The following is a 111,929-nucleotide window of genomic DNA, read 5'->3' on the forward strand; positions in this document are numbered from 1 at the left end:
TGCCGGTTTCAAGCTCGGCCCGCTCGAGCTGACCGACCTCATCGGCCAGGACGTCAACCTCGCCGTCGGCACGAGCGTGTGGGAACAGACCGACCGCGACCCGCGCTACGCCCCGGTGCCGCTCCAGCAGGACCTCGTCGCGCAGGGGAGGCTGGGGCGCAAGAGCGGTCACGGCGTCTTCCGGTACGACGCCGCCGGGCACGCCGTCGACGCGCAGCCGGACGAGGCTCGCGTCGCCGAGCTGGTCGGCGGTCCGCTCGTCACCGACCCGGTCGCGCGCACCCTCGCCATGCTCGTCAACGAGGCGGTCGACCTCGTCGACCGCGGGGAGGCGAGCGCCGAGGACGTCGACCTCGCGCTGCGGCTCGGCGCGGGCTACCCGCGCGGCCCGATCGAGTGGGGACGCGAGCTCGGGTACGACGTCGTCGCGCAGCAGCTGCGCGAGCTCGACGCCGCCTTCCCGGGCGGTCGCTACCGTCCGAGCCCCGCACTGACCCGGGAGCACGCGTGACCGACGCATCGCAGGAAGCGTCCTCCCAGGACGACACCGGCTTGGCCCACGCCCGCCGGATGTGGGCCGACGACCGCGCGTCGGCCGGTCTCGGCATGGAGCTCGTCGAGCTGACGACCGACCGGGCCGTCGTCCGGATGACCGTCGACGAGCGGATGGTCAACGGTCACGGCATCGTGCACGGCGGCTTCGTCTTCACCCTGGCCGACTCCGCGTTCGCACTGGCCTGCAACAGCCGCGGCGCCCTCACCGTCGCCGCCGGCGGCGACGTCACCTTCGTCAGCAGCGCGCACGAGGGCGACGTCCTGCTCGCCGAGGCGGTGGTGCGGGCGTCGTACGGGCGCAGCGGTCTCACCGACGTGCGGGTGACCCGCGAGGGCGACGGCGCGCTCGTCGCCGAGCTGCGCGGCCGCTCCCGCAGCCTGCCGCCGCGCTGAACGTCACCGGAACGACGCCCCCCACGCCTGCGTGACGAGCTCGCCGAACAGCTCGTCGGCGTCGACGTCGAGCCCGCGCGAGCGGAACCACGACGTGACGTTGCGGCAGTCACGCAGCAGGAAGTCCTGCCCGGCCGGGTTGGCGACGATGTCGACCAGCTGGGGCAGGTCGATGAGGACGAGCCGCTCCCCGGTGGCGAGGATGTTGTAGGGCGACAGGTCGCCGTGCGCGGCCCCCATCGCCGCGAGGTCGGCCATCGCGTCCCGCAGCTGGTGCCAGTACTCGGCCAGCAGCTCCGGGCCGGGGCGCGCCGGGGCCAGCCGCGGCGCCGGGTCGCCGTCAACACCGGTGACGAGCTCCATGAGGATCTCGGTCCCGTCGACCTGGACGGGATAGGGCACCGGGACGCGCGCCTCGTACAGCCGCACGAGCGCGTCCCACTCGGCGAAGGCCCACTGCCCCGCCGCGACCGCGCGCCCGTACGACGTCCCGCGCTGCAGCGCGCGGGCGTCGCGCGAGCGCCGGACGGTGCGGCCCTCGGTGTAGGCGGCGGAGCGGTGGAAGGTGCGGTGCTCGCTCGAGCGGTACCGCTTGGCGGCGAGCACGCAGCCGGGGCCGTCGGGCACCGCCCGCTCGAGGAGGAACACGTCGGCCTCCTTGCCCGTCTTGAGCACGCCGAGGTCGGTGTCGACGGCGGCGCGGTCGACGACGAGCCAGTCCGGGGGCGGCTGCGGGCCGCGCGAGAGCGGCTCGACGTCCCAGTACGTCGTGAAGCGCTGGCCGTCGTCGACGTCGTCGACCTCGTGCCAGTCGGTGACGAAGCGGGGGTCGACCCCGCTCAGGGGGTCGGACGCGTCGGACGGGTCGGACGCGTCAGCGAGGACGCCGTCCGGGGTCGTGCGGGTGCTGCGAGAGGTCATGTCGGGTGCTTCCGTGGAGGAGATGGTCGGCGGGCGCGCCGAGGACAGCGATGGACATGTCACGGCTCCTCTCCACGGGCCGGCGCAGGTCGCCGGGCTCGGGCACCAGGGTCGCCGTACGGCGTCCGACGCACAAGCGGTTTTCCCAGGGACCGGTCCGACACTCGTGCGAAGACGTCGACCGGGTGGCCCGCCCTGGCCGCGTGCTGACGATCCCGCTGACCAAGGTCGTGTCCGCCGACCTCGTCCCCGGGGACGACGCGCGCGAGCTGGCGACCCGCAAGCTCGCCGGTGGACGGTTCGGCGACGTCACGGCCGGCACCTTCGACAGCGCCGACGGGAGGGTCTTCCTCCTCACCAGCGGGGCCCGACGGCACTGCGCCTCGTGCTGCGCGACCACCTCTACGCCCTCGTCGTCGTCGACACCCCGCAGGCGGCCGACCTCGCGCGGCGGGTCCGGGCGGCGCGCGCCTGAGGGCGGGTGTCCGGGACCACGTCGGACGGGAGCCCGCCGACGCGGGAGGATCGGGGGGTGAGCGACGAGGACCATCCGCGGCGTGAGCCGGCCGTCGCCGAGGCGCAGGAGGTCCTGCTCTCGGTCGTCGACCGACGGCTCACGGGGGACCTCACCGACCCCGCCGTCCTCGCCGCGGTCGTCGCGGTCGAGCGGCTCACGGTCGCCCTGCGCACCACCGACACCGCGACCCTCACCCGCGCCCTGAGCGAGGGTGCGGGCGCCGTCCCCGACGCGTCCCGGCCCGGGCACGACCTCGCCGAGCTGCTCCAGGAGGGCTACGGCCAGGTGCTCGAGGGGCTCAACCGCCGCGCCGACGGCCGCGACAGCGACGCCGCCCTCGTCAACCCCGACGGGGGCGCCTTCGAGATCGTCACCGACGCGTCGCTGCTGCGGGCCGCGGTCCGCGCCGCGCAGGGCTCGATCGACGCGATGCCCTACTACCGGGAGCGGTACGGCGCCCGCGGCTCCCGGTTCGCCTCCACCGACTCGGCCTGGCTCGTCTCGCTCGCCCCCCTGCCCGCGGACGTCGCGGTGCAGCAGGTGGGCTGGCTCAGCCGCGTCCTCGCCGGCCGCGGGATGCCGTCGTGGCTCATGGAGGTGCACCTGCGCGCCCTCGTCGACGAGGTCGCCGCGGCCGCCGGTCCGCAGGCCGTGGGCTCGCTGCCCGAGGCCGAGCGCTCGCTCACGCAGGTGCGCCGCACCCACGTCGACGACGAGCTCCTGCTCGCCGCGGAGGAGTGGGCCGACGAGACCGCCGGGTACGCCGTCCCCGTGCCCCGCGCCGGGCTGCTCCTCGCGGCCGCCGTCGCCGACGTCCGGTCCGGCCTGGTCCGCGACGACCACGCCCTCGCCGGCTGGGTCACCGACCCCGCGCACTCGTCCGTGGGTGCCGCGACCGCGCTCGCCGAGGTGCGCGAGCGGGTGCTCGCGCAGGCGCGCTGAGCGGGGGACGATGAGCCCGTGCCCCACCGGTCGCCCGCGCTGACGCCCGCGGCCCTGCCTGCGGGCCTGCTCGCGGGCCTGCTCGCCCTCACCGCCTGCACGGCGGCCCCCGCCCCCCCGCCGCCGTCACCGACCGGGACGACGGCGACGACCCCGACCGCGTACGCCGTCGCGGCGACCGCGCTCGTCGCCCAGAGCCTCACGGCGGAGGACAACGTCGCCTCGCTGCGCGAGATCGCGCTGGAGAAGGCGCGCTCGCGCACGAGCGTCGCGGCGACGTACGACCCGATCCGCGCCATGCTCGTCGGCGTCGGCCAGGCCCAGGCCGATCTCGCGCCCCCGGGCAGCGCGGCGGCGGTGCCGCCCTCCCCCGGCCGGCCGTCGGCGTCCACGACCGACGGGGTCACGGTGCTCACGCTGCCCGGCTTCGCCGACCTCACCGCGCTGGTCGGGACCGGGCCGCCGTCGCCGGCCGAGGCGTCGTACGCCCGGGCGGGCGCGGCGGCGGTCGCCAACGCCGCCCGGACGACGACCTGCGGCTGGGTCGTCGACGTCCGCGGCAACGCGAGCGAGGACCTCGGGGCCCTGCTCGGCGCGGTCGCCCCGTTGCTGCCGGCGGGGACGGTGCTGCAGCGGGTCGACCGCGAGGGCCACCGCGACGAGGTCACCCTCGACGACGACGCCGTGCGGGCCGGGGGCCGGCTGCTCGTGCCGCTCGACCCGGTCGGGCGGCACGACGACCAGCCCGTCACCGTCCTGCTCGACCGCGGCACCGCGGTCGCCGGCGAGGGGGTGGTGCTCGCCTTCCGGGGCCGCTCGGGCGCGCAAAGCCTGGGGGCGGCGTCGTACGGCGACGCGGTGGACGCGACGGTGCACCGGCTCGCCGACGGCGCGACGCTGCGCGTCGTGCGCTGGCGGCTGGCCGACCGCGACGGCGCCGTCGCGACCGGGCCGGTGCGCCCCGACGTCGCCGTCACCGGGGACGCGCTGGGGTCCGCGCGCTCCGACGTCGCTGCGCGCTGCGGGGGCTGAGCGCCGGGCGACCCCGCGTCACGATCTCTCGTCGATCGAGCGGAACCGTGACTCCCCCGCAACACGGCGGTGGCAGGATGCGTCCACCGGCCGTCCGGAACGCCGGTCACAGCGAGAGGAAACCGCATGTCCCGTCGTCCCCTGTCCGTCGCCGTCGCGCTCGCCGCGACCCTCGGCCTCGCCGCCTGCGGGTCCAACTCGCTCGACACCGGGTCGGGCTCCGGGGGTGGTGGGGCCGCGACCACCGGGTCCGGTCCGACCACGACCGCCGCCGTCGACTCGGCCCTCGCGGCCAAGCTGCCCGCCTCGATCAAGTCCGCCGGCGTCATCAAGGTGGGCACCGACGCGACGTACGCGCCCAACGAGTTCCTCGGTGGTGACGGCAAGACCGTGCAGGGGATGGACGTCGACCTCTTCGACGCGGTGGCCGCCCGCTTCGGGGTCAAGGTCGAGTGGCAGCCCGCCTCGTTCGACTCGATCATCCTCGGCGTCACCGGGGGCAAGTACGACATGGGCATCTCGAGCTTCTCCATCACGGACGAGCGCAAGAAGCAGGTCAACATGGTCAGCTACTACACGGCAGGGACGCAGTGGGTGACGCAGACCGGGAACCCCAAGAAGGTCAACGCGGACGATGCCTGCGGGCTGACCATCGGCGTGCAGAAGGCGACGACGCAGCAGGACGACCTCACCGCGCGCAGCAAGAAGTGCACCGACGCGGGTAAGCCGGCGATCAACCTCGTCGTCCAGGAGGGCCAGGACCAGGTCACCGCCGACCTCGTCGGCGGCAAGACGGTGGCCATGGCGGCCGACTCGCCGGTGGCGCTCTACGCGGTCAAGCAGACCTCCGGCGCGCTCGAGGCGCTCGGCGAGGCCTACGACTCGGCGCCGTACGGCTGGGTCGTCCCCAAGGACCAGACCGACTTCGCCCAAGCCCTCGTCGACGCGCTCAAGGCGGCCGACTCGGACGGCTCCTACAAGGCGGCGCTGAGCAAGTGGGGTGTCGAGAAGGGCGCCATCACCGACTTCGCCGTCAACCCGTGACTGAGGCCACCGGTGACCGCCCGGGCGCCATCGACGCCCGGGCGGTCCGCCACCCGTGGCGGTGGGTGGCGATCGTCGTCATCGCGGTGCTCGTCGCGATGGTCGTCAGCTCGTTCGTCACCAACCAGCGGTGGAACTGGAGCGTGGCCTTCCAGGTCATGAACCAGAACCCCGTCCTCGACGGTCTGGTCAAGGGCACGCTGCTCGGCACCGTGGGGGCGATGGTCGTCGGCATCGGCCTGGGCGTGCCGATCGCCGTCATGCGGCTGTCGCAGAACCCGGTGCTGCGCGGGGTGTCGTTCGTCTTCACGTGGTTCTTCCGGGCGATCCCGCGCTACGTCCTGCTCATCGTCATCGGCACCGGGCTCGGGTTCCTCTACCCGCAGCTGACCTTCGGGCTGCCCTTCGGCGAGCAGCTGGCCGGCTTCCTCGGCCTCTCGCAGGACACCTTCACCGTCGCCAGCGTCGGGACCTTCTCGGTGACGAGCTCGATCTGGGGAGGCATCCTCGGGCTCGGCCTCTCGGAGGCCGCCTACATGGCCGAGATCGCCCGCGCCGGCATCCAGTCCGTCGACCGGGGCCAGACCGAGGCGGCCCAGGCGCTCGGGATGAGCTCGGGCAAGGCCATGCGCCGGGTCGTCCTGCCGCAGGCGATGCGGGTCATCGTCCCGCCGACCGGCAACGAGACGATCGCCATGGTCAAGGACACCTCGCTGCTCAGCGCGATCCCCGTGTCGGCCGAGCTGTTCAACCAGACCCGCGCCATCGGGACGCGGACGCTGCAGATCATGCCCGCGCTGGCCGGCGCGACGATGTGGTACCTCATCATCTGCTCGGTCCTCATGGTCGGGCAGTACTACCTCGAGCGGCGCTTCGGCCGCGGGTTCGGCGTGTCCGGCCCCGCGCGGCCGCGGCGCTTCGCCCGGCCCGGCGGGAGCGGTGGCGCATGAGCGAGCAGGCCCTCGTCCACGCCGTCAACGTCCACAAGGCGTTCCACGGCACCGACGTCCTCAAGGGCATCGACCTCGACGTCCACAAGGGTCAGGTCGTCTGCCTGCTCGGCCCGTCGGGGTCGGGCAAGACGACGTTCCTGCGCTGCGTCAACCAGCTCGAGACGATCGACGGCGGCCGGATCTGGGTCGACGGCGACCTGCTCGGTCTCGAGGACCGCGACGGCGCGCTGCACCGGCTGGGGGACAAGGCGATCGCCCGGCAGCGCTCGGAGATCGGCATGGTCTTCCAGCGCTTCAACCTCTTCCCGCACATGACGGCGCTCGAGAACGTCATGGAGGCGCCGGTGCAGGTGCGCGGCGAGAAGAAGAAGGCCGTCAAGGAGCGCGCCCTCGGGCTGCTCGAGCGCGTGGGCCTCGCCGACAAGGCGGCGTCGTACCCGGCGCAGCTGTCCGGCGGGCAGCAGCAGCGCGTCGCCATCGCCCGGGCGCTCGCGATGCAGCCCAAGCTCATGCTCTTCGACGAGCCGACGTCGGCGCTCGACCCCGAGCTCGTCGGCGAGGTCCTCGCCGTCATGCGCGAGCTCGCCGGCCAGGGCATGACGATGCTCGTCGTCACCCACGAGATGGCCTTCGCGCGCGACGTCGCCGACACGGTCGTCTTCATGGACGGCGGCGTCGTCGTCGAGCAGGGCGACCCGCACGACGTCATCGGCAACCCCCAGCACGAGCGCACCAAGGCCTTCCTGCGCCGCATGCACACCGGCTGACCTCCGCGCGACGGTGGGACACCCCACATGTTGCTGCCGATGGACCGCGCACCGACGGTCCAGAGGCAGCAACATCTGGGGTGTTCCTCGTCCAGGCGTCGTTAGGGTGCGGGCATGACGACGACGTCACCCACCACCGCGTCCCCCTCCTGGCGGGACGGGCTCGAGCTGTCGCTCGACGAGCTGCGGGCGCGGCAGCTGGCGCGGCTGCAGGACTCCGTACGGCGGGCCTGGGAGCACGTGCCGCACTACCGTCGCGCCCTCGACGCGGCCGGGGTGCACCCGGACGAGATCCGGGATCTGGCCGACCTCGCGCGGCTGCCGTTCACGAGCAAGGACGACCTGCGGGCGAACTACCCGTTCGGGATGTTCGCCGTGCCGCGCGAGCAGGTCGTGCGGGTGCACGCGAGCAGCGGGACGACCGGCAAGCCGACCGTCGTCGGCTACACGCAGGACGACCTCGGCACCTGGGCCGACGTCATGGCCCGCTCGATCCACGCCGCGGGTGGGCGGCCGGGCGACGTCGTCCACGTCGCGTATGGCTACGGCCTGTTCACCGGCGGGCTCGGGGCGCACTACGGCGCCGAGCGGCTCGGGTGCACCGTCGTCCCGGTCTCCGGCGGCATGACCGAGCGGCAGGTGCAGCTCATCGTCGACTTCCAGCCGCGGGTCATCATGGTGACGCCGAGCTACTTCCTCTCGATCCTCGACGAGATGGAGCGCCAGGGCGTCGACCCGAAGGGGACCTCGCTGCGGGTCGGGATCTTCGGCGCCGAGCCGTGGACCGAGTCGATGCGCCGCGAGGTCGAGGAGCGCACGGCCATGGACGCGGTCGACATCTACGGGCTGTCCGAGGTCATGGGGCCCGGTGTCGCGCAGGAGGCGGCGGCCACCAAGGACGGGCTGCACGTGTGGGAGGACCACTTCTACCCCGAGGTGGTCGACCCCCTGACGGGCGAGGTGCTGCCCGACGGGGAGCGCGGCGAGATCGTCTTCACGTCGTTGACCAAGCAGGCGATGCCGGTGCTGCGCTACCGCACGCGCGACCTCACCCGGCTGCTGCCCGGGACGGCGTACCCCGCCTTCCGCCGGATGGAGAAGGTCACCGGCCGCACCGACGACCTGATGATCGTGCGCGGCGTCAACGTCTTCCCCACCCAGGTGGAGGAGCTCGTCCTCGCCGAGGAGGGGCTGGCGCCGTACTTCCAGTGCGTCCTCACCCGTCCCGGCCGGCTCGACGAGCTGACCGTCCTCGTCGAGACCCTCGAGCCGGTGGGCGACGACGCGAGGGCCGCCGTCGCGGGCCGGCTCTCGGGGCGGGTCAAGGAGCGGATCGGCACGAGCGTCACGGTCGAGGTGCGCGACCCCGGCGGCATCGAGCGCAGCGTCGGCAAGGCGCGACGGATCGTCGACCAGCGCCCGCGGGGGTAGGCCCGCGCGAGGGGTCCCCCGGCCCGACCGCCCGGGACCTCCGACCCTGGGGAATGAACTACTACGGTGTGTAGTATCTACTACTGACCGTAGTAGTAGAGAGTCTCTCCCCAGGAGCGCCCGATGAGTGCCGTGGACCTCGCCCGGTGGCAGTTCGCCATCACGACCGTCTACCACTTCCTGTTCGTCCCGGTGACGATCGGCCTGTCGGCCCTCGTCGCGTGGTTCCAGACGCAGCACGTGCGCACGCACCGCGAGGAGGACCAGCGGCTCGCGCTCTTCTTCGGTCGCATCTTCGTCATCAACTTCGCGCTCGGCCTCGTCACCGGCATCGTCCAGGAGTTCCAGTTCGGCATGAACTGGTCGGACTACTCGCGCTTCGTCGGCGACGTGTTCGGGGCGCCGCTGGCACTCGAGGCGCTGCTCGCCTTCTTCCTCGAGTCGACCTTCCTCGGTCTGTGGATCTTCGGTCGGGGGAGAATCCCCGAGAAGCTGCACGCCGCCAGCATCTGGCTGGTGCACGTCGGGACGCTCGCGTCGGCGTACTTCATCCTCGCCGCGAACTCGTTCATGCAGAACCCGGTCGGCTACCGCTACGACCCCGCGACCGGCCGCGCCGAGATGACCGACTTCGTCGCCATCCTCACCAACAAGGTGCAGCTGGTCACCTTCCCGCACACCGTCCTCGCGTCCTACCTCGTCGGCGGCGCCGTCGTCATGGGCGTCGCCCTGTGGCGCCTGGTGCGCCGCGGCGAGCGCACCGACCAGGACCGCGCGGACGTCGGCATGTACCGCCGCGCCACCCGCGTCGGGGCCGTCGTCACGCTCGTCGCCGGCGCGCTGGTCGCGGTCAGCGGCGACGTGCAGGGCAAGATCATGACCGAGGTGCAGCCGATGAAGATGGCCGCCGCCGAGGCGCTCTACGCGACCTCGGACAGCCGGGCGCCGTTCTCGGTCTTCACGATCGGCTCGCTGGACGGCAGCCGGGAGAAGGTCGCCATCACCGTCCCCGGCCTGCTCAGCTTCCTCGCCACCGGCTCGGTCGACGGCAAGGTCGAGGGCATCAACGACCTCAAGGCGCAGTACGAGAAGCAGTACGGCGCCTCCGGGAACCCGCTCGTCGCCGACTCCGCCTACGTGCCGACGATCCCCGTGACCTACTGGACCTTCCGGCTCATGATCGGCGTGGGGATGCTCGCCTCGGTCATCGCCGCGGCCGTGCTGTGGCTGACCCGTGGCGGCCGCGTCCCCGAGCGGCGGGGCCGGCTCGCCCGACCGCTGCTGTGGGCGGCGCTCGCCTCGCCGTTCCTGCCCGTCCTCGGCAACGCCTTCGGCTGGATCTTCACCGAGACCGGTCGTCAGCCGTGGCTCGTCTTCGGGCTCATGACGACGAGGACCGGTGTCTCCCCGTCGGTCTCGGCCGGCGAGGTGCTCACCTCGATGGTCGTCTTCACGCTCCTGTACGGCGTCCTCGCCGTCGTCGAGATGCGCCTGGTCGTCACCACCGTGCGGCAGGGCGCCGGGCCGGCGCAGCCCGTCCCCGGGGAGCACGACGACGCCTCGGACGACCCCGAGCACGCGCCGCTCGCCTACGCCCACTGACCGCCCCGCCCTCTCTCCCAAGGACTTCCGCCATGGAGCTCACCACCGTCTGGTTCGTCCTCATCGCCGTCCTGTGGACCGGCTACCTCGTCCTCGAGGGCTTCGACTTCGGTGTCGGCATGCTGCTGCCGGTCCTCGGCCGGCGCGGCCCCGGCCGCGACGCCGAGCACCGTCGCCGCGCGCTGCTCGGGACGATCGGCCCGGTCTGGGACGGCAACGAGGTGTGGCTGCTCACCGCCGGCGGCGCGACGTTCGCCGCCTTCCCCGAGTGGTACGCAACGATGTTCAGCGGCTTCTACCTCCCGCTGCTGCTCATCCTCGTCGCCCTCATCGTGCGCAACCTCGGCTTCGAGTACCGGGCCAAGCGCGACGACGAGCATTGGCGCCGCCGGTGGGACCTGGCCATCGTCGTCGGCTCCGTCGTCCCCGCGCTCCTGTGGGGCGTGGCCCTGACCAACGTCGTGCGCGGCGTCCCCGTCGACGCGCAGGGCGAGTACGCCGGCACCCTGTTCACCCTGCTCAACCCGGTCGGCCTGCTCGGCGGCCTGGTCACCCTGTTCGCGTTCCTCACCCACGGCGCCCTCTTCGTCGCCCTCAAGACCGACGGGCCGGTCCGCGCCGAGGCCCGCACGGTCGCCACCCGCACCGGCGTCGTCGCGGCCGTCCTCGCCGTGGTGCTGCTCGCGACGCTCAACCTCGGCTCGGGCGACGCCTGGTCGTGGGCCGCGTCGGCGCTGGCCGCCGTGCTGCTGCTCGGTGCGCTCGCGGCGAACCTGCGCGGCCGCGAGGGCCTGGCCTTCGCCGGGACCTTCGCCACCATCGCCCTCGTCGTGGCGTCGTACTTCCTCATGCTGTTCCCCGACGTGCTCCCCTCGAGCCTCGACCCGGCCTGGTCGCTCACCGTGACGAACGCCAGCAGCACGCCGTACACCCTGCGGATCATGACCATCGCGGCCGCCGTCTTCACCCCGGTCGTGCTGGCCTACCAGGCGTGGACGTACTGGGTGTTCCGCAAGCGGATCACCGTGCGCACGGCGCCGGTCGGCGGGACGCCCGACCGCGAGCCCGCGCGGGTCACCGCGTGAGCGAGCGCCCCCGCCCGGTCGACCCGGCGCTGCTGCGCGTCCTGCCCGAGGCGCGGCGCCCGGTCGCGCTCCTCGCCGGGCTCGGCGTCGCCGGCGGAGTCCTCGCCGTCGGCCAGGTCGTCGCCGTCGCGGTCCTCGTCACCACCGTCGTCGCGCACGGGCCCGTGCTGCCGGCGGCCGCGGCGGTCGCCGGCGTCGTCGGGCTGCGCGGGCTGGTCGCCGCGCTGGCCGAGGCGCTCGCCGCGCGCGCCGCCACGACGGTGTCCGGGGCGCTGCGCCGGCGCGTCGTCGCCGCCGAGCTGCGGCGGGCGACCGCCGAGCCCGAGCCCGCCCTGACGACCCAGCTGGCCCAGGGCGCGGCGAGCGTCGAGGGGTACGTCGTCAAGTACCTGCCCGCGCTCGCCTCGGCCGCCGTGCTGCCCGCGCTCGTCGTCGTCGTCCTCGCCCTCGTCGACCCGTGGAGCGCGGTCGCCGTCGTCCTCACCCTGCCGCTCCTCCCGCTGTTCGCCGCGCTCATCGGCCAGGCCACCCAGGACGCGACCCAGCGCCGGTGGCGCGCGCTCGCCGACCTGTCCGGCCACTTCCTCGACGTGCTGCGCGGGCTGCCGGTGCTCGTCGCCTACGGCCGCGGCGAGGCGCAGGCCGCGTCGGTCCGCGCCGTCAGCGAGCGGCACCGCCGGGCCACCACCCGCACCCTGCGGATCGCCTTCCTCAGCAGCGCCGCCCTCGAGCTCGTCGCCACCATCGCCGTCGCGCTCGTCGCCGTCGTCGCCGGCCTGCGCCTCGCCGCCGGCGGCCTCGACCTGCGCACCGCCCTGCTCGCCATCCTCCTCGCCCCCGAGGCCTACTGGCCCGTGCGCCGCGTCGGCGCCGAGTTCCACGCCGCCGCCGACGGCGCCGCCGCGCTCGCGGCCCTCCTCCCGAGGGCCGACGGCGACCGGACATTATCGGGCGACCCGATAATGTCCGGCTCCGCAGGACAACCGTTCTCCGGCGAAGCCTCACGAACCCCGGCGAAGCCCACGCCCGGCCTCGCCCACGTCACGACGACGTACGACGACCGCCCCGCGCCCGTGCTGGACGACGTCACCATCGCCCTGCCGACGGGGCCGGCGCTCGTCGCGGTCACCGGACCGTCCGGTGGCGGGAAGACCACGCTGCTCGAGGTGCTCGCCGAGCTGCGCGCCCCGCAGCGCGGGACCGTCACCGTCCCCCCCGCGCACCTGGTCACCCAGCGACCCTTCCTGCTGCCCGGCACGGTCCGCGACGCCCTCACCCTCGGCGCCGGCCGGGCCCTCCCCGACGCCGAGCTCGAGCACGCGCTCACCCGCGTCGGCCTCACCGGAGCGCTCGCCGAGCGCGGTGGCCTCGACGCCACGATCGGCGACGACGGCATCGGCCTCAGCGCCGGCCAGCGCGCCCGCCTCGTGCTCGCCCGCGCCGTCCTGTCCGAGGCCCCGCTGCTGCTGCTCGACGAGCCGACCGCGCACGTCGACGCCGCCACCCGCAGCGACCTCGACGCCGTGGTCGCCGGGCTCGCCCGCACCCGCACCGTCGTCGCCGTCACCCACCGCGCCGGCCTCGCCACCCACGCGACCGGCCACTGGGTCGTCGCCGACGGACGCGTCACCGACCCCGACGGCCCGCCGGCCGCCGACCCGCGCGTCGCCGGGGCCACCTCCCGCCCCGGCGCCGCGACCCGTCCCCTGGCGGTGACCCGATGACCGCCGCCACCGGGACCACCAGCCGTCCCCGCACCCCCCTGCGGGCGTACGGCGCCTCCGTCCTCCTCGGTGCCGCGGCCACCCTCAGCGGCGTGGCCCTCACCGCCACCTCGGGGTGGCTCGTCGTCCGGGCCTCCGAGCGGCCGGTCGTGCTCACCCTGCTGACCGCCGTCGTCGGGGTCCGCGCCTTCGGCATCTCGCGTCCGTTGCTGCGCTGGGCCGAGCGGGTGCGCTCGCACGACGTCGCGCTCGGCGACCTGGCCCGCGCCCGGGAGGACGTCGCCCGGCGCCTCGTCCCGCTCACCCCGGCCCGGCTCGGCCGGCGGCACCGCGCCGAGGTCGCCGGCGCCGTCGTCGACGACCTCACCGACCTCACCGAGGCCCCGGTCCGCGCGGGGGTCCCGCTCGCCGCCGCCGCGGTCACGGTCCTCGCCACCGCCGGCCTGACCGCCCTCGTCAGCCCGACCGTGGCGCTCGTCCACGTCGCCCTCGCCGCGGCCCTCGCCGGCGTCACCCTGCTCGCCGTCCGGCTCGAGGCCGACGGGCAGGCCCGCCTCGAGCAGGCCCGCGCCGAGGTCCTGCGGGTCGGCGAGCTCGTCGCCCTGCGTCGGCGCGACCTGCTCGCCGTCGGCGCCGGTACCGACGCCCGCCGCTGGCTCGACGAGGCCCAGGCGCACTGGTCCGCCGCGGTGCGGCGGCAGGCCCGCGGCCGCGCCCTCGCGCAGGGCGCCGCAGTGGCGCTGCTCGGCGGGGCGACGGCCGCCGCCGCGCTCGTCGTCGCGCGCCTCGACGTCGCCGCCCCGGTCGCCGCGCTGCTCGTGCTCACCCCCGTCGCCCTGTCCGACGCGCTCACGCCGCTGGCCGACGCCGCGCGGTCCCTCGCCCGGGCCCGCGCGGCCCGCCGCCGCCTCGACGTCCTGCTCGACCAGCCCCCCGCGGTCGTCGAGCGCCCCGCGCACGACACCGTGACCTCCCCCGTGCCGCACCTGCGTCTCGAGGCCGCCGGCGCCCGCTGGCGGCCCACCGAGCCCACTGCGGCCGGGGCGGACGCGCTCGACCTCGACCCGGTCGACCTCGACCTCCCGCCGGGTTCGCGCACCCTCGTCACCGGCCCCAACGGCGGCGGCAAGTCCACGCTGCTCGCGCTGCTCGCCCGCCAGCTCGACCCGGCGACCGGCCGGCTGCTCGTCGACGGCACCGACGCCCGCGACCTGCCCCTGGCGGACCTGCGCTCCCGGGTCGCCGTCGTCGACGACGAGCCCTGGGTCCTCGCGACCTCCCTGCGCGAGAACCTGCGGATCGCCCGCCCCCGGCCCGAGCCCCTCGACGGCCCGGACCTCGACGCCCGTCTCGTGCGGGGGCTGCGCGAGGCCGGCCTCGGACCCTGGTACGACGACCTGCCCGCCGGCCTCGACACCCGGCTCGGCACCGGCGACCGCGCCCTGTCCGGGGGCGAGCGCACCCGCCTCGGCCTGGCCCGCGCCCTGGTCTCCGAGCGGGGGGTGCTCCTGCTCGACGAGCCGGTGGCCCACCTCGACGCCGGGACCGCGGCGCAGGTGATGGGCGACGTCGCCGCCGCGGCGGGGCGACGTACCCTCGTCGTCGTGAGCCACGACGACCTGCCCGCCGGCGTCGTCGACCGCACCGTGCGGGTCGGCCCCAGCGAGGACGGCACCCGATGAGCCCGCGGGCGGCCCTGGGCGACCTCGAGCAGGCGGTGATGGACCACCTGTGGTCCGCGCAGGAGGCGGCCGGCCCCGGCTGGGCCGGCGTCAGCGTCCGCGAGGTGCACGACGTGCTCGGCCCACGGCGCGACCTGGCCTACACGACGCTGATGACGGTGCTCGACCGGCTGGCCAAGAAGGGCCTGGCCGAGCGGGAGCGCGACGGGCGGGCATGGCGCTACCGGGCCGCGGCCTCACGCGACCGGCTCACCGCCGAGGCGCTGCGCACCACCCTCGACCCGCTCGCCGGCGACGACCGCCGGGCCGCGCTGCTGCACTTCCTCGACCGGTCCACCCCCGAGGAGCTCGACGACCTGCGGGCCGCCCTCGCGGAGCTCGAGCAGCGCCGGGCGGAGCGGGCCTGACCCGTGGGGTCGCCACCGACCGGTGCGCCGCTGGCCGCCGGCCTGCTGCTCCTGCTCCTGCTGCTGGCGGTCGTCCTCGCCGGCCCCGGCCCGCGCCTGATGGCCGCGCAGCACCGGTTCCGGAGCGCGCCCGGGCCCGCCCTGCTCGTGTGGCAGGCGGTGACCACGGCGGCGGTCCTCGCCGCCGTGCTCACCGGCGCGGTCGGCGTGCGGCTGATCCTCGACGGCGGTACGACGCCCGCCCGGGTCGCCGTGGCGGTCCCGGCCGTGCTCGTCGGCGCCGGCACGCTGGCGCTGCTGCTGCTGTCCGGGCACCGGGTCGGCACCCGGCTGCGCGCGGCCCGGCGGCGCCACCGCGACCTCGTCGACGTCCTCGCCACCCCTGACGGACGAGGGGGACCCGAGCGACCCGGTGACCTGCGGGTCCTCGACCACCCCACCCCGACCGCCTACTGCGTGCCAGGGCTGCGGCGCCGGGTCGTCCTGACCCGGGGCACGCTCGAGCGGCTGGCCGCCGAGGAGCTCGACGCCGTCCTCGCCCACGAGCGGGCCCACCTCGACTCACGGCACGACCTCGTCCTCGAGTACTTCACCGTCGTCCACGAGGCGGTGCCGGCCCGGGTGCGGTCCGAGGCGGCGCTGCGCGAGGTCCGGCTGCTCGTCGAGGCCCTCGCGGACCGGGTCGCCGCCCGCCGGGCCGGTCCGCTGCCGCTCGCACGCGCCCTCGTGGCCCTGGCCGGCTCGGCCCACCCGGAGGCGACGCTCGGGGCCGGCCCGACCACCGCGGCGGGGGCCGCCGCGGTCCGGCTGGAGCTGCTCGACCGCTCGGCCCCGCGGGCCCGGGTCGCCGTCATGCTCGGCTTCGCCGTCGGGGTGCTCGCCGTCCCGCTGGTCCTCGCCGCCCTCGCCTGGTCGGCCGCCGGCTCCGCCGGCTGACGGCCGGGTCGGCCGGGTCGGCGTCAGCTGTTCTCGCGCCGGAAGGTCGACACGCCCCACCACATCGCGAGGGCGAAGATGACGACCGTCCAGACGATGCCCCAGGTCATCGTGCTCGTCGCCAGCGCGCCGGCGAAGGACCCGCGCACGGCGTCGACGACCCACCGGATCGGCATGAAGTCGCTGGCCCGCTGCAGCCACGAGGGGCCGAGCGTCATCGGCAGGAGGATCCCGGACAGCAGCAGGACGGGCATCGTCACCATGTTGATCACCGGCGCCATGACGTCCTCGCTCTTCGTCGAGAGCGCGAGGGCGTTCGACGCCGCCGCGCAGGCGGCGCCCAGCACGACCGTGAGCAGCACCCCGACGACCACCCCGCCGACCGGGGCGCGCATCCCGAGGACGAAGCCGAGGACGACGAGGATGACGGCCTGGACGACGAGCTGGACCAGGTCGCGCAGGAGCCGGCCGAGCAGCAGGGCGAACCGGCTGGCGGGGGTGACCCGCTCGGCCTCGATCACCCCGTCGCGCCACTCGCCGATGAGGCTGAACCCGGCGAAGAACGCTCCGAAGACGCCGAGCTGGACGAGCAGGCCGGGCACGAAGAACGTGTAGGCGTTGCTTGCGCCGAACTGGCTCGTCAGCGGCTTGAGCAGCGGGCCGAAGAGGAACAGGTAGAGCACGGGTTGGAAGATGCCGATGAGGACCCACGCGGGGTTGCGCAGGTTCATCCGCATCTGGCGGCGAAAGACGACGTAGCTGTCGCGCAGGACGGTCATGCGGACCTCCGGTGGCTGGGTCGGGTGAGCGGGGCGGGACCGGCGGGTGCGGGCGGCACGTCAGCCGCCCTCGCGCAGCGAGCGGCCGGTGAGGGTGAGGAAGACGTCGTCGAGGGTGGGACGGCGCACCTCGATCGAGGTGAGCGTGATGCCGTCCTGGTCCAGCTCGCGCAGCAGTCCCGGGATGACGACGCCGGCGCGCTGCACCCGGCCGCGCACGTGCGTCCCGTCGACCTCGACCGGCTCGCTCGCGTCGGCCGAGCGGGCGGCCCGCTCCAGCCGCGCGGCGGCAGCGGTCACCTGGGCCGCGTCCGCGACCTCGAGGTCCACGAGATCACCGGCCACTCGGGACTTGAGGGCGTCGGGGGTGTCGCTGGCCACGATGCGGCCGTGGTCGATCACGACGACCCGGTCGCTGAGGTGGTCGGCCTCGTCGAGGTAGTGCGTGGTGAGGAAGACGGTCGCGCCGCGCCGGGCCCGCAGGTCGGCGATGTGGGTCCACAGGTTGGCCCGCGCCTGCGGGTCCAGGCCGGTGGTGGGCTCGTCGAGGAAGACCAGGCTCGGCTCGTGCACCAGCCCCATGGCGATGTCGAGCCGGCGCCGCTGCCCTCCGGAGAGGGTCTTGGGCTGGCGCGACCACAGGCCCTGCAGGTCCAGCTGCTCGAACAGCTCCTCGCCGCGCCGACGGGCCTGGGCCGACGACAGCCCGTACAGCATCCCGTGGTCGACGATCTCGTCGCCGGCCCGGGCGACGCTGCCCGTGGACCCGCTCTGCGAGACGTACCCGATGTGGCGGCGCACCTGGACCGGCTCGCGGGCGACGTCGTACCCCGCCACCGTCGCCGTGCCCTCGGTCGGTCGCAGCAGGGTGGTGAGCATCCGCAGGGTCGTCGTCTTCCCGGCGCCGTTGGGGCCGAGGAAGCCGACGACCTCGCCCTCGGCGACGTCGAGGTCGACCCCGTCGACGGCGCGGACCTGCGAGCGCTCCCGACCGGAGCGGGTGGAGAAGACCTGGACCAGGCCTCGGGCGTGGATCACGGGGACCGTCCTCGCTCCCGCCGCAGCGGGGTCACGTGAGCAGGGGTGCGTGGCGGAGAGCGTGGCAGCGACCACCGACACCCATGATGATCAACCTTGATCAATTAGTCAAGGTTGATCAACAGCGTGGGTCACGGGCGCTCGCCGGGCTCGTCCCCGTCGAGGCCCAGCGCAGCGACGTACCGCCGCCGGTCGCTCGCCATCTGCCACCCCGGGTCGTCCTGCGGGGGCGCCCAGTCGTCCGGCTCGCCCGCGAAGGCGAGCCGGCCGGCCTCGATGTCCGCGAGCAGCCCCTGCGCGAGCTCGCGCTCCACCCGCGCCGAGCGCTCCCAGTGCTCGACGAGGACCCGCACGTGCGGCGGGACGACGCCGTGCGGCGGGGCCTGCTCCTCCACGCGACGGCGCCACCCGTCGACCCGCTCCAGCCGCCGGCGCACCAGGTCCCGCATGGTCGCGCGATCGAGGAGCGGCATGAGGGTGAGGGCGGTCTGGAAGGCGAGCGGAGCGGACAGGTCGACGACCGTCACGGCCTCCTCCATGAGCCGGCCGAACTCGCCCCGCCCCTGCGTCGTCGACGTGTAGACCGCGACCTCGCGCCCGCCCTCGGAGAGGGCGTGCTGGACCAGGTGACCCTGCCGCGCCAGCGTCCCAAGCCCCGAGTAGATCGACCCCGGGTTGAGGTGGGCCCACTCGTCGACGCCCCACGAGCGCAGCTCGCGGCGGACCTGGTAGGCGTTGACCGGCTCGAAGATGAGCACGGCCCCGAGCAGCAGGAGCCGCGTGGGGGAGGTCGCCATGGGCGCGAGTGTAGGCACGCCCACCCGACGCCCACGGCGTACGGCGTCGGGACGGCCGGGGCCTTCAGACGGCGAGGCGGGTGCCGCGCCCGAGGGCGGCGACGGGGGCGTCGTACCCGGTGACGACCCGCACCGGGCGGTGGACCGGCGCGAGCGCGGCGGGCGCGGCGGCACGGACCCGGCCGAGGACGGCGAGGCAGCGCACGCCGTCGCGCCAGGTGATCTTCTTGCCGTCCGCGGCGGTGCGCCCGTTGTAGGAGACCGGGACCTCGAAGGGCCGCACGCCCGCGCGCAGCAGCCGCGCCGTCAGCTCGGTGTCGAGGCCGAAGCCCGACTCGCCGAGCCCGAGCGAGCGCACGTGGCTGGTCGGGACGAGCTTGAGGCAGGTGTGCATGTCGGTGAGGCAGGAGTCGTAGAGCACGTTGGCCGCGAGGGTCGTCGCCCGCCCACCGACGGCGAACCGGAACGAGGGGTAGCGGGTGTTGAGGCCGAAGACCCGCACCCCGAAGACGTGGTCGGCCACGCCGTCGAGGACCGGCTGCACGAGGGCCGGGATATCGGCCGGGGAGTACTCGAGGTCGGCGTCGAGGATGACCAGGTGGCTGCCCGACGCGTGGTCCACGCCGGTCAGGACGGCCGCGCCCTTGCCGCGGTTGGCGGCGTGGCGCACCAGGCGGACGCGGCTGTCCGTGACCCGCTCGAGCAGCGCCCAGGTGGCGTCGGAGGAGCCGTCGTCGACGACGACGAGCTCGGTGGGGCACGGGAAGTCGACCGCGAGGACGCGGTCGAGGGCCCGCAGGATCGTCGCGGCCTCGTTGTAGACGGGCATGACGATCGACAGGGTCGTGGGCATGGCAGGGGGCTTCCCGTGAGTCGGTGGCAGTCCGGCAGGGGGTGGGCGGCACCGTAGGGGGAGGTCCGGCGCCGCGTGTCCAGTATGTGCGGCTCTGTCACTCGTGCACAAGGGAACTTTCGGGCGAGGCGGTCATCCGTTCGGCCAGGGTGGCCGGACCCCTAGGCTCGGGGCCATGCGCGTCCTCGTCAGCGGTGGGGCCGGCTACATCGGCTCGCACACCGTCCTCCAGCTCATCGCCGCCGGCCACGACGTCGTCGTCGTCGACAACTTCGGCAACGCCAAGCCGGCCGTCATCGGGCGGCTCGAGGCGCTGTCGGGCACGCACGTCGAGACGCACGCCTTCGACCTCACCGACAAGGACAAGACCGAGGCGCTCTTCGCCGGTCAGCGGATCGACGCGGTCGTCCACTTCGCCGGCCTCAAGGCGGTCGGCGAGAGCGTCCAGATCCCGCTGGAGTACTACGAGAACAACCTCGAGTCGACGTTCTCGCTGCTGCGCGCGATGCGCCGGCACGGCTGCCACACCCTCGTCTTCTCCTCGTCGGCGACGGTGTACGGCGACCACGCCCCCGTCCCCTACCGGGAGGACTACGAGCCGCTCGCGGCGAGCTCGCCGTACGGGCGCACGAAGGTGATGATCGAGCAGGTGCTGCAGGACGTCGGCGCGATCGACGAGCGGTGGCGGATCGCCCTGCTGCGCTACTTCAACCCCGTCGGCGCGCACCCGTCGGGGCAGATCGGCGAGGACCCGCAGGGGATCCCCAACAACCTCATGCCGTTCATCGCGCAGGTCGCGGTGGGCCGGCGCGAGCGGCTCCAGGTCTTCGGCGACGACTACCCCACCGCGGACGGGACGGCCGAGCGCGACTACATCCACGTCGAGGACCTCGCCGCGGGGCACGTCGCGGCGCTCACCACCATCGCGGACGCGGACGGCGACCGGCGGGTGCGGGTCTGGAACCTCGGCAGCGGCACCGGCACGTCGGTCCTCCAGGTGATCAAGGCCTTCGAGACGGCGAGCGGGCGCCCGATCCCGTACGACGTCGTCGGCCGCCGCGCCGGTGACCTGCCGGCCTACTGGGCCGACGCGACCCGCGCCCACGAGGAGCTCGGCTGGCACGCGGAGAAGACCATCGAGGACATGTGCGCCGACACCTGGCGCTGGCAGCAGGCCAACCCGAACGGCTACGAGGCCTGAGGGTGCACGTCACCGTCGTCTGCTCGGGCAACATCTGCCGCTCGCCGATGGCCGAGGTCGTCCTGCGCTCCGCGCTGGCCGAGGAGGGGCTCGGCGACCGGGTCACCGTGGACTCGGCCGGGACCGGCGCGTGGCACGTCGGCGAGGGCGCGGACTCGCGGACGGTCGCGACGCTGCACCGGCACGGGCTCGACGGGTCGAGCCACGTCGCCGCTCAGTTCGAGGCGGGCTGGTTCGACGAGGCCGACCTCGTCCTCGCCGCCGACGCCGGGCACCTGCGGGCCCTGCAGGCGCTGGCCCGGTCCGACGAGGAGCGTTCGCGGGTGCGGCTGCTGCGCTCGTTCGACCCGGCGGCGGTCGCGGCGGGCGAGCTCGACCTCGCCGACCCCTGGTACGGCGACACCGAGGACTTCGAGGTCTGCTACCGCGACGTGCGCGGCGCCGTACCGGGGGTCGTCGCGTTCGTGCGCGAGGGGCTCGGGGCGTGACCCTGGGGTCGGTCGCGGTCTTCACGGGCTCGGCGTCCGGGGACGACCCGGCGTACCTGTCGGCCGCGACCGCGTTCGGCGGGCTGCTGGGGCGGGCGGGGATCGGGCTGGTGTACGGCGGCGCCCACGTCGGGCTCATGGGCGCGGTCGCCGACGCGGTGCTGGCCGAGGGCGGGTCGGTCGTGGGCGTCATCCCCGAGGCGCTGGTGTCGCGGGAGCTGGCGCACACCGGTCTGACCGAGCTCGTCGTGGTCGGGACGATGCACGAGCGCAAGGCCGAGATGGCTTCTCGCGCCGACGGTTTCGTCGCGCTGCCGGGTGGCGCCGGGACGCTCGAGGAGGTGTTCGAGGTGTGGACCTGGCAGCAGCTGGGCTACCACGCCAAGCCGGTCGCGTTCCTCGACACCGCGGGCTACTGGCGGCCGCTGCTCGACGCGCTCGAGGGGATGGCGCGGGCGGGGTTCGTGCGGCGCGGGCCGCTCGACGCGCTCGTCGTCGAGTCGGACCCGGAGGCTGTGCTCGCGCGGTTGCGGGAGTGGCGCGGGATCTGACCTGCCGGACTCGCGCCTGCCGCCCGGCTGTCGATAGGGGCTCCGGCGGGGTGATCGCACGCTCGCGGTGCACTCTCACCCGGGCCATCGACAGCCGGGCCGCACGGACGAACAGGCAGTGGTGCCCGTACGACGCCCCGTCGAGCACGGGGCGTCGTACGGGCACGGGTGACTGCCTGTCGGTCCGTCCGGGGTCAGGCGCCGAGCTCGGCGGCGACGCGGTCGCGGCTGGCGTGCGCGGCGCGCGAGGTCGCGACGAAGGCGAGCACGACGAGGAGCAGCCCGCAGCCGAGCATGACCGTCCAACCGACGTGCGACGCGGCGGGCAGGCCGGTCGCGAGCGGGCCGGTGAGCGCGGCGAGGGTCACCGCGGGCAGGACCGCGACGCCGAGCGAGGTGCCGACCTGCCGGCTCGTCGACGCGACCGCGGCGGCGACGCCGGCCTGGTCGCGCGGCATCCCGGAGACGGCGGCGTTGGTGATCGGCGCGTTGAGGACGCCGAAGCCGATCCCGAAGAGCGCGTAGGCGAGCAGGAGGTAGCCGACCGAGGTGTCGACCGAGAGCCGCAGCAGGAGGAGCGCGCTCAGCGAGATCCCGATGCCGGCGACGACCATCGGCACGCGCGGGCCGATCGACCCCACCAGCCGACCGGAGACCGGCGCGAGCAGCGCGGTCGCGACGGCCATCGGCAGGGTGAGCAGGCCGGCGTGCAGGGGCGAGTAGCCGCGCACCTCCTGCAGGTAGAGGGTGTTGAGGAAGAGGAACCCGCCCATCGCGCTGAACCCGAGCACGGCGCCGATCACCGCTCCGGAGAACGGGATCGAGCGGAAGAAGCGCGGGTCGAGGACCGGCTCGGCACGCCGTCGCTCGACCATCGGCAGGGCGACGAAGGCGAGCGCCGCGACGGCGAACGAGCCGAGGATGACCGGCGACGCCCACCCCAGCGACCCGCCCTCGATGACGGCGAAGACGAGCGCGGTGAGGCCGAGGGCGATGAGCGTCTGGCCGGCGGGGTCGGGTCGGCGCGACCGCGCGGCGCGCGACTCGGGGACGATCCGCAGGGTGAGGGCGACGGCCGCGAGGACGACGGGGACGTTGAGCCAGAACACCGCCCGCCAGCTGAGGGCGTCGACGAGCGCGCCGCCGACGACCGGGCCGAGGGCGAGGCTGAGGCCGATGACGCCGCCCCACACGCCGATGGCGCGGGCGCGCTCGCGGGCGTTGGTGAAGACGTTGGTGATGATCGACATGGCGACGGGGTTGAGCATCGAGCCGCCGACGGCCTGCAGGACGCGCGCGCCGATGAGCAGGCCGGGGTCCTGCGCGACCGAGCACAGGACCGACCCGAGGCCGAAGACGGTGAGCCCGACGAGGAAGACGCGCTTGCGGCCGAGCCGGTCGGCGGTCGATCCGGACAGCATGAGCAGCCCGGCGAGGACGAGGGTGTAGGCGTCGACGACCCACTGCAGCTGGCTCGACGAGGCCCCGAGGTCGGTGCGGATCGAGGGCAGCGCGAGGTTCACCGCGCTGGAGTCGATGCCGACGACGAACAGGCTGAGGCAGCAGACGGCGAGGATGGTGTAGGGGCGGCGGGTGTCGAGCTGGTCGGGCGCGAGGGTGGGCGCGGTGGTCGTCATCAGGCCCCCGCCCGCATGAGGTCGACGAGGCGGGCCAGCTCGGCGCGGTCTCGGCCGGACAGCGGGGCGAGGACGGGGACCTCGACGTCGACGGCGCGGATGTCGGCCATGAGCATGCGGCCGGCGTCGGTGATCCGCACGATCCGGCGGCGCGCGTCGGCCGGGTCGGCCTCGCGGGTGACGAGGCCGCGCTCGGCGAGGTCGCTGACGATGACCGAGGCGGCGGGCGCGTCGACCGACATCGCGTCGGCCAGCTCGCGCTGGGTCATCGCGTGCAGCTCGAACCGGCGCAGCGCCCGGAAGCGGGTCCACGGCAGGTCGAGCCGGTCGGCGAGCCGGTCCTCGAGCAGCCGCTTGTGGTCCATGACGAGGGACATCAGACCGAGCCACAACGCGACATCGGTCGGCGCGTCCTTGGTTGTCTTCACACAACCATTGTGATCACACAACCATTCGGGGAGCAAGCCCGGGGTCGCGGGGCGACGTACGGGGCTACGTACGGGACGCCGTACGGGCCCCGGCCCGTGCTCTGGGAGGATGGGCGCATGGCTTCGTACGACGCGTCGTTCGCCGACGCGGTGCCCCCCGTCGCCCTCGGTGCGCTGGACGGCCGCTACCGACCGGTGGTCGCCGCGCTCGTCGACCACCTGTCGGAGGCGGCGCTCAACCGCACCCGCGTGCACGTCGAGGTCGAGTGGCTGATCCACCTCACCGACCAGCAGGTCGTGCCCGGGGTGCGGCGGCTGACGGCGACCGAGCAGCAGGCGCTGCGCGAGTACGTGCGCGGGTTCGGGGCCGAGGAGGTCGCCGAGCTCGCCGAGATCGAGCGCGAGACGGTGCACGACGTCAAGGCGGTCGAGTACTTCCTCAAGCGGCGCCTCGCCGTCGTCGCGCCCGAGGACGTCGACCGCGGGCTCGCCGAGCTCGTCCACTTCGCCTGCACGAGCGAGGACGTCAACAACCTCTCGTACGCGCTCATGGTGCAGGGCGCGGTGCGCGAGGTGTGGCTGCCGAAGGCTCACGCGGTGGCCGACCAGGTCGTCGCGATGGCGCAGGAACTGCGCGACGTCCCGATGCTCGCGCACACCCACGGGCAGCCGGCGACGCCGACGACGCTCGGCAAGGAGCTCGCCGTCCTCGCGCACCGGCTGCGCCGGCAGCTGCGTCGGGTGGCCGGCGCGGAGTACCTCGGCAAGCTCAACGGGGCGACGGGCACGTACGGCGCTCACCTGGCGGCGGTCCCCGACGCGGACTGGCCGGCGGTGAGCCGGTCGTTCGTCGAGTCGCTCGGCCTGACGTGGAACCCGCTGACGACGCAGATCGAGAGCCACGACTGGCAGGCCGAGCTCTACGCCGACGTCGCGCGGTTCAACCGGGTGCTGCACAACCTCTGCACCGACGTGTGGACCTACATCTCGATGGGCTATTTCGCGCAGGTGCGCGGGCAGGGCACCGTCGGCAGCTCGACGATGCCGCACAAGGTCAACCCGATCCGCTTCGAGAACGCCGAGGCGAACCTCGAGGTGTCGAACGCGCTGCTCGACGTGCTCGGGTCGACGCTCGTGCAGTCGCGGCTGCAGCGGGACCTCACGGACTCCTCGATGCAGCGCAACATCGGGTCGGCCTTCGGGCACTCGCTGCTGGCGCTGGACAACGTCGGGCGCGGGTTGGCCGGGCTGGATGCCGTGCCGTCCGCGATGGCGGCGGACCTCGACCGCAACTGGGAGGTGCTCGGCGAGGCCGTCCAGTCGGCGATGCGGGCGCTCGCGGCGCGGGGGGTCGCCGGGATGGACAACCCTTACGAGCGGCTCAAGGAGCTGACCCGCGGGCGGCGGATCGACGGCGAGGACCTGCGGGCGTTCGTCGACGGGCTCGGGCTGCCGGTCGACGTGGCCGCCCGGCTGCGGGCGATGACGCCGGCGTCGTACGTCGGTGCGGCGCCGGCGCTGGTCGACTTCCTGGAGTGAGCGGGCCCGGACATTATCGGGTCGCCCGATAATGTCGGGCTCCGCAGGACAACGGTTCTCCGGCGGAGCCTGACGTTATCGGGCGACCCGATAATGTCCAGCGCTCGTCAGGCGCGGGTGAAGCCGGCGCGCTCGGCCGCATCCTCGTCGGTGAACCACACGTGCGGCTCGCCGGTGTCGTACTTGTCGTGGCCGGGTGAGGCGTACGTCTTGCTGCCCTCCCAGCCCTTGACCGGGTGCCCCAGCGGCATCGCGCCGTCGTCGAGCGGGGCGGCCGAGCCGACGCTGTAGCCGCCGTCGCGGACCTCCTCGAACGACGACGTCCGGCGGCCTCCCGTCGACGCCTCACCCGCTCCACCACCGTCGCGCGACCCACCGTCGACCGACCCATCGGTGTCCCCGCCGTCGCTCTCACCCGGCGCGGCGCCCCGGCCGTCCGGGACGGTGGGCGACGAACCCTCGACGAGGTTGCCGTCGGCGTCCCACTTCTGCTCGCCACCGGCCTCGTCGGCCGTCCAGTCGCCGCGCTGACGGAACTCCTCGCCGGCGGAGATGTCGTGCTTCTGCGGGTCGTGCTCCTGGGCGAACTCCTCGAGCCGCTGCTCGCGGTCGGACTCGGACTCGCGCTCGGCCTCCTCGTCGGCGTCGGTCTCGCTGGGCCGGTAGGCCTGGGCGGCCCCGGGCTCGTCGTCGGCCTCGTCGGGGTCGGGGGCGTCCGCGCGCGTCACGGTCGCGTCGGCGCCGCCGGAGGTCGCCGGGCCGGGGCCGCCGTCACTCGTGCCGTCCTGCGGGGTGACGTCCCCCGCACCGGCGCCCGTCGCGTCCGTGCCGGACGCCCGGTCGTCCGGGGTACCGGCCGTGTCGACGGGCGAGGCCGACGAGGTGGGCGTCTGCGGGCCGCTGCCGGGGCCGGTGGCCGGGTCCGTAGCGGGTCCGCTCGAGGCGGCGGAGGACCCCCCGGCGGACGACCCGGCGGCAGAGGTGGACTGGCCCATGACGGACTCCCTACGTCGCGCTGCTCCCCAGTGAGCGGCTGTGGAGGTCAGGGGTGCCCGCCGCGCCTCCGGGCCAAACCCCGCACCGACAGCGCGGCGTCACCGCTGACCTGTGCCGCGTGGGTGGGTTCCTGCGCAAGGCGCGGACCGGGGCGCCGTACGGCGTCGTGCGACGTCGTCAGTTGGCGCTCAGGTGGTGCTCAGATGGTGACGGAGCCCTCGGGCGTCGAGAAGGTCACGGCGAGCAGGCCGGGGGTCCCGCGCGGGGCGACGAAGTCGAAGTGGATCACCGACGAGGTCTTCGACGCCGGCAGGCCGAGCCACTCGGCGACCCGCTGCGGGTCGCCCGCGATCTGCAGCGAGTCGATGTTGACCGTCGTCGCGCTGCCGCGAGACGGGTGGACGTCGCCGTCGTCCCACTGGATGTAGTACGGCAGCTGAGGGTCGGACATCAGGCCCTTGACGCCGATCTGGCGCCAGCGCAGCTCCACCCCGTCGGGGCGGCGGCGGTTGCCGTCGACGGCCTGGCGGCCCAGCCGCTTCTCGACCGGGGCGATGTCGTCGACCGCGACGACCCAGCCGAGCCAGCCGCCGCCGCTGGCGGAGCGGGCCTTGACGGCCTGGCCGAACGGCGCCTTGTCCGAAGCCGGGTGGTCGAGGCACTCGACGACCTCGACGTACCGGTCGTGGGCGAGGGGCAGGACCACGTTGCGGGTGCCGAACCGCGGGTGAACCCCACCGTCGACCGGCAGGACACCGATGAGCTTGCCGATGCGTTCGGCGGTGGCTCGCACACCGTCGTGCTCGGCTGCGTAGGAGACGTGGTCAACCCGCATACCGACATCGTGACACACCGCAAGGGGTGCTCTTGACCACGCCCCAGGGGCCCCAGGCGTCACAGGACGCCGTACGGGGGTCGCGGGTCGCGGCTGGCGGCGGCGGGGCCGACGGGGCGTCGTACGGGCTCAGGTTCGCCGGAGAAGGTAGGGCCTCGCCGGAGAACCGTTCTCCGGCGGGGCCGGACATTATCGGGCGACCCGATAATGTCCAGAACCCTCAACGGCGTTGGCGGACGGCCTCGTACAGCACCACCGCGGCGGCGACGGACACGTTGAGCGAGTTGACCCGGCCGGCCATGGGGATGCGGATGCGCTCGTCGGCGGCGGCGAGCAGGGCGTCGTCGACGCCGTGCTTCTCGGAGCCGACGGCGACGGCGACCCGGCCCTTGTAGGAGATGTCGGTGTGCTCGGTGCTCGTCTCGGGGGTCGTCACGACGAGGCGGATCCCGTTGGCGTGCAGCCAGTCCAGCGTCTCCTGCGTCGTGCCCGCGCCGACGGGGGTGGCGAAGACGGTGCCCTTGGACGCGCGGACGACGTTGGGGTTGCCCCAGTCCGTCAGCGGGTCGGCGGCGACGACCGCGTCCACCCCGGCGGCGTCGGCGGTGCGCAGCATCGCGCCGAGGTTGCCCGGCTTCTCGACGCCCTGGGCGAGCAGGACGAGGTCCTTCTTGCCGACCGGCAGCTCGTGGACCGGGCGGCCGACGGCGCCGACGACGCCGAGCAGCCCGTCCGCACCCTCGCGGTAGGCGACCTTCTCGAAGGCCGACCGGGACAGCCGCACCACCGGCACCCGCAGCGTGCGCAGCCGCGCGAGCAGCTCGTCCTGCTCGCCGATGTCCTGGCTCCCGGCTCGGCCGGCCGGGCTGAACAGCTCGGGGCAGACGTAGAGCTCCGTGGGCACGACGCCGGCGGCGAGCGCGAGCGCCAGCTCCTCGTAGCCCTCGACGAGCGTCGTGCGCGACTCCTCGCGGTCGCGGCGCCGGCGCAGCCCGGAGAGCGCCTTGAGCCGCGGGTTCGCCGCCGACGTGATGAGTAGGTCGTCGTCCACGCTCATCCCTCCAGCAGCGACCGCAGCACGGGGACCAGCCCGTCGTCGTCGACGTCGCCGGTCACCTCGTCGGCGACCGCCTTGACCTCGTCGGGCGCGTTGCCCATGGCGACCCCGCGGGCGGCCCACTGGAGCATCTCGACGTCGTTGCGCTGGTCGCCGACGGCGACCGTGTCGCCCGGCTCGACGTGCAGCCGCCGCCGGACCAGCTCGAGCGCCGAGCCCTTGCTCACGCCCTCGGGGTTGAGGTCGAGCCAGGCCGTCCACCCGACGGCGTACGCCACCCCGTGCAGTCCGGCGGCCTCGACCTGGGCCATGAACTCCGCCGCGTCGGCGTCCGGCCTGCGCAGTGTGACACGGGTCGCGGGCGCGGACACCAGCTCCTCCCACGGCACGACGACCTGCTCGCCGCCGAGCTCCCCGTCGGGGTACGGCGCGCTGACCTTGAACCCGACGCCGAGGTCCTCGACCGCGACGAGCGCGTCGGGGATGGCCTCGCGCAGCAGGGTGAGCACCGGGCGCGGGTCGAAGGTCACCGTGTCGACCACCACGTAGCCCCCCGGCTGGGACGGGTCGAGCTCGATCGTCACGGCGCCGTTGGAGCACACGCAGAACCCGCGCTCGAGGCCGAGCATCGCGACCACCGGCATCGTCGCGACGATCGAGCGACCGGTCGCGATGGTCAGGTGGTGCCCGGCGGCGACGACGGCCGAGACGGCGTCCCCGACGTGCGGCGACAGCTCCCCGACGTGGGTGAGGGTCGTGCCGTCGAGGTCGAGCGCGACGAGCTTCGGCGGGGCGGCGGCGGGCACGGGACAACCCTACGGGGGCCCGTACGACGCCGCCCCCGAGCCCGCCGCAGCCCCCGACCCACCCCGCCGTGGCGCCCGCGGCCCGGACGTGGTTCGGTGTCATCCGTGCAGCTGGCGACCGTGGCGACGACGTTCGCACTCGTCTTCGTCGGCGAGCTGCCCGACAAGACGGCCATCGCCGGGCTCGTCCTCGGCACCCGCTACCGCTGGTGGTGGGCCTTCGCCGGCATCGCCGCCGCGTTCCTCACCCACGTCGTCATCGCCGTCACGGCCGGCTCGCTGCTCGGGCTGCTGCCCGAGCGGGTCCTCCAGGTCGTCGTCGGCCTGGTCTTCCTCGCGGGCGCCGTCCTGGTCTGGCGCGAGGGGAACGAGGACGAGGACGACGAGGAGGACGAGGAGGAGGCCGCCGTCACCGCCGCCGAGGGCGGCGCCGCCGCGATCGGCTTCTGGAAGGTCGCGGCCCTCTCCTACGGCGTCATCTTCCTCGCCGAGTGGGGCGACATCACCCAGATCCTCACCGCCAACCTCGCCGCCCGCTACCGCGACCCGCTCTCGGTCGGCCTCGGCGCGACCCTCGGCCTGTGGGGTGTGGGGCTGCTCTCCGTCGTCGGCGGCAAGGCTCTGCTGCGGGTCCTGCCCATGACGTGGATCGCGCGCACCGCCGCGCTCGTCATGACGGTGCTCGGCGTCGTCGACCTGGTCCGCGCCGCCCGCGGCTGACGCAGCGTCCGCACCACGTCAGGCACGCACCCGGAGCGCCTCGCGCAGCGAGAGCCGGCGCTGGGTCTGCAGCAGCGTGCGCGAGTAGAGCCGCTCCCCCACCCACACGGCGAGCACGACGAAGGCCAGCGTCAGCCCGAGCGACACCACCGGCTCCCACCACTGGGCCGTCCCCGCGAAGAGCCGCTGCGGCATGGCCAGGACCGACAGCACCGGCACGAACGAGGCGACGACCTGCACCGTCCCCTGCCCGACGAGGCCGAGGACCATCGTGATGACGAGGACCATGCTCAGCACCGGCGTCGTCGACTGCAGGTCCTCGTTGCGGGTGGCCAGCGCCCCCGCGGCCGCCCACAGGCAGGCCAGGGCGACGAACCCGGCGAGGAAGAAGACCAGGAACCACCCCGACGCGGTCGCCACCGCGGGCAGCAGGGTGCGGTACGACGACATCGACACCCCGACCAGCCCCACGCCGACGAAGAGGACCATCTGCGCGAGCGCCAGCGCGCTGGTCCCGGCGACCTTGCCGAGCAGCAGCTGGCGCACCGGCACCGCGGAGACGAGGATCTCGACGACCCGGGACTGCTTCTCCTCGACGACGCTGCTCGCGATCGACATCCCGAACAGCAGCGACGCGAGGTAGAAGAGGAACGCGAAGACGAGCGCGACGACGTACTTCACCGCGTCGTCGCCGCCCGGGTCGAGCCGGTCGAGCGACAGCGTCGACCCGGCGGTCAGCGCCGACACGCTGGTCCCGGCGGCGGCCGCGTTGGTGGCGAGCACCTGCTGCTGGACGGCTTCGCGGACGAGCGCGGTGAGCGAGGAGTCGGCGGCGTCCTTGCTCACCAGCCGCCACGCGGTGCCGTCGTGGACCAGGCCGACGTCGGCGGTGCCGCCGCGCACGGCCGCCGTGACCGCTGCCGGGTCGGTGGCGTCGGTGACCGTCAGGTCGACGGGCCGGCCCTGCTCGTCGCCGAGCCGGTCGGCGGCCGCCAGGACGGTGCGCGCGCCGTCGCCGGTCGCGACCGCGGTGACGCTGTCGCGGTGCTGGCCGAGGACGACCTGGAGCGCGAACGACCCGGCGAGCAGCGCGAGGGTGAGCGCGGTCGAGACGAGGAAGTTCTTGTCGGTGAGCTTGACGTGGATCTCCCGCGCGGCGACGACGCGCCACGGCGCCGACGGCGGGCGCGGTCCCGGGTCCTGCGGGGCGCCGTACGGGGCCCCGGGGGCGGCGGGCGAGGGAGCGGACGTCGTACGGGGCTCGGCGGTCATGCCGTGACCTCCCGGTAGATCTCGGAGAGCGAGGGGACGAGCGGGCTGAGCTCGCGGACCGAGCCGCGGGCGAGGGCCTCGCGCAGGACGCGGTCGGCGGCGTCGTGGGCGAGCAGCTCGAGGACGGCGGTGCCGCCGTCGACGTCGAGGACGCTGACGCCGTCGACGTCGCGGACCCAGCCGGCGTCGCCGTCGACGACGAGGCGGTGCCGCACGCGGCCCCGGTGGCGCAGCTCGTCGGTGGTGCCGGCGGCGACGACGCGGCCGCGGGAGAGGACGACGAGCGAGTCGCAGAGCCGCTCGACGAGGTCGAGCTGGTGGCTGGAGAAGAGGACCGGGACGCCGCGGGCGGCGTGCTCGCGCAGCAGGTCGGCCATCGCGTCGACGGCCTCCGGGTCGAGGCCGGAGAACGGCTCGTCGAGGACGAGCGCGCTCGGGGTGGCCAGCAGCGCGGCGGCGATCTGGACGCGCTGCTGGTTGCCCAGGCTCAGCGACTCGAGCTTGTCGCCGGCGCGGTCGGCGAGGCCGAACCGCTCGAGGTGCTCCGTCGCGGCGGCCGTCGCGGCGGCGGCGGTGAGGCCGTGCAGCCGCCCGAGGTAGACCAGCTGGCGCAGCAGCGGCTGCTTCGGGTAGAGCCCGCGTTCCTCCGGCATGTAGCCGAACCGGGCCCGGTCGGCCGGGGTCGCCGGGCGGCCCTGCCACAGCACCTCGCCGGCGGTCGGGCGCAGGATGCCCATGACCATCCGCATCGTCGTCGTCTTGCCGGCGCCGTTGCCGCCGACGAAGCCGGTCAGCGTGCCGGCCGGCACGCTGAGGTCGACGCCGTCGACGGCGGTGACGTCGCCGAAGGTCCGGGTCAGGCCGCGGGTCTCCAGCACGGGGCACCTCCTGGTCGGGCCGGGCGCCCGGTGGCGCCCGTCTGGTCCGACCCTAGGAACGGGCGGCGCCCCGGGGGATCACCCGCGCGGCGGAGATCGGCGCCCGGCTCCCCCTCCCCCGCGCGAGGGACGCCGTACGGCGACCGGCCGGTCCACCCTGCGTACGCCGCCGCCCATCCCGCGGGCCCGTCGGCGGCGGGGTCGCGCCGGTCGCCCGCCCAGGCGACGTAGCCGTCGGGGCGGACCAGCAGGGCCGGGCCGTCGTCGGTGCGGCGGGTCTGCGCGAGCCCGACACCGTCGACCGGGGCGTCGTCGCGGCCGCGGACGAGCCGGAACGCCGGGGCCGGGAGGGGGTCGGACCCCTCGAGCGGGACGGTGGCGGCGCGGGTGCCGACGAGCGGGTGGGCGGCGGGCCGTCCGCCCTGTCGCGGCGGGGCGTCGTACCGCAGCGAGGTGCCGGCGACGCCCCCGGCGATCCGGGCCGGCACGCCGGGGACGCGGACGGCGAGGGCGACGAGCAGGTCGCGCAGCAGGGGCAGCGGCTGGGGGTGCAGCAGCAGCGCCCGGAGCATCCCGCCGGAGCGGCGCAGGACCGCGGCGCCGACCGGGTGGCGCTCGTCCTGGTAGCTGTCGAGGACCGGGTCGGGCGCGCCGGCGAGGACGGCGTCGAGCTTCCAGGCGAGGTTCACCGCGTCCTGGATGCCGGTGTTCATCCCCTGCCCGCCGACGGGCGAGTGGACGTGGGCGGCGTCGCCGGCGAGCAGCACCCGGCCGTGGCGGTAGGCGCCGACCTGCCGCTCGTCGGAGTGGAAGCGCGAGCGCCAGCCGACCTCGGCGACCCCGACGTCGCGGCCCAACGCCTCGTGCAGCACCTCGCCGACCCGGTCCTCGTCGACGGGATCGGACTCGGGGCGCTGGTCGCGCCGGTCCCAGGTCATCGAGCGGAACCAGCCGTCGCCGTACGGCGCGAGGAAGCCGAAGACCTGCGTCGTCGTCCCGACGGTCAGGCCGCCGTCGGCGGTCGGCGGGTCGGTGAGCCGCACGTCGGCGAGGACGACGGAGGACAGCACGGTGGGGCCGGGGAAGGGGACGCCCAGCAGGTCGCGGACGGTGCTGTGCGCGCCGTCGGCGGCGACGACGTACGACGCCCGCCGGGTCCCGGTGGTGCCGTCGGCGTCCCGGGTCGTCACCGTGACGCCGTCCGCGTCCTGGGTGAGGCCGACGACCTCGACGCCGCGCTCGACCCGGGCGCCCTGGGTCTCGGCGTACCGGAGCAGGGCCGCGTCGACGACGGTCTGCGGTGCGATGAGGACGAAGGGGAACGGGGTGTCGAGCACGTCGAACTCCAGGCGGCCGCGGCCGAGCAACCGGACGCTGCGGGTGGGGCTGCCCTCGGCGACGAGGTCGTCCGCCAGGCCGCGGTCGGCCAGGACCTCGAGGGTGCGCGGCATCGTCGCGAAGGCGCGGCTCGCCCGGCCGGGCTCGGGGCGCCGGTCGAGGACGACGACGCGGCGGCCGAGCGCGGCGAGGTCGCCGGCGGCGGTGAGGCCGGTCGGGCCGGCGCCGACGACGAGGACGTCGACCTGCTCCGGCGTCCGGGGCCTCCCGGACGTCAGGGGCGTCGGGTGCGGGTGGGTGGTGGACATGGCGGGCTCCTCCCGATAAGTCAACGGCTGTTGACTTCGACGGTAGACCCGCACCCGCATCAAGTCAACAGATGATGACTTAGGCTGCGGCCATGCCCCCGACCCGTCGCCGCGACGCCGTCGCCACCCGCGCCGCGATCCTCGACGCCGCCCGCGAGGTCTTCGGCCGGGAGGGGTACGAGCGCACGACGATGCGGGCGGTGGCCGCCGCCGCCGGCGTCGACGCCGCGCTCGTCGTGCGCTACTTCGGCGGCAAGGCCGACCTCTTCGCCGAGGCCGCGCACCTGCGCCTCGACCTGCCCGTGCTCGCCGGCCTCAGCCCGGAGCAGGTCGCCGACGCCGTCGTCACCCGGTTCCTGCAGGTGTGGGAGGACGACTCGGCGTTCCTCGCGCTGCTCCGCGCGGCGGCGACCAGCGAGGACGCGGCCGCCCGGCTGCGGCGGGTCTTCGCCGAGGAGGCCCTGCCGGTCATCGCCGCGGCCGCGGTCGACCGGCCGCAGGAGCGGGTCGCCCTCGCCGGCTCGCAGGTCATCGGCTTCGCCTACGCCCGCTACGTGCTGCGGGTGCCGCTCGTCGCCGACCTCGACCACGACGCCGTACGGCGCCTCCTCGGCCCGACGATCGCCCGCCTGCTCACCGGCCCGCTCTGACGAGCCGGTGGGTCCGCAGCGGGCAGGCACCGGTGCCGAGCAGGTGCGGACGTCAGGGGGTGTCCATGAGGCCGGCCTCGTGGGCGAGGACGACCGCCTGGACCCGGTCGCGCAGGTGCAGCTTGGCCAGGAGGTTGGACACGTGGGTCTTGACCGTCGCCTCGCCGACGACGAGCTCGGCGGCGATCTCGGCGTTGGACAGGCCGCGCCCGACGAGGACGAGGGTCTCGCGCTCGCGGGGGGTGAGGTAGCGCAGGCCCGGGACCTCGCGGGGCGTCGTACCGGTGGGGTCCCCGGGTGGACTTGACGCAGCGTCATGCCGCTCGACGCCCTGTGCACCCTGCGTCAGGTGGCTCGACGCTGCGTCGAGTCCACCCGCCGCACCGCCGGAGCCGCCGCGCATCGCCTCGATGACCCGCATCGTCACCTCCGGCGCGAGCAGCGCGTGGCCGGACCCGACCACGCGCACGGCGTCGACGATCTTCTCGGCCTCGGCGTTCTTCAGCAGGAACCCGCTCGCCCCGGCCCGGAGCGCGTCGGCCAGGTAGTCGTCGCGGTCGAAGGTCGTGAGGATGACGACCCGCGACGTCCCCTCGGCGACGACGGCCCGGGTCGCCTCGATGCCGTCCATCACCGGCATCTGGACGTCCATGAGGACGACGTCGGGCCGCTGCTCGCGCACCACCCGCACCGCCTCGGCCCCGTCGCCGGCCTCGCCGACGACGACGAGGTCGGGCTCGACGGACAGGATCATCGCCAGCCCGGAGCGCAGCAGCCGCTGGTCGTCGACCACGACCACGCGCAGGGGCTCGCTCACGACCCGCTCCCGAGGGGCAGCCGGACCCGGACCCGGTAGCCGCCCATCACCCGCGGCCCGACCTCGACCGCCCCGCCGAGCGAGCGCACCCGCTCGCGCATCCCGAGCACCCCCAGCCCCGACCCGGAGGTGCCCGACCGCGGTCGGCCGTCGTCGAGCACCTCGACCTCGGCGAACCCGGCCTGCGGGTCCACCCGCAGCACGACCCGGACGGCCCGCGCGGTCGAGTGCCGGCGGACGTTGCTCAGCGCCTCCTGCACGGTCCGGTAGAGCGCGAGGCCCTGCGACGGGCCGACCTGCGCGGCGCACCCGGGGGTCCGCTCGACGAGGGTCCACCCGACGTCCAGGCCCGTACGACGTGCCTCCTCCACCAGCCGGGGCAGGTCGCCGAGGCCCGGCTCGGGCGAGCGGTCGGTGGGGCCGTCGGCGCCCGGGCGGGTCGCGGGCCCCGCCTCGCCGCCCTCGCGCAGCGTGCCGACGAGGCTGCGCATCTGGGTGACGGCCTCGCGGGCCGACTCCTCGACGGAGCCGAGCGCCTCGGCCGCCGCGGCCGGGTCACGGTCCATGACCCGGCGGGCGGCCGCGGCCTGGACCCCCATGACGGAGACGTGGTGGGCGACGACGTCGTGCAGCTCGCGGGCGATGCGCAGCCGCTCCTGGACGACGGCGTGCTCGCGCAGCCGCTGCGCCTGGTCGGCGAGGGTCCCCGCCTGGTCGGCCAGCCGCGCCCGGGCCCGCGCGGCCCGCCACGCCGCCTGCCCCCCGAGGACGGCGCCGCCGAAGTAGACGACGTTGAGGACGAACGCGTAGACGACGGTGGCCGCGATCGGTCCGAGCAGGCCCGACCCGCCCCGGCCCTGCGTCTCGCGGCGGATCTCGTCGATCGTGCTGCCCAGGCTGAACTGCACCGTGAGCCAGCCGAACATCAGCAGCAGCACGGCGCCCATCGCGACGAGGACGACCCGGCGGTTGCGCGCCCAGGCCATCCCGCTGAAGAGCGCGACGAAGTAGACGACCTGCACCGCCACCTGGGCGGCGACGTCGGGCAGGGTGAGCCCGACCGCGAAGAAGGCCAGGCTCGCGCCGACCGCCGAGGGCACCGGCGCGACCCGCCGGGTGACGACCGGCGCCGTCATGACGACGAGCCCGAGGTACTCCGCCCACACGGCGTGCCCCGAGACGATCCCGGCGCCGCGGGCCAGCTCGAGCCCGAGCACGGCGAGCGCGAAGGTCGCGAGCGCGAAGAGCAGGTCGCGGCGCAGCGCCGCCGGCGGCACGGGCCGCTCCCACAGGTCGTCGAGGGCGAACCACGCGGCGACGCGCCCGCGCAGGGAGCCCGCGGCGTCGCGCGTCACCGTCTGAGGGCGGGGGACGACGGCCTGCGACATGGCGCCCACCCTAGGCAGACGACGCCGTACGGCGGCTCCCCCTCGAGAGGGAGCCGCCCGTCACCGGCGGTCAGGCCAGGGGCTCGAGGACGTCGAGGCCGACGTACGGGCGCAGGGCCTGCGGCACGACGACCGAGCCGTCGGGCTGCTGGTGGTTCTCGAGGATGGCGACGATCCAGCGCGTCGTCCCGAGGGTGCCGTTGAGCGTGGCGACGGTGCGGGTGCCCTTGCCGTCGCCGCTGCGCTCGCGGGTGTTGAGCCGGCGGGCCTGGTACGTCGTGCAGTTCGAGGTCGAGGTGAGCTCGCGGTAGCGGCCCTGGGTGGGCACCCACGCCTCGCAGTCGAACTTGCGCGCGGCGGAGCGGCCGAGGTCGCCGGCAGCGGTGTCGATGACGCGGTAGGGCACCTCGATCTTCGCGAGCATCTCCTGCTCCCAGGCCAGCAGACGCTCGTGCTCGGCCTCGGCGTCCTCGGGCCGGCAGTAGCTGAACATCTCGACCTTCTGGAACTGGTGCACCCGGATGATGCCGCGGGTGTCCTTGCCGTGCGAGCCGGCCTCGCGGCGGTAGCAGGCCGACCACCCGGCGTAGCGCTTCGGGCCGGCGGACAGGTCGAGGATCTCGTCGGCGTGGTAGCCGGCGAGCGCGACCTCCGAGGTGCCCGTGAGGTAGAGGTCGTCGCTCGGCAGGTGGTAGACGTCGTCGTGCGCGTCGAGGTAGCCCGTGCCGTCCATGACCTTCGGCAGGACGAGGGTGGGCGTGACCATCGGCGTGAACCCGGCCTCGATCGCCTGCGCGAGGGCCATGTTGAGGATGGCCAGCTCGAGGCGCGCCCCGACGCCGGTGAGGAAGTAGAACCGGGCACCGGAGACCTTGGCGCCGCGCTCCATGTCGATGGCGCCGAGCTTCTCGCCGAGGGCGAGGTGGTCGAGCGGCTCGAAGCCCTCAGCGGCGAAGTCGCGGGGCTCGCCGACCGTCGTGCGCACGACGAAGTCGTCCTCGCCGCCCGGGGGGACCCCGTCGATGACGACGTTGCCGACGACGCGCACCAGCTTGTCGAGCTCACCCTGGGCCGCGTCGGCCGCCTCCTGCAGCGCCTTGACCTCGTCGCCGAGCCGGGCGGCGTGGCCGCGGGCCTCCTGGGCCGTCTCCATCAGCCGGTCGGCGTCGGCGTCACCGGCCTTCTTCGCCTTCTGCGCGCGGCCCATCAGCGCGCCGACGTCCTTGCTCGCGACGTTCTGCTCTGCCCGGCGCGACTCCACGTCGCGCAGCGACGCCCGGCGGCGGTCGTCGGCGGCGAGGATGGCGTCGACGACCGCGGGGTCCTCGCCGCGGGCGACCTGCGAGGCCCGGACGGCGTCCGGGGTCTCCCGCACGAGCTTGATGTCGATCATGCGGCCAGCCTATCGACGCGGGGACACGGCGCCCCGCGCTCCGTAGGGTGAGGGGGTGAGCGACCTTCCCCCGTGGTTCGACGAGCTGTACGTCTGCTCGGGGTGCGGACTGGACTACGCGAGCGTGAGCGTCGACGGGGCCGTGCGGCTCGTCGACGCCGTCGTCGCCGAGCTGCCCGGCGTCCTGCGCGGGGTCGACGCCGAGGCGCTGCGGGCGCGGCCGACCCCGTTGGAGTGGGCGCCGATCGAGATCGCCTGCCACGTGCGCGACGTCCTGGCCGCGTTCACGGTGCGGCTGCACCGCGGTCTCGCCGAGGACGCCCCGATCCTCGACCCGCTGTACGGCGACCTGCGCGCGGCCCGGTTCGGCTACCGCGACGCCTCGCTCGACGCGGTCGTCGAGGGCGTGCGCGCCAACGGCCGCGGGTTCGCGGCCGAGGTCGCCGCGGTCCCGACCGACGCGTGGGAGCGGGAGGTCAGCCGCCGCAACGGCCTCCACCAGGAGGTCCGGTCGCTGCGCTGGCTGGTGCGCCAGGCCGCGCACGAGTCCGTGCACCACCGCAACGAGATCGTGCGGGCCTCGGCGCCGCGCTGAGCGCGGGGCCGGGTCCGACGAGGTCGGTCAGCCGTGGTGTCCGGGCGGTGCGCCGTGGCCGGGTGGGTCCGCCGGGCCGTGACCCGGTCCCCCGCCGGTCCCCGGGTGCGGCGCGGCGTGAGCGGGCGGACCGGGGTGCTCGGGGTGCTCGGGGTGCTCGAGGTGCTCCGGGTGGCCGGGCCGCTCGGGGTGGCCGGGCTGGGGACGAGGGGGTGTCGGTCCCTTCGCGACCGCGGAGTGGCCTGGGGCCGCGGCGGGCACGGGCGTCGACACGGTCCCCGCGGTGAGCGCGGGGCGCCCGCGACCAGGTGACCCGGGTGACCAGGGTGATTCGGGTGACCCGGGCGACCCGGGCCCGGAGCCGCCGGGGCCGTGCGGCGGCCTCTCGTCCGCGGACCCCTCGTCCGGGACGCCCACGTCCTGCGGGCCGGCCAGGCCGTGGTCGCCGTCGGACCCCACGGTCGACCAGCCGGACCCCCCGTAGGCCACGTCCACCGCGCGGACGCCACCGCGTCCCCAGCCCACGCCCGTCGTGGGGAGGTCGGGCAGGCGCGTCGACGCGTCGTGCCACCGTCCGACTCCACCGCCCGTGCTGCCCGATCCCGTCGACCCGACGACGACGCCGACCGAGCGGGTCCCCGGCGGCACCCGGACCCAGGACCGCCCGGGGGTGGTGACGCCACCGGCCCCCGGGGCGGACGCCTCGCCGGCACCCGGGGCGCCGACGGGGTCCGCGACGCGGGCCGCCGCGCCGCCCGCCGCGGCGGGCGGCGCGGAGCGGTGGGAGGGGTGCGGGACGTCCGACGACGGCGCCCCGGCGGAGACGGCCAGCAGTCCGGCGGCGACCGCGGCCACCGCCGGACCGACCACCCCGGCGCCACCGAGCGCGCCGCTCGCGCCCACACCCGCGCCCACACCCGCGCCGCCCCCCGTGAGGGCGGCCGGGACGAGACCCGGCAGCAGGGCGCCGGGCAGGAGCGCGCGACGCAGCAGCAGCGCGGTCGAGCGCGCCTCCGCGACGGCCTCGCGGCAGAGGAGGCACCCCGACAGGTGCGTCTCGACGCGGACCCGGTCACGCAGCGCGAGACCCTCGCGCGCGAACGACCCGAGGAGCGGGCGCACCACGCGGCAGGCGGGCGTGCGCGGCTCCCCCAACCGGTGGCTGAGGAACGCCTCGCGCAGCCGTTCGCGGGCCCGGGTCCCCCGCGAGGAGACCGCGTTGGCGCTCACCCCGAGCAGCGGGGCGACCTCGGCCGGGCTGCGCCCCTCGACGACGAGCTCCCACAGCAGCACCCGCGAGTCCTCCGGCAGGGACGCCCAGGCCCGACGGGCGGCGACGGCCTCCTCCTGCTCCGCCACGACGTGCTCCGCCGACGGCTGCGGCTCCGGCTCGGGCGCCGCACCGTCCGCCCCGAGCACCGGCCGCCTCCTCCGCGACGCGTCGATCGCGACCCGACGCAGGGTGCTCACCCAGTACGGGCGCAGCGCCGACCGCGGACCGCCACCTGCGCGCAGCGCCGCGAGCACCCGGGCGAAGCTCTCGCTGACCAGGTCGTCGACCTCGTGCGGGTCCACCGACCCCGCGACCGCGCGGGCGAGTCGCCGTACGGCGGGCAGGTGCCGGACCCACAGCTGGGCCACGGCCGCCTCCGCGGCCGGACCGTCGGTCCGGGCCAGGGCCAGCAGCTCGCTGTCGAGGTCGGGCTCGACGCGCAGATCGACGGGCGGATCGACGGGCAGGTCGACGGGCTGGTCGACGGGCAGGGCCGGCTCGACCTGCTGCTGCTCGGCCATCGTCGGACCCTTCCACCGCTGGGCCGGAGGGCCGGCGCCGACCACCGCGGGCGGAGGTGTGCCCCGGTGCGTCCGGGCCGCGGACCGTTCGGGTCCGGGCCTGGTGGGTCCCATGATGGGCGACCTGCCGGTTTTGTTCAACGGTTGGTAAAAAATCCTGTGGATCGCGACACGATCCGTCCCCGGCACCGTCTTCAGGGTGTCGGCGTGAGGTCGGCCGGTCCGTGGGAGGACCGCGCGCGCGTGCTGGGAGGCCGCCGACACAGGGTCCGGCCGGGCGACCGGGAGGCGGTCGGCCGGACCCGGGAGCGAGCGGCGACCGGCCGGGGCCTGGGGGGTCGCGGCCGGCGCCGACCGCCCCCCCCCCCGTCGCGCCCGAGCCACCGGCCCCGCGCCTCTCCCCACACCTCTCCCCACACCTCTCTCGACATCGAGAGACCCTTCCGGTATCCGGACGTCGTGTGACCCGGGTCACCCTCGCGCTACGCTTGTGATCGCCGTCACAAAGTGGGAGCCACCGTCGTCGCCCTCCGTCCGCGAGACCCGAGGACCGCCATGGCCACCACCCCGATCGACCCCGTCACGCCGCTGCACCCCGTCGTCGCCCGCGTCACCGAGGCCGTCGTCGAGCGCAGCCGCGCGGGCCGGACGGCGTACCTGCGCCGCCTGAGCGCCGCCCAGCTCGAGAAGGGCCTGCGCCCCGCGCGGACCGACCTCGGCTGCTCCAACCTCGCCCACGCCGTCGCCGCCTGCGGCGGCAGCGACCGGGCCGTCATGAGCGGCGAGGCCGGCGTCTCGCTCGGCATCGTCACCGCCTACAACGACATGCTCAGCGCGCACGCGCCGTACGAGACCTACCCGCAGGCGATCAAGGAGACCGCGCGGGGGATCGGCGCCGTCGCGCGGGTCGCCGGCGGCGTCCCCGCGATGTGCGACGGGATCACCCAGGGCCGCGCGGGCATGGAGCTCAGCCTCTACAGCCGCGACGTCATCGCGATGTCGACCGCGATCGCGCTCAGCCACGACGTCTTCGACGGCGCGCTCATGCTCGGCGTCTGCGACAAGATCGTCCCCGGCCTGGTCGCCGGTGCGCTCGCCTTCGGGCACCTGCCGACGGCGTTCGTCCCCGCCGGGCCGATGGCCAGCGGCCGCAGCAACGCCGAGAAGGCCGAGACCCGCAAGCGGTACGCCGCCGGGGAGGCCGGGCGCGACGAGCTGCTCGGGTCCGAGGTGGCGTCGTACCACTCCCCCGGCACGTGCACGTTCTACGGGACGGCGAACTCCAACCAGCTGCTCATGGACGTCATGGGCCTGCACCTGCCGGGCGCGGCGTTCGTCCACCCGGACGAGCCGCTGCGCGCCGCGCTCACCGCCGAGGCCACCTGCCGGGTCGCCGCCATCGCCGCGAGCGAGCGCCCCTACGGCATCGGCCAGGTCGTCGACGAGAAGGCCGTCGTCAACGGCGTCGTCGCCCTCCTCGCCACCGGCGGGTCGACGAACCACACGATGCACCTCGTCTCGATGGCCGCCGCCGCCGGGATCACGCTGACCTGGGAGGACTTCGACGCGCTGTCGGCCGTCGTCCCGCTCGTCGCGCGGATCTACCCCAACGGCACCGCCGACGTGAACCACTTCCACGCCGCGGGCGGGACGCCGTACCTCGTCGCGACGCTGCTCGACACCGGCCTGCTGCACGAGGACGTGCGGACCCTCGCCGGGGAGGGGCTGGCGTCGTACCGGCGCCGGCCGGTGCTCGACGACGACGGCGCGCTGCGCTGGGAGGAGCCGGCCGAGTCGACCGACCTCACCGTGCTGCGGCCGGCGAGCGCGCCGTTCGAGCCGGACGGCGGCCTGCGGGTGCTGCGCGGCTCGCTCGGCCACGCCGTCGTCAAGACCAGCTCGCTCTCGCCCGATCACCGGGTCGTCGAGGCGCCGGTGCGGGTCTTCACCGACCAGGTCGGCTTCCTCCAGGCGTTCTCGCGGCGCGAGCTCGACCGCGACGTCGTCGTCGTCCTGCGCGAGCAGGGCCCGAGCGCCAACGGGATGCCCGAGCTGCACGCCCTCACGCCCAGCCTGCAGGTGCTGCAGAAGCGCGGGTACGCCGTCGCGCTCGTCACCGACGGGCGGATGAGCGGCGCCTCGGGCTCGATCCCCGCCGCCATCCACGTCACGCCCGAGTCGGTGCACGAGGGGCCGATCGCGCGGCTGCGCGACGGCGACGTCGTCCGGCTCGACAGCCTCGCCGGCACGCTCGACGTGCTGCTCGACCCGGCCGAGCTCGCGGCGCGCGAGCCCGCGCGGCGGCCGTCGGGCGAGGAGGTCTGGGGCACCGGGCGCGAGCTGTTCGGCGCCCTGCGCACCGCCGTCGGCCCGGCCGACCGGGGCGCCCACGTCTTCCCGGGCCTCGTGCCCACGACCGTCCCCCAGCTCGAGGAGATCGCATGACCACCACCGCCACCCCTGCTCTCGCGCCGCGCACCGGCGCCGAGGTCCTCGACGTCGCCCCGGTCGTCCCGGTCGTCGTCGTCGAGGAGGTCGCGCAGGCGGTGCCGCTCGCGCAGGCGCTGCTGCGCGGCGGGATCGGCGTCATCGAGATCACCCTGCGCTCCGCCGCCGGGCTCGAGGCCATCCGCGCCGTCGCCGCCGAGGTGCCGGGGATGGTCGTCGGCGCCGGCACCGTCGTGACCCCGGAGCAGGCGCTCGCGGTCACCGCGGCCGGGGCGTCGTTCGTCGTCACCCCGGGGTCGCCGCCGCGGCTCGTCGACGCCGTCCTCGACCTCGGCATCCCGGCGCTGTGCGGGACGGGCACGCTCACCGAGATGCTCACCCTCGCCGAGCGCGGCCTCACGGCGATGAAGTTCTTCCCCGCCGAGGTTAGTGGCGGGGCGCCGTACCTCTCGGCCGTCCACGGGCCGTGCCCGCAGCTGCGGTTCTGCCCGACCGGCGGGATCTCACCGGCCAACGCGGCGTCGTACCTCGCGCTGCCGAACGTCGGCTGCGTCGGCGGCTCCTGGCTGACGCCCAAGGACGCCGTCGCCGCGGGCGACTGGGCGCGGGTCGAGGCGCTCGCCGCCGCGGCCGCGGGGCTCCGTACGGCGTCCTGACCCCCACCTGCTCGCTGCGTCCGAGAGGTCGGCTGCTCGGGGGCCCGACCTCTCGGACGCTGCGCTTCCTCAGGGGCGGTCGAGGTCGTGCACGTGGTGGTAGAGGTCGTGCAGGAAGTACCGCGCGAACGACTCGACGGTGAACGACGCCCCGTCGCTGCGCCGGCCGGTGCGCCGCCACTGGCCGTCGGCGACCGCCCCGAACGCGTCCGCCGCCTCGTGCGCGGCGTCCTCGCACTCGGCGGCGACGAGGAGCGGGTCCTGCTCGGCGTAGCGGTCGGCGAGCGCCGTCGCGTCCTGGTCCCAGTTGTCGAAGAGCGGGTCGTCCTCGTCGAGCATGAGGTGCAGCCGGCGGGTGAAGAGCCGGCAGACGTCGCGCACGTGGCAGCCGTACTCCAGCGGCGACCACACCCGCGGTGCCGGCCGCAGCGTCGCGCCCTCGCGGCGCAGCGCGTCGGGGAAGCGCGACATCGCGTCGCGCACGAGCGCCGGGACGGCCGCGGGCTGGACGGTCGCGGCGTCGTACCCGCACTCGGGGCAGGGACGCTCGAGCGTCCAGGTCCAGTCCTTGGTGTCGGGCTCGGGCTGGAGGGTCGGCTCGGGCTGCTCGGCCTGCGTGGACACGAGCGCAGGCTAGCGGGCGGACGGGCGTTCAGGAGGGGCCCGCGGCTTCGGTAGGTTCGGCTCCGTGTCGCAGGTCGCGTGGGTGTGGGTCGCGGTGGCGGTGGTCGCCGTCGCGGTCGTCGCCGCCGTCGTCGTCGCGAGCCGCCGCGGGCAGGGTCTTCCGACGCGGCCGGGTCGCCGACCGCGGCCGCACCGCAACGAGTTCCGCCCCGAGGGCGTGAGCGAGCCGCCGGCGCCGCCCAAGCGCGCCGCGGTCGTCGTCAACCCGACGAAGTTCACCGACCTCGAGGCCGTGCGGATGCGGGTCACCGCGGTCATGCAGGCCGAGGGGCTGGCCGAGCCGCTCTGGCTCGAGACGACCGTCGAGGACCCCGGCACGGGTCAGGCCCGCGCGGCGCTCGCGCAGGACGCCGTCCTCGTCTGCGCGCTCGGGGGCGACGGCACCGTCCGCGCCGTCGCGCAGGGCCTCGTCGGCAGCGAGGTCCCGATGGGGCTGCTGCCCGGCGGCACCGGCAACCTGCTCGCCCGCAACCTCGACCTGCCCGTCGACTCGATCGAGCGCGCCCTCGCCGTCGCGCTCACCGGCCAGAACCAGCGCATCGACGTCGGCCGGCTGTCCGTACGGCGTCCCGGCGGCGGCGAGCCGGAGGAGCACGCCTTCCTCGTCATGGCCGGGCTCGGCCTCGACGCCAAGGTCATGGCCGACACCCCCGAGGCGCTCAAGGCGCGGGTCGGCGGGGCGGCGTACTACGTCACCGGCGCCCGCAACCTCGTCGGGCGGACGTTCAAGGCCAAGCTGCGCCTCGACGGGATGGCGACCGCGATGACCCGTCGCGCCCGGACCGTCGTCATCGGCAACGTCGGCCGGCTGCTCGGCGGGCTCGCGCTCATGCCCGACGCCAAGGTCGACGACGGGCGGCTGGACATCGTCGTCATCTCCCCGCGCGGGCCGATCGGGTGGACCGCGGTCGCGACGCACCTGGCCACCCGCAGCCGGCGCGGCCACCCGCTCGTCGACCACCACTCGGCCGCCGAGGTCGAGGTCGAGCTCGACGGCGGACCGCAGGAGGTCCAGGTCGACGGCGACACGATCGGCCCGGCGCGGTCGGTCACGGCGCGGGTCGACCACCTGGCGCTCGTCGTGCGGGTGCCGTACAAGGCCTGACGGCACGAGGGCTCACGACCCGGGACTCAGGACACGCAGCTCACGGCGGGCAGGGCAGAGGCGGCCCGCTGGGGATGAGCCGCCTCTGCGACGGGAAGGGGGCGCGCCCACACTCGTGGGGGACAAGCCTGGGTTCCTCTCCCTCCCGCGCGAGCACCTTAGCCCGATAAGCGGCAAAAAGGAACACGAATGCGCGCGCCGCCGTGGGCCGGGCGGCGCGACCGCGCACCTCAGCGGGTGGCGCTCGAGCGCAGCGCGGCGAGCCAGTCCCGGGCGGCGACGAAGTCCGCCTCGGCGGTCCCGGCGCGGGGCGGGGTCGGGACGCCGTCCGCGGCCGGGTAGGAGCCGAGCCAGCGCACCTGCGCGCAGACCCGGCGCAGCCCCATGAGCGTCTCGCCGACGCGCTCGTCGGTGACGTGGCCCTCGAAGTCGATGGTGAAGCAGTACGAGCCCATCGCCGCGCCGGTCGGGCGCGACTCGAGCCGGGTCATGTTGACCCCGCGGGTCGCGAACTGCTCGAGCAGCTCGAGCAGCCCACCGGGGTGGTCGTCGCGCTGGAAGAGCACGACGCTCGTCTTGTCCGACCCCGTGGGCGCGGGGGTGCGCCCGGGGCGGGACACGAGCACGAACCGGGTCACGGCGCCCCGGTTGTCGCCGATGTCGTCGGCGAGGACGCTCAGCCCGTGGCGGGTCGCCGCGCCGGCCGCGCTGACGCTGGCGTCGTACGGCGCCGCGTCGGCCGCCGGCCCCCGGCCCCCACCGAGACCCGCGGCCGCCGCCGCGGTCGACAGGGTGGGCACGTACGTCGCCCCCGGCAGGTGCGCGTCCATCCAGCCGCGGACCTGGGCCCAGGCGTGCGAGTGGGTGCCGACCGCGGTGACGTCGGCCAGCGTCGTCCCGGGCCGGGCGGCGAGGACGAAGGTCACCGGCACGAGGACCTCGCCGACGATGACGAGCTCGTCGCCGACCGACAGGGCGTCGAGGGTCGCGGTGACGCCGCCCTCGACGGAGTTCTCGATCGGCACCATCGCCGCGTCGAGCTCGCCCGCCCGCAGGGCCGCGAGCGCGCCGACGACCGAGCTGCACGGGACCGGCACAGGGGTCGCGTCGCCGGCCTGCGCGCGGTGGTGGTCGGTCGCGAGCCAGCGCGTCAGGGCCATCTCGCAGAAGGTGCCCTCGGGCCCGAGGTAGCCGTAGCGGGGTGACGGTGCGGCGTCCACGGCCCGCACGCTAGTACGGCGTCCCGGGGCCGGGTGGGGTCGTCCGGGCGGCGGACGCCCGCCCGCAGCGTCCGCACCGCCGCGGCATCGGTGCCCCCTCGGTGCGGACGCCTCGGAGGGCGGTACCCGCCGCCTACGCTGACCCGGTGAGCCGGCGTCAGTGGGGGCAGGTGCTGGCGCTCGTCGTGGTGGTCGCCGCGCTCGTCGCGGGGCTCGCCGTGGGCGGGGGGCTGCGCTCGCGCGAGGCTGCCCCCCGACCGCTGCCGTCCGCTGCCGGGCCGGTCGTCCTCGTCGGCGTCCCCGGCCTGCAGCCGTCGGACGTCGACCCGACCCGCACGCCGACCCTGTGGGCGATGGTCCGCGACGGCGCCTCGGCCACCCTCAACGTCACGGCGGTGCACCCCGTCACCTGCCCCGTCGATGGCTGGCTCACCGTGTCCGCCGGCGGGCGCGCGGGCGCCGCCGACGGCGCGGGGTGCCCCGCGCCGCAGGTGAGCGGCGGGTCGGTGACCGGCTGGACGTCGTACGCCGACGCCGCCCGTGCCCGCCCGTACGACGCCGTCCCCGGCCTGCTCGGCACCACCCTCGCCTCCGCCGGCCGCTGCGTCTCGGCGATCGGTCCGGGCGCGGGGGTGGGCGCGGCGGACGAGCAGGGGCGGGTGGCGTCGTACCGAGACGGGGTCGACGGCGCGCCACCGCGCTGCCCCGTGGGGCTCGTCGACGGCGGGACGGTGACCGGGAGCGGGTCGGCGCGGATCGCCGCGGCGGCCGCCGCCGACGCGGTCGTCGCGCGGGTGCGCTCGTCCGCACCCGACGCCGACGTGCTCGTCGCCGGGCTCGCCGACGACGGGCGGGCGGGGATGCGGCTCGTCGTCCTCGCCGGGGCGGGCGTCGAGCCGGGCTACCTGGTCTCCCCCTCGACGCACCAGGCGAGGATCACCCAGCTGCCCGACCTCACGGCGACCCTGCTCGCGCGGACCGGGGTGGCCGTCCCGCGGGCCGTCGCGGGGTCGGCGCTCCAGCGGTCACCCGCAGCGAGCGGGACCGAGGCCGCCCGGGACCGGCTGCGCGCGCTCGTCGACGTCGAGCAGGCCTCGCGCTCGGTCACCCCGGTCGTCGCCCCGCTCTTCACCATCTGGGGCTTCGTCGCCGCGGCCCTGCTGCTGCTCGTCGCGCTCGCGCGCCGGCGCGGCTGGCGGGCGCGGACCCGGCTGACGGACGTCGTACGGCGCGTCCTCGTCGTCCTCGCGGCGGTGCCCGCGGCGACGTACCTCGCCATGCTCCTGCCGTGGTGGCGGGCCGGGTCGCCGACCCTCGCGCTGCTCGGCGCGGTCGCGCTGTGGTCGCTGCTGGTCGGCGGCGCCGCGCTGGCCGGGTCGTGGCGGCGCTCGCCGACCGGGCCGCCGACGGCGGTCGCCCTGGTCACGCTCGTCGTGCTCGTCGTCGACCTGCTCACCGGGTCGCGACTGCAGGTGGCCTCGCTGCTCGGGCTCAACCCGACCGTCGGCGGGCGCTTCTACGGGCTGGGCAACGTCGCCTTCGCGCTGCAGGCGGGGGCGTTCTTCGTCGTCGCGGGGACGCTCGTCGCGCGGCTCCCGCGGCGGCCGCGGGTCGCCGCCGCGCTCGTGACGCTGCTCGCGCTGGTCGTCCTCGTCGTCGACGCCGGGCCGACCTGGGGGGCCAAGGTCGGCGGGCCGCCGGCCTTCGCGCCGGGCGTCGCGCTGCTCGTGCTGCTGGTCCTCGGGGTGCGGGTGACCTGGCGGCGGCTGCTGCTCGTCGGGGGCGGGACGCTGCTGCTCGTCGTCGCCATCGCGCTCGCCGACTGGGCGCGCGGGGCGGGTCGACGCTCGCACCTCGGCGACTACGTGCAGACGCTGCTCGACGGGGGCGGCGGCGACGTCGTCGTCCGCAAGCTCGAGCAGAACCTCGGCACGCTGACCGGGACGTCGGTCTTCGCCTACCTCATCCCGGTCGGGCTGGTCCTCGTGTGGTGGGGGCTGCTGGCGCCGGGGTCGTGGGTGGCGCGGCCGCTCGCGCCGCTGTTCCGGCGGGTGCCGGCCTGGCGGCCGGCGCTGCTCGCGCTGACCCTCACGGTGACGATAGGCCTGTTCGTCAACGACACCGGGGTGGCCATCCCGCCGGTGTCGTGGCTGCTCGTCGCACCCCTCGCCGCCGCCGCCGCGCTGCACGACCTCGCCCTGCGCGACCGCTCCCACCGTTAGCGTCCGAGAGGTTGGCGGCTGACGCCGCCGAGGTCTCGGACGCAGCGATCTCCGTCAGCGGCGGCGGTGCAGCGCGAGCCACACGTCGCGGTACTGCGCCGCGCGGTGCAGCTGGCTGCGCAGGTCGCGGCCGGTGACCCGGTGGTGCAGGTCGCACGGGACCTCGACGACGGTCAGCCCGGCAGCGAGCACGTCGAGGGTGAGCCCGACCTCGACGCCCCACCCGCGGGCGAGCGGCTGCGCGACGTCGTACGCCGCCCGGCTCAGGCACCGCATCCCCGACAGGGGCTGGGCGGGCGCCCACCCGGCGCGCTCCGTGATCCCGTCGCGGGCGAGCCGGACGACGAACCCGTGCCCGCCGCCGGACTCCCGCTGCGGCGGCAGCGTCGCGATGCTCATGTCCGCCTCGCCCGACGCGACCGGCCCGACGAGCACCCCGAGCGCGGCGGCCGACGCCTCGAGGTCGGCGTCGACGAAGAGCAGCAGGTGGTCGGGCCCGACGAGCTCGGCGGCGGCGTCGGCGCCGGTCGTCATCGCGGCCGCCTTGCCGCGGTTGCGGGCATGACGCCGTACGGCGACCCCCCGGTACCGGGCCACGGTGGAGGTCCCGTCGGACGAGCCGTCGTCGACGACGACGACCCGGTTGACGACGTCGAGCCCGGCGAGGGCGTCGAGCGTCGAGCCGAGGCGGGCCTGCTCGTCCTTGGCCGGGACGACGGCGACGACGGGCGCGCTCACGGGTGGTTCGGGCTCAGCGCAGGGTGACCTGGCGGCTGCGCAGGCCGGCGCGGGCGCGGCGGGCGGCCTCGTCGAGCGACCCGGTGTCGGCCAGCGCCTCGTCGAGCCGCTTCTCCAGCGCGACGATCGGGTCGGAGAAGCTCGCCGGGTCGGCGTCGACGTCGACCTCCCACACCGGCACGAGCAGGCCGCAGGCACGGAACGCGCCGAGCAGCCGCGAGTCCGGCACGAGGCGCTGGGTGTCGGCGGCGATGAGCCGCGCGAGCGCGTCGGTCGCGGTGTCCTCGTCGTGCGGCAGGACCCAGCGGAGGTAGTGCCGGCCGGTGATCTCGCACCAGTAGGCGGAGGTCACGCCCTCGACGCGGACGGTCGGGATCGAGGACTCGTTGGCGCGCTCGAGCGAGGCGCGGCCCTCGTCGTCGAGCTCGGCGTCGCCGACCCAGAAGTCGAAGCCGTCCTCGACGGTGACCCGGAAGTCGCGGCCGGCGTCGACGACGTCCTGCAGGCGCGGGCTGTCGGCGGTCGGGGTCGGCACGCTCGTCACCGGCGTCCCCTCCTCCGCCTCGAGCGCGAGGAGCAGCGCGGCGGCGAGGTCGCGGCTCGCGTCACCGCTGGACGCGCCGGACTGGGTGGCGACGAGGACGTCGCCACCGGTGCGGTGCAGCGCCGGCCACGCGAGCGGCAGGACGGTGCAGACCGTCGCCTCGCCGGCGGCGCCCTCGGGCAGCGCGTCGCCGACGAGCCCGACCGTCGCGGTCGCGGCGGGGACGATCTCGCGGATCGCCACCCACTCGGTCTCGCTGGGGAGCCCCTCGAAGGGACGGGCGACGTACGGCGCCGCCGCCGGCCCGCTCGTGGCGCGCTCGCGCCGACCACCGTGTCGCTTGCTCGCCTTGCCCATGGCGGGCAACCCTAGCCGGGGAAGGCGCAGAGCTCGTTGCCGGCGGGGTCGGCGAGGACGGTCCAGGACGGTGCGCCCGGCGCGCCGCCGGGAGCGAGCACGCGGGCGCCGTACGCGACGAGGTCGTCGACGGAGCGGCAGGTGACGTCGAGGTGCACCCGGTTCTTCACCGTCTTGGGCTCGTCGGTCCAGGTGATGACGAGGTTCTCGAACGGGGCCCCGGGGATGCCCTCGACCCACGAGTAGCCCTCGTCCGGGTCCTGCTCGACCCGGCCGCCGACCAGCCCGGCCCACCCGTGCGCGATCCCCGCCGCGGCGGCGGCCCCGTCGTCACCCGCGCCGACCTGCAGGACGAGCTCGTACAGCGGTCGCCCGCGCCCACCGCCGGCCGCGAGCACCTCGGGCGCGCGGACGAAGGCGCACAGCTCGCCGCCCTCGGGGTCGCGCAGTACCGTCCACGGCTGGGTGTCGTCGACGACGCTCGCGCCGAGCGCGAGCAGGTCGTCGACGGCGGCGACGTTGACGTCGAGGTGCAGGCGGTGCCACACCGTCTTCGGCTCCGGGACGCGGTTGACCCAGACCGTGTGCTCCGGGGTGTCGCCGCGCAGGACGACGTCGCCGTCGTCGAGCCGCTCGAGCCGCAGCCCGAGCGCAGCGGCGTAGAAGGTGCCGAGCCGCACCGGGTCGGCGGCGTCGAGGCAGAGGTCCTTGTACGACGCGAGCGGCTCGGCCACGGCTGTCTGCTCAGCGACGCGTCAGCGCGAGCGCCGGCGGGACGGTCCGCCGAGCGAGGCCCACACGGTGCGGCCGCTGCGCTCCTCGGCGACGCCCCACTCGTGGGCGAGGCTGCGCACGATCCGCAGGCCGCGGCCGGAGGACGACCACACCGACTTGGGCGCGGGCCGAGGGGTCGACGGGCCGCCGCCGTCGGAGACCTCGACCTCGACGACGTCGGCCTTGACCTTCCAGTGCACCCGGATCGTGCCGTCGGGCAGCGGGCGGGCGTGCCGGATGGCGTTGCCGACCAGCTCGGAGACGACCATCTCGGTCTCGCCGATGAGCTCGTCGGACAGGCCGCGCTGCTCGAGGTCCTGCACGACGACGCGGCGGATCTTCGGCACGGCGGGCGCGGTCCACGGGACGCGGATGGTCCGCGGTCGGTCGAGCCGGTCGGCGTCGACGACGGGCGCGGGACGGGGCACCGCGGGAGGCGCGGGGGGCGGGCTCGGGAGCATGCTCCCCGCTGGTTCAGCCACCCCTGCCACCGCCTGTCCACCCGATGAACGCGCCCCGCAGGACGCCGCGGTCCCTGCCCCGACGCGGTACCGCTCGGACAGGCTAGCCGCAGACGGGGGCCACGTCGAGACGCGCGGAGAGACACCGGGCGGGGTTGTTGCTGATGATCGCGTCGACCCCGAGGTTGAGGCAGCGGGCGATGTCGGCGTCGTCGTCGACGGTCCACACCCAGACCTCGTGCCCCGCCTCGTGCTGCGCGGCGACGGTGTCGGGGTGCGCCCGCAGCGCGGCGACGTCGAGCCCGAGGGTGCTCGCCCCGCCGAGCAGGGCCCCCGTGCGGAACGGGCCCGACTGCCCGAGCCCGACGAGGAGCACCGTCGGCAGGTCGGGCAGCAGGGTGCGCAGGCGCAGCAACGCCAGGTGCGAGAACGACATCACGCGCGCCCACGGCGCTCCCGGCCGCGCCGGACCGGTCATCCCGGCGTCCCGCAGCACGTCGGCGACGGCGCGCTCGACGCGCCCGCCGGCGCGGGTCGGGTGCTTGGTCTCGACCGCCAGCCCGACGGGGTACGACGCCCCCCGGGCCAGCTCGACGAGCTCCCGCAGCGTCAGGAGGTCACCGTCGCCGTCGACCCGCGGACCGTCGATGGTCGGGTGGGCGCCGTCGGGCGCCGGGACGGCGTACCGCCAGGCCCCCCAGTCGACGGCGCGCAGCTCGGCCAGGGTCATCGTCGAGACGACCCCGTCGCCGAGCCCGGTGCGCTCCAGGGTGCGGTCGTGGAGCAGGACGAGCTCGCCGTCGGCGGTGAGCCGGACGTCGCACTCGAGCGCCTCGGCCCCCTCGGCGAGGGCGAGCTCGTAGGCCGCCCGGGTGTGCTCGGGCCGGGCGATCGAGCTGCCGCGGTGGGCCACGACGAGGGGGTGGGGTGGCGGGCTCACCTGGTCGTCCGCTGGGTCGCTCACCTCGTCATCGTGGCACGCGAGGCGGTCGGTCGCCGTCCGTCGCCGCTGCTCGATGCCCGCGTCTGCGGCCGTCTTCCCCGCTCGCTAGACAGCCCGAGACGGGACGATCGAGCGTCAGGCCGAGCGGGCGTCGTACGTCGAGCGCGCCGCGTGCACCTCCGGCAGGTGCGTCTCCGCCCAGACCTTGACCGCGCGGACGGTCTGCTCGAGCGAGGCCCCGAGCGGGGTCAGCGCGTAGGAGACGGTGACCGGCACGGTGGGGGTGACCTCCCGGGTGACGAGGCCGTCGCGCTCGAGGTGGCGCAGGGTCTGGGTGAGCATCTTCTGGCTCACGCCGGCGATCCGCCGGGACAGCTCGCTGAACCGCAGCTCGCCCCCACTGAGGGCGGCCAGGCACAGCACCACCCACTTGTCGGAGAGCCGCTCGAGCACCTGGCGGCTGGGGCAGTCGGCGAAGAACGCGTCGAACTCCGCCTTGGCCTGCTCGCGCCGCTGCGCGGCCGTCGTCGTCGCCATCCGGCTGCTCCTCCCGTCACCTGTGCGTGGGCTACGCACTTCGAGGTACCTACTTACCAACGGATACCTCTTCGCGCCACGGTAGGGCCATCGGGAGGGCGCGACAAGCCCCCCACCATCCGCAGCAGCCACCGAAGCAGAAGGAGCACGCCATGCGCGCCGTCGTCACCCGCACCCGGGGCACCCTCGAGGTCGTCGAGACCGCCATCCCCGCCGTCGGCCCGGACGAGGTCCTCGTCCGCGTCACCGCGGCCACCATCAACCCCGTCGACCTCGCCATCGTCGGCCACGGCTTCGGCGAGGGGCTGGCGCACCTCGCCTCCACCGGCCTGGGCTGGGACCTCGCCGGCACGGTCGAGGAGGTGGGCGAGCAGGCCGCCGTACGGCGCCCCGACCTCACCCCGGGCACCCGTGTCGCCGCGGTGCACCACGGCTTCGACAAGCCGCTGGGCGCCCTCGCCGGGTTCGCCGTCGTCCCCGCAGAGGCGGTCGCGCTCGTCCCGGACGGCCTCGACGACGTGCCGGCCGCGTCGCTGCCGCTCAACGTCCTCACCGCCGCTCAGGCCGTCGACCTGCTCGACGGGACGACAGCCGGGACGCTGCTCGTCACCGGCGCGGCCGGCGCCGTCGGCGGGTGGGCGCTGACCTTCGCCCGCGAGCGCGGGTGGGACGTCCTCGGTCTCGCCCGCGAGAACGACCGGGAGTTCGTCGAGGCCCAGGGCGCCCGCCTCGTCACGGGCCTCGACGGTCTCGCCGGCCTGGAGGTGGACGCCGTCCTCGACGCGGCCACGCTGCCGGGTGCCGTCGACGCGCTGCGCGACGGCGGGACCTACGTCGGGGTGCTGCCCGCCTTCCCGCTGGCCACCGACCGGGACGTCATCGTCACCGCGGTCGGCGTGCAGGCCGACGGCGAGCGGCTGACGGGGCTGCTGCGCCGGGCCGCCGGGGGCGAGCTCCCGGTGCGGGTCGCGGCGACGTACGGGCTCGACGACGTGGAGAAGGCGATCGACGTGCTGCGGCGCGGCGGGGTCCGAGGACGCGTCGTCGTCACGATGTGAGCGGCGGAGCGGCTGCGGTGCGACGCAGCTGCCGCTTGAGGACCTTGCCGACGGGGTTGCGCGGTAGGGCGTCGACGACCTCGAGCCGCTCGGGGAGCTTGACGCGGGCCACGTGCTGGGTCTCGAGGTGGGCCCGCACCTCCTCGAGCGTGAGGGTCGCGCCGGGGCGCAGCGCGACGACGGCGGCCAGCCGCTCACCGAGGACCTCGTCGGGGTCGCCGACGACGGCGACCTCGGCGACGGCGGGGTGGGTGGCGACGAGCGCCTCGACCTCGGCGGGCGCGATGTTGTGCCCACCGCGGATGACGACGTCGCGGGCCCGGTCGACGTAGCGCAGGAACTGCCCGTGGTCGCCGGCGATCTCGAACAGGTCCCCGGTCCGCAGCCAGCCGCGCTCGTCGAAGGCGGACCCGGTCTCGTCGCCGAGGTAGCCGGGGAAGACGGTCGGCCCGTCGACCCGCAGCTCGGCCGGGACACCGGGGGTGGTCACGTCCTCGCCGGTCGCAAGGTCGACGAGACGGACCTGCACCCAGTCGCCGATCCGCGAGCTCCACCGGTGGCCGGGCGGGCCGGGGACGGCGAAGTTCGGAAAGAAGCGCGCCCGCTCCTGCGGGTCCGGCAGGTCGGCCGGGCTCGAGAGCAGCCCGACGCCCTCGTTGGAGCCGAAAAAGTTGATGACGCCGACGCCGCGCTCCTGCCAGCCGGCGACCATCGAGGGCGGCAGCGGCGCGCTGCCCGAGCCGACGCGGGTGAGGCTGGACAGGTCGGCCTGGGCGAGCAGCTGTTCGTTGTGCAGGAGGACGGTCAGCAGCGCGGGCGGCATGACGGTGTAGCTGACGCGCTCGGTCGCGACCTGGCCCAGGAAGGTGGGCAGGTCGAACGGGTGGTGCTGCACGAGGACGCACCCGGTCCGCAGCCACGGCAGCAGCAGCCCGACGAACGCGGCCATGTTGACGAGCGGGAACGGGTTGAGGATGACGTCGCCCTGGGTCAGCTGCGGTGCGTCGACACCGGCCCACGACCCGGCGAGCCACTCGAGGTGGGTGCGCGGGACGCCCTTCGGCTCGGCCTCGGTGCCGGAGGTCCAGCAGATCGTCATGGCGTCGTCGGGGTCGTGCCGCCCGGTTTCGGCCCGGTGCGCGGCGACCGCCGCCCGGTCGGCGGGGCTCGCGGGGGCGGTGACGAGGCGCCGTACGGGCTCGGTGGCGTCCGCGGCCGCGGGGGTCCGGTGCCCTGCCGGTGCGGACGCAAGGGTCGCGAGGTGCCGGACGAGCGGCAGCGTCCGTACGGCGTCCTGCGCGTCGGCGAGCAGGTCGCGCTCGCCGCAGCGCGGGGCGACGAGCAGGACGCTCGCCTCGGCGCGGCCGACCATGCTCACGAGCTCGTGCTCGCGGTAGGGGACGGCGAGCGGGGTGACGACGACGCCCAGCAGCCAGGCGGCGAGGTAGGTCTCGACGAGCTCGACGGTGTTGGGCTGCTGGACGGCGAGGACGTCGCCGCGGCGCAGACCGAGCTCGAGCAGGCGGGCGGCGAGGTGGTGGACCTCGTCGTCGAGCTCGCGCCAGGTGAGCCGGCGCGGCGGCGCGCCGTCGAGGTCGACGCGGTTGGCCGGGTCGACGAGGGCGAGCGCGTCGCCGCGCTCGGCGACCCGGGCGAGGTAGACCTCGTCGAGGACCTCGTCGGTCCACCAGCCGCGAGCCTGGTAGTCGGCGACCTTGTCGCGCGGGTGCAGGCCGCGGGTCCGCACCATCGCTAGAGACCCAGCGCGGCGGGGGCGGTGACGCCGTCGGCGTCGTCCCAGCGCCGCAGCTCCTCGCCGGCGACCCAGGTCGCGTGGGTGCCGCTGGAGATCCGCTCGGGCAGCCGCAGCGTGCAGACCGGGCCGGCGGCGAGGTCGTCGGCCGCGTAGACGACGCCGTACGACGCGTCGTCGTCCGTGCTCGTCGTGAGGGTGACGAGGTAGCCGTCGTCCTCGCGAGTCGAGCCGACGCGCGGCGCGAGGTGGGTCTCGCTGCCGAAGACCCCGTCGCCGAAGACGATCCGCTCCTCGGTGCCGGCGACGACGTCGTGCTTGACGAGGCCGTCGAAGAGGAACTTCCCCTCCGGACCGGTCGCGGCGTAGACGTAGCGGTGCGGGACGGCGCCGCCGGACTCGTTGCGGGTGCCGAACTCGGTGAGCGAGTCCGACAGGCGCTCCTCGCGGACGGCGCCGGTGCGCAGGTCGAACCGCCACCGGTGCAGGTGGGTCTGCAGGCGGTCGAGGGCGAGGAAGCGGAAGGCGCGCATCCAGTGGTCGTCGCCCTCGCGGCGGCCGGGCTCGGGGTCGTCCTGGTAGAAGCCGTCGAGCACGATCTCGTCGCCCTCCTCCCACGCGCCGACGAAGTGCAGGACGAAGGTCGGTGACGCCTCGAACCAGCGGACCGGGCCCCCGGCTCGGGGGACGACGGCGAAGCGGCTCGGCAGGTCGCGGTGGAAGCGCGGGACGAACGCGCCCTGCGCGGCGAGCTGCTCGTCCCAGAAGAGCGGGAAGTCGTTGAGCACGACGTAGTTCGTCGTATAGGCCATGTCGTGCGGCATCCGCGGGCCCGGCAGCTCGACGTCGGTGAGGTGGGTGAGGGTGTCGGTCGCGTCGACGGCGCCCCAGCGCAGGTACGGCGCCTCGCGGGCGTAGGAGAAGAAGAGCAGCTCGCCGGTGACCGGGTCGACCTTGGGGTGGGCGCTCACCCCCCACGCCGGGAAGCGGCCGCCCCACGAGGCCCTGCCGAGCGGGTCGCCGGTGCGCGGATCGAGCCGGTAGAGGTCGCCGCACTGGTAGAAGCTCGTGAGGGCCACGCCGCGGTGGACGACGACGTCGGTGCTCGAGGCGTCCTTCATCCCGCCGCGGGCGCCCCACCCGTCGTCTCGCATGGCGATGGCCGGTGGCTCGGAGACGCCGGCCCACAGCGACCGGCCGGCCTCGGCCTCGGCGAGCAGGCCCTCGGTGCGCACGAACCGGTTGCGGTAGAAAGCGGTCCCGTCGCGGAAGCCGAGGACGTGGACCATCCCGTCGCCGTCGAACGGGTGGTAGGCCTTGAGCGCCGGGTGCAGCGGGTTCTCGGTGTTGCGCAGGTAGACGCCGTCGAGGTCGGTCGGGACGCCGCCCTGGACCACCTCGAGGTCGTCCGCGCGCCACTCGGCGGTCTGCGGGCGCCACGGGCCGGTGCGGTAGGGGTGCTCGTCGTCCTCCGGGAGCGTGCTGAGCATCCGGCCGACCAGCTCGACGTCCATTCCTGCGCTCCTGCTTCGTCGGAGGATTCTTCCTGGAGGGTGGATGCTCGGTCCTACGCCGGGGCGGCGCCGACGACGAGGCTGACCGTCGTCGCCGTGCTGCCGCCGATGTTGAGCGTGCCGAAACGCTGCGCGCCCTCGACCTGGTAGTCGTCCGCCGTGCCGCTGACCTGGCGCGTGGCGTCGAGGAGCATCCGCACGCCGGTCGCGCCGACCGGGTGACCACCGCCGATGAGCCCGCCGGACGGGTTGATGGGGAAGGACCCGCCGAGCTCGATGTCGCCGTTCTCGACCGCCTTCCACGACTCACCGGGGCCGGTGAGGCCGAGGTGGTCGATCGCCAGGTACTCGCTCGGCGCGAAGCAGTCGTGCACCTCGTAGCCGGCGAGGCCCTCCAGGTCGGTGCCGGCGCGGCCGAGCGCGTCGGTGACGGCGCGTCGCACGTGCGGCATGACGTACGGCGACCCGCCCTCCCCACCCGCGCGGCTGCGCGCGAGCTTGGGCTCGAGCGGGAGCCCGACGACGCGGTGCCCCCAGCCCTCGATCCGGGCGAGCGGCCGGATCTCCGGGTGGGCGCGCCGCCAGGCGTCGGTGACGAGCACGACGCCGGCGCCGCCGTCGGTGACCTGGCTGCAGTCGAACCGGCGCAGCCGCCCCGACACGACCGGGTTGGTGGCCTCGTCGGCGAGGTCGTCGGGGACGCTCCAGCCGCGGGTCTGGGCCCGCGGGTTGCGCCGGGCGGCCTCGAGGTTGACCTGGGCGATCCGACGCAGGTGGGCGTCGTCGAGGCCGTAGCGGGCGTCGTACTCGTCGGCGACGCGCGAGAACTGCTCGGGCCACGGGAAGGTGACCCCGTCGAGCTCGTCGGGCAGCAGCGCGGCGCCGCCGAGCAGGCGCGCGCCCTCGGCGCTCGGCACCGTCTTCTCCAGCTCGACTCCGAGCACGAGCGCGCAGTCGTAGGCGCCCGAGCGCAGGTCCGCGACGGCCGCGAGGACCGCGAGCGAGCCGGACGCGCACGCGCCCTCGTGACGGGAGGCGGGCTTGCCCCACAGCCCGTCGACGACGGTCGCCGGCATCGCGCCGAGGTGGCCCTGGCCGGTGAAGGCCTCGCCGAACGCGTTGCCGACGTGGACCACCTCGACCGCCTCGGCGGGGACGCCGGCGGCCTCGAGCGTGCCCAGGGCGACCTCGCGGGTCAGGTCGCGGAAGCCGAGCCCCTCCCGGGTCAGGTGCCGCGCGAAGTCGGTCTGGTGACCACCGAGCACCCACACGTCCGTCGCGTCCACCGCACCCTCCCGAGGCTCCCGACCGGACGGCGGCGTCCGGACGCCCCCACCGTACGGCGCCCCGTCGGCCCCCGGAAGGGTCACGATGACGACGGCGCCGGCGACGACGAGGCCTCGCTGTCACCGCGTGCGCTGCATGGCCGGAACCTGGTTGTCAGGCAACGCGCATCAGATGCCCAGGTCCCTATCGGCTATCGCGAGGCCGGCTCACCCCATCCTCTCGTCATGAACTCAGCACTACGCACCCGAGGACTGCGACGGGCTGTAGCGGCCGCCGCCGTGTCCCTGGTCGTCGTCCCCGCCGTCGACCTGACCACCGCACAGGCGTCGGTCCCGTCGAACTACTGCTCGGGCAAGTCGTACACCTACCTGGTGAAGACGTACGCCTACGGTGTGGAGAAGCTGGCCCTGCGGTGTGGAACGGCGTCCTGGGGCTTCGTGCACATCGCCAACTACGGGCGGTGGAACAGCACGTTCGACTCGATGATCGCCCTCACCATCTCTCAGGGCGAGAAGGTCACCGACCTGCAGCAGGATGGCGGCAACCGGATCTTCGCCCTCTTCGACGGCAACTGCCACGAACTGTTCCGGGTCATCTACAACGGGAACGCCTACAACGGGAGCGGCGTGAGCCCCCAGGGCATCATCACCGCGTACTACTCGACGAGCGGGACGGCGAAGACCCCGGGCACGATCGCCACCTACCCCCAGATGAAGGCGGGGGTCACCAACCCGGCCTACCGTACGGACTGCCCCGTCATCCAGAACATCTGAGGAGCGCTGTGCCTGATCCGGACGCGGACACCTCAGGCTGGGCCACCCCGACCCAGGAGCTCGCACGGTTGGTGTCCCACGCACTTCCCGGGCCCGTGCGGGAGTGGGATCTCAGGGTCAGCAGCCTCGAGCGCGCACGGGACAAGTCGTCGGTCACCGTGGTGCTCGACTGCGAGTCCCGGCACGGGGCGAAGCAGCTGTGGGAGCTGACTCTTCCCGGCGACGCCGAGGACGACCACCTGACGCGGTCCGCCCTGGTGACGACCCTGAGGGCCAACATCGAGGAATGGTGGGACACCCGCGACCGCGAGCCGCTGGTGGCAGCTCGCGGTCGCCGACTGGGGTAGTCGTCACGACCTTCGAGCCAACGGTGGGTGCACTCAGCTCGACCTCGTGACACGGCGCCGTCACGACACGTGCTCGAACGGCACCCAGCCACCGGTGGGTACCAGACGGCTGTCCTCGTGCAGGTCGAAGGTCAGGACGTTGCCACCCGACCCGGGCTGGTCGTGCTCGCGCGCGATGGGCAGCCCGGCGACGCGGCAGAACAACAGCGTGCCGACGCCGCCGTGACCGACGACGAGGACGTCACCGTGAGCGGCGCGGGGGTCGGTCAGCACGGCGTGCACGGCTCGGACGGTGCGGGTCTGGGCGTCGACGGCCCGCTCCCAGCCCCGGACGCTGTCCTCAGGAGCCGCGAAGCACTCGTCGGCCACCCGCTCGAACTCCTCGCGCGGCAGGTAACCCGTGGCGGAGCGGTCGAGCTCGCCGAGGTCCCCCCGCACGTAGATCTCCATCGGAGGGTCGGCGACGAGCAGCGCGGCGGTCTCCCGGGCCTTGGTCTCGGCGCTCGACCACACCGACCCGACGTCGTCCAGCAGCGCCGTCGCCGTGGCGAACCGGCGGGCGCGCTCCGCCCCCACCGGCGACAGACCCCACCGGGGGACGGGCACCGCGGGGTCGACGAGGACCTCGGGGTGGGACACGTAGAGCAGCCGACGCACCCACCCACCCTGGCACGGGGCGCGACGCTCGGTTTCGGTCAACCGGCGATGGGAGCGTCGTCGGTGACCTGACGACGCGCCGTACGGCGGGAGCGGGACTCGGCGACCGCCACGACGAGCAGGCAGACGACGGTGAGCGCGACGGCGACGAGGACGGCGCGGTCCCAGTTCGCGATCAGCTGCGCGGGGCGCTCCGTCCCGGTGCGGCTGGTGAGGACCGAGACGAGGGTGACGCCGACGGCGGCGCCGAGGTAGCGGCTGGTGTTGTTGATACCGCTACCGACGCCGGCGAGCGCGGGCGGGACGCTGGCCACCGCCTCGCGCCCGAGGGTGGCGTTGACGACCCCGGTGCCGAGGCCGGCCACCGCGGTGGCGAGCACGAGGTGCGCGCTCGTGGTCGACGGGTCGAGCCCGGTGAGCAGCAGCATCCCGGCCGCGACGACGACGAGCCCGCCGACGAGCCGGACCGCTCCGGACAGCCGCTCCGGCAGGTGCCGGGTCAGGAGCGACGTGACGACCGAGACGACCGGCCACGCGGTGAGGGCGAGCGTCGCCTGCAGCGGGTCGAGGCCGAGGCCGCGCTGCGCGAGCGTCGACAGGTAGGAGATGACGGCGATGATCCCGAGACCGGTACCGAGCGCCCCGACGGTCGCGGCGACGAGGGCGGGCGAGCGGAAGAGGGCCAGTGGCATCATCGGCTCGGCCACCCGGTGCTCGACGGCGGCGAACGCCGCGAGCAGGACGAGACCGATCACGAGCAGCGCGAGCGGGAGCGCGCCGACGCCCGTCCGCAGCTCGGTTAGGCCCGCGCACAGCAGCGCCAGACCACCAGCCAGGGTGACGATGCCGGGGACGTCGGGGCGGCGGGCCACGTCGGCGCGGGACTCGGGCGCGAGCCGCGGGGTGACGAGGGCGACGAACAGCGCGGCGACGCCGACGACGCCGTACGCGAGCCGCCACGGCATGACCGTGCCGAGCAGCGGCCCGACACCGATGCCGCCGGCGAGACCGGCGCCCCACAGCCCGCTCGCGCGGACGCGCTCCGGGCCGGCCGGGACGACGTGGCTGATGAGCGCGAGGCTGCAGGCGATGAGCGCGGCCGAGCCGAGGCCCTGGACGACCCGGCCGGCGACGACGAGGCCGGGTGACGGCGCCACCGCCCCGAGCAGCTGCCCGACGGCGAGGACGAGCGCGCCGGCGACGAAGACCCGCCGGCGACCGTGGTCGTCCCCGAGCGCGCCCGCGGTGAGCAGACCGGTGGTCAGCCCGAGGCTGCTCGCGGAGAGGATCCACGACTGCGCGGACGGGCCGGCGGCGACGTCGCGGGCGATGGTCGGCAGGACCCCGAGCGGCGCCGTGTAGCTGAGCATCGCGACGAGGGTCCCGGCGGTGGCGACGGTGACCGTCGACCTGGGCGTGGCGGGCATGGCCCGACCCTAGGCGGGACGGTCGACGACCGCCTGCGTCCGAGGTGTCGGCGGCGGCAGCCACCCACCTCTCGGACGCTACGAGGCGCCGTACGGGCTGCGTCCGAGAGGTCGGCGGCAGCAGCCACCCACCTGTCGGACGCAAGCGCCCGTACGGCGACGCGTCAGAGCGCCCAGAGCGGGACGACGTCGGCCATCGCGGCGTACCCGACGTCACCGGGGTGCAGGTGGTCACCGCTGTCGTACTGCGGGAGCAGCCGCAGCGGGCTCGCCGGGTCACGGGTGGCGGCGTCGAAGTCGGCGACGCCGTCGAGGGTCGGGTTGGTGCGGATCCACTCGTTGACCGCGGCCCGTGTCCTCTCCAGGGTCGGGGTCCACGCCGACCAGCCCTGGAACGGCGTCAGCGTGCCCATGACGACCTTGAGACCCTTGCCGTGGGCGCGGTCGATCAGCTGCTGCAGGCCGGCCTCGATCTTCGTCGGGTCGGTGACGTGCGGGGTCTGCTGGATGTCGTTGATCCCCTCGAGGATGACGACGGAGCGCACGCCGGCCCGCTGGAGGACGTCGCGCTGGAACCGGGCCGTCGCCTTCGGGCCGAAGTCCGGCACCGGGTCGCCGTCGCGCAGGACCCGGTTGCCGCTGATGCCCTCGTCGACGACGGTGAGGTCACCGGGCTCCGCGTCGAGGCGGGCGTCGAGGAAGTCGGGCCAGCGGTGGTCGAGGTTCGCCTGCGACCCGACGCCGTCGGTGATCGAGTCGCCGAACGCGACGACGGCGCCCTGCGACTGCCGCCGGACGTCGACGCCGGTGAGCAGGTGCCAGCTGCTCGTCGTCTCCGGGAAGGCGCTCGCGCTCGTCGCGTGCGAGACGTCGGCGCCGCGGGCGAAGAACGACTGCTGGCCCGCGAACGGGTGGTACGTCATCGGCGTGCGGTAGCCCGGTGTGAACGTCGTGACGAGCAGGTCGTGCTCGCCCGGCACGGTCATCCGCACCGGGTCGCTCGTCACCTGCCCGCCCACGGGCACGCTCACGTACGACGCCCCGCCGAACCGCAGCGTGTGCAGCGTGTCCGGCGCGACCTGGGCGGTCGTGCTCGTCGCCGCGACGGCGACGGTGGCGCTGCCGATGAGCAGCGGCGCCGTACCGAAGACGTTCGAGAAGGTCGCCCGGACGGTGTCGCCGCCCTCGGCGAGGTGGACGACGTTGCGGATCGTGCAGTCCGAGCAGTGGTTGTCGACGGCGGTCGCGGGGGCGGCGGCCCAGGTGGCGACCCAGCGGGCGCCGGGGTCGGTCGCGGCCGACGCGGAGGGCAGGGCCCCGGCGGCGGTGCCCGCGAGGGCGGTGGCGACCCCGAGGGCGGCCAGCCGTGCGGTGAGGGAGCGGGACACGAGGAGGCCTCGGCTTTCCGTTGGGCTGCCACCAGCGGGATGACAACGCTGACATCCGACCGGGCCATCGTGCGCCCGACGGCGCGGACGCGCATCTCGAGGGCTCAGCGGGCGGCGTACCGCAGCCGGACCGTGCGCTCGTCGAGGCGCTCCTCGTCCAGCAGCCGCAGGTCGAGCCGTCTGCCGCGCGGGAGGACCGGCAGCCCATCGCCGACCGAGACGGGCACGACGAAGAGGGACACCTCGTCGACGATCCCGGCCGTCAGGGCGGCGGCGGCCAGGGTGGGCCCGCCGACGGACACGTCGCCGTCCGAGGCCTCGACGAACTCGCGCACGGCCGCGGGGTCGAAGCGGCGCTCCAGCCGGGTCCGCGGCGTCGAGACCTGCTCCAGCGTGGACGAGTACACGACCTTCTCGCTCGCCCGCCACAGCCGGGCGAAGTCGCGCTCGATCTCGTCGTCGGCCTCGGCGCGGCCCATGTCCTCCCAGGCCGACATGACGTCGTACATCCGCCGGCCGTAGAGGTTGGTCGTCACCGGCCGCAGCAGGTCGTTCACCTCCTGGTGCGCGGCGGGGGTCGGGAAGCACCACGAGAAGTCGCCCTGCTCGTCCGCGACGTAGCCGTCGAGGGAGCAGAGGGTGGCGTAGAGGAGGCGGCCCATCCGGGCATCCTGGACCCCCGGCCCCCGTGCTGGCGAGACCCTCGCAGCCACGCGTGGTTGCATGGGGGGCATGTCGTGGTTCCGTCGCAAGCCGTCCACCGGCCCGGCTGCGGAGTCCTCGCCGCCCGCGGAGCCGGAGCCGGTCGTCGAGGCGGTCGCGGAGACCGTCGCCGAGCCCGCCCCCGTCCCGGAGCCCGCACCGGCCTCCGTACGGGGTCCTGTCCTGCTCGACGCGCCGGCCGACCCCTTCGCCGAGCTGGGGGACGCCGACCTGCTGGCCGGGACGTACTCGCGGCTCGTCCCTGAGGAACGGCTCTCGCGCGGGCACCTGCGCTACGCCCGACCGGTGGCGCCCGGTCTCGTCGAGGTGCTCGGGCTCGACCTCGAGGACGCCATCGCCGAGTACGGCGACGACCAGGTCGCCGAGTACGGGCCGGTCGAGGACCTGTGGCGGGCCGGCCGGTCCAACCTGCGCCGCGTCGAGGCCGACGACCGCCGCACCCTCGAGCGCGACGGGGGCCGGGTCGAGGTGCTGCTGGCCGAGTCGCCGTACCTCGCCTCGACGCTGCTCGTCCTCGACGAGGTCGTCGAGCGGGTCACCGGGCAGGCGCCCGACCCCGACCTCGGCGTCCTCGCCGCCGCACCGAACCACCACCAGCTCGACTTCCACGTCATCGCCGACGACTCGCTGCTGCCCTCGCTCAACCTCATCGCCGCCGTCGGCGCGGTCGGGCACCACGACGACGCCGCCGCGCTGTCGCCGGACGTCTACTGGTGGCACCACGGCCGGCTCGAGCGGCTGACGACGGTGCACGACGGGCGGATCCGCGTCGACGCGACGGGCGAGTTCGGCAAGGTGCTGGAGCAGGTCGGCGGCGAGCCGCCCACCGAGCCCGCCTGAGACCCACCCGTGGACGCCCGGGTGCGCGCGGCCGTCGCGCACGTCGCGGCGCACGGGGCCGACGGGCCGCCCCTGCCGGCGGACGTGCCGGTGACGCTCGCCTTCCACCCCGACCGCGTCGACGCCGGCGGGCGGTCGGTGCTCGCCGCGCTGGCCGCCGACGGGCGGTACCGCTCGCAGTTCGAGACCGGGACGAGCAACGGCGGCCTCACCGCCCACCCCGGCGGCGACCGGTGGCGGTGGGAGCAGCGCCTCTTCGGCGGGGCGTACGACGACGCGCCTCCCGCCGACCGCCCGGTGTACGGCGCCCTCGACCACCGTCGGACCGGGCTCGGCGGAGCCCCGCGGTTCGGGTCGTCCTTCCTGCTGCTGCGATCGGAGGTGCTCGACCGGGTGACGCTGTGCTTCCCGGACAGCGTGTTCGAGCCGACGGATCTCGCTGTGGCGCAGCGGTGCCCACTGCTCGACCTGGCCGATGCGGCGCTGGCCTCGGGTGGGGTCGACGTGCTGGACGCCTACGTCGAGGCGCACGTGCACGGCGGGGTCGAGGTGTCGAGGGACGTCGAGGCGGTGGTCCTCGACCCGTCGTACGCCGGCACGGCCGTGGAGCAGGAGGCGGCCGCTCTGGGGGTGCCGGTGCGGTGGCACCCCGGGTTCGCCCTGGGGGTGGCGCGGCTCGACGACGAGGAGGTCGTGGCCTACCGCGGTCCGGCTTCGGTGGCGCTGGCCCGGGAGGCCGCGGCGGGTGCGTCGGTCCTGACGCCCGCCGCGATCGGGGTCCTGCGCCGGACGGGCTCGCACGACCTCCAGGCGGTCAAGCACGTCTGGCACCTCGTCGCGCGGTTCGGCGCGGATCCCACCGGGCCCTGACGAAACCGGGTTGAGCCCCGACCCCCGTCCGGCCAGGGTGGGGTGGACTCGACGCCCGCTCCGGAAGGACCCCGTGACCGACCCCGCTGTGCCGACCGACCTGCTCGCGCGCGACCGAAGCGGCCCGCGCGGCGGCGTCCCGCTGCTGCTCGTCCACGCCGGGGTCGCCGACCGGCGGATGTGGGACCCGGTCTGGCCGGCGCTCACCGCGGAGCGCGACGTCCTGCGTATCGACCTGCGAGGGTACGGCGCCTCGACGGCCCGCCCCGCGGACGACGTCCTGCGCCCGGTCGACGACCTGCTCGCCGTCCTCGACGCCGAGGACGTGGCGCGGTGCCACGTCGTCGGGGCGTCGTACGGCGCGGGGGTGGCGGTCGAGCTGGCGCTGCGCGAGCCGGACCGGGTGGCGTCGCTCGTCCTGCTCGCTCCCGGCGGGTCGCTGCTCACGGAGGCGACCGACGACTTCCGCGCCTTCGCGGCCGCCGAGCGCGCGGCCCTGGCGGCCGGTGACCTCGACGCGGCCGTCGAGGCGAACCTGCGCGCCTGGGTCGACGGGCCCGGTCAGCCGGCCGACCGGGTCGACGCGGGGGTCCGCGACCTCGTCGCCCGGATGCAGCGGCGCGCGTTCGAGCTCACTGCCGACTGGGACGACGTCGAGGAGGCCGAGGCCGACCCGCCGGTCAGCGAGCGTCTCGCCGAGGTGACCGCGCCGACGACCCTCGTCGCCGGAGGGCTCGACGTCGCGACGGTCGCCGTGGCGGTGCGGTCGCTGCGCGCGGCGCTGCCGTCGGCGACGCTCCACGAGTGGCCGGACGTGGCGCACATGCCGTCGCTGGAGCGTCCGGAGCAGGTCGCGCTGCTGCTGCTGTCGGCGACGGGCTGACCCTGGTATTCGCATAACACGCTAGATACAGTGCACGATATGCAAACAGCGCCTCCGGTCCTGCTGCCGCTCCTGCGGTCGGGCCTCCAGGCCCGGATCCTCGCGCTCGTCCTGCTCTCGCCCGACCGTGAGTGGTCGCTCACCGAGGTCGCCCAGATCATCGGCACGACGGTCTCGACGGTGCAGCGCGAGGCCGACCGTGCCGAGAAGGCGGGGGTGATGACCTCCCGGCGCCTCGGCAACACGCGCCTCGTCCGCGCCGCCCCCTCCCCGGCGACCGGTCCGCTGACCCAGCTGCTGCTCGTCACCTTCGGGCCTCCGCAGGTCGTGGCCGAGGAGCTCGGCGACGTCACCGGACTGGCCGGCCTCTACATCTTCGGCTCATGGGCGGCCCGGTACGACGGCGTCGACGGACCCTCACCGGCGGACGTCGACGTGCTCGCTCTCGGACGTCCCGACCGCGACGAGCTCGACGAGGGCGCCGACCGGGCGCGACGTCGACTCGGACGCGAGGTCAACGTCACGGTGCGCTCCCTCGACTGGTGGCGCGGCGGTGACGACGCACTGCGGACCGAGATCCTGCGTCGGCCCCTGGTGACGATCGTCGCGGCACCAGAGACGACCGGGACCGAGACGACGGGAGCCTCGTCGTGAGCTGGGCGCCGGGGCGGGCGGACGTCGAGCAGCTCCTCACCGGGCACGAGCTCGAGGCCGTCGAGCCCGACGGCCGGGTGGCCGACCGCCTCCTCGCGGACGCCCGGCGGCACGTGGCCTCGGCCGGGGCGGCGCTGCAGCTCGACGACCTCGCGGGTGCCTACCAGCTCGCCTACGACGCCCTCCGCACATCGGCCGCCGCCCTCCTCGCCGTCCAGGGCCTGCGCGCGACGAGCCGGGGGGGTCACGTCGCCGTCCAGGACGCCGTCCGAGCGCAGTTCGGCGGGACCGGCTCGCCGTTCCGCTCGTTCAGTCGGATCCGGCGGCTGCGCAACGCGACCGAGTACCCGGACACCGACGGGAGCGGCCCGGACCGGGCCGACGTCGAGGACGCGCTCACGTCGCCGATGAAGCCATCCGCGTCGCCACCGCCCTCATCGCCTCCGGACGGCTCGACCCCTGGCGCTGAGGGCTGTCAGCGGGCGTTCCGCCGACGTGACGACGGTCGCCGTCGGAGCACGGGGTGTCGCGACGGTCGCCGTGGCGGTGCGGTCGCTGCGCGCGGCGCTGCCGTCGGCGACGCTGCACGACTGGCCGGACGTGGCGCACCTGCCGTCGCTGGAGCGTCCGGAGCAGGTCGCGTCGCTGTTGATGTCGGCGACGGGCTGACCTCGCCGGCGTCCGTACGACGCCGCGCCGGCAGCCCCGCCGCGACCCCGGCGAGGACGACGACCCCGCCGACGACCTGGAGCAGCGTGAGCCGCTCCCCCGCGACGACGAGCCCGAGGACGGCGCCGCTGACCGGGTTCAGCAGCCCGACCATGCCGACCGTGCCGGCGGGCAGCCGCGACAGGCCGAGGAACCACACGACGTAGGCGAGCGCCGTCCCGACGAGGATGAGGTAGGCGAAGCCGGCGACCGCGCCCGCCGACATGGCCGGCGGCGGGCCCTCGACGAACAGCGCGATCGGCGCGAGGACGAGCCCGCCGAGGGTGAGCTGCCAGCCGGCGAAGACGAGCGGCGGCACCGGCGGCTGCCACTTCTTGGTGAGGACGAAGCCGATGGTCGCCGACAGCATGGCGAGCAGCGACGCGCCGACGCCGACCGGGTCGAGCCCGCCGGCCGAGGCGCCGACGAGCAGGACGACCCCGCCGATCCCGGCGACCGCGCCGAGCCAGGCGCGGCGCGGGGCCCGCTCACCGAGGACGACGCGGGCGGCGACGAGGGTGACCAGCGCACTGGCCGCCATGAGCGTCGCCGCCACCGACGACGGCAGCCGCTGCCCTGCGACGTAGACGAGGACGAAGAACCCGCCGATGGTCAGCATGCTGATCAGGGCGGTGCGCCACCACCACGACCCGCGCGGCAGCCGACGGCCGAGGGCGAGCAGGAGCAGCCCGGCCGGCAGCGCGCGCAGCGCGGCACCGAGGAGCGGGATGTCCGGCGGGAGGAGCTGCCGGGTGACGAGGTACGACGACCCCCAGGCGACGGGCGCGATCGCCGTGAGGGCGATGGTGCGCGCAGTGGAGGAGGTCGCTTCCATGGAAGCGAGAATACCATGCTCGCTTCCATGGAAGCGACTACGCTGAGCGCATGACCGAGGGGCACGACCGCGTGGACCGCATCGTCGCCGAGTGGGAGCGCGAGCGCCCCGACCTCGACGTGTCACCGCAGCAGCTCGTCGGTCGGCTGCACCGGCTCGGGGCCGCGCTGACCGAGCGGCTGCTCCCGGTCTACGCGGAATTCGGGCTCGGCGAGGGCGACTTCGACGTGCTGTGCGCGCTGCGGCGGGCCGGGGCGCCGTACGAGCGTCAGCCCGCCGAGCTCGCCCGGACGACGATGATCACCACCGGCGCCGCGACCAAGCGGGTCGACCGGCTCGAGGCCGCGGGCCTCGTCACCCGGGCCCGCCGCGACGGCGACGACGGGCGTGCGGTGCGGGTGCGGCTCACCCCCGCGGGCAAGCGGCTGGTCGACCGCGCCTTCACCGCCCACATCGCCAACGAGCAGCGGCTCGTCGCGTCGCTCGACGCGACCGACCGCGCCGCGCTCGAGCGCATCCTGCGCACCTGGCTCGCGGACGTCGCGGGCGAGGAGGCCTAGGACCCCGTACGGCGCCTCGGGTCGGCCCGTCGTCGGCGGAGCTCGCCTCGGATGAGGGTGAGCTGAGACCATCGCAGGCCCACGAAGACGAGGAGCATGAGACCGAGGAGGGCGGCGGCTCCCCACTGGTGTCGCACTACGGCGACGACCGTCGCCACAGCGAAGGCGGGCACCGGCACCACGATCAGGAACACGCCCAGGCGCGAAGCCGCCTCGAGCTGGTCGAGCGCACGTCGTACGGCGACGACGGGTCGAGGCGGAGTCTGTCGGCCCGCCACCTACTCGGACGGCCCTCGCCATCCTGCGGCTTCGGTCCCGTCACGGTCGTCGCGAGCCGGCGTCGGCACTACCGGGGATGATGCCCTGCCGGGCGGCGTTGGTGAGCAGCCGCCGACGGGAGACGAACAGGACGACGGCCGTGAACAGCATGAACGGCGGCAGTGCGAGGTGCAGCACCCTCAGCAGACCCGGTGGCGGTGTCCTCGACTGGTCGTCGAGCACGACGATGACCGTGTAGAGCACGGCCATTCCGAGGAAGTAGAGACTCACCCACCGCTGCCGCTCGGTGAGGTCGACGACCGCCCGGGCCACTTCGAGATCGTTCTCGTCGACGGGCCTGCCTTTGCGCAGCTGCTTCGTCACCCGCGTCCGCGTCCGACGGTCGCCGCTGAGCAGGTAGCGCCGGGTGGGCCCGTGACGCCCTCGCAGCCACAGCCCGAGAAGGAGGCCGGCCGCCAGCACGACGAGCACCGCTGCCGCGAGCCCGATCACCAGCGGCCACCGGACGGGCCGGTCCGGGTGCTGGGCGTGGCCGATCACCAGCGTCCCGACGAGCACGACGACCACGAGGACTCCAGCGCCCGCCGCCATCAGCACGCGGGCACGCCGGTCGTCGCGCAGGCGATGGGCCTGCTCGCGGGTCAACGGCTCACCGTGATCGTTCCACGACGTCCGTCCCGTGTCCTGCGTCATCGCGTCCCCCCGGCTCGGCACCACGGTCGCCGACGGCGACGCAGATGGTTGCTGCGAGCGACCGTACGGCCGGAGGAGGTCCGGTGTCCCGGGAACCGACCAGCGCCCTCAGCGACGGCTGGCGGTCTCGACCGCCGGACGTCCGGCGCCGCGGCGCTGGCGCATCACCCCGAGGACGACGATGACGACCCCGGACAGCACGCTGAGCGCGACCGCCTGCTGCTGCTCGGAGTCGAAGCACATGAGGACGATCGTCACGACGATGAAGACCATCGCCGCGATGGTCAGCCCCGGGAAGGCCCACATCCGGACGATCGGCTGCTCGCCCTCCCCGCGCATCCGGCGGCCGAGGACCAGCTGGCTGGCGGCGATGGCCAGGTAGACGAAGAGCGCGACCGCGCCGGACGTCGCCAGCAGGTAGCCGAAGATCTTGTCGGGCAGGACGTAGTTGCCGATGACGGCGAGGAACCCGACGACCATCGAGGCGAGGACGGCCACGGCCGGGACGCCGCGCGGCGTGATCCGGCGCACGGCCTTGGGGGCATCCCCGCGGGCGCCGAGCGAGAAGAGCATCCGGCTCGCGGTGTAGAGCGCCGAGTTGAGGCAGGAGGCGACCGCGGTGAGGACGACGAGGTCCATGATCGTCGAGGCGCCGGGGATGCCGATGGCCTGGAGCACCGACTGGTACGACCCGTCCTGCAGCTTGTTGTACGGCAGGAGCGCGACGACGACGAAGATCGAGCCGATGTAGAAGATCGAGATCCGCCAGATGACCGAGTTGACGGCCTTGGCGATCCCCTTCTCCGGGTCGGGCGACTCGGCGGCGGCGATGGTGACGATCTCGGTGCCCATGAAGGAGAACATCGTCGTGAGCATCGCCGCGACGATGGCCCCGGCCCCGTTGGGCAGGAAGCCGTCCGGCTGCCAGAGCCCGGAGACGCCGCTGACCTTGCTTCCCGGGAACACACCGAGGATGGCGAGGACCCCGACGACGATGAAGAGGACGATCGCGACGACCTTGATGAGGGCGAACCAGAACTCGAACTCGCCGTAGTTGCCGACGCTGACGAGGTTCGTCGCCGTGAGCAGCAGCGTCACCGCGAGCGCCCACACCCACTGGTCGAGGCCGACGAGCCGGTGCAGGACGTCGGCGGCCGCTGTCGCCTCGACGGGGATGACCAGCACCCAGAACCACCAGTAGAGCCAGCCCACCGAGAAGCCGGCCCACCGCCCGAAGGCGCGCTCCGAGTAGGTCGAGAACGACCCGGTGTCGGGGTTGGCCGTCGCCATCTCGCCGAGCATCCGCATGACGAGGACGACGAGCGTGCCCGCGAGCAGGTAGGAGATGAGGACGGCGGGACCGGCCTTGCCGATCGCCGTCGCCGAGCCGACGAAGAGGCCGGCGCCGATGACGCCGGCGATGGAGATCATCGTGATGTGCCGCGGCTTGAGGCTCGTCCCGAGTCCGTGGCCCCCCGGCTCCTGCAGCCCGGCCGGGGTCGTCGTCGCGTCGCTCATGAACGGGTGGTCTACCGGACTCCCAGGATCCTCACAACCGCGGAGGGTTGATGAGCGGCACCCCGGCGAGCTCCGCCACCCGCTCGCCGTCGGAGGCCGGCAGGGCGAGCTGTCGCTCCTTGCCCTTGTCGAGCTCGAGGACGACGGTGCCGTTCCACCGGCTGACCCGCACTCCGTTGACCCGAGACCAAGGGAGGGTCCGCCCGAGCTGCCGCACGCCGTCGCCGTCGACCCGGACAGGGAGCAGGAGCATGGCGAGGCGCGCGGAGTGGAGGAGGAGCTGGAGGCCCCAGAGCGCGGCGAGGACGGGCTTCCTGCCGACGATGCCGAGCACGACTCCCACGACGGCGATGACGACGATGAACGCCGTCACGACAGTCGTCGTCCGCTGCGACGAGGCGGGGCGGAACGAGAGGGGGGCGAGCGCCCCACCCACCTCGCTCACGCGCGTCGCCGTACGGGGAGCCACGCGGCCAGCTCGGCGCCGAGGGTCGCGACGAGCGGCTCGCCCCACACGGTGAGGGTCCGCTGCCAGGGGTGGCCGAACGTCCCCCAGACCTGGTCGGGGTGGACGTGGGCGCGGTAGTCGCCGTCGGGCACGACGGGCACGCGCCAGGTGCCGCCACCCAGCGCGTGCCGCGCGGGCGACCAGCGGTACGCCGGGTGCTGCCAGTCGAGCGCGACCAGCTCGCCGTCGCCCCCCTCCAGCCCGTCCTGGCCCAGCAGGTCGACGAAGGCGCGCAGCGCGACGGCGTCGACCGCCGCCGACCCCGCGGCGAACGGAGCCGGTCCCGCGTCGAACACGGGCGCGAGGTCGAGGGTGACCGCCCCGTGCGGCTCGTCGATCGCGGGCGGACCGGCAGCGTCCACCGAGGCGCGGAAGCCGAAGCGGGCCTCGAAGGGCCACCACGCGTCGTCGTACGGGATCTCGCGCCACGCGCCGCTCTCCCCGACCTCCTGCATACGGGGCAGTGTGCCAAGCCCGGAGCCGTCGGGGAGGATGACGGCGTGAGCCAGACAGCGACGTCCAGCAGCACCACGACCAGCGAGACCGTCTTCACCTACGCCTCGCCGCGGCTGAAGTTCGGCGCCGGCGCGAGCGCGGAGGTCGGGCACGACCTCGCCGCGCTCGGGGTGACCCGGGCGCTGCTCGTCACCGACCCGGGGATCGCCGCGAGCGGGGTCGCCGACCGGGTGGCCGAAGCGGTGCGGGCGGCCGGCCTCGAGGTCGAGGTCTACGCCGAGGCGCACGTCGAGCCGAGCGACGCGAGCCTGCGCGCGGCGGTCGAGGCGGCCCGCGCGATGGGGCCGTTCGACGGGGTCGTCGCGGTCGGCGGCGGGTCGAGCATCGACACGGCCAAGGCGGTCGACCTCATGCTCACCTCGTCGGGCGACCTCCTCGACTACGTCAACGCCCCCGTCGGCGGCGGCCGCGCGCCGGAGAAGCCGCTGCTGCCGCTCGTCGCCGTCCCCACGACGGCCGGCACCGGCGCCGAGTCGACGTCGGTGTGCGTCCTCGACGTCCTCGCCCGCAAGGTCAAGACGGGGATCTCGCACGAGCGGCTGCGGCCGGTCCTCGCCGTCGTCGACCCCGAGCTGTCGGCGACCATGCCGGCCGGGGTCACCGCCGCGTCGGGGCTCGACATCCTGTGCCACGCGCTGGAGAGCTACACCGCTCGCCCGTACGACGCCTTCCCCCGCAAGGAGGCGTCCGAGCGCGTCCCCTACTGCGGCGCCAACCCCATCGCCGACATGTGGAGCGAGAAGGCGATGTCGCTGCTCGCGTCCGCGTTCCGGCGGGCCTACCGCGACGGCGAGGACCGCGAGGCGCGGCTCGAGATGTCGATGGCCGCGACCTTCGCCGGGCTCGGCTTCGGCAACGCCGGCGTGCACCTGCCGCACGCGAACGCCTACCCCGTCGCCGGCGGGGTGCCCGACGGCTTCCACCCGGCCGGCTACCCCGACGACCACGCGATGGTGCCGCACGGGATGGCCGTCGCGCTGACCGCGCCGGAGTCGTTCCGCTTCACCTTCGAGGCGACGCCCGAGCGCCACCTCGCCGCGGCGCGGCTGCTCGCGCCGCAGCGCAACCCAGGGGACGACGCCCGCGACGAGCTGCCGTCGGTGCTCGTCGACCTGCTGCGCGACGTGGGCCAGCCCAGCGGCCTCGCCGAGGTCGGCTACGCCGAGGGTGACGTCCCGCAGCTGGTCGAGGGGACGATGGCGCAGGCGCGGCTGCTGTCGATCTGCCCGCGCACCCCGAGCGAGGACGACGTCGCCGGGGTCCTCGCGAGGTCGATGCACAACTGGTGAGAGCGATGGTCGCCCGCCTGTGGACGACGGAGTACGGGAGTACGGGTCGACGAGTACGGTGACCCGTGTGAAGACGACGATCGAGCTACCGGACGCGCTGGCCGACGAAGCCCGAGCGCTGGCGCACGAGCACGGGACGACCCTGCGCGAGCTCGTCGTCGAGGGCCTGCGCAGCGAGGTCGAGCGCCGCCGCCGGCCGCCGGCCCCGGTCGACTTCCATTTCCCCACCGCACGCGGCGAGGGGCTCGCCGTCGCGGCCGAGGACGTCCTCGCGACCTCCTACGGTCTGCCGAGGTGATCGCCCTCGACACCAACCTCCTCGTCTACGCGCACCGCGAGGACAGCCCCGACCACGCGGCGGCGTCGGCGGTGCTGCTGGACCTCGTGCACTCCGGCCGGCCGTTCGGGGTGCCGTGGCCGTGCCTGCACGAGTTCCTCGCCGTCGTGACCTATCCGCGGATCTACCGGCCGCCGACGCCGCAGGCCGTCGCGGTCGAGGCGGTCGTCGCGCTCACCGCCCTCGAGCAGGTGCACGTGCTCGGCGAGGGCCGCGACCACCTCCCGCTCCTGCAGGAGCTCCTGACCGGCTCCGGGGTCGTCGGTCCGGCGGTCCACGACGCGCGCGTCGCCGCGATCTGCCTGTCGCACGGCGTCGACGCACTGTGGTCGGCCGACCGCGACTTCGGCCGGTTCCCCCGGCTCACGGTGCACAACCCGCTCGTGGGGCGGTGACGCCCGGGCTACCTCACGAGCCGCCGTACGGCGTCCCGCACCACGTCGGGGACGGCGACCGGGCGCCGGGTGCCCGGGTCGACGTACACGTGCACGAAGCGGCCCACCGCGCTCGGCTCGTCGGCGTCCTCGCGGAAGACGGCCAGCCGGTAGGTCACGCTGCGCTCGCCGAGCCGCTCGACCCCGAGCCCGACGGTGAGCGCGTCGGGGAAGGCGACCGAGGCGAGGAAGCGGCACGAGGTCTCGACGACGACGCCGAGCGCGGGCAGCCGGGTGACGTCGCCGACCTGACGGCCCAGCCAGCCGTTGACGACGGTGTCGAACCACGCGTAGTAGACGACGTTGTTGGCGTGGCCGTACTGGTCGTTGTCGGCCCACCGGGTCTGCACGGCCTCGAGGACGGGGAAGTCGGCCCGGGTGGGCGGCGCGGGTCGCGGGTCGCTCATGCGGGACGTCGCTGCTCGACGAGACCGACGGTGTTGCCCTCGCTGTCGAGGACGAAGGCCTGCCACTCCTGCGTGCCCGCCGGGCCGAGGGTGTCGTCCTCGTGGATGACGATGACGTGCGGCTCGCCCGTCACCTCGACACCGCGGGTCCGCAACCGTTCGACGGCGGCCTCGAGGTCGTCCACCTCGACGTACAGCGTCGCGCTCGGCGCGCCGCCCTCGAGCAGCAGCCGGGTGCCGTCGAGGTCGAAGAACACGAGGCCCGGTGGGTCGTACGTCGCGGCCGGAGGCGCCCCCAGCAGGTCGGTGGAGAACGCCGTCGCGCGAGCGAGGTCGGTGGCGCGCTGGGCGACCTGGGTGAGACGCACGGGGACCTCCGTCGGGTCGGGGCGGGCCGGGCCGGCCGCTGGAGCGGGTGTCGGTCGGGGCAGTCTGCCCTGACTAGACTCACGGCGTCGCGGGTCCTGGGGTGGGGCGTCCCCGCGAGACACTCGGGACGACGGGACGGGACGATGCCGCACACGCTGCTGGAGATCAGGGGCCTGCACCAGTACCGCGGCTTCCGGCACGTCCTGCGCGGCCTCGACCTCACCATCGGGCACGCCGAGATCCTCGGTCTCGTCGGGCGCAACGGCTCGGGCAAGTCGACGCTCATCAAGACCGTGGGCGGCCAGCTGGCTCCCCGCGAGGGCACGATGCTGCTCGACGGGGCGCCGTACGGGCCGCAGAGCCCGGCGCAGGCGCGCGAGGCCGGCGTCAGCGTCATCGAGCAGGACTTCGCCGTCGCCCCCGAGGTGACGGTGGTCGAGAACATGCTGCGACACACCGACCTCGCGCAGGCCCCGCGCCAGGAGCAGCTCATGCGGGGGGTACAGGTCCTCGGCCGCACCGGCTTCGACCTCGACCTCGAGCGGCCGTTCGGCGAGCTCGACCCCGCGGGCCAGGCGCTCGCCGAGGTGCTGCGGGTGCAGGCCGAGGGCGCGCGGCTGGTCATCTTCGACGAGGTCTCGGCCGTGCTCGACGACCTCGAGATCTCCCAGCTGCACGCGGCCGCCCGGCTGCTGCGCGAGAGCGGCTGCTCGATCCTGCACATCGCCCACCGGCTCGAGGAGGTCACCGCCCTCTCGGACCGCGTGGCGGTCGTGCGCGACGGCGTCGTCGTCGAGGTCGTGGACGCCGACCGCGCCGAGGCCGACGACCTCGTGCGCGCGATGCTCGACCGCGGCCTGCCGGAGCGCCACCAGGCGCAGCGCCCGGCCGGGCGCGAGGTGCTCACCGTCCGCGGGCTGGCCGCCGACGGCCTCGCCGAGCCGGTCGACCTCACGCTGCACGGCGGGCAGGTCCTCGGCGTCGTCGGGCTGCGCACGTCCGGCGCGCGCGACCTCGTCCTCGCCCTCGCCCGGCAGGCCGAGGCGCACACCGACGGCCGGGTCGCCCACGTCGCCGGACGCTCGGACGACCAGCTCGAGGCGCGCCAGTCCGACGTCCTCACCGCCGGCCTCGAGGGGCTCGACGAGCACGAGCGGCTCCAGGCCGCCTTCGTGCGGGCCATCGAGTTCGAGATGGAGACGTCGAACCTCCACGCCCCGGTCAAGAACCTCAGCGGCGGCGACCAGCAGAAGGCCTCGATCGCGTCCGTCGCCGAGACGACCGCGGACGTCGTCGTCCTCGAGCACCCCACGCGCGGGGTGGACGTCGGGGCCCGCACCCGCGCGTACGACGTCGTCGACGAGCTCGTCGCGCGCGGCAAGGCCGTCGTCGTCCTCACGAGCGACCTGTCCGAGGTGCTGTCGATGTGCGACCGGGTCGCGGTGCTGCACCAGGGACGGGTCGTCGCCGTCCTCGACACCGCCGACGTCGACGAGGACGTCGTCATGGACTACGCCCTGACCGGCGCGTCGGCGCCCCGTCGGGTCAGCCGCGAGGGCGGCCGACGGAGCGCACCCAGGCACTGAACGAGCGCACCGGCGCCGGCTTCGGGCGGACCAGCCACGGCCACGGGTGCACCTCGACGGGGCGCACCGCGGCGGCGCGGGTCGCGAACCCCGGCACCGGGGCGTGGGTGACGGCGAGCGAGCGGCCGGCGAGCTCGTCGGCGATGCGGCCGCGGCGGACCTCGACGTCGCGGCGGGTCGCGAGGTCGCCGAGGGTCTCGGCGAGGAAGACCAGGCGCTTGCCCGACAGGTGCAGCCGCCTCAGCAGCGGCTCGTCGAAGACGAAGACGACCGGCCGGGAGTCGTCGGCCGCGAGCGCCGGGTCGCCGTCGCCGAGCGACTCGGCGGTGAGCCAGACCTGCTCGGCGCCGTCGCCCTCGACCGCGTCGGGGCCGGCGGGGATGTCGCCCGCGCCGAGGTCGGGACCGTCGACGGGCGCGAGCCGGGTCTCCGGGGGCCAGCCCTGGACGGGGCAGGCGTCGGAGAGGGCGCACTCGCGGCACAGCTGCGGCGCGCGCTTCTCGACCTGCCAGCGGCTGAAGCCGTAGGGCTTCCCGGACCCGGTGCCGACGGTCCACTGCCAGCCGAGCCGGTTGGCGGCGCGCGACCCGTCGACGAGGTGGGTGAAGAAGCGGTCCTCGCCCTCGCGCCAGTCGGCGCCGGCGCGGACGGCCCACTGCGACGCCATCCACATCCGGGTCTGGTTGACCAGCCAGCCGTCGGTCTCCAGCTCGCCGGTGACGGCCTCCATGCAGCGCATCTTCTCCGGCCACGGGTCGTCCCAGGGGGTGCCCGTGCGCGGCTGCTCGTGACGCAGCTCGCGACCCAGGGCCGCGCCGGTCCGCGCGTAGAGGTGCCGCGCGTACTCCTGCCAGAGCAGCTCGTCACGGTACTTGTCCCGGTCGCGGTACGGCGCCGCGCCGGCCGCGTCCCACGCCTCACGGAGGGTGACGAGGTTGTACCGCAGGTACGGCGACATCCGGCTCGCCCCGCGCTTCCCCACCGGCAGGACGGTCGAGCGGTCCCGGGCGTAGCCGGTGACGTCGAGCGTCGCGAGCGCGGTGTCGGCGGTGGTCTGGCCGCCGGTGAAGGCGCCCTTGGCGACCCCGTCCGCCCCCTCGAGGGTGAGGTCGCCCAGGTGCTCGGCGACCCAGCGGACGACGTCACCGCCGTCCCCCTTCTCACGCTCGGGCGGCGGCGGAGTGGGCAGGCGCATGCGGGACGCCGTACCCGCTCAGGCGGCGGCGGTCACGCGACGAGCGCCGCGTCGATCTGGTCGATGGCCGACCGGGAGCCCTCCTCGACGCCCATGTCGAGCACCTTCTGCAGGTCCTCGGCCGAGTCGAACTGCGATACGTAGGTCGCCCGCGTGCCCTCGCCGTCCGCCTCGAACGCGTAGACGTTGTGCGACACCGGCATCCCCGGCGCGTCCTCGAGGTCGCCCGTCGCGAAGCCGTCGTCGAAGGTGAGGCGATGGGGCTCGTCGACGCCGGTGATGCGCCACCAGCCGCCGTACCGCTCCCCCTCCGGCGAGGCCATGTAGTAGGTGCAGCGGCTGCCCACGGACAGGTCGTGGTCGACGAAGGTCGCCGGGTAGGTCGGCGGACCCCAGACGCGCTCGAGCTGGCGCGGGTCGGCGTACAGGCCCCAGACCCGCTCGACCGGCGCCGCGAAGTGCGCGGTGATGGTGAGCGTGCGGGCGTCGAGGTCCTTGGTGATGTCGGTGACGGGCATGGTGGGTCAGCTCCCTGTCGTGGGTGGAGTGGGCTGGTCGGGGTCCTGCGCGAGCAGCAGGTCGATGCGGTCGATGCGGCCGCGCCACACGGCCTCGAGCTCGTCGAGCAGCGAGGCGACGGACCGCACGGCGGTGACGTCGCCGGTGGCGAGGGCCTCGCGGCCCACCCGGCGCTTGGTCAGCAGACCGGCGCGCTCGAGGACGGCGACGTGCTTCTGGACGGCGGCGAAGCTCATCCCGTACGACGCCGCGAGGGTCGAGACCGAGTGCTCGCCGGCGAGGACGCGGCGCAGGATGTCGCGTCGGGTCCGGTCGGAGAGCGCGTGGAACAGCGCGTCGGCGCGGTCCTCGCTGTCGGTCACAGAGATAACTTACAACCGTTTGGTTGTAGGTTGTCAAGGGGGCGAGACTCGCGAGATGGACGTCGTGGTCGTCGGGGCGGGCCCGACCGGGTTGGTGCTCGCCGGCGAGCTGGCCCTCGCCGGGGTGGACGTGCTCGTCCTCGAGCGGCGGGTGATCCCGGCGCTCGTCGGGACGCGGGCGCGCGGCTTCCACGCGCGCACCGTCGAGCTGCTCGACCAGCGCGGGCTCGCCGAGCGGTTCCTCGAGGTGGGGCGGCCGTTCGCCGTCTCGAGCCTCGCCGACGTCCCCCTGCCGGTGGCGCAGCTGCCGACCCGGCACCCGTACACCCTCGCCATCGAGCAGGTTGAGGTCGAACGACTGCTGCGCGGCTGGGTGGGCGAGCTCGACGTGCCGGTGCGGTGGGGCGTCGAGGTGGCCGGCGTCGAGCAGGACGCGGACGGGGTGACGGTGCGGCTCGCCGCGGGCGCCCCGATCCGGGCGTCGTACGTCGTCGCCGCCGACGGCGGGCGGAGCACCGTCCGCGACGCCGTCGGGCTGGGGCTCGTCGGCACCGAGGCGACCCGCAGCAACCTCATCGCCGACGCCCGGATCGACGACGACGCGCCGCGCGGGATGCGGCAGGACGCCCTGGGGATCCACGCGATCGGACCGGTCGGCGCGGACGGCCTGTCCGGCGTCGTCGTCACCGAGCCGCGGGTCGGGCCCTCCACGCCCGCCACCGAGGACGAGCTGCGCGCGGCCGTCGTCGCGGTCTGGGGCGGCGACCTCGGGCTGCGCGACGTCGCGTGGGTGTCGCGCTTCACCGACGCCTGCCGCGTCGTCGAGGACCACCGGCGCGGGCGCGTCCTCGTCGCCGGCGACGCCGCCCACGTGCACCCGCCGACCGGCGGTCAGGGGTTGGGTCTCGGGTTCGAGGACGCGGTCTCGCTCGGGTGGCGGCTCGGTCAGGTCGTGCGCGGGGTGTCCCCGCAGACCCTGCTGGACACGTACGGCGCCGAGCGGCGGCCCGCGACGCAACGGGTCCTCGACCACGTCCTCACCCAGGCGTTCCTCCAGCGCGGGGACGCCCGGACAGAGGCGTTCCGCCGGTCCCTGGCGGCGCTGCTCGAGAGCGAGCCGGCGAGGGTCGCGACGGCGGCGCTGCAGATGGGGCTCGACGTCGTGCACGAGGTGCCGGGTGGCGGCGACCACCCGGTCGTCGGGCGACGGCTGCCGGACCTCGACCTGCTCGTCGACGGGACGCCCGTCCGCGCCTTCTCGCTGCTGCACGAGGCGCGTCCGCTGCTGCTCGACCTCGGCGGCGCGGGCGGGCTCGAGGCCCCCGGGGGCATCGTCCGGACGGTGCGGGCGCAGGCCCCGGTCGAGTGGGAGCTGCCGGTGGTCGGCGCGGTGCCCGCCCCCGGCGCCGTGCTCGTCCGACCGGACGGGCACGTCGCCTGGGCGGGCGACGACGACGGCGGGCTGGCGCCGGCCGTCACGAGGTGGTGCGGGACCGGCCCGGGGTGACCCGGCTCAGCCCCGCCCGCGACCGGCGGTGCGCGGCTCGTCCGCGCGCGGTCCGACCGGCCCGGTCGCCGGGCTGAGCCGCCGCGCCCCGGCGAGGGTCTGCCAGGACGTCGCGTAGGCGGGGACGACGTCGGGGACGACCCGCGGGTCGGGCTGCGCGCTCGTCGGGGTGGGCGTGAGGTGGAAGTCGGCCTGCACCCGCTCGGGGGTGACGTCGACGACGACGTACCCGTGCCCGACGCCGTCGAGGTAGGAGATCCACGGGTTCGTGGCCCGGACGGCGGCGGTCGCCCCCTTCACCGCGGTGACGACCACCTCCGGCGGCACGCCGGTGAGGGCACCCGAGAACCCCTCGTAAAAGCCGTCGCTCGTCACCGACGGGCAGACGAACTCGACGCCCACGCCGTCGTACGACGCGGTCCTGGTCGCCGGCAGGTCCATCGCCCACGACGAGTGGATGTCGCCGGTGAGGACGACGGTGTCGCCGGCCTCCGCGGGCAGACCGGCGAGGTGGCCGAGCAGGTGCGTCTGGTCGGCCTGGTAGCCGTCCCACTGGTCGGAGTTGAGCAGCTCGGGGACGCCGTTGATGCCCAGCGCGGCGCCCGGGAAGCGGACCGGCGTGAGGACGACCTGGTTGCCGACGAGGTGCCAGGGGACCGAGCCGTCGGCGAGACCCTCTTCGAGCCAGGCGAGCTGCTCGGGCTCGGGCAGGTGCCGGGTCGGGTCGGCCAGCTGCGCCTGGACGGCGGGGTCGCTGTCGGGGATGAACCCGCCGCCGGTCGTCGTGAAGGGCGCGACGTCGACCTGGCGGCTGCGGTTCTGCCGGGTCTCGAGGACCGACAGGTCCGCGAGGGCGCCGAAGGTGAAACGCTTGAAGAAGCGCCGGCCCTGGTGGGGGACCTCCTGCTGGTCGGGCATCCGGAAGGGCATCCACTCGAGGTAGGCCTGGTAGGCGTCCCGCCGGCGGCGCAGGAACGAGCCCTCCCCCGGGTCGTGGTTCTCCGCGCCGTCGTCCCACGCGTTGTTGGCGACCTCGTGGTCGTCGAAGATCGTGATGAAGGGGACCGCCGCGTGCGCCGCGCGCAGGTCGGGGTCGGCCTTGTGCAGCGCGTGGCGCAGCCGGTAGTCGCGCAGGTCGAGGGTCTCCGTCGGCGGCTGGGCGTCGCGGACGCCGATGAGCTGGTCGGGGCCGTAGCGGTCGGCGCCGTTGCCGTACTCGTAGATGTAGTCACCGACGTGCAGCACGAAGTCGAGGTCGGTGCGCGCGGCGATCGCGCGGTAGGCGCCGAAGTAGCCCCCGGTGTAGTTGCTGCACGACACGAGGGCGAGGCGCAGCGCGCGGACCTTGCCCGGCACGTCGGGGGCGGTGCGGGTCGACCCCACCGGGCTCGTCCCGCCCTTGGCGACGAAGCGGTACCAGTAGCGCGTGTAGGGCTGCAGACCCGTCACGACGACCTTGACCGTGTGGTCGCTGTCGGGGCTGGTCATGACGTGACCGCGCTGGACGACGGTCGTGAAGGCCGCGTCGGCGGCCACCTCCCAGCGCACGTTGAGCGGGGCGCCGAGGCCGCTGCCGGGCGTCGCGACCGGCTGCCCGGGGCGGGTCGGCGGGGTGGCCCGCGTCCAGATGACGACGCTGTTGCCGCGGGGGTCGCCGCTCGCGACGCCGTACCCGAAGACGCCCTGGCTCGCCGGCTCGGCGGCGACCGCCTCGTCGAAGGGGCGCAGCACCCCGAGGGCGGTCGCGCCGGCGGCGGCCGCGGCCCCCTTGAGGACGGTACGGCGGCTGGGGGCGGGTCGCGTCGACGTCATGGCCGCATGCTCGACGCAGGCCGGTGAACGTCACCACCTCGGCGGGTGAACGGCGGACGACGGCCCTCGCCGGCGGCGCCCGTCCGTGCCGTCAGTGCGGCGGGAGCGCGAAGCGACCCGAGACGACGTACGTCACCCCGTCGGCGAGCAGCGCGAGGGCCGCCAGCGCGACGACGGCGGTGGCCACCGGACGCAGCGCACCGACGAGGCGCTGCGTCCCCGCGACGACGCGGGTCACCGCGGGCGAGTCGCGGCCGGCGGCGAGGGCGGCGACGGTGACGACCATCGGCGACTGCGCGACGAGGAACCACAGCAGCAGCGCCCCGGCCATGACGAGGTGGCTGTCCTCGCGGGCGGTGAGGAGCACGGCGCCGACGTACCCGGGGTCGCTGACGCCGGCCAGGCCCCACAGGACCCCGGCGACGAGGAGGGCACGGGCGGACAGCCCCTTCGGCGGGGAGGTCGGGTCACGTGGGCGGTCGCGGCTGGCCCACCGGTGGGCCGCCCACCCGGCCAGCGCGGCGGCCACGACGAGCTCGACGGCGAGGCGCCAGCCCCCAGGGACGTGCCGCACCTCGTGCAGCAGGTAGCCCGTGAGGTGGTGGACCGAGCGGCCGAGGACCGTGCCGAGGACGACGGTCGCGAGCAGCGTCCCGACGGCGAAGGCGACGAGCGCGCGGCGGCGGGCGCCGGCGCCGAGGGCGGCGGCGAGGATGAGGACGCTGAACGGGTCGAACCCGACGACGGCGAAACCGAGCACGCCGCTGACCAGGCCCCACGACACCCGGTGACCCTAACGGGAGGTCCCGGGCCGGTCAGCGGGCGGCGTCGCGGGCCGCCTGCTCGACGCGGGCGTTCCACGCGCGCCGGCGCTCGCCGTCGCCCGGCGGCGCGGCGTTGTCGTCGCCGACCGCCCCGTCGAGCTGCTCGCGCAGGATGTCGGCGTGGCCGGCGTGGCGGGCGGTCTCGGTGAGCAGGTGGCTGACGACGGCGAGCAGCGTGACGTCCGCGCGCCACCACGGGACGTGACCGGGGGCGTCGAGCGGCAGCTCGGCGATCGTCGCGTCGGCGTGGGCGGCGACCCGCTCGTGGAGCCCGAGGACGTCCGCGCGCGTCTCGTCGGCCCGCACCCAGAGGTGGTCGCGGTTGCCGGCGTGGTCGGTCCACGCCGGCAGCGGCTCGGGGAACGGACGGCCGAACACTTCGCCCAGGTAGCGCGACTCCCACAGCGCGCAGTGCTTGACCAGACCGAGCAGGGTGGTGCCGGTCGGGGTGAGCGGCCTCCGGACGTCGTACTCGCCCAGGCCGTCGAGCTTGCCGACGAGCGAGGCCCGCGCGTCCCGCAGGTCGGTGAGCAGCCGGGGTCTCGCGAGGGCGTCGTCCACCCTCGCGACGGTAGCCGGGCCGTGGGCCGGTCAGGCCCTGACGCGCGCGTACTCCTCGACGACGACGCCGGAGCCGAAGGTCCGAGAGCCGACCGGGGCGAAGGGCTGCGGTCCGTCGGTCGCCCCGGCCACCAACGGGATCCCCGCCCCGAGGAGCACCGGGTGCCGCTTGAGGACGAGCCGGTCGATGTCCGCGGCGAGGCTGCCGGCCAGGCGCCCCCCGCCGCAGAGCCAGAGGTCGAGATCGCCGTCCTCGGCCTTGAGGCGGCGGACCGTCCCGACGGGGTCGTCGGTGAGGGTGACGTCGTCCGCCACCTCGCGTTTGCGGCGGCTCGCGACCACCTGGCGCAGGTAGGGGTACGGGCTCGCGATGCCCGCCTCCAGCGCCGGGACCAGCGTGTCCCAGCCCATGACGACGGTGTCGAAGCGGGTGCCCGGCGGCGTCGTCCCCATCGCCGCGTGGGCGTGGGCCGGGAGCGCGTCGCCGTACTCCCCGACGACGACCTCGACGTGGTCCCCGTCGCCGAGGAAGGCGTCGTACCGGCCCTGCGGGTCGGCGATGTAGCCGTCGAGGCTGACGGCGACGTAGTAGACGAGCTCTCTCATCAGGCCAATGTACGACACCTGTCGTGGTTACCGTACGATCGTGCTCATGGCGCAGAACCCGGCCCGGCGACGCGCGCTGGCCGACGCGGGGATCCGGGTGCTGGCGCAGGAGGGGGCTCGCGGGCTGACCCACCGGGCGGTCGACGCCGAGGCCGGGGTGCCGCGCGGCACCGCCTCGAACTACTTCCCCACCCGGGAGGACCTCGTCGCCGCGCTCGTCGGCCGCCTCGGCGAGCGGCTCACGCCCACCGCGGACGACCTCGCGCCCTTCGCCGGTCGCACCCCCGACCGCGCGCTGCTCGGCGCCTACCTGCGCGACGTCGTGCGGCGGGTGCGGGCCGAGCCCCAGGTCGCCCTGGCACTGCTCGAGCTGCGACTGGAGGCCGTACGACGCCCCGCGGTCGCCGAGGCGCTCGGCGCGTGGCGGCGCGCCGCCTTCGCGGACGACGTCGCCTTCCACACCGCGGCCGGGCTGCCGGGCGGGCGGACCGAGCTCCTCCTCTTCCACTACGCCCTCGACGGTCTCCTCCTCGACCGGCTGACGATCCCGCTCGACCCCGAGCTCACCGTGGACGACACGGTCGACGAGCTGGTCGCGCGGCTGCTCCCCTGAGGCTCTTTGGGGCACGTGGGTCGCCGTTGTCAAGCGGATGGTCGGTCAGGGTGTTGAGACGTCCGATTTGCGTGTTGATGCCAATCCGACTGTGCGACAGCAGGATTGGCGTGCAACGGCCGGGATAGGACTGTCGGTGGTCGCGTCTAGCGTGGGGACATGGACGAGGACCTGACCCCGGAGCGTGGTGCGGCGGACGCCGCTGCCGCGCCCGGTGGTGCCTCTGGTGGTGAGGGGTCGTGGCGGCGGGTCGGGGACGTCCTGGGTGAGCCGGCGGGGTGGTCGGCCGGGTTCGGGGAGAAGCGCCAGGACCACGCTCCCGGTGCGCTCGGCGACGGTGGAGCGCACGAGAGAGCAGCGCTGGACGCTGCGACGGCGGCGGCGGTCCAGGCGCTGCGCGCGGCGACGGATCCGTCGGCCACACCGCAGGGGTGCCGGCTGTCGACCGGGCAGGTGCTCGCCGCGTTCGGGGACATCGGGGAGGCCCGGGCCCGGCTCGAGGTGCTCGAGCAGGTCCTGCTCGGGGAGGTCCTCTCGCGGGGGCTGGCGTCCGAGGCCGGGTTCTCCGTGGCGGACTACACCCGCCAGGCCCTCGGGGCACGGGCGCCGCTGCCGGAGGTGAACACCGTCGCCGCCGCGGTCACGGTGGCGCGAGCCACCGCCGCGCCTGACGCAGGACAGCTCGGGGGCGCGTCACGGGACCGGGTGCCCGGCGCGGACGTCGTCCGCGAGGCGATCTTCTCCACCGCGCTGCCTGTCGGGCGGGCCGCGCAGATCGTGCGGTTCGCCCAGCAGATCTCGCCCGCCGCGGACGAGGACGACCTGACGACCTGGGTGACCGGGCTCGTCGTGGGCGCCTCCGACGTCCTGCCCGACGTCCGACCAGACGGCTCCACGGATCCGCGTGAGACCGAGGCTCCGGGGTCCTCTCGGGGCGTGGACGCGAAGCGGCTGGCCCGGCACCTGCGCGAAGCCGCCGCCGTGGTCAAACCCTCGAGGGACCTCGAGGACGACGAACGCCGCGCCCGCCAGGCCCGCGCGTTCACCCGCACCGACGGCGGTTGCTCCGCCACAGGCCTGGCCTCCTACAAGCTGACCCTCGACCCCGAGGGCGCCGCGATCGTCGACGCCGCCGTGTCCGCGCTGTCAGCGCCCCGCCGGCTGCAGGACGGCACCCTCGAACCGGGCGAGACGACCGACCCCCGCTCACCCGCGACCCGCCGCGCGGACGCGCTGCTCGACCTCGTCACCCGCGCCGTCGCCGCCGGCGGCGGAAGCGCCATGCCGGGCAGCGCAGGCAGCGAGAGCACCACCTCCCAGGACGGCGACAACGCCGCCAGCACGACGGGTGACAACGTGGGTGACCGAGCCGGTGACACGGCGGGTAGCACGCCGGGGGCGGCGTTCGGGCCTCGCCCCGGGCTCGGCGACAAGACCCAGCTGCTCGTCACCATCGACTACGACGCCCTGACCGGCGCCCTCGACCGCGCCGGCATCACCTCCACCGGCGAGGTCCTCTCCCCCGCCACCGTCCGCCGCCTCGCCTGCGAGGCCGGGATCATCCCCGCCCTCCTCGGCGCCGACGGCCAGGTCCTCGACCTCGGCCGCACCAAGCGCCTGTTCGCCCCCGCGCAGCGCCTCAACGTGTGGAGGCGGGACAAGCACTGCACCTACCCCGGCTGCACGACACCCGCCACCTGGTGCGACGTCCACCACGTCCAGTGGTGGTCACGCGGCGGCACCACCGACCGCAGCAACGCCGCCCTGCTCTGCCGACGCCACCACACCCACGTCCACACCCACGACCTCACCGCGAGCGTCACCCCCACCGGCGTCCGCTGGCACACCCCACCACCGACCCCACCCCTGCGCTCATGACGCGCCTCGGGAGCGGGCCCGACATCGAGCCGACCTGCGGATCACTCGACGACGAGCTGCGCCATGTCCGTGACGGGTCGGTAGCCGAGCCGTTCGTAGAGCGCGTTCGACACCGGGTTCGCCTGGTCGGTGAAGAGGCACACCCGCACGCCGTCGTCCAGGAAGCGCTGGGTCGTCGCGGCGACGGCCGCGGCGGCGTACCCGCGCCCGCGGTGCTCGGCCGGCGTGTAGACGGGACCGATCCGCGCGACCCCGAAGGCGGGCGGGTTCCACCCGGTGAGGTGCACGGGCCGCCCCTGGCCGTCCCGCCACAACGCCACCGTCCCCCGCTCGATGCGACGGGCGACGTCGTCCCGGTCCGGTGGGTGCTCCCCACCCTCCCCAGGTCGACGGCCGGCCTGGCGGTCGGCGTCGGCGTGGAACGCCGCGAACCAGGCCGCGCAGACCTCGAGGTCGCCCGGGCCGGCGAGGGACAGGCTCCCGTCCGGCGCCGCAGGGTGGTCCACGTGCCGGGCCTCGAAGAGCCGGGTGCGCACGAGGAGGTGCACCGACCCACCGAGCAGCCGGGCGGTCTCCTCGGCGCAGACCCGGACGGCGGGCAGGGCGCCGTTGAGGCCGCGCAGCTCCTCGCCGCGGTCGTGCACCTCGCGCGCGAGCACGCGCGCGGCGTCGTCGGGCATCGGCAGCAGGAAGGCCGGGTAGCGCTCGAACCCGGCCGTCCGCATCGCCACGCCCACCACGGGGCCCTCCCCGGGTCCGGTGCCACCGGGGACGTCGTGCACCGTCGCCCACCACCGCGCGAACGGCGCCCCGACCGCTTCCCAGGAGTCGACCCCGCCGGCGAGCTCGTGCGCGACCCGCTGCGCGATGGTCGCGACGACGGTCCCCGTCACCGGGTCGGCCCCGAGCACCGGCCCGGCGACGGAGAGGAACGCGGCCGGGTCGTCGTGGAAGGTCACCCGCAGCCGCCCACCGTGCCCGTCCATCCTCCGACGGTACGGCGACCGCCACGACCGGGCACGGGATTTCTCCCGGCCCGGCCGCGGCGACGCCCACTCCGGTCAGTGCTGCTCGCAGCACGCCTCGCGCGCGTGGGCGAGCACCTGCGGGTCGTTCCACCAGAAACCGGCCGTCGACGGGTGCCGGGGCACCGCCGGGCGGATCCTGTTGGCACGGGCGCGTGCTGCCGGTCGCGCAGCCGCCCGCGTCCCGGGTCCGGCGGTCGCCGGTCCGGCGGTCCCGGGTCCGGCGGTCGCCGGGGTCGCGTCGCCGTGGGTGGCGGTCGGGCCGTCGTACGGCGCGAGCAGCTCCTCGACGGTGCGGTACCGCCCGCCGGTGACGACCGCCGTCACGGCGGCGGCGTCCTCGATCCGCGCGAGCGGGTCGCCGTCGACGATCGCGAGGTCGGCATAGAAGCCGGCCCGCACCTGCCCGAGTTGCTCGCCGAGGTAGGCGCCGGTCGAGCTCGTCGCGGTGACGAGCGCCTCGTACGGCGTGAGGCCGTACTTCACGCACGCCCGCAGGTTCATGTGCGTGCTGATCGCGAGGTGGTCGATCGGCGAGTCGGTGCCGGTCGTCACGAGACCGCCGCCGCGGACCATCGCGAGCACCTGCGCCACCTGGTGGCGCAGGTTGGCCCGGGTCGCCGTCTGGTCCGTCGTCGTGGCGGTGGTCACCGTCGCGGCGAGCGCCTTCTGCCGCCACAGCGGGTACATCCGGGTGACCCGCGGATCGGTGACGAGCGAGGTGTCCTCCCGGTAGAGCGTCGACGACACGAACAGCGTGGGCGTCCGCGCCATCCGGGACTCGTTGAACATCGAGATGACGTCCTCGAACCCGCTGCCGACGTTGGTGACCGTGCGCGAGTAGCCGAAGCGGTTGGTCGCCCCGATGTGCTCGGTCTGGTCGCCGCCGAAGGCCATCGCCGGGTAGTGGTAGTGCGACGTCGACGGCACGCCGTGCTCGTGCGCCCACGCGATGACCTGCTTCTGCCACGCGGTGGGGAGCCGGACGTAGCACTTCATGAGGTCGTAGTCGAGCGCACCGGCGCGGGACAGCTCGAGCGGGAGCTGCGCCGCGGTGAACGTCGGCCGCATGAAGTTGTAGTAGATGCGCGGCCCGTCGACGGCCTCGCCGGTGCCGAAGTAGCGCGGCGCGACCCGGTGTCCGGACTGGACCGCCTCCCGCTCCTCGACCATGTGGTAGGCCGGGCTGCCCGGCGACCGCGTCGTCGTGATGCCGAGCGAGAGCCAGAGCGGCCCCTGCCGCGAGCCGTACGAGTAGCCCTGCATCTCGCGGTGGTGGTGGATGTCGATGAGGCCCGGCATGACGAACCGGTCGCTCGCGTCGACGAGGCGACCGGGCCGGCCCGCCCGGTGCGGCTCGATCCCGGTGATCCGCTGCCCGCTGACCAGGATGTCGACGTCGCGCACGACGGTCCGGCTCACGCCGTCCCACATCCGGCCGGCGTGCACGACGAGGGTGTCGGTGCCGGGGTCGTTGGTCCACGTCAGCGGCAGGTCGTGCGCCGTGCCCGCCGAGGGCGAACCGCCACCGCCGCTCGTCACGGCACCCACGCGGACGGTCCGCAGCGTCCCGTTGCTGAGGAAGAGCACGGTGCGGCTGTCGCCCGACCACGACGGCGCGTCGCTGACCACGGTCGTCAGCTGCCGCGCCGGTCCCGTCGGCCGTCCGTCACGGCCGACGGGCAGCAGCCACAGCACGCTCTCCATGGCGAAGCACAGCCACCGCCCGTCGGGCGACCACACCGGCCCGTCGTCGCCCCGGGTCTGCAGCGAGCGGTCGGGCGCCGGGTCGACGTACGTCGCCTCGCCGGTGCGCCGGTCGACGAGGAGGATCTTCGACAGCCCCTCGCGGTACCGCCTGCTGTAGGGCTTGACCGCCGCGAGAGCGATGACCGACCCGTCGGGCGACCACGTCGGCCGGCCCGGCTCGAAGGTCGCCGGGAAGACCAGCTGGACGTCCCCGCTCGCGACGTCGAGCACCCACAGGCCGCCGTCCTGGTCGAGGTAGGCCAGCTCGCTGCCGTCCGGCGACCAGCGGCAGGAGACCGCCGCCGACTCGGTGAAGGAGGTCAGCTGGGTGTCGGTCGCCGTCGCGAGGTCGCGCACCCAGAGGTTGAGGGTGCCGGTGCGGTCGGACGCGTAGGCGAGGCGTCGGCCGTCGGGCGACCAGTCCGGGTCGGACACCCACCAGCCGTCGCGGAACAACGGTCGCGGACGCTGCCCGAGGGCGCCGACGTACAGGTCGCCGAGCGCGCGGAAGGCGACCGAGCGCGCGTCGGGCGACAGGGTCGGGCTCCCGATCCCCTTGACCTGCTGGGGTGCTCGCGAGTCGAACTGCCGCCGCCGCTTGCGGTACGACGGCGTGACGAGCTGGACCGCGGCGGTGAACCCCACGGTGTGCCGCTGCGGGTCGCCGAGCCGGCGCCGCCGGACCTTGCCCTCGGACGTGTAGTAGTAGAGGCGGTCCGCGCCGGCCGCAGAGCCCGCCGGGAACGAGGCCCGGAACGGCAGCACCTCCTCGCCGGTGACGAGCGGGGTCACGGTGCCCGCGACACCGCCGGCCGACGTCCCGGCCGACAGGAGGACGAGCTCGTTGCGCTGCGCCTCGAGCCGGTGCGCGATGACGCCGCTGCCGTCGGGCAGCCACTGCGGCATGTGCAGGACGACCCCCGTGGGCACGCTGCCGAGCGTCGACCGCACGCCGGTGGCCACGGTGACGACGTCGATCCGGGTGTTGTCGACGACGAAGGCGACCGTCGTCCCGTCCGGCGACCAGGTCGGCTCGTACTCCTCGGCGACGGGGTCGTCGGCGAGCACGCGGATCGTCGCCGACGCGACGTCGTACGCGTAGATGCCGTAGCTGCCGCGCAGGTCCGAGGAGAACGCGATGGTGCGCCCGTCCGGGGACCAGCGCGGCTCGCGGTGGTCGTAGGGTCCCTGGGTCAGCTGGCGCAGCTGCGACCCGTCGGGGCGGACCGTCCACAGGTTGAAGACGGCGTCGCGGTAGGACTGGACGACGAGCGTGCTGCCGTCGGGGCTCCAGTCGGGTTGGGCGATGTCGAACAAGTCGCTGGTCAGCCGGCGGGCGTCGCCGCCGGAGGACGAGCAGACCCACAGGACGCCGAGGACGTCGAGCGCGAGGGTGCGTCCGTCCGGCGAGACGCGGACGGCGAAGTCGGTGCCGGTGCCGATCCGGTCCGTCCGCCCGGTGCCGGCGGTGCCCGTCGCGTCGGCGGCGGCCGACGGGCCCGGTCCGGAGGTGAGGGCCGCGCCGGCGAGCGCGGACCCGGCGGCGCCGGCCCGCAGGACGGTCCTGCGCGTGATCCCGGGCATGATCCCGGGCGTGACCCCGGTGGTGGGTGGGAGGGGTGAGGAGGAGCTGGACATGTGAGGCCTTCCCTGGTGACGGCCGCCCCGTTGCGGCCGTCGTCCCGTCCTACCCCGGACCCGTGGGTAGCGCGATTCGGTGGACGTCGGACCAGGAGCCCGCGACCGCCGCCCCGGCGAGGACCGCGACCTCGTGGACCCGCGTGCGCACCGGGAGCCGCGCCGACACCGCCTCGGCCGCCGCCCGGACCGCGTCGAGCCCTCCGACCGCGCTCTCCCCGAGGGTGAGGTGCGGGACGGCGTCGTCGTGCGCGCCGCCGTACGGCGGGTGGTCGGGGAAGGCGCCGTACGCCGCCGCGGTGAGGGCGCGGAACGCGGCGGCGGCCCCGGGGTCGGGCGCGAGCCAGGCCACGTCGTCGCCGAACCACGCGACGTCGGTGAGCTCGGCGTCGAAGGCGGGGACCGCGCGCACGGCCGCCCCGAGCCGGGTGAGGACGTCGTCGTCGAGCCGGACCGGGTCGACGAACGGGTAGAGGACGGTCACGTGCGCGGGCACGCCCCAGGCGGCGGCCCGGTCCAGCTCCAGCCGGTACGGCGCCACGACCGGCTCGGCCTCCGGGACCAGGACGACGACAGCGGTCTCGGTCGCGGCGGTCCCGATGGCGGCGGGCGGCGTGGCGGGTGCGGTCATCGCCGCATGGTGCCAGCCCGGTCCGGGCCGTGCGGCCCTATGGTGGCGGCATGGACCCGAGCAGCGGACCCGGCGAGCGGACGACGTACGTCCTCGTCGACGGCGAGAACATCGACGCGACCCTGGGTGGCTCGATCCTCCAGCGCCGCCCGATGTCCGAGGAGCGGCCGCGCTGGGACCGGGTCATGACCTTCGCCGAGCACACGTGGCCGCAGCCCGCGGTCGGGCTGTTCTTCCTCGCGGTCAACGGGGAGATGCCGTACCCGTTCGTCCAGGCCCTCATGGCGCTGGGGTTCCGGCCCGTCCCGCTCTCGGGGGACGCCGGCGAGAAGGTCGTCGACATCGCCATCCAGCGCACCCTCGAGGCGCTCAAGGACCGGTCCGCCGACGTCATGCTGCTCAGCCACGACCGCGACTTCGTGCCGCAGGTCGGCGCGCTGTGCGACGGGCGCCGGGTGGCGCTGGTGGGGTTCAAGGAGTTCCGCAGCAAGGAGTACGCGCCGCTGGCCGACGCCGGGCTGCAGTTCATCGACCTCGAGTACGACGTGCAGGCCTTCACGACGCGGCTGCCGCGGATCCGGGTCATCCCCATCGCCGAGTTCGACCCGGCCGAGTTCCTCTAGGCCGGGTTCCTCCAGGCCGGGTTCCTGCAGGCCGGGTTCCTCCAGACCGGGTTCCCTAGGCCGGGGCGCCTGCGCGCACCAGCAGGTCGTCGGCCCACTCGGGCCACGGCCGCAGGTCGCCGGCGAGGGCGGCCAGCGCGACGAGGACCTCGTCGGACCGTCCGCGCTCCCCCGGGTCGTCGTCGAGCAGCCGCAGGACGACGGCGGCGACCGGGTCGTCGAGACCGGCGACGGCGGCGCCCGCGCCGTCGGGGAAGGGCAGCCCGGTGAGCAGCTCGGCGAGCACGGTGCCGAGACCGTAGAGGTCCATCGCGGCCGACAGCGGGGCGCACGCCTCCATCTCGGGGGCGGCGTAGCCGAGGGTGCCGACGGGCTTGCCGGGCGGTTGCTCGCGGCCGATGCTGCGCGCCGACCCCAGGTCGACCAGCCGCGGGACGCCGGTGCCGCCCGACCCGACGAGCAGCACGTTCTCGGTCTTGACGTCGAGGTGGGCCAGGCCGCGTCGGTGCAGGTGCCGCAGGCCGGCCAGCAGCTGGGCGCCGAGCGAGGCGACCTCGTGGCCGGGTCGGGGGCCGTCCTCGACGAGGTCCGCGAGGCACTCCCCGCTGAGCAGCTCGACGGCGACGTACGGCACCGGCTCGTCCGCCCCGTCGGCGACGAGCCGCGGCAGGACGGGGTGCCCGTCGAAGAGTGCGACCGCCTCGCGGCGCAGGCTCGCCCGGGCGCGCGGGTGGTCGAGCTGGTGCAGCCGGGGCAGCTTGAGGACCACGGGGTGCCACAGCTCCGCCGACCACGCCAGCCAGGTCTCGCAGCGCTGCCCGACGCCGAGCCGGTCCAGGGCCGTGTACCCCGGCAGCAGCTCGCCCCCCGGCTCCGGGTCGCGGACCGGCAGACCGTCCAGGTCGTCGGCGACCACGGGGGTGCTCGGGGTGGTGCTCGGGGTGGTGCTCGGGAGGGCGCGGTCAGCGGGGCGTCGGGCGGTGGCGGTCGACATGACGGGCTCCAGGTCGGGCGGGGGTGGGGGCGAGGGAGGTGCGGCGTGGGGGCCCGGCCGGCGGTGAGGGCGGCCGGGCCCCGCCGGGTGCGTCAGCCACGCGAGCGGCTCCGGGAGCGGCTGCGCGACCGGGAGCGCCCGTGGTGCTGGGCGACGGGGGTGGTGACGGTCATGGTGTTCACCTCCTTCGGTGGGGATGTGGTGGTGGGTGGACGGGTGGGGCGGGTAGCTCGCTCAGTCGCTCAGTCGCGCGAGCGGCTGCGTGACCGGCTGCGCGAGCGCGAGCGTCCGTGCTGCGCCAGGACGGGGGTCGTGGTGGTCATGGGGTTCACCTCCCTCGGGGGTGTCGGGGTGGTCCGTGGGGTCGAGGGGTCGGCGCCGCTCGAGGCGCACCACCCGGTCGGCGACGGCCGCGACGCGCTCGTCGTGCGTGACGACGACGACGGTCCGGCCGCGCGCGACCGAGCGGATCGCGTCGACGACGACGCGGGCCGACTCGTCGTCGAGGGAGGCGGTGGGCTCGTCGAGCAGGAGGACCGGGGCACCGCCGACGACGGCCCGGGCCAGGGCGACCCGGCGGCGTTGCCCACCGGACAGCCGGGCGGCGTCCTGCCCGAGGACGGTGTCGAGACCGTCGGGCAGCTCGTCGAGGAACTCCTCGACGTGCGCGACCCGGGCGGCGTCGCGGACCGCCGACGGCGACGGGGCGGGGGCGCCGTACGCGATGTTGTCGGCGAGGCTGGCGTCGAGCAGCCACGGGTCCTGCGGGAGGTAGCCGACGACCCGGGTGAGGCTGCGGCGGGTGGTGCAGCGCAGGTCGGTGCCGTCGACGAGGACCCGGCCGGCGTCGACGTCGTACAGGCGCAGGAGGAGCTGCAGGACCGTGCTCTTGCCGGCGCCGCTCGGGCCGACGAGCGCGGTGACCCGGCCGGCCTCGAGCTCGAGGTCGAGGCCGTCGAGCACGGGGGCACCGGGGTCGTAGCCGAAGCGGACGTCCTCGAGGCGGATCCCGTGCACCGGTGGGCGCAGGTCGGTCGCGCCGGGGCGGTCGGCGACGCCGTCGTCGGTGTCGACGACCTCGGCGACCCTGGCCGCCGAGGCCCCGGCCTTGGCCAGCACGCCGGAGAGCCGGGTCAGGCTGCGGACGGGGGCGTAGAGGTCGCGGACGTAGGCCACGACGACGAGCAGCGTGCCGACGCTGAGCGTGCCGGCCAGGACGTGGGTGCCGCCGGTGGCGAGGACGAGCGCCCCGCCGAGGGCGAGCACGATCTCGCCCGTCGGCAGCCAGCGGGCCTCGACCCGGACGGCGTGCAGCTGGGCGCGCAGCAGGGTCTCGTTGCGCCGGCCGAAGGTGCGCGTCGCGCGGTCCTCCCGGCCGAAGGCCTGGACGGTCCGGACGGCGTGCAGCAGGTCCTGGGTCGTCGTCGCGAGGGCACCGGAGGCGGTGCGCGCCCCGGCCTGCGCGCTCCGGACCCGCTGGCGCTGCTCGACGGCCAGCACCCCGAGGAGGGGGACGATGCCGAGGGCGACGACGGCGAGGCCGAGGTCGAGGTGGGCGATGACGACGAGGACGGCGACGAGCAGGACGACGTCGGGCAGCAGCGACGTCGCGAGCGCCACGACCGCGTCGAGGAGCCGGCCGACGTCCGTGGTGAGGCGGGTGACGAGCTCCGCGGAGCGGATCGCGTCGTGCCACCGCAGGGAGCGCCCGAGGGCGTGCGCGAAGGCGTCGCGGCGCAGGTCTGCCCCCAGCCGCTCGGCGGCCGACTCGGCGGTGAGGTCGACGGCCAGGTCGAGCGCGCCGACGGCGACGCTGACGAGGACACCGGCCAGGGCCGCGAGCAGGACGACGCCGAGCGGCGGGAGTCCTCCCAGCGGGCGGTCCAGGCCCAGCGGGAGGGGGCGGTGCGTCGGCTCGAGCGCCGCGTCGACGGCGATGGCCAGTGGCCACGGCCGGGCGAGCACGGCGAGCCCGCGCAGGACGACGAGGCCCGTGGCCCGGCCGAGGGCCGGCAGGTGCGGTCGCGCGACCGGCAGGAGCAGCCGGGTGGCACCGCGGGGCGTCGACGTCATGACCCCAGCGTGGGTCGGATGGGGGCAGGACGACCAGTGGCCGATGGTCGTAGGACCAGCCCGGGCGCCGATCCCTGCCTCAGCCCAGCGGCGGGATCCCGTGCTCCTCGGCGACCGAGGCGACGGCCTCGCGGACCGTGTCCAGCAGGGTGTGCGCCGGCCGCACGCCGAGCTCGTCGCGGACGGCGTCCATCGAGCAGCACGGCCGGTGCGCGAGGTGGTCCAGCGTGGTGGCCACCTGCTCGGGGTCGGCCTGCGCGCGCCACTGCTCGAGCGGCAGCAGCCGCAGGTCGGCCTCGCGACCCCACCAGCGGGCGGCCTCCTCGGCGTACGCGCGCAGGGTCACCGCCTGCTCGGCGACGGCGTGCCAGCTGCGGCCGGCGGCGACCTCACGCCGGTCGAGCGCGGCCTCGACCACGGCGGCGACGTCGTCGGCGTGCACGTGCTGGAGCGTGGCGAGCCCGTCGTCGGGCAGGGTGACCGGTCCGCCGGTGGCGAGCGCGCGGAACACGCCCGGGTCGAGGTCGCCGGCGGGGGTGATCGGCAGCCAGCCGGGCCCGCTGATGTGGCCCGGCATGACGACGCTCGCGTCGAGGTCGCCGGCGCGGGTGACGGCGTGCAGGTGGTCCTCGATGGCGGCCTTCGCGACGCCGTACGGCGTGACCGGGCGACGCGGGGAGTCCTCGCGCGTCGGGACCAGCCGGCTCGGTCCGTGCGCCCAGATGGTGCCGACGTGCACGAGGTGGGTGCCGCTGCCGGCGAGGGCGTCGGTGAGCGCCCGGGCGCTGTCGGGGGTGAAGCAGACGAGGTCGACGACCGCGTCGGCCTCGAGCGAGCGCACGCGGGTCCCGAAGGTGCCGGCCGCGTCCTCGGCGTCCCGGTCGACCACGACCTGCTCGGGGACGACCTGCTGGGGGTCCGGCTGCTGCGCGGGGTGGGGGTACGGCGCCCGGCGCCCACGGCTGAGCACGACCACCTCGTGACCGCCCGCGACGAGACGCGGCACCAGCCACGTGCCGATGTGCCCGGTACCTCCGACGACGACGACGCGCATCGTCCGACCCTACGTGTCGGGCCCCCCACGTCGGGCCCCCCACGTCGGGCCCCCCACGTCGGGACGCCGTGGAGCCGGCGTTGGGAGCCGGACCTGGTGGTTGAAGCCCGGCCCCCACGTCGAGTCTGCGACCCGGTACGGCGTCTCGCAAGCGATACGCGCTGCGAACTTTCTGGGAACGCTCAGGGGCTCGACGTCACCAGGGGTCTCAGCGTCACGAGGACGCCCAGGGTGCAGCCGGCGGTGACGAGGACGAGCACGGCCCACCAGACCGGGGCCGGCACGTGGGTGAGCTCGGCGAGCACGGCAGGGTCGCTGCCCCGGTCACCCCGCTCGCGTCGCCGTAGGGACGGGGTCGCGCGGGGCCGGACGGCGGCCAGGTGCCGCCACGCGCCGACGAGCAGGACCAGTCCGAGGCCCGTGAGGACCTGCGCCTGGCGGACGTCGTCGCGCCACCACCACAGCGACGCCGCCCCGGCGAGCACCGCGAGGACGACGGCGAGGGTGAGCGCCGACCGGACCCGCACGAGCGCGACGACGAGGGCGGCGACGACCGCCCCCAGCACCGCCGCGGCCCAGCCCCGGGCGGCCGCGGCGACGAGCACGAGCGCGACGACGGCCGGCGCCGGGTAGCCGGCGGCGGTCGTGAGGACCCGACCGGCCCCGCGCGCCGGACCCCGGGTGACGGCCTCGCCGGACATGTCGCCGCGCAGCACGAACCCGGTGAACCGGCGCCCGCAGAGCAGCCCGACGCCGGCGTGGCCGAGCTCGTGGACGAGGGTGACGCCGAGCCGGGCCACCCGCCAGACCGGGTCGACCGCGACGACGACGACGCCGAGGACCAGCGCGAGCAGGAGCGCCGTCGTCACCTCGGGCCGGGCGAGGGCCCCGGCCGGCACCGGCGCGAGCCGCGCGCCCAGCTCCGCCAGCACCTCAGCCCTGCACGGGGGTCAGCTCGTCACGAGCTCGGCGACGAGGTCGAGCTTGTCGACGACGGGCGCGGCGAGGACGAACGGGTAGAGGTCGGGCTTGCCCATCGACCGCTCGACCTGGTTGAGCGCGATCGACAGCGGCACCCACACGTCGACGACGACGCGTCCGAAGGGGCCGGACAGGTCGGTCCCGGCCGGCAGCAGCCCCTGCTCGAGGGCCGTCTCGAGGGTGTCGCTGATGTGCAGGAAGTGCGCGAAGGTCTCGGCGAAGTCCTCGTACGGGTGCATGGTCGCGTACTCGGAGATGTACGACGCCTCCCACCCGTCCGGGGGTCCCTCGGCGTAGTGGCGGTCGATCTCGGCCTGGTAGTCCGCGCGGTCGTCGCCGAACAGGGCACGGACCCGCCGGGTGCGCTCCTCGTCGCCGAGGACGTGCAGGCCCTCGACGTAGTGCCCCGTCTCGTGCCGCAGGTGGCCGAGCATCGTCCGGTAGGGCTCACCGAGCCGCATCCGCACCTTCTCGCGGTACGCGTCGTGGCTCTCGGCGAGGTCGATGGTGACGACGCCGTCGGCGTGCCCGATGACGACGTCCTCGGCGCGGCTGGACAGCAGGTCGAAGCACAGCCCCGTCTCCGGGTCCTCGGTGCGCGGGACCCAGCGCACCCCGCGGGCGTCGAGCTCGACGAGCAGCTGCCGCTTGGCGCGCTCGGTCTCGGCGTAGAGCCCGAGCCCCTCGAGGTCGGCGTCGTTCGGGCGCGTCCGGGTGAGGGCGCAGCTCTCGCAGAGAGCCCCGTCGGCCGGCGCCAGCCACGTGCAGCCGTTGAGGGCGACGTCCGCGCAGGGCCACCACGCGGTGCCCTGCGGGTCGACGTACGACGCCCCCCTCCCCCCGTCACGACCGGCCTCCCGCTCGCCCTCGGGCCGCACCGGGACGATCTCCCGCTCGGCGCGCGAGTACGCCTGCGGCGTCCCGCAGCCGAGGCAGACGGTGTTCTCCAGGTACAGGGGGTGGCCGCTGACCCGGCACTGGTAGGTCCTCACGGCGCTCCCGTGCCCGGGTCGGCCGACCCCGACACGTCCCCACCCCCTGGGAGCGGCTCGACGTCGACGGAGACCTCGAGCCGCGAGCTCTCGGCCTCGGTGACGATGACCCCCTTGAGCGGCGGGACGTCGCCGTAGTCGCGCCCCCACGCGACGGTGACGTGCCGCTCCCCCACCCGCGCGTCGTTGGTCGGGTCCACGGCGAGCCACGAGCGCGGGTCCCCCGGGCCGTCCGGGAGGTCCGGCCTCGGCACCCACACCTGCACCCAGGCGTGGCTGGCGTCGGCACCGACGACGCGGTCGCGACCGGGCGGCGGCGTCGTCGACAGGTACCCGCTGACGTACCGCGCCGCGAGCCCGTGCCCGCGCAGGCCGGCCACCATGAGCTGCGCGAAGTCCTGGCACACCCCGGCCCGCTGGTCGAGCACCTCCTCGATGCGGCTCGTCACGGTCGTGGCCCGCGGGTCGTAGGCGAGGTCGGCGTGGATCCGGTGCACGAGGTCGTCCACCGCCTCCCCCAGCGGCCGGCCGGGGGTGAGGCTGAGGGCGGCGTACGCCGTCGCGGCCGGCACCAGGTCGACGAGCGGCGACGCGAGGGTGAGGTCGACCGCGCGCCAGGCGCCGGGCAGGTCCGGGCGGAGCGCCGGCCGCGCCTGCTCCCACGGGACCGACAGCGCCACCGCGTCGGCCTGGTCGGCCGCGGACGGCTGCACCTCGACCTCGCTGCGGCCGATGACCGTGAGGACGCGGTGCGGGGTCGTCACCTGGAGGAACACCGTCCCGTTGCCGAAGGCGTCGAGGTCGGCGCGGCGGTCCTCCGGCGCGGGGTCGACGTCGACCTGCGCGGCGTGCACGACCTGCCACGGCAGCGAGCGCGGCGTCAGGTGCGCGACGGCGAGGCTGTCGGTGACGTCGTCGTCGTACGTGTACGTCGTGCGGTGCGTGACCCGGTACCTCATCGCGGCCCCCTCATCCCAGCCCCCTCATCGCAGCCCCCGCACCGCGGGCTCGCGCCCGCCGCCGAACGCCCGCGGGGCGGGGCCGGCCGCGAGGTGGGTCGCGGCGACCGCGTCGGCGACCCGGGTGAGGTCGTCGGTGAGCCGGGTGAGGTGGCGCTCGAGGTGCGGCCGGCTCGCGCCGCCGATGGCCACCAGCGTCGCGACGTCGAGCTCGGCGACCTCCTCGCGCAGGTCGGCGAGCAGCCGTTCGGGCCGGGTGGCGCCGGTCGCCGTCGGCACCGCGGCGAGGTGCTCGCCGACGAGGCCGAGCGAGAAGGCGAGCGAGCGCGGGTTGTCGGGGTCGGTGAGCAGCAGGTCGAGGACGGTGGCCGGCCGCACGTCGCCGCGGTGCCGGCGCCGGTGGGTGACGCTGCTCTCCGCCGCGGCGAGCACGGTCTGCAGGACGGTGCGGTCGACCTCGATCCCGTGCCGCTCGACGACGACCCGCAGCAGCAGCGCGAGCTGGAGCCCGCGCTCGAGGGCCCGGCCCGCCTCGAGCAGGTGCCAGCCGGGGTCGCGGACCATGTTGCCGGTCACGCCGTGCAGGGCCAGGACCCCCGTGAGCATCCGCCCGGCGCCCTCGGCGAGGTGGTGCGACCCGAGGGTGCGCACGAGCTCCGCCTCGGCCCGGTCGGCGACGGCGAGGGCCCGCCAGGTGTCGGCCGACAGCTGGTCGCGCACCCCCTCCGCCGCGACCCGCGCCGCGTCGAGCGACTGCGCGGCCGACCCCGGCCGGCCGCGGTCGGTGAGCAGGTCGTGCAGGTAGCCGTCGACGTCTCCGAGCCGCTGCGGCGGCCCCGCGAACCGCGCGAGCGCCCCGACGAGCACCTCGACCGCACGGCCCCCGCTCGTGCCCGGACCGGCGGGGTCGCGTCGTCCGGCGAAGTCCTCCACGAGCGGGTGCGTCGCGAGGACGAGCCGCAGCAGCGTCTCGGCGCGCTCGGCGTACCGGCCCAGCCAGAACAGGTGCTCCAGCGCCCGTGGCACGCTCGGCGTGAGCACGCGGTGGCCGAGGGCGGGCAGGCTGGCCCCGAGCCCCTGGTCGCGGTCGGACGGCTCCGCCTTGAGCACCCAGACGTCCTTGGTCGGCGGACCTCCCGCCCGCTCCGGCGGGCCGCCCGGCCCCGGCTGCACCGCGGCGAGCCCCCCGAGCAGGAGCCGGTACGACGCCCCCTGCCGCAGCGCGAACGTCCGCAGCGTCACCGGTCGGGCGGCGAGGCCGTCCTCCACGAGGGTCGCGGTGGTCGCGAGCGGCGGTCGGTGCTGGACGACGTACCGGCCGGGGTCGGCCTCGACGCGGGCGAGCCGGTCGTCCCCGGCGAGGGGGGTGCTGCGGTCGAGCGCCCGCACGAGCACCTCGCCCACACTCCCCCCGGACGCGTCCCGGCCCGCGCCGAGCAGGGCGCGGGCCCGCTCCAGGCCCGCGGGCGCGCCGCACCACCACGTCGGCACGGACGGCAGCCGCAGCGGCTCGCCGAGCAGCAGCGACGCCGCCGCCGGCAGGAACGGCAGCAGGGCCGGGTTCTCCAGCACCGTCGCCCCGAGCGCGTTGACGACCCGGACGGTCCCGCGCCGAACGCACTCGAGCAGTCCCGGCACCCCGAGCCGGCTGTCGGGCCGCAGCTCGAGCGGGTCGCACCAGGCGGGGTCGACCCGGCGCAGCACGACGTGGACCGGCTCGAGCCGGTCGAGGCTGCGCAGCCACAGCCGCCCACGGCGCACGACGAGGTCCTCGCCGCGCACGAGCGGGAAGCCGAGCCGCGTGGCGACGACGGCCTGGTCGTAGGCGGTCTCGGAGTGGCTGCCCGGGGTGAGGACGACGACCTGGGGGTCGGCGACCTCCTCGTCGGCGCACTGGAGCAGGACCGTGCGCAGCGCCCCGAAGAACGGGCCCACCCGGTGCAGCGACGCCTCCCGGTAGAGCTCGGGCAGCACGCGGCTGAGGACCCGGCGGTTCTCCAGCGCGTAGCCGAGACCCGACGGCGCCTGGGTCCGGTCGCCGAGGACGAGCCAGCGCCCCTCCTCGTCGCGCGCGACGTCGGTCGCGGTCAGCTCCAGCGGGCGCGGGTCGGCGGAGGACGCGCGGGTGAGCGCGCGCAGGAAGCCGGGGTGACGCAGCACCGCCTCGGGGGGGACGACGCCCTCGGCGAGCAGCCGCTGCGGCCCGTGCAGGTCGGCGAGGACCGCCTCGAGCAGCTCGGCGCGCTGGACCAGCCCGCGCTCCAGCCCGGCCCACTGCGCCGACCCGAGGACCAGCGGGAGCGGGTCGAGCCGCCACGGCCCGGGGGCCTCACCGGGCCGGGCGTAGGTGACGCCGTCGTCGTCGAGCAGCCGCCCGGCGTCCCGGGCGACCCGGGCGAGGTCGTCGGGGGTCAGCCGGTCCGCGGCCTGCGCCAGGTCCGTCGCGCCCACCGCCCGCAGCGCGGCCGCGTGCTCGCGCAGGACGTCGTCCGGCGGGGAGGACGGGGACACGGTGGCCACCCTGGCACAGCGCGTCCCCAGCGGGGGGCGGCCGACCGCCGAGCGGGACCTGTCAGGCTCGGGCCCATGATCATCGTGACGAGCAACGAGGTCCCGGGCTACCGCGTCGAGGCGGTCTTCGGCGAGGTCATGGGGATGACCGTGCGCAGCGCCACCATCGTCGGCGGCTTCACGGCGAGCTTCCGGGCGATCGGCGGCGGCGAGCTGCCGGAGTACACGAAGATCGTCTACGAGTCGCGGCACGAGGTGATGGGCCGGATGGTCGCCGAGGCCGAGCAGCGCGGCGCCAACGCGATCGTCGCGATGCGCTTCGACACGGGCGAGATCGGCCAGTCCTTCACGGAGATCTGCGCGTACGGCACCGCCGTCCGGGTCCGGCCGCTGCGGGCCGACGAGCCGGGCTCGACCCCGCAGTCGGCCGCCGACGCCGCTCGCCACGGTCAGGCACAGGGCCAGGCGCAGGGCCCGTACGGCGACGTGCAGGACGCCTAGCCCCCGAAGCGGGTCTCCAGCTCGCCGACCTCGGGCAGCCCGACCGTCGTCGTGAAGGCGTCGAAGGCGGGCAGCGCGGCGGCGTGCGGCGTCCCGTCGCGCCGGATCGTCGCGAGCACGTCCTGCACCGCCGCGGTCGCCGCGAGCAGCGTGGCGATCGGGTAGATGACGAGCGAGAAGCCGAGCTCGGCGACCCGCTCGAGCGCCAGCGGCGGGGTCCGCCCGCCCTCGGCGGCGTTGAAGACGAGCGGGGCGACCCCGCCGAGCTCGTCGGCGACGCGGGCGATGTCGGCCTCGCTCGTGGGGGCCTCGACGAACAGCACGTCGGCGCCGGCGGCGGCGTAGGCCCGGGCGCGCGCGATGGCCGCGTCGAGCCCCTCGACGGCGGCCGCGTCGGTGCGGGCGATGAGGACGAGCCCCTCGTCGCGGCGGGCGGCGACGGCGGCCTCGATCTTGCCGACCATCTCGGCGAGCGGCACGACCTGCTTGCCCGACATGTGACCGCACTTCTTCGGCGTGACCTGGTCCTCGAGGTGCAGGCCGGCGACCCCGGCCTGCTCCCACGTCCGGACGGTGCGCACGACGTTGACGGCGTTGCCGTAGCCGGTGTCCGCGTCGACGACGACGGGCAGGTCGACGGCGTCGACGAACCGGCGCGCCTGGTCGGCCATCTCGGCCGCGCTGAGCAGCCCGACGTCTGGGCGGCCGAGCAGCGAGGCGGTCGCGCCGAACCCGGTGAGGTAGACGGCGTCGAACCCGGCCTGCTCGACGAGCCGGGCCGAGAGGGCGTCGTACGCCCCGGGGAGGAGCAGCGGCGCCGGCGCCGACACGAGCTCGCGCAGCCGGGCACGGGAGGCCGACGGGGACGGGCTGCGGTGGGGGTCGGGGAGCAGGGTGCCCATGGGGTCTCCGTCGCACAGAAGGTCGGGTCGCCCAGGAGGTCGACACGACAGAAGGGCCAGATGTATGCAGAACACGCGTGGGACGAGCGGTCCACGGTGAAGTTACGCGACGAAACCCTTGTGCGTCCAGGGCGCGATCCCTAGATTGCACACAATCACCGGCCGCACCCCCGGGCGGCCGGTGACCTCACCGCCGAGATCTCCCCGCCGAGATCCCACCGCCGAGCGACGAGGAGTCGTGCATGCCCGGCACCGCCGACGCCACGGCCACCGACCGCGTCGAGGACACGCTGCGCGAGCTCATCCTGCGCGGCGACCTCACGCCGGGGGCGCGGCTGGCCGAGGTGGAGCTGGCCGACCGGCTCGGCGTGAGCCGCACGCCCGTCCGCGAGGCCCTCTCCCGGCTCGTCGTCCAGGGCCTGGTCGACTCCGCCCCCAACCGGGGCGCGCGCGTCGCCACCTGGACCCTCGCCGAGCTCGAGGGCGTCTTCGACCTGCGGACCACGCTCGAGCCGCGGCTCACCGCGCTCGCGGTCCCCCGCGCCACGGCGGACGACGTCGAGGAGCTCGACCGGCTGGCCGCGGCGACCGTCGCCGTCGGGCGCCCCGGTCCGGGGCAGGACCTCGACGCCCTCGTTCCGGCGAACCGCGCCTTCCACGACCGCATCGTCGCGCTCGCCGCCCACCCCGGGCTCGCCGGCGCTCTCGGCAGCGCCATCCGCACGCCGCTGCAGCGGCGCAACTTCCGGGCGTACGACGACGCCGCCCTGCGCCGCAGCCTCGCCCACCACGTCGAGATCGTCGACGCCTTCCGCGCCGGCGACGCCGACTGGGCCGCCGCCGTGATGACCGCGCACATCCGCCACGCCCGATCCGTCATGGTCCGCGCCGCCGAGCCGGACAGCACGCCCTCACCCGCCCCCGCAGAAGGAGACCAGTCATGAGCTACCGCCTCGGTGTCGACGTCGGGGGCACCTTCACCGACGTCCTGCTCGTCGACGAGGCCAGCGGCGCGACGTGGCGGGCCAAGACCGCCTCGACGCCTCAGGACCAGGCCGTCGGCGTGCTGAACGGCATCGGCCAGGTCTGCGAGCAGGCCGGCATCTCGCTCGCCGAGGTCGCCCAGGTCCTGCACGGCACGACCGTCGCGACCAACGCGATCCTCGAGGGCAAGGGCGCCACCGTCGGCCTCGTGACGACGAAGGGCTTCCGGCAGGTCCTGCAGATCGCCCGATCCTACGTCCCCGGCGGCCTGGCCGGCTGGATCATCTGGCCCAAGCCCGAGCCGCTCGCCGCGCTGGAGAACACCGTGGAGGTCGACGAGCGGATCGCCAGCGACGGCGCGCGGATCCGCGCGCTCGACGAGGACGGCGCCCGCGCCGCCCTCGCCCGGCTCACGGGGGTCGAGGCCCTCGCCATCTCGCTGGTCAACTCCTTCGCCGACCCGGCGCACGAGCGCCGTCTGCGCGACCTCGCCGCCGAGGTCCTCCCGGGCGTGCCGGTCTCGCTCTCCTCCGACGTCCTGCCCGAGCTGCGGGAGTACGAGCGCACCGTGACGACCGTCGCCAACGGCTACGTCCAGCCGCAGGTCAAGCGCTACGTGACGACCCTCAGCGAGCGGCTGCGCGAGGGCGGGGTCGGCGCCGAGCTGGCCATCCTGCGCAGCGACGGCGGCCTGTCCTCCGCGCAGGGCGCCGTCGACGCGCCCGTGACCATGCTGCTCTCCGGCCCGGCCGGCGGCGTGACCGGCGCCGTGTGGGTCGCCGAGCAGTGCGGCTACCGCGACCTCATCACCTTCGACATGGGCGGCACCTCCACCGACGTCGCCCTCGTCCAGGGCCTGTCGCCGCGGATCGGTCGCGAGACCAAGGTCGGCGACCTCACCGTGCGGGCCTCGAGCGTCGACGTGCGCACCGTCGGCGCGGGCGGCGGCTCGATCGCCCACGTGCCGCAGCTGACCCGCGCGCTGCGGGTCGGTCCGCAGTCGGCCGGCGCCGATCCCGGACCGGCCGCCTACGGCAAGGGCGGCACCGAGCCGACCGTCACCGACGCCAACGTCGTCCTCGGCTACCTGCCCTCCGACCTCGCCGGCGGCGAGATCCGGCTCGACGTCGACGCGGCCCGCACCGCCGTCGCGACCGTGGCCGACGCGATGGAGCTGGGCTCCCCGGAGGCCGCCGCGGCGGGCATCGTCGACATCGTCAACGAGAACATGCTCGGCGGCCTGCGGCTCGTCTCGGTGCAGCAGGGGTTCGACCCGCGCGACTTCGCCCTCGTCGCCTTCGGGGGCGCGGGACCGCTGCACGCCAACGCCCTCGGCGTCCTCACCGGCGCCTGGCCGGTCATCGTCCCGCCCTCACCCGGTGTCCTGTGCGCGCTCGGCGACGCGACGACCTCGCGCCGCGACGAGTCCGCCCGCACCGTGCTGCGCCGCTTCTCCGACCTCACCGGGGCCGAGCTGGCTCAGGTGCTCACCGAGCTGGCCGACGACGCCGGCGGCCGGCTCGCCGACCAGGGTCTGCCGCGGGAGGAGCAGCGCGTCACCTACACGGTCGACGTCCGCTTCCACGGCCAGGGCTTCGAGATCCCCGTCTCCGTCGACGGTGACTGGCTGCGGGGCGGGACGCGCGACGGCGCGCTCGAGCGGCTCGCCGAGACCTTCGACGCCGAGCACCAGCGCCTGTTCGGTTTCCTCCTCACCGTGGACCACGAGCTGGTCAACGCCCGCGCCACGGTGAGCGGCCCCCGTCCGGAGGTCGCCGCGATCCACCTCGAGCCGACCTCCGGTCCGCCGGAGCCGTTGCGGGAGAGCACGATCCACGTCGGCGGCGAGGCCGTGCCCGCGAAGATCTTCGACCGCGCCGTCCTGCGCGCCGGCGACGTCGTCGAGGGACCCGCGGTCGTCACGGAGATGGACTCCACGACGCTCGTCCTGCCCGGGTACGTCGCGACCGTCCACCCCTCCGGCAGCCTGCTCATCACCCCCGCCGACAAGACCCCCGCCGAGATGACCCCCGCCGAGATGACCGAGGAGGCCTGACATGGCCCGCATCGTCGAGACCGCGACCACGCCGCTGCCGACCCTCGAGGGGCAGGTCGACCCGGTCACCCTCGACCTCGTCGAGAACGGCCTGCGCAACGCGCGCTACGAGATGGACGAGGTGCTCTTCCGCACCGCCCTGTCCCCCGGCATCCGCGAGCAGCACGACGAGTTTCCGCTCATCGCCGACCCCAGCGGGAAGATGGTCGTCGGCCAGTTCGGCCTGTCCATCCCCGACTTCCTCGACGGGTACGACGGCACGGTCGAGGAGGGCGACGTCCTGCTCACCTCGGACCCGTACGCGTGCGGCGCGGCGATCAGCCACGCCAACGACTGGCTCGTCGTCGTCCCGATCTTCCACGAGGGCCGCGTCGTCGGCTGGTCCTCGATGTTCGGCCACATGTCCGACGTCGGCGGCAAGACCCCGTCGTCGATGCCGACCGACGCCCGCACGATCTACGAGGAGGGCGTCGTCATCCCGCCCTTCAAGCTCTACGCGAAGGGCGTCGTCAACGAGGACGCGCTGCGCGTCGTCCTCAACCAGGTGCGGATGCCGGACTGGAACCGGGCCGACCTCAACGGCCTCGTCGCCGCCTGCCGCACCGCGGCCCGCCGGGTGGTCGAGATGTGCGAGCGGTTCGGCACGGCGACGTACCTCGCCTCGCTCGACGCGCTGCTGCAGCGCAACTACGACGCGATGAAGGTGCTGCTGGCCATGGTCTTCGAGGAGGGCCGCACGCTCTCCTTCACCGACTACATCTGCGACGACGGTGTCGGCAACGGCCCCTACGAGCTGAAGCTCTCCCTCACCCGGACCGGCGAGAAGGTGCACCTGGACTTCACCGGCTCCAGCCCGCAGGCCGTCGGCCCGATCAACTACTACATCAACGAGAACCTCACCCGGATGTTCTTCGGGATCTACATGATCACCGTCGCCGACCCGCAGATCCTGTGGAACGACGGGTTCTACCCGCTCGTCGACGTGACGATCCCGGACGGCTCGTACTGGAAGCCCAAGCACCCCGCGGCCCTCTCCGGGCGCAACCACGGCATCGGTCGCGTCTTCGACCTCTTCGGCGGCCTGCTCGGGCAGACCAACCCGGCGCTGCTCAACGCGGCCGGCTTCTCCTCCAGCCCGCACTTCATGTACTCGGGGCACTACTCGGGAGGCGACCGCGCGGGCGAGTGGTTCCAGCTGTACTCGATCGGCTTCGGCGGGATCCCCGGCCGCCCGCTCGGCGACGGCCCCGACGGTCACTCGCTGTGGCCGAGCTTCGTCAACATCCCGTGCGAGTACCTCGAGTCGTACTACCCGCTGCGGATCGAGAAGTGGGAGACCGTCGCCGACACCGGCGGCGCCGGCCTGCACCGCGGGGGCAACGGCGTCGACGTCGCCTACGTCTTCGAGGAGCCCGGCACCATCGCCATCCACGACGACCGCTGGCTGACCTACCCCTGGGGCGTCAACGGCGGCCGGCCCGGCGCCCGCGGCACCAAGTGGGTCGACCGCGCCGACGGCACCCGGCAGGTCCTGCCGAGCAAGTGCCACGACGTCCCCGTCTCCCCCGGCGACGTCCTGCACTTCGTCACCTGGGGCGGCGGCGGGTGGGGCGACCCGCTCGAGCGCGACCCCGCGCTCGTCGCCCTCGAGGTCCGCCGCGGGCTGGTCAGCCCCGAGGGCGCCCGGGCGTACGGCGTCGTCGTGACCACCGACGGCCCCGACGGGCTCGGCGCGACCGTCGACGACGCCGCGACCACCGAGCTCCGCGACCGGATGCGCCAGGACCGACCGGCCGAGCTGCCGGTCTTCGACATGGGTCCGCCGCTGGAGGAGATCCTCGCCCGCGCCGAGGAGGAGACCGGACTGCCGGCCCCGACGCGGCCGGTCTGGTCGCGGTGACCCCCGGCCCGCCCGCCCCGGGCACGCCGGGTCCCCACGGCCCGGCGTTCTCGGGGCGGGTCGGCTGGGGGGAGCGGCCGGCGCTGCTCGTCGTCGACCTCTGCCGCGCGTACACCGACCCGGACGGCCCGTTCGCCCTGCCCGGCGCGGACGGGGTCGTCGAGGCCAACCGCCGGCTCGTCGAAGCGGCCCGCGCCGCCGGCGTCCCGGTCGTGTGGACCCTCGTGCGCTACGCGGCCGACCTCGCCGACGGCGGCCACTTCGTGCGCAAGGTGCCCGCCCTCGCCGCGTTCGCCGTCGACGCCGACGGCGGGTGGGGCGCGCCGACCCTCGCCCCGGCCGACGCCGAGGTCGTCGTCACCAAGCAGTACGCGTCGGCCTTCACCGGCCGGACCGCGGACGGCGAGGGGCTCACCGCGTGGCTGCGCGCCCGCGGCGTCGACACCCTCCTCCTCACGGGCGTCTCGACGTCCGGCTGCGTGCGGGCCTCGGCCACGGACGCGCTGACCCACGGCCTGCGCCCGCTCGTCGTCGCCGACGCGTGCGGCGACCGGAGCGAGGACCTGCACGCCCAGAACCTGCGCGACCTGGACGCGAAGTACGCCGACGTCGTCGGGCTCGACGAGGCGCTCGAGCACCTGGCCGCGCTGCCGGGCAGACCTCTACCCTGACCTCGATCCTGACCTCGACCCTGACCTCGATCCCGGACCGTCACCTGCGCGTCACGAGGAATTGGGGAGCAGATCCGCGTGGTGGCAGGCACCATGGGAGCAGCGCGACAGCCAGCCGCGCCCGACCTAGGGGGTTCCCCGGTGTCCCAGGTGCTCATCCTCAACGCGTCGTACGAGCCCCTCGGGGGCGTGTCCGTCCGGCACGCCATCGGCATGCTGGTGCGCGAGGTGGCGGTCGTCGAGGAGGCCGTCGAGGGCCAGATGTTCGGCCCCTACCCGCGTCCGCGCGTGGTCCGGCTGCTGCGGTACGTCGCCGCGAAGTGGCTGCACCGCCCGGCCGGCTGGTCCAAGCGGGCCGTCCTCACCCGCGACCGGCACCGCTGCGCCTACTGCGCCGGCCGCGCCACGACCGTCGACCACGTCGTGCCGATGAGCCGCGGGGGCGGCTCGACGTGGCTCAACACCGTCGCCTCCTGCTCGCCGTGCAACAACCGCAAGGGCGACCGGCTGCTGCCGGAGACGAGCCTGCGCCTCGCCTGGCAGCCGTGGGTGCCGCGGCACGCCGACCTGCTGGCGTAGGGGCGCTCAGGCGCCCGGGTTGCGCCGGACCAGCTCGGCGGTCAGCGCGGTCGCGAAGGCGACCCAGGCGGCGTACGGCGCGAGCAGCCGGCCGGAGGTGGCGTCGTACCGCGAGCACCGGCGGATGAGGTCGACCGTCGACGCCTCGAGCAGGAGGATCTCGGCGAGCGCGAGCCGCGGCCGCTTCCACGCGAAGAACAGCCACGTCCACAGCACGTTGAGGACGAGGTTGACGCCGATGGCGACCCGCAGGTCCCGCCGGGCCCGCGGGTCGCTCTCGCGGTGCTCGGCGCCGTCGAGGGCGCGGGCGGTGCCGACGGCGATGAGCGCGTAGAGCGAGGTCCACACCGGCCCGAACAGCCAGCCCGGCGGCTGCCACGACGGCTTGTCGAGCCGGGCGTACCAGCGCGAGGAGACGTCGGTGCCGAGCCCGCCGGTGACCGCGGTCGCGGTGACGGCGGCCGCGGTGGCGGCGAGGGTGCGGGGCTGGACCATGGACGCGCTCCGTCGGTGTTAGGGGTCTGGTGTGCTCACGACTGGACGGCTCAGGACTGGACGGCTCAGGACTGGACGGCTCAGGACTGGACGGCGGAGAGCCGGCGCAGCGCCTCGCGGCGCTCCTCGGCGTGGTCGACGAGCGGGTGCGGGTAGCCGACGGGGTGCTGCGGCAGGTCCCACGGGCGGTGCACGGCCTTGCCGGGGACGTCGCGCAGCTCCGGGACCCAGCGGCGCACGTAGTCGCCCTGCGGGTCGAACTTCTCGCCCTGGGTGATCGGGTTAAAGACGCGGAAGTACGGCGCCGCGTCGGTCCCGGTCCCCGCCGCCCACTGCCAGCCGTGCTGGTTGTTGGCCAGGTCGCCGTCGACGAGGTGGTCCATGAAGTGCCGGGCCCCGAGGGTCCACTCCAGGTGCAGGTCCTTGACGAGGAAGGAGGCGACGAGCATCCGCAACCGATTGTGCATCCAGCCCTCGGCGAGCAGCTGGCGCATGCCCGCGTCGACGTACGGGAAGCCGGTGCGGCCTTCCTGCCAGGCGCGGAACCGTTGCTGCGCCTCGGCGCCGGTGTCGTACTCCATCGACTCGAAGGCGCGGCGGAAGTAGCCGTGCGCGCTGCGCGGCCAGAAGTGCAGGACCGCGGCGTAGAAGTCGCGCCACGCGAGCTGGCGGCGGTAGGCGTCTTCGCCGGTGGAGTGCCCGAGGTCGGCGAGCAGGGTGCGCGGGTGGACCGTGCCGATCTTCAGGTGCGGGCTCATCCGCGACGTGGCGTCGTGGTCGGGCCGGTCGCGGTCGGTGTCGTACCCGGCCAGGCCCTCCTCGCGGAACCTCGCCCAGGCCGCGGCGGCGCCCGCCTCGCCCGGCTCCGGCAGGGTCGTGCCGTCGCCGAGCTCCGGGTCGTCGGGGATCCCGTCGCCGGGGGCGGCGACCCACGTCGTCGCGGCCGGGTCGGACTCCGCGGGACGGCGCCAGCCGTGGTCGAGCCACGAGCGGTAGAAGGGCGTGAAGACCTGGTACGGCGCCCCGTCCCCGCGCACGACCCGGCCGGGCGCGACGGCGTACGGGCTGCCGGTGCGGACCAGGCCGGGCGAGCCGGGCAGGCCGGCGAGGGCGGTCTCGACGGCGGTGTCGCGGCGGGCGCCGTACGGCGTGAAGTCGGCGCTGACGTGGACCGCGCTCGCCCCGACCTCGGCGGCGGTCGCGGGGACGACGTCGGCGGGGCGGCCGCGGCGGACGACGAGCCCGCCGCCGTGCTCGCGCAGGTCGGCGTCGAGGGCGCGCAGGCTGCGCCGCAGCCACGCGGTGCGCGGGCCGCCGGCGGTGCGCAGCAGCACGTCGTCGAGGACGAACAGCGCGAGCACCGGCCCCTGCTGGGCGGCGGTGAGCAGCGCGGCGTGGTCGCGCAGCCGCAGGTCGCGGCGGAACCAGACGACCGACGGGGCCTCAGTCACGGTGGGCCCAGCGCAGCAGCCGCGACGAGGTGGGCGTGGCGATGTCGGCCGCCCTGGCCTCCTGGTGCTGCTCCTGGGCGATGGCGGACTCGAAGAGCGGTGGCAGGAAGCGGAGCATGAGGACCGACCACGTGAGGTGGGTGAGCACGGGGGCCTGGACGCCGCCGGAGGCCCGGCGCTGCAGGCCGAACAGCGCCCCCATCACCGCGGCGGCCGCGACGAGGGCGGGGTT

The 111,929-nt window shown here is 75.2% G+C and carries 108 protein-coding genes (2 of these 108 cut by a window edge); 47 read left to right on the plus strand and 61 right to left on the minus strand.

The features are described 5' to 3' along the window. Window positions 1-511, plus strand: partial view of a 3-hydroxyacyl-CoA dehydrogenase NAD-binding domain-containing protein gene (locus FB458_RS06195; RefSeq protein WP_141847689.1) — the 3' portion only. Its footprint begins 662 nt before the window's first position; only the last 511 of its 1,173 coding nucleotides appear in the window; its start codon lies off the left edge, out of view; the stop codon is at window positions 509-511. Beyond that, on the plus strand, window positions 508-948 hold the full coding sequence (gene paaI, locus FB458_RS06200; protein ID WP_246061089.1) for a hydroxyphenylacetyl-CoA thioesterase PaaI: 441 nt from the start codon (window positions 508-510) through the stop codon (window positions 946-948). The genes FB458_RS06195 and paaI overlap by 4 nt, the downstream gene beginning before the upstream one ends. Window positions 949-951: 3 nt before the next feature. Here paaI and FB458_RS06205 read toward each other — a convergent pair whose 3' ends face one another. Then, complete coding sequence (locus FB458_RS06205; protein WP_141847691.1) at window positions 952-1,869, minus strand: serine protein kinase RIO; 918 nt, start codon at window positions 1,867-1,869, stop codon at window positions 952-954. A gap of 532 nt (window positions 1,870-2,401) precedes the next feature. Between FB458_RS06205 and FB458_RS06210 the strand changes: the two genes are divergently transcribed. The 12 genes from FB458_RS06210 (at window position 2,402) to FB458_RS06265 (ending at window position 15,991) form a co-directional block, all read left to right on the plus strand. Continuing rightward, entirely contained in the window at window positions 2,402-3,328 is a 927-nt protein-coding gene (locus FB458_RS06210; protein WP_141847693.1) for a hypothetical protein, read from the plus strand. Between the two features lie 18 nt (window positions 3,329-3,346). Continuing rightward, on the plus strand, window positions 3,347-4,360 hold the full coding sequence (locus FB458_RS06215) for a S41 family peptidase (RefSeq protein WP_141847695.1): 1,014 nt from the start codon (window positions 3,347-3,349) through the stop codon (window positions 4,358-4,360). Between the two features lie 126 nt (window positions 4,361-4,486). Beyond that, entirely contained in the window at window positions 4,487-5,404 is a 918-nt protein-coding gene (locus FB458_RS06220) for an ABC transporter substrate-binding protein (protein ID WP_141847697.1), read from the plus strand. After that, the gene (locus FB458_RS06225) at window positions 5,401-6,354 is read left to right on the plus strand and encodes an amino acid ABC transporter permease (RefSeq protein ID WP_211355948.1); all 954 of its coding nucleotides are present in this window, start codon (window positions 5,401-5,403) and stop codon (window positions 6,352-6,354) included. Before FB458_RS06220 ends, FB458_RS06225 begins: the two co-directional genes overlap by 4 nt. Then, window positions 6,351-7,124 carry an amino acid ABC transporter ATP-binding protein gene (locus FB458_RS06230; RefSeq protein WP_141847699.1) on the plus strand — a complete coding sequence of 258 codons (774 nt, stop codon included), beginning with the start codon at window positions 6,351-6,353 and terminating at the stop codon, window positions 7,122-7,124. Before FB458_RS06225 ends, FB458_RS06230 begins: the two co-directional genes overlap by 4 nt. Window positions 7,125-7,238: 114 nt before the next feature. Further along, window positions 7,239-8,555, plus strand: a complete 1,317-nt coding sequence (paaK, locus tag FB458_RS06235) for a phenylacetate--CoA ligase PaaK (protein WP_141847701.1) — start codon at window positions 7,239-7,241, stop codon at window positions 8,553-8,555. A gap of 123 nt (window positions 8,556-8,678) precedes the next feature. Beyond that, window positions 8,679-10,157 carry a cytochrome ubiquinol oxidase subunit I gene (locus FB458_RS06240; protein ID WP_141847703.1) on the plus strand — a complete coding sequence of 493 codons (1,479 nt, stop codon included), beginning with the start codon at window positions 8,679-8,681 and terminating at the stop codon, window positions 10,155-10,157. 32 nt (window positions 10,158-10,189) lie between these two features. Further along, entirely contained in the window at window positions 10,190-11,242 is a 1,053-nt protein-coding gene (cydB, locus tag FB458_RS06245) for a cytochrome d ubiquinol oxidase subunit II (RefSeq protein WP_141847705.1), read from the plus strand. Beyond that, on the plus strand, window positions 11,239-12,966 hold the full coding sequence (locus FB458_RS06250; protein WP_141847707.1) for an ABC transporter transmembrane domain-containing protein: 1,728 nt from the start codon (window positions 11,239-11,241) through the stop codon (window positions 12,964-12,966). The genes cydB and FB458_RS06250 overlap by 4 nt, the downstream gene beginning before the upstream one ends. Then, window positions 12,963-14,648 (plus strand): thiol reductant ABC exporter subunit CydC, encoded by a 1,686-nt coding sequence (cydC, locus tag FB458_RS06255; RefSeq protein ID WP_141847709.1) that lies wholly within the window; start codon window positions 12,963-12,965, stop codon window positions 14,646-14,648. Before FB458_RS06250 ends, cydC begins: the two co-directional genes overlap by 4 nt. Beyond that, a complete protein-coding gene (locus FB458_RS06260) occupies window positions 14,645-15,055 on the plus strand; it encodes a BlaI/MecI/CopY family transcriptional regulator (protein ID WP_141847711.1) in 411 nt (136 codons plus the stop codon). Before cydC ends, FB458_RS06260 begins: the two co-directional genes overlap by 4 nt. Window positions 15,056-15,058: 3 nt before the next feature. Beyond that, window positions 15,059-15,991: a M56 family metallopeptidase gene (locus tag FB458_RS06265; protein ID WP_246061090.1), complete on the plus strand. Its 933-nt coding sequence runs from the start codon at window positions 15,059-15,061 to the stop codon at window positions 15,989-15,991. Between the two features lie 23 nt (window positions 15,992-16,014). On the opposite strand, the gene FB458_RS06270 is transcribed toward FB458_RS06265, so the two are convergent. From FB458_RS06270 to FB458_RS06285, 4 genes are all read right to left on the minus strand, one after another. Then, window positions 16,015-16,770 (minus strand): ABC transporter permease, encoded by a 756-nt coding sequence (locus tag FB458_RS06270; RefSeq protein ID WP_141847713.1) that lies wholly within the window; start codon window positions 16,768-16,770, stop codon window positions 16,015-16,017. Between the two features lie 60 nt (window positions 16,771-16,830). Continuing rightward, on the minus strand, window positions 16,831-17,808 hold the full coding sequence (locus tag FB458_RS06275) for an ATP-binding cassette domain-containing protein (protein WP_141847715.1): 978 nt from the start codon (window positions 17,806-17,808) through the stop codon (window positions 16,831-16,833). A 131-nt stretch (window positions 17,809-17,939) separates the two neighbouring features. Then, on the minus strand, window positions 17,940-18,605 hold the full coding sequence (locus FB458_RS06280; RefSeq protein WP_141847717.1) for a PadR family transcriptional regulator: 666 nt from the start codon (window positions 18,603-18,605) through the stop codon (window positions 17,940-17,942). 64 nt (window positions 18,606-18,669) lie between these two features. Further along, the gene (locus tag FB458_RS06285) at window positions 18,670-19,458 is read right to left on the minus strand and encodes a glycosyltransferase family 2 protein (RefSeq protein ID WP_141847719.1); all 789 of its coding nucleotides are present in this window, start codon (window positions 19,456-19,458) and stop codon (window positions 18,670-18,672) included. A 175-nt stretch (window positions 19,459-19,633) separates the two neighbouring features. Between FB458_RS06285 and galE the strand changes: the two genes are divergently transcribed. From galE to FB458_RS06300, 3 genes are read left to right on the plus strand one after another with little or no spacing between them, the layout of a single operon-like run. Further along, the gene (gene galE, locus FB458_RS06290; protein WP_141847721.1) at window positions 19,634-20,659 is read left to right on the plus strand and encodes a UDP-glucose 4-epimerase GalE; all 1,026 of its coding nucleotides are present in this window, start codon (window positions 19,634-19,636) and stop codon (window positions 20,657-20,659) included. Between the two features lie 2 nt (window positions 20,660-20,661). Further along, complete coding sequence (locus tag FB458_RS06295) at window positions 20,662-21,147, plus strand: low molecular weight protein-tyrosine-phosphatase (protein WP_246061091.1); 486 nt, start codon at window positions 20,662-20,664, stop codon at window positions 21,145-21,147. Continuing rightward, complete coding sequence (locus tag FB458_RS06300) at window positions 21,144-21,698, plus strand: LOG family protein (RefSeq protein ID WP_246061092.1); 555 nt, start codon at window positions 21,144-21,146, stop codon at window positions 21,696-21,698. The genes FB458_RS06295 and FB458_RS06300 overlap by 4 nt, the downstream gene beginning before the upstream one ends. 194 nt (window positions 21,699-21,892) lie before the next feature. Here the strand turns inward: FB458_RS06300 and FB458_RS06305 are convergent, their stop codons facing one another. Together FB458_RS06305 and FB458_RS06310 are read right to left on the minus strand one after the other, a co-directional pair. Continuing rightward, window positions 21,893-23,335: an MFS transporter gene (locus FB458_RS06305; RefSeq protein ID WP_141847723.1), complete on the minus strand. Its 1,443-nt coding sequence runs from the start codon at window positions 23,333-23,335 to the stop codon at window positions 21,893-21,895. Continuing rightward, the gene (locus FB458_RS06310) at window positions 23,335-23,763 is read right to left on the minus strand and encodes a MarR family winged helix-turn-helix transcriptional regulator (RefSeq protein ID WP_141847725.1); all 429 of its coding nucleotides are present in this window, start codon (window positions 23,761-23,763) and stop codon (window positions 23,335-23,337) included. The genes FB458_RS06305 and FB458_RS06310 overlap by 1 nt, the downstream gene beginning before the upstream one ends. Window positions 23,764-23,880: 117 nt before the next feature. Here FB458_RS06310 and purB point away from each other — a divergent pair, with 117 nt between their 5' ends. Continuing rightward, on the plus strand, window positions 23,881-25,302 hold the full coding sequence (gene purB / locus FB458_RS06315) for an adenylosuccinate lyase (protein WP_141847727.1): 1,422 nt from the start codon (window positions 23,881-23,883) through the stop codon (window positions 25,300-25,302). A 107-nt stretch (window positions 25,303-25,409) separates the two neighbouring features. Here the strand turns inward: purB and FB458_RS06320 are convergent, their stop codons facing one another. The 4 genes from FB458_RS06320 to FB458_RS06335 form a co-directional block, all read right to left on the minus strand. Continuing rightward, window positions 25,410-26,297, minus strand: coding sequence for a sunset domain-containing protein (locus tag FB458_RS06320; RefSeq protein WP_141847729.1), 888 nt, complete (start codon window positions 26,295-26,297; stop codon window positions 25,410-25,412). 200 nt (window positions 26,298-26,497) lie between these two features. Continuing rightward, a complete protein-coding gene (locus tag FB458_RS06325; RefSeq protein WP_141847731.1) occupies window positions 26,498-27,133 on the minus strand; it encodes a VOC family protein in 636 nt (211 codons plus the stop codon). 220 nt (window positions 27,134-27,353) lie between these two features. After that, entirely contained in the window at window positions 27,354-28,190 is an 837-nt protein-coding gene (locus tag FB458_RS06330; protein ID WP_141847733.1) for a TrmH family RNA methyltransferase, read from the minus strand. Beyond that, on the minus strand, window positions 28,187-28,996 hold the full coding sequence (locus FB458_RS06335; RefSeq protein ID WP_141847735.1) for an HAD family hydrolase: 810 nt from the start codon (window positions 28,994-28,996) through the stop codon (window positions 28,187-28,189). The genes FB458_RS06330 and FB458_RS06335 overlap by 4 nt, the downstream gene beginning before the upstream one ends. Before the next feature lie 105 nt (window positions 28,997-29,101). Here FB458_RS06335 and FB458_RS06340 point away from each other — a divergent pair, with 105 nt between their 5' ends. Then, window positions 29,102-29,716, plus strand: a complete 615-nt coding sequence (locus FB458_RS06340; RefSeq protein ID WP_141847737.1) for a TMEM165/GDT1 family protein — start codon at window positions 29,102-29,104, stop codon at window positions 29,714-29,716. A gap of 18 nt (window positions 29,717-29,734) precedes the next feature. Here the strand turns inward: FB458_RS06340 and FB458_RS06345 are convergent, their stop codons facing one another. From FB458_RS06345 to FB458_RS06355, 3 genes are read right to left on the minus strand one after another with little or no spacing between them, the layout of a single operon-like run. Beyond that, entirely contained in the window at window positions 29,735-30,988 is a 1,254-nt protein-coding gene (locus tag FB458_RS06345; protein ID WP_141847738.1) for an ABC transporter permease, read from the minus strand. Then, on the minus strand, window positions 30,985-31,866 hold the full coding sequence (locus FB458_RS06350) for an ABC transporter ATP-binding protein (RefSeq protein WP_141847739.1): 882 nt from the start codon (window positions 31,864-31,866) through the stop codon (window positions 30,985-30,987). Before FB458_RS06350 ends, FB458_RS06345 begins: the two co-directional genes overlap by 4 nt. After that, on the minus strand, window positions 31,845-33,512 hold the full coding sequence (locus FB458_RS06355; protein ID WP_141847740.1) for an FAD-dependent oxidoreductase: 1,668 nt from the start codon (window positions 33,510-33,512) through the stop codon (window positions 31,845-31,847). The genes FB458_RS06350 and FB458_RS06355 overlap by 22 nt, the downstream gene beginning before the upstream one ends. A gap of 92 nt (window positions 33,513-33,604) precedes the next feature. Here FB458_RS06355 and FB458_RS06360 point away from each other — a divergent pair, with 92 nt between their 5' ends. Beyond that, window positions 33,605-34,162, plus strand: a complete 558-nt coding sequence (locus FB458_RS06360) for a TetR/AcrR family transcriptional regulator (RefSeq protein ID WP_141847741.1) — start codon at window positions 33,605-33,607, stop codon at window positions 34,160-34,162. Between the two features lie 52 nt (window positions 34,163-34,214). Here the strand turns inward: FB458_RS06360 and FB458_RS06365 are convergent, their stop codons facing one another. From FB458_RS06365 to serS, 3 genes are all read right to left on the minus strand, one after another. Further along, window positions 34,215-34,979 (minus strand): response regulator, encoded by a 765-nt coding sequence (locus FB458_RS06365; protein ID WP_141847742.1) that lies wholly within the window; start codon window positions 34,977-34,979, stop codon window positions 34,215-34,217. Further along, window positions 34,976-36,367, minus strand: a complete 1,392-nt coding sequence (locus FB458_RS06370; RefSeq protein ID WP_141847743.1) for a sensor histidine kinase — start codon at window positions 36,365-36,367, stop codon at window positions 34,976-34,978. The genes FB458_RS06365 and FB458_RS06370 overlap by 4 nt, the downstream gene beginning before the upstream one ends. Window positions 36,368-36,437: 70 nt before the next feature. Beyond that, a complete protein-coding gene (serS, locus tag FB458_RS06375; RefSeq protein WP_141847744.1) occupies window positions 36,438-37,760 on the minus strand; it encodes a serine--tRNA ligase in 1,323 nt (440 codons plus the stop codon). Window positions 37,761-37,815: 55 nt separating this feature from the next. Between serS and FB458_RS06380 the strand changes: the two genes are divergently transcribed. Further along, window positions 37,816-38,355, plus strand: coding sequence for a DinB family protein (locus FB458_RS06380; RefSeq protein WP_141847745.1), 540 nt, complete (start codon window positions 37,816-37,818; stop codon window positions 38,353-38,355). Window positions 38,356-38,382: 27 nt separating this feature from the next. Here the strand turns inward: FB458_RS06380 and FB458_RS06385 are convergent, their stop codons facing one another. Further along, window positions 38,383-40,149, minus strand: coding sequence for a sigma-70 family RNA polymerase sigma factor (locus FB458_RS06385; RefSeq protein WP_170185586.1), 1,767 nt, complete (start codon window positions 40,147-40,149; stop codon window positions 38,383-38,385). Between the two features lie 555 nt (window positions 40,150-40,704). On the opposite strand from FB458_RS06385, the gene edd reads away from it, so the two are divergent. Together edd and eda are read left to right on the plus strand one after the other, a co-directional pair. Then, window positions 40,705-42,594, plus strand: a complete 1,890-nt coding sequence (gene edd / locus FB458_RS06390; protein WP_141847747.1) for a phosphogluconate dehydratase — start codon at window positions 40,705-40,707, stop codon at window positions 42,592-42,594. Next, complete coding sequence (gene eda / locus FB458_RS06395) at window positions 42,591-43,253, plus strand: bifunctional 4-hydroxy-2-oxoglutarate aldolase/2-dehydro-3-deoxy-phosphogluconate aldolase (protein ID WP_141847748.1); 663 nt, start codon at window positions 42,591-42,593, stop codon at window positions 43,251-43,253. Before edd ends, eda begins: the two co-directional genes overlap by 4 nt. 69 nt (window positions 43,254-43,322) lie before the next feature. Here eda and FB458_RS06400 read toward each other — a convergent pair whose 3' ends face one another. Continuing rightward, window positions 43,323-43,877, minus strand: a complete 555-nt coding sequence (locus FB458_RS06400) for a DinB family protein (RefSeq protein ID WP_141847749.1) — start codon at window positions 43,875-43,877, stop codon at window positions 43,323-43,325. A 64-nt stretch (window positions 43,878-43,941) separates the two neighbouring features. On the opposite strand from FB458_RS06400, the gene FB458_RS06405 reads away from it, so the two are divergent. Continuing rightward, window positions 43,942-45,042, plus strand: a complete 1,101-nt coding sequence (locus tag FB458_RS06405) for a diacylglycerol/lipid kinase family protein (RefSeq protein WP_141847750.1) — start codon at window positions 43,942-43,944, stop codon at window positions 45,040-45,042. Window positions 45,043-45,272: 230 nt separating this feature from the next. Here FB458_RS06405 and pheA read toward each other — a convergent pair whose 3' ends face one another. Further along, on the minus strand, window positions 45,273-46,271 hold the full coding sequence (pheA, locus tag FB458_RS06410; RefSeq protein ID WP_425460837.1) for a prephenate dehydratase: 999 nt from the start codon (window positions 46,269-46,271) through the stop codon (window positions 45,273-45,275). A gap of 137 nt (window positions 46,272-46,408) precedes the next feature. Between pheA and FB458_RS21250 the strand changes: the two genes are divergently transcribed. Next, window positions 46,409-48,484: a hypothetical protein gene (locus FB458_RS21250; RefSeq protein WP_170185587.1), complete on the plus strand. Its 2,076-nt coding sequence runs from the start codon at window positions 46,409-46,411 to the stop codon at window positions 48,482-48,484. Between the two features lie 54 nt (window positions 48,485-48,538). On the opposite strand, the gene FB458_RS06420 is transcribed toward FB458_RS21250, so the two are convergent. From FB458_RS06420 to FB458_RS06445, 6 genes are all read right to left on the minus strand, one after another. Further along, window positions 48,539-49,222, minus strand: coding sequence for a glycosyltransferase (locus tag FB458_RS06420; protein ID WP_141847751.1), 684 nt, complete (start codon window positions 49,220-49,222; stop codon window positions 48,539-48,541). 13 nt (window positions 49,223-49,235) lie between these two features. Continuing rightward, the gene (locus FB458_RS06425; RefSeq protein WP_141847752.1) at window positions 49,236-50,123 is read right to left on the minus strand and encodes a DUF5926 family protein; all 888 of its coding nucleotides are present in this window, start codon (window positions 50,121-50,123) and stop codon (window positions 49,236-49,238) included. 11 nt (window positions 50,124-50,134) lie between these two features. Further along, window positions 50,135-50,857 (minus strand): VOC family protein, encoded by a 723-nt coding sequence (locus FB458_RS06430; RefSeq protein WP_141847753.1) that lies wholly within the window; start codon window positions 50,855-50,857, stop codon window positions 50,135-50,137. Window positions 50,858-50,878: 21 nt separating this feature from the next. After that, entirely contained in the window at window positions 50,879-51,325 is a 447-nt protein-coding gene (locus FB458_RS06435; RefSeq protein WP_246061093.1) for an ATP-binding protein, read from the minus strand. A 136-nt stretch (window positions 51,326-51,461) separates the two neighbouring features. Then, complete coding sequence (locus tag FB458_RS06440) at window positions 51,462-52,322, minus strand: glycerophosphodiester phosphodiesterase (RefSeq protein WP_211355949.1); 861 nt, start codon at window positions 52,320-52,322, stop codon at window positions 51,462-51,464. Window positions 52,323-52,436: 114 nt separating this feature from the next. Next, complete coding sequence (locus FB458_RS06445; RefSeq protein WP_141847755.1) at window positions 52,437-52,838, minus strand: winged helix-turn-helix transcriptional regulator; 402 nt, start codon at window positions 52,836-52,838, stop codon at window positions 52,437-52,439. Between the two features lie 152 nt (window positions 52,839-52,990). On the opposite strand from FB458_RS06445, the gene FB458_RS06450 reads away from it, so the two are divergent. Continuing rightward, window positions 52,991-53,896, plus strand: a complete 906-nt coding sequence (locus FB458_RS06450; RefSeq protein ID WP_141847756.1) for an alcohol dehydrogenase catalytic domain-containing protein — start codon at window positions 52,991-52,993, stop codon at window positions 53,894-53,896. Here FB458_RS06450 and FB458_RS06455 read toward each other — a convergent pair. From FB458_RS06455 to FB458_RS06465, 3 genes are read right to left on the minus strand one after another with little or no spacing between them, the layout of a single operon-like run. Beyond that, window positions 53,886-55,646 (minus strand): class I adenylate-forming enzyme family protein, encoded by a 1,761-nt coding sequence (locus tag FB458_RS06455; protein ID WP_141847757.1) that lies wholly within the window; start codon window positions 55,644-55,646, stop codon window positions 53,886-53,888. The genes FB458_RS06450 and FB458_RS06455 overlap by 11 nt on opposite strands. Window positions 55,647-55,648: 2 nt before the next feature. Then, on the minus strand, window positions 55,649-57,163 hold the full coding sequence (locus tag FB458_RS06460; RefSeq protein ID WP_141847758.1) for a carotenoid oxygenase family protein: 1,515 nt from the start codon (window positions 57,161-57,163) through the stop codon (window positions 55,649-55,651). A 53-nt stretch (window positions 57,164-57,216) separates the two neighbouring features. Beyond that, window positions 57,217-58,449 (minus strand): acetyl-CoA acetyltransferase, encoded by a 1,233-nt coding sequence (locus tag FB458_RS06465; RefSeq protein WP_141847759.1) that lies wholly within the window; start codon window positions 58,447-58,449, stop codon window positions 57,217-57,219. Between the two features lie 279 nt (window positions 58,450-58,728). Between FB458_RS06465 and FB458_RS06470 the strand changes: the two genes are divergently transcribed. Both FB458_RS06470 and FB458_RS06475 read left to right on the plus strand, forming a co-directional pair. Next, entirely contained in the window at window positions 58,729-59,223 is a 495-nt protein-coding gene (locus FB458_RS06470) for a hypothetical protein (RefSeq protein WP_141847760.1), read from the plus strand. Window positions 59,224-59,318: 95 nt separating this feature from the next. Continuing rightward, window positions 59,319-59,570 (plus strand): hypothetical protein, encoded by a 252-nt coding sequence (locus FB458_RS06475; RefSeq protein WP_141847761.1) that lies wholly within the window; start codon window positions 59,319-59,321, stop codon window positions 59,568-59,570. A 60-nt stretch (window positions 59,571-59,630) separates the two neighbouring features. Here FB458_RS06475 and FB458_RS06480 read toward each other — a convergent pair whose 3' ends face one another. The 4 genes from FB458_RS06480 to FB458_RS06495 form a co-directional block, all read right to left on the minus strand. After that, window positions 59,631-60,227 carry a histidine phosphatase family protein gene (locus tag FB458_RS06480; protein WP_141847762.1) on the minus strand — a complete coding sequence of 199 codons (597 nt, stop codon included), beginning with the start codon at window positions 60,225-60,227 and terminating at the stop codon, window positions 59,631-59,633. A 38-nt stretch (window positions 60,228-60,265) separates the two neighbouring features. Further along, window positions 60,266-61,654, minus strand: coding sequence for an MFS transporter (locus FB458_RS06485; RefSeq protein ID WP_141847763.1), 1,389 nt, complete (start codon window positions 61,652-61,654; stop codon window positions 60,266-60,268). A 164-nt stretch (window positions 61,655-61,818) separates the two neighbouring features. Next, window positions 61,819-63,042, minus strand: coding sequence for an SGNH/GDSL hydrolase family protein (locus FB458_RS06490; RefSeq protein ID WP_141847764.1), 1,224 nt, complete (start codon window positions 63,040-63,042; stop codon window positions 61,819-61,821). Between the two features lie 104 nt (window positions 63,043-63,146). Beyond that, entirely contained in the window at window positions 63,147-63,704 is a 558-nt protein-coding gene (locus tag FB458_RS06495) for a dihydrofolate reductase family protein (RefSeq protein WP_141847765.1), read from the minus strand. A gap of 70 nt (window positions 63,705-63,774) precedes the next feature. Between FB458_RS06495 and FB458_RS06500 the strand changes: the two genes are divergently transcribed. The 4 genes from FB458_RS06500 (at window position 63,775) to FB458_RS06515 (ending at window position 67,012) form a co-directional block, all read left to right on the plus strand. After that, window positions 63,775-64,605, plus strand: coding sequence for a hypothetical protein (locus tag FB458_RS06500; RefSeq protein ID WP_141847766.1), 831 nt, complete (start codon window positions 63,775-63,777; stop codon window positions 64,603-64,605). A gap of 9 nt (window positions 64,606-64,614) precedes the next feature. After that, on the plus strand, window positions 64,615-65,475 hold the full coding sequence (locus FB458_RS06505) for a DUF3626 domain-containing protein (RefSeq protein ID WP_141847767.1): 861 nt from the start codon (window positions 64,615-64,617) through the stop codon (window positions 65,473-65,475). 73 nt (window positions 65,476-65,548) lie between these two features. Next, window positions 65,549-66,358, plus strand: a complete 810-nt coding sequence (locus tag FB458_RS06510; RefSeq protein WP_141847768.1) for an alpha/beta fold hydrolase — start codon at window positions 65,549-65,551, stop codon at window positions 66,356-66,358. Between the two features lie 39 nt (window positions 66,359-66,397). Continuing rightward, window positions 66,398-67,012 carry a helix-turn-helix domain-containing protein gene (locus FB458_RS06515; RefSeq protein WP_141847769.1) on the plus strand — a complete coding sequence of 205 codons (615 nt, stop codon included), beginning with the start codon at window positions 66,398-66,400 and terminating at the stop codon, window positions 67,010-67,012. 475 nt (window positions 67,013-67,487) lie between these two features. Here FB458_RS06515 and FB458_RS06520 read toward each other — a convergent pair whose 3' ends face one another. Continuing rightward, the gene (locus FB458_RS06520; RefSeq protein WP_141847770.1) at window positions 67,488-68,555 is read right to left on the minus strand and encodes a DMT family transporter; all 1,068 of its coding nucleotides are present in this window, start codon (window positions 68,553-68,555) and stop codon (window positions 67,488-67,490) included. A gap of 50 nt (window positions 68,556-68,605) precedes the next feature. On the opposite strand from FB458_RS06520, the gene FB458_RS06525 reads away from it, so the two are divergent. Continuing rightward, window positions 68,606-69,115 (plus strand): MarR family winged helix-turn-helix transcriptional regulator, encoded by a 510-nt coding sequence (locus FB458_RS06525; protein WP_141847771.1) that lies wholly within the window; start codon window positions 68,606-68,608, stop codon window positions 69,113-69,115. Between the two features lie 318 nt (window positions 69,116-69,433). On the opposite strand, the gene FB458_RS06530 is transcribed toward FB458_RS06525, so the two are convergent. The 4 genes from FB458_RS06530 to FB458_RS06545 all read right to left on the minus strand — a co-directional run bounded on the left by FB458_RS06530 (window position 69,434) and on the right by FB458_RS06545 (window position 72,568). After that, window positions 69,434-70,039 (minus strand): hypothetical protein, encoded by a 606-nt coding sequence (locus FB458_RS06530; RefSeq protein ID WP_141847772.1) that lies wholly within the window; start codon window positions 70,037-70,039, stop codon window positions 69,434-69,436. A gap of 156 nt (window positions 70,040-70,195) precedes the next feature. Beyond that, window positions 70,196-71,605: an amino acid permease gene (locus tag FB458_RS06535; RefSeq protein ID WP_141847773.1), complete on the minus strand. Its 1,410-nt coding sequence runs from the start codon at window positions 71,603-71,605 to the stop codon at window positions 70,196-70,198. A gap of 31 nt (window positions 71,606-71,636) precedes the next feature. After that, window positions 71,637-72,050: a hypothetical protein gene (locus tag FB458_RS06540; protein ID WP_141847774.1), complete on the minus strand. Its 414-nt coding sequence runs from the start codon at window positions 72,048-72,050 to the stop codon at window positions 71,637-71,639. Continuing rightward, a complete protein-coding gene (locus FB458_RS06545; protein ID WP_141847775.1) occupies window positions 72,047-72,568 on the minus strand; it encodes a DUF2716 domain-containing protein in 522 nt (173 codons plus the stop codon). Before FB458_RS06545 ends, FB458_RS06540 begins: the two co-directional genes overlap by 4 nt. 45 nt (window positions 72,569-72,613) lie before the next feature. On the opposite strand from FB458_RS06545, the gene FB458_RS06550 reads away from it, so the two are divergent. The 3 genes from FB458_RS06550 to FB458_RS06560 all read left to right on the plus strand — a co-directional run bounded on the left by FB458_RS06550 (window position 72,614) and on the right by FB458_RS06560 (window position 74,650). Continuing rightward, on the plus strand, window positions 72,614-73,918 hold the full coding sequence (locus FB458_RS06550) for a hydroxyacid-oxoacid transhydrogenase (protein WP_141847776.1): 1,305 nt from the start codon (window positions 72,614-72,616) through the stop codon (window positions 73,916-73,918). Window positions 73,919-73,985: 67 nt separating this feature from the next. After that, window positions 73,986-74,216 (plus strand): type II toxin-antitoxin system VapB family antitoxin, encoded by a 231-nt coding sequence (locus FB458_RS06555; protein ID WP_141847777.1) that lies wholly within the window; start codon window positions 73,986-73,988, stop codon window positions 74,214-74,216. Then, on the plus strand, window positions 74,213-74,650 hold the full coding sequence (locus FB458_RS06560; RefSeq protein ID WP_141847778.1) for a type II toxin-antitoxin system VapC family toxin: 438 nt from the start codon (window positions 74,213-74,215) through the stop codon (window positions 74,648-74,650). Before FB458_RS06555 ends, FB458_RS06560 begins: the two co-directional genes overlap by 4 nt. Before the next feature lie 8 nt (window positions 74,651-74,658). Here the strand turns inward: FB458_RS06560 and FB458_RS06565 are convergent, their stop codons facing one another. Together FB458_RS06565 and FB458_RS06570 are read right to left on the minus strand one after the other, a co-directional pair. Then, entirely contained in the window at window positions 74,659-75,096 is a 438-nt protein-coding gene (locus tag FB458_RS06565) for an acyl-CoA thioesterase (protein WP_141847779.1), read from the minus strand. Next, a complete protein-coding gene (locus FB458_RS06570; RefSeq protein WP_141847780.1) occupies window positions 75,093-75,464 on the minus strand; it encodes a VOC family protein in 372 nt (123 codons plus the stop codon). Before FB458_RS06570 ends, FB458_RS06565 begins: the two co-directional genes overlap by 4 nt. Before the next feature lie 144 nt (window positions 75,465-75,608). On the opposite strand from FB458_RS06570, the gene FB458_RS06575 reads away from it, so the two are divergent. Continuing rightward, window positions 75,609-77,051, plus strand: coding sequence for an ATP-binding cassette domain-containing protein (locus FB458_RS06575; protein ID WP_141847781.1), 1,443 nt, complete (start codon window positions 75,609-75,611; stop codon window positions 77,049-77,051). On the opposite strand, the gene FB458_RS06580 is transcribed toward FB458_RS06575, so the two are convergent. The 3 genes from FB458_RS06580 to FB458_RS06590 are packed head-to-tail and all read right to left on the minus strand — an operon-like array spanning window position 77,011 to window position 79,127. After that, complete coding sequence (locus FB458_RS06580) at window positions 77,011-78,246, minus strand: FAD-binding domain-containing protein (RefSeq protein ID WP_141847782.1); 1,236 nt, start codon at window positions 78,244-78,246, stop codon at window positions 77,011-77,013. The two genes, FB458_RS06575 and FB458_RS06580, sit on opposite strands and share 41 nt — an antisense overlap. Window positions 78,247-78,278: 32 nt before the next feature. Beyond that, window positions 78,279-78,764 carry an SRPBCC family protein gene (locus FB458_RS06585; protein ID WP_141847783.1) on the minus strand — a complete coding sequence of 162 codons (486 nt, stop codon included), beginning with the start codon at window positions 78,762-78,764 and terminating at the stop codon, window positions 78,279-78,281. 6 nt (window positions 78,765-78,770) lie between these two features. Beyond that, window positions 78,771-79,127, minus strand: a complete 357-nt coding sequence (locus FB458_RS06590; RefSeq protein WP_246061094.1) for an ArsR/SmtB family transcription factor — start codon at window positions 79,125-79,127, stop codon at window positions 78,771-78,773. A 55-nt stretch (window positions 79,128-79,182) separates the two neighbouring features. Between FB458_RS06590 and FB458_RS06595 the strand changes: the two genes are divergently transcribed. Continuing rightward, entirely contained in the window at window positions 79,183-80,634 is a 1,452-nt protein-coding gene (locus FB458_RS06595) for an FAD-dependent monooxygenase (RefSeq protein ID WP_141847785.1), read from the plus strand. Between the two features lie 6 nt (window positions 80,635-80,640). On the opposite strand, the gene FB458_RS06600 is transcribed toward FB458_RS06595, so the two are convergent. The 4 genes from FB458_RS06600 to FB458_RS06615 form a co-directional block, all read right to left on the minus strand. Further along, a complete protein-coding gene (locus tag FB458_RS06600) occupies window positions 80,641-82,446 on the minus strand; it encodes an alkaline phosphatase D family protein (RefSeq protein WP_141847786.1) in 1,806 nt (601 codons plus the stop codon). Between the two features lie 91 nt (window positions 82,447-82,537). Continuing rightward, complete coding sequence (locus FB458_RS06605) at window positions 82,538-83,230, minus strand: hypothetical protein (RefSeq protein ID WP_141847787.1); 693 nt, start codon at window positions 83,228-83,230, stop codon at window positions 82,538-82,540. Window positions 83,231-83,261: 31 nt separating this feature from the next. Then, complete coding sequence (locus FB458_RS06610) at window positions 83,262-83,831, minus strand: DinB family protein (RefSeq protein WP_141847788.1); 570 nt, start codon at window positions 83,829-83,831, stop codon at window positions 83,262-83,264. A gap of 30 nt (window positions 83,832-83,861) precedes the next feature. Then, complete coding sequence (locus FB458_RS06615) at window positions 83,862-84,437, minus strand: dihydrofolate reductase family protein (protein ID WP_141847789.1); 576 nt, start codon at window positions 84,435-84,437, stop codon at window positions 83,862-83,864. A 46-nt stretch (window positions 84,438-84,483) separates the two neighbouring features. Between FB458_RS06615 and FB458_RS06620 the strand changes: the two genes are divergently transcribed. After that, a complete protein-coding gene (locus FB458_RS06620) occupies window positions 84,484-85,050 on the plus strand; it encodes a TetR/AcrR family transcriptional regulator (protein ID WP_141847790.1) in 567 nt (188 codons plus the stop codon). Between the two features lie 159 nt (window positions 85,051-85,209). After that, complete coding sequence (locus FB458_RS06625) at window positions 85,210-86,928, plus strand: HNH endonuclease (protein ID WP_141847791.1); 1,719 nt, start codon at window positions 85,210-85,212, stop codon at window positions 86,926-86,928. A 41-nt stretch (window positions 86,929-86,969) separates the two neighbouring features. Here the strand turns inward: FB458_RS06625 and FB458_RS06630 are convergent, their stop codons facing one another. From FB458_RS06630 to FB458_RS06640, 3 genes are all read right to left on the minus strand, one after another. Then, entirely contained in the window at window positions 86,970-87,914 is a 945-nt protein-coding gene (locus tag FB458_RS06630; RefSeq protein ID WP_141847792.1) for a GNAT family N-acetyltransferase, read from the minus strand. Between the two features lie 75 nt (window positions 87,915-87,989). After that, window positions 87,990-91,286 carry an amidohydrolase family protein gene (locus tag FB458_RS06635; RefSeq protein ID WP_211355950.1) on the minus strand — a complete coding sequence of 1,099 codons (3,297 nt, stop codon included), beginning with the start codon at window positions 91,284-91,286 and terminating at the stop codon, window positions 87,990-87,992. Window positions 91,287-91,389: 103 nt separating this feature from the next. After that, complete coding sequence (locus tag FB458_RS06640) at window positions 91,390-91,971, minus strand: 2'-5' RNA ligase family protein (RefSeq protein ID WP_141847793.1); 582 nt, start codon at window positions 91,969-91,971, stop codon at window positions 91,390-91,392. Between the two features lie 50 nt (window positions 91,972-92,021). Between FB458_RS06640 and FB458_RS06645 the strand changes: the two genes are divergently transcribed. Further along, window positions 92,022-92,594, plus strand: coding sequence for an NYN domain-containing protein (locus FB458_RS06645; RefSeq protein WP_141847794.1), 573 nt, complete (start codon window positions 92,022-92,024; stop codon window positions 92,592-92,594). 55 nt (window positions 92,595-92,649) lie between these two features. Here the strand turns inward: FB458_RS06645 and FB458_RS06650 are convergent, their stop codons facing one another. The 7 genes from FB458_RS06650 to FB458_RS06680 all read right to left on the minus strand — a co-directional run bounded on the left by FB458_RS06650 (window position 92,650) and on the right by FB458_RS06680 (window position 102,158). After that, the gene (locus tag FB458_RS06650; RefSeq protein ID WP_141847795.1) at window positions 92,650-93,588 is read right to left on the minus strand and encodes a serine/threonine-protein kinase; all 939 of its coding nucleotides are present in this window, start codon (window positions 93,586-93,588) and stop codon (window positions 92,650-92,652) included. A 234-nt stretch (window positions 93,589-93,822) separates the two neighbouring features. Continuing rightward, entirely contained in the window at window positions 93,823-95,661 is a 1,839-nt protein-coding gene (locus FB458_RS06655; RefSeq protein ID WP_141847796.1) for an ABC transporter ATP-binding protein, read from the minus strand. Window positions 95,662-95,740: 79 nt separating this feature from the next. Then, window positions 95,741-96,715 (minus strand): NAD-dependent epimerase/dehydratase family protein, encoded by a 975-nt coding sequence (locus tag FB458_RS06660; RefSeq protein ID WP_141847797.1) that lies wholly within the window; start codon window positions 96,713-96,715, stop codon window positions 95,741-95,743. A gap of 182 nt (window positions 96,716-96,897) precedes the next feature. Further along, window positions 96,898-97,647: a M50 family metallopeptidase gene (locus FB458_RS06665; RefSeq protein WP_246061095.1), complete on the minus strand. Its 750-nt coding sequence runs from the start codon at window positions 97,645-97,647 to the stop codon at window positions 96,898-96,900. An 18-nt stretch (window positions 97,648-97,665) separates the two neighbouring features. After that, window positions 97,666-98,688, minus strand: a complete 1,023-nt coding sequence (locus tag FB458_RS06670) for a zinc-binding metallopeptidase family protein (protein ID WP_141847798.1) — start codon at window positions 98,686-98,688, stop codon at window positions 97,666-97,668. Next, entirely contained in the window at window positions 98,685-99,647 is a 963-nt protein-coding gene (locus FB458_RS06675) for a transglutaminase family protein (RefSeq protein ID WP_141847799.1), read from the minus strand. The genes FB458_RS06670 and FB458_RS06675 overlap by 4 nt, the downstream gene beginning before the upstream one ends. A 24-nt stretch (window positions 99,648-99,671) precedes the next feature. Then, window positions 99,672-102,158, minus strand: a complete 2,487-nt coding sequence (locus FB458_RS06680; RefSeq protein WP_141847800.1) for a circularly permuted type 2 ATP-grasp protein — start codon at window positions 102,156-102,158, stop codon at window positions 99,672-99,674. A gap of 75 nt (window positions 102,159-102,233) precedes the next feature. Here FB458_RS06680 and FB458_RS06685 point away from each other — a divergent pair, with 75 nt between their 5' ends. Continuing rightward, window positions 102,234-102,659 carry a YbjQ family protein gene (locus FB458_RS06685; protein WP_141847801.1) on the plus strand — a complete coding sequence of 142 codons (426 nt, stop codon included), beginning with the start codon at window positions 102,234-102,236 and terminating at the stop codon, window positions 102,657-102,659. Here FB458_RS06685 and FB458_RS06690 read toward each other — a convergent pair. Then, on the minus strand, window positions 102,656-103,561 hold the full coding sequence (locus FB458_RS06690; RefSeq protein WP_141847802.1) for an isocitrate lyase/PEP mutase family protein: 906 nt from the start codon (window positions 103,559-103,561) through the stop codon (window positions 102,656-102,658). The genes FB458_RS06685 and FB458_RS06690 overlap by 4 nt on opposite strands. A gap of 242 nt (window positions 103,562-103,803) precedes the next feature. Between FB458_RS06690 and FB458_RS06695 the strand changes: the two genes are divergently transcribed. From FB458_RS06695 to FB458_RS06715, 5 genes are all read left to right on the plus strand, one after another. Continuing rightward, on the plus strand, window positions 103,804-104,505 hold the full coding sequence (locus tag FB458_RS06695) for a GntR family transcriptional regulator (RefSeq protein ID WP_141847803.1): 702 nt from the start codon (window positions 103,804-103,806) through the stop codon (window positions 104,503-104,505). After that, window positions 104,502-106,601, plus strand: coding sequence for a hydantoinase/oxoprolinase family protein (locus FB458_RS06700; RefSeq protein WP_141847804.1), 2,100 nt, complete (start codon window positions 104,502-104,504; stop codon window positions 106,599-106,601). Before FB458_RS06695 ends, FB458_RS06700 begins: the two co-directional genes overlap by 4 nt. A 1-nt stretch (window position 106,602) precedes the next feature. After that, on the plus strand, window positions 106,603-108,501 hold the full coding sequence (locus FB458_RS06705) for a hydantoinase B/oxoprolinase family protein (RefSeq protein WP_141847805.1): 1,899 nt from the start codon (window positions 106,603-106,605) through the stop codon (window positions 108,499-108,501). Further along, a complete protein-coding gene (locus FB458_RS06710) occupies window positions 108,498-109,172 on the plus strand; it encodes an isochorismatase family protein (protein WP_211355951.1) in 675 nt (224 codons plus the stop codon). Before FB458_RS06705 ends, FB458_RS06710 begins: the two co-directional genes overlap by 4 nt. 141 nt (window positions 109,173-109,313) lie before the next feature. Then, the gene (locus FB458_RS06715; protein ID WP_211355952.1) at window positions 109,314-109,751 is read left to right on the plus strand and encodes an HNH endonuclease; all 438 of its coding nucleotides are present in this window, start codon (window positions 109,314-109,316) and stop codon (window positions 109,749-109,751) included. 6 nt (window positions 109,752-109,757) lie between these two features. Here the strand turns inward: FB458_RS06715 and FB458_RS06720 are convergent, their stop codons facing one another. From FB458_RS06720 to FB458_RS06730, 3 genes are all read right to left on the minus strand, one after another. After that, window positions 109,758-110,246: a TspO/MBR family protein gene (locus FB458_RS06720; protein WP_141847806.1), complete on the minus strand. Its 489-nt coding sequence runs from the start codon at window positions 110,244-110,246 to the stop codon at window positions 109,758-109,760. Between the two features lie 80 nt (window positions 110,247-110,326). Then, window positions 110,327-111,697: a cryptochrome/photolyase family protein gene (locus FB458_RS06725; RefSeq protein WP_141847807.1), complete on the minus strand. Its 1,371-nt coding sequence runs from the start codon at window positions 111,695-111,697 to the stop codon at window positions 110,327-110,329. Next, window positions 111,690-111,929: the final stretch of a CPBP family intramembrane glutamic endopeptidase gene (locus FB458_RS06730; RefSeq protein ID WP_211355953.1), read on the minus strand. Its footprint extends 579 nt past the window's final position; only the last 240 of its 819 coding nucleotides appear in the window; its start codon lies off the right edge, out of view; the stop codon is at window positions 111,690-111,692. The genes FB458_RS06725 and FB458_RS06730 overlap by 8 nt, the downstream gene beginning before the upstream one ends.

Origin of the sequence: Lapillicoccus jejuensis (assembly GCF_006715055.1) — a bacterium.
Taxonomy (GTDB): Bacteria; Actinomycetota; Actinomycetes; order Actinomycetales; family Dermatophilaceae; genus Lapillicoccus; species Lapillicoccus jejuensis.

Excerpts from the sequence above, each read along its gene's own strand:
- FB458_RS06285 (WP_141847719.1), bottom strand. The coding sequence starts at position 19,458 with ATGCCCACGACCCTGTCGATCGTCATGCCCGTCTACAACGAGGCCGCG.
- FB458_RS06720 (WP_141847806.1), bottom strand. The coding sequence starts at position 110,246 with ATGGTCCAGCCCCGCACCCTCGCCGCCACCGCGGCCGCCGTCACCGCG.
- FB458_RS06625 (WP_141847791.1), top strand. The coding sequence starts at position 85,210 with ATGGACGAGGACCTGACCCCGGAGCGTGGTGCGGCGGACGCCGCTGCC.
- FB458_RS06330 (WP_141847733.1), bottom strand. The coding sequence starts at position 28,190 with ATGAGCGTGGACGACGACCTACTCATCACGTCGGCGGCGAACCCGCGG.
- FB458_RS06645 (WP_141847794.1), top strand. The coding sequence starts at position 92,022 with ATGGACCCGAGCAGCGGACCCGGCGAGCGGACGACGTACGTCCTCGTC.
- FB458_RS06460 (WP_141847758.1), bottom strand. The coding sequence starts at position 57,163 with ATGGACGTCGAGCTGGTCGGCCGGATGCTCAGCACGCTCCCGGAGGAC.
- FB458_RS06660 (WP_141847797.1), bottom strand. The coding sequence starts at position 96,715 with ATGCGCGTCGTCGTCGTCGGAGGTACCGGGCACATCGGCACGTGGCTG.
- FB458_RS06690 (WP_141847802.1), bottom strand. The coding sequence starts at position 103,561 with ATGGGCACCCTGCTCCCCGACCCCCACCGCAGCCCGTCCCCGTCGGCC.
- FB458_RS06545 (WP_141847775.1), bottom strand. The coding sequence starts at position 72,568 with ATGCAGGAGGTCGGGGAGAGCGGCGCGTGGCGCGAGATCCCGTACGAC.
- FB458_RS06705 (WP_141847805.1), top strand. The coding sequence starts at position 106,603 with ATGGCCCGCATCGTCGAGACCGCGACCACGCCGCTGCCGACCCTCGAG.
- FB458_RS06240 (WP_141847703.1), top strand. The coding sequence starts at position 8,679 with ATGAGTGCCGTGGACCTCGCCCGGTGGCAGTTCGCCATCACGACCGTC.
- purB (WP_141847727.1), top strand. The coding sequence starts at position 23,881 with ATGGCTTCGTACGACGCGTCGTTCGCCGACGCGGTGCCCCCCGTCGCC.
- FB458_RS06525 (WP_141847771.1), top strand. The coding sequence starts at position 68,606 with ATGACCGAGGGGCACGACCGCGTGGACCGCATCGTCGCCGAGTGGGAG.
- FB458_RS06615 (WP_141847789.1), bottom strand. The coding sequence starts at position 84,437 with ATGAGAGAGCTCGTCTACTACGTCGCCGTCAGCCTCGACGGCTACATC.
- FB458_RS06370 (WP_141847743.1), bottom strand. The coding sequence starts at position 36,367 with ATGTCGCAGGCCGTCGTCCCCCGCCCTCAGACGGTGACGCGCGACGCC.
- FB458_RS06280 (WP_141847717.1), bottom strand. The coding sequence starts at position 18,605 with ATGGCGACCTCCCCCACGCGGCTCCTGCTGCTCGGGGCCGTGCTCATC.
- FB458_RS06230 (WP_141847699.1), top strand. The coding sequence starts at position 6,351 with ATGAGCGAGCAGGCCCTCGTCCACGCCGTCAACGTCCACAAGGCGTTC.
- FB458_RS06650 (WP_141847795.1), bottom strand. The coding sequence starts at position 93,588 with ATGTCGACCGCCACCGCCCGACGCCCCGCTGACCGCGCCCTCCCGAGC.
- FB458_RS06220 (WP_141847697.1), top strand. The coding sequence starts at position 4,487 with ATGTCCCGTCGTCCCCTGTCCGTCGCCGTCGCGCTCGCCGCGACCCTC.
- FB458_RS06675 (WP_141847799.1), bottom strand. The coding sequence starts at position 99,647 with ATGAGGTACCGGGTCACGCACCGCACGACGTACACGTACGACGACGAC.
- FB458_RS06695 (WP_141847803.1), top strand. The coding sequence starts at position 103,804 with ATGCCCGGCACCGCCGACGCCACGGCCACCGACCGCGTCGAGGACACG.
- FB458_RS06205 (WP_141847691.1), bottom strand. The coding sequence starts at position 1,869 with ATGACCTCTCGCAGCACCCGCACGACCCCGGACGGCGTCCTCGCTGAC.
- FB458_RS06635 (WP_211355950.1), bottom strand. The coding sequence starts at position 91,286 with ATGCCCGGGATCACGCGCAGGACCGTCCTGCGGGCCGGCGCCGCCGGG.
- FB458_RS06535 (WP_141847773.1), bottom strand. The coding sequence starts at position 71,605 with ATGAGCGACGCGACGACGACCCCGGCCGGGCTGCAGGAGCCGGGGGGC.
- FB458_RS06600 (WP_141847786.1), bottom strand. The coding sequence starts at position 82,446 with ATGACGTCGACGCGACCCGCCCCCAGCCGCCGTACCGTCCTCAAGGGG.
- cydC (WP_141847709.1), top strand. The coding sequence starts at position 12,963 with ATGACCGCCGCCACCGGGACCACCAGCCGTCCCCGCACCCCCCTGCGG.
- FB458_RS06500 (WP_141847766.1), top strand. The coding sequence starts at position 63,775 with ATGTCGTGGTTCCGTCGCAAGCCGTCCACCGGCCCGGCTGCGGAGTCC.
- FB458_RS06305 (WP_141847723.1), bottom strand. The coding sequence starts at position 23,335 with ATGACGACCACCGCGCCCACCCTCGCGCCCGACCAGCTCGACACCCGC.
- galE (WP_141847721.1), top strand. The coding sequence starts at position 19,634 with ATGCGCGTCCTCGTCAGCGGTGGGGCCGGCTACATCGGCTCGCACACC.
- FB458_RS06360 (WP_141847741.1), top strand. The coding sequence starts at position 33,605 with ATGCCCCCGACCCGTCGCCGCGACGCCGTCGCCACCCGCGCCGCGATC.
- FB458_RS06595 (WP_141847785.1), top strand. The coding sequence starts at position 79,183 with ATGGACGTCGTGGTCGTCGGGGCGGGCCCGACCGGGTTGGTGCTCGCC.
- FB458_RS06320 (WP_141847729.1), bottom strand. The coding sequence starts at position 26,297 with ATGGGCCAGTCCACCTCTGCCGCCGGGTCGTCCGCCGGGGGGTCCTCC.
- FB458_RS06620 (WP_141847790.1), top strand. The coding sequence starts at position 84,484 with ATGGCGCAGAACCCGGCCCGGCGACGCGCGCTGGCCGACGCGGGGATC.
- FB458_RS06485 (WP_141847763.1), bottom strand. The coding sequence starts at position 61,654 with ATGCCCGCCACGCCCAGGTCGACGGTCACCGTCGCCACCGCCGGGACC.
- FB458_RS06450 (WP_141847756.1), top strand. The coding sequence starts at position 52,991 with ATGCGCGCCGTCGTCACCCGCACCCGGGGCACCCTCGAGGTCGTCGAG.
- FB458_RS06630 (WP_141847792.1), bottom strand. The coding sequence starts at position 87,914 with ATGGACGGGCACGGTGGGCGGCTGCGGGTGACCTTCCACGACGACCCG.
- FB458_RS06425 (WP_141847752.1), bottom strand. The coding sequence starts at position 50,123 with ATGGGCAAGGCGAGCAAGCGACACGGTGGTCGGCGCGAGCGCGCCACG.
- FB458_RS06270 (WP_141847713.1), bottom strand. The coding sequence starts at position 16,770 with ATGACCGTCCTGCGCGACAGCTACGTCGTCTTTCGCCGCCAGATGCGG.
- FB458_RS06495 (WP_141847765.1), bottom strand. The coding sequence starts at position 63,704 with ATGGGCCGCCTCCTCTACGCCACCCTCTGCTCCCTCGACGGCTACGTC.
- FB458_RS06355 (WP_141847740.1), bottom strand. The coding sequence starts at position 33,512 with ATGTCCACCACCCACCCGCACCCGACGCCCCTGACGTCCGGGAGGCCC.
- FB458_RS06260 (WP_141847711.1), top strand. The coding sequence starts at position 14,645 with ATGAGCCCGCGGGCGGCCCTGGGCGACCTCGAGCAGGCGGTGATGGAC.
- FB458_RS06345 (WP_141847738.1), bottom strand. The coding sequence starts at position 30,988 with ATGACCGCCGAGCCCCGTACGACGTCCGCTCCCTCGCCCGCCGCCCCC.
- FB458_RS06575 (WP_141847781.1), top strand. The coding sequence starts at position 75,609 with ATGCCGCACACGCTGCTGGAGATCAGGGGCCTGCACCAGTACCGCGGC.
- eda (WP_141847748.1), top strand. The coding sequence starts at position 42,591 with ATGACCACCACCGCCACCCCTGCTCTCGCGCCGCGCACCGGCGCCGAG.
- FB458_RS06640 (WP_141847793.1), bottom strand. The coding sequence starts at position 91,971 with ATGACCGCACCCGCCACGCCGCCCGCCGCCATCGGGACCGCCGCGACC.
- edd (WP_141847747.1), top strand. The coding sequence starts at position 40,705 with ATGGCCACCACCCCGATCGACCCCGTCACGCCGCTGCACCCCGTCGTC.
- FB458_RS06325 (WP_141847731.1), bottom strand. The coding sequence starts at position 27,133 with ATGCGGGTTGACCACGTCTCCTACGCAGCCGAGCACGACGGTGTGCGA.
- FB458_RS06565 (WP_141847779.1), bottom strand. The coding sequence starts at position 75,096 with ATGAGCGACCCGCGACCCGCGCCGCCCACCCGGGCCGACTTCCCCGTC.
- paaK (WP_141847701.1), top strand. The coding sequence starts at position 7,239 with ATGACGACGACGTCACCCACCACCGCGTCCCCCTCCTGGCGGGACGGG.
- FB458_RS06385 (WP_170185586.1), bottom strand. The coding sequence starts at position 40,149 with ATGGCCGAGCAGCAGCAGGTCGAGCCGGCCCTGCCCGTCGACCAGCCC.
- FB458_RS06585 (WP_141847783.1), bottom strand. The coding sequence starts at position 78,764 with ATGCCCGTCACCGACATCACCAAGGACCTCGACGCCCGCACGCTCACC.
- FB458_RS06515 (WP_141847769.1), top strand. The coding sequence starts at position 66,398 with ATGCAAACAGCGCCTCCGGTCCTGCTGCCGCTCCTGCGGTCGGGCCTC.
- serS (WP_141847744.1), bottom strand. The coding sequence starts at position 37,760 with ATGATCGACATCAAGCTCGTGCGGGAGACCCCGGACGCCGTCCGGGCC.
- FB458_RS06580 (WP_141847782.1), bottom strand. The coding sequence starts at position 78,246 with ATGCGCCTGCCCACTCCGCCGCCGCCCGAGCGTGAGAAGGGGGACGGC.
- FB458_RS06655 (WP_141847796.1), bottom strand. The coding sequence starts at position 95,661 with ATGACGTCGACGCCCCGCGGTGCCACCCGGCTGCTCCTGCCGGTCGCG.
- FB458_RS06685 (WP_141847801.1), top strand. The coding sequence starts at position 102,234 with ATGATCATCGTGACGAGCAACGAGGTCCCGGGCTACCGCGTCGAGGCG.
- FB458_RS06455 (WP_141847757.1), bottom strand. The coding sequence starts at position 55,646 with ATGGTGCGGACCCGCGGCCTGCACCCGCGCGACAAGGTCGCCGACTAC.
- FB458_RS06520 (WP_141847770.1), bottom strand. The coding sequence starts at position 68,555 with ATGGAAGCGACCTCCTCCACTGCGCGCACCATCGCCCTCACGGCGATC.
- FB458_RS06700 (WP_141847804.1), top strand. The coding sequence starts at position 104,502 with ATGAGCTACCGCCTCGGTGTCGACGTCGGGGGCACCTTCACCGACGTC.
- FB458_RS06445 (WP_141847755.1), bottom strand. The coding sequence starts at position 52,838 with ATGGCGACGACGACGGCCGCGCAGCGGCGCGAGCAGGCCAAGGCGGAG.
- cydB (WP_141847705.1), top strand. The coding sequence starts at position 10,190 with ATGGAGCTCACCACCGTCTGGTTCGTCCTCATCGCCGTCCTGTGGACC.